Source organism: Actinomycetospora sp. (assembly GCF_036497585.1).
Taxonomy (GTDB): Bacteria; Actinomycetota; Actinomycetes; order Mycobacteriales; family Pseudonocardiaceae; genus Actinomycetospora.
The window spans coordinates 1-82812 of record NZ_DASXJD010000216.1 but is presented as its reverse complement, the minus strand read 5'-3'; the positions used below and the strand labels follow the sequence as shown (position 1 = coordinate 82812).

General features: G+C 74.1%; 71 protein-coding genes and 1 pseudogene. 44 read left to right on the top strand and 28 right to left on the bottom strand.

Annotation, left to right across the window (positions count from 1 at the left end):
- The first annotated feature begins 281 nt into the window (after positions 1-281).
- Positions 282-932 (top strand): GntR family transcriptional regulator, encoded by a 651-nt coding sequence (locus VGH76_RS21785; RefSeq protein ID WP_331558816.1) that lies wholly within the window; start codon positions 282-284, stop codon positions 930-932.
- A 196-nt stretch (positions 933-1128) separates the two neighbouring features.
- Here VGH76_RS21785 and VGH76_RS21780 read toward each other — a convergent pair whose 3' ends face one another.
- Together VGH76_RS21780 and VGH76_RS21775 are read right to left on the bottom strand one after the other, a co-directional pair.
- The gene (locus tag VGH76_RS21780; protein ID WP_331558815.1) at positions 1129-2097 is read right to left on the bottom strand and encodes a patatin-like phospholipase family protein; all 969 of its coding nucleotides are present in this window, start codon (positions 2095-2097) and stop codon (positions 1129-1131) included.
- Positions 2098-2569: 472 nt separating this feature from the next.
- On the bottom strand, positions 2570-4285 hold the full coding sequence (locus VGH76_RS21775) for a metallophosphoesterase (protein WP_331558814.1): 1716 nt from the start codon (positions 4283-4285) through the stop codon (positions 2570-2572).
- A 97-nt stretch (positions 4286-4382) separates the two neighbouring features.
- On the opposite strand from VGH76_RS21775, the gene VGH76_RS21770 reads away from it, so the two are divergent.
- The 5 genes from VGH76_RS21770 (at position 4383) to VGH76_RS21750 (ending at position 11387) form a co-directional block, all read left to right on the top strand.
- Positions 4383-6035 (top strand): CocE/NonD family hydrolase, encoded by a 1653-nt coding sequence (locus tag VGH76_RS21770; RefSeq protein WP_331558813.1) that lies wholly within the window; start codon positions 4383-4385, stop codon positions 6033-6035.
- Positions 6036-6375: 340 nt separating this feature from the next.
- Positions 6376-7329, top strand: a complete 954-nt coding sequence (locus VGH76_RS21765; protein WP_331558812.1) for an alpha/beta hydrolase — start codon at positions 6376-6378, stop codon at positions 7327-7329.
- 138 nt (positions 7330-7467) lie between these two features.
- The gene (locus VGH76_RS21760; RefSeq protein WP_331558811.1) at positions 7468-8322 is read left to right on the top strand and encodes a SigB/SigF/SigG family RNA polymerase sigma factor; all 855 of its coding nucleotides are present in this window, start codon (positions 7468-7470) and stop codon (positions 8320-8322) included.
- A 273-nt stretch (positions 8323-8595) separates the two neighbouring features.
- The gene (locus VGH76_RS21755) at positions 8596-10245 is read left to right on the top strand and encodes an APC family permease (protein WP_331558810.1); all 1650 of its coding nucleotides are present in this window, start codon (positions 8596-8598) and stop codon (positions 10243-10245) included.
- 176 nt (positions 10246-10421) lie between these two features.
- The gene (locus VGH76_RS21750; protein ID WP_331558809.1) at positions 10422-11387 is read left to right on the top strand and encodes a hypothetical protein; all 966 of its coding nucleotides are present in this window, start codon (positions 10422-10424) and stop codon (positions 11385-11387) included.
- Between the two features lie 219 nt (positions 11388-11606).
- On the opposite strand, the gene VGH76_RS21745 is transcribed toward VGH76_RS21750, so the two are convergent.
- Positions 11607-12683 (bottom strand): lipase, encoded by a 1077-nt coding sequence (locus tag VGH76_RS21745; RefSeq protein WP_331558808.1) that lies wholly within the window; start codon positions 12681-12683, stop codon positions 11607-11609.
- A 48-nt stretch (positions 12684-12731) separates the two neighbouring features.
- Positions 12732-13568 (bottom strand): IclR family transcriptional regulator, encoded by an 837-nt coding sequence (locus VGH76_RS21740; protein ID WP_414637782.1) that lies wholly within the window; start codon positions 13566-13568, stop codon positions 12732-12734.
- 226 nt (positions 13569-13794) lie between these two features.
- Here VGH76_RS21740 and pcaH point away from each other — a divergent pair, with 226 nt between their 5' ends.
- The 3 genes from pcaH to VGH76_RS21725 are packed head-to-tail and all read left to right on the top strand — an operon-like array spanning position 13795 to position 16318.
- The gene (pcaH, locus tag VGH76_RS21735) at positions 13795-14505 is read left to right on the top strand and encodes a protocatechuate 3,4-dioxygenase subunit beta (RefSeq protein ID WP_414637781.1); all 711 of its coding nucleotides are present in this window, start codon (positions 13795-13797) and stop codon (positions 14503-14505) included.
- On the top strand, positions 14505-15131 hold the full coding sequence (gene pcaG, locus VGH76_RS21730; RefSeq protein WP_331558807.1) for a protocatechuate 3,4-dioxygenase subunit alpha: 627 nt from the start codon (positions 14505-14507) through the stop codon (positions 15129-15131). Before pcaH ends, pcaG begins: the two co-directional genes overlap by 1 nt.
- Positions 15128-16318, top strand: a complete 1191-nt coding sequence (locus tag VGH76_RS21725; RefSeq protein WP_331558806.1) for a 4-hydroxybenzoate 3-monooxygenase — start codon at positions 15128-15130, stop codon at positions 16316-16318. Before pcaG ends, VGH76_RS21725 begins: the two co-directional genes overlap by 4 nt.
- Positions 16319-16325: 7 nt before the next feature.
- Here VGH76_RS21725 and VGH76_RS21720 read toward each other — a convergent pair whose 3' ends face one another.
- Complete coding sequence (locus VGH76_RS21720) at positions 16326-16808, bottom strand: Lrp/AsnC family transcriptional regulator (RefSeq protein ID WP_331558805.1); 483 nt, start codon at positions 16806-16808, stop codon at positions 16326-16328.
- An 80-nt stretch (positions 16809-16888) separates the two neighbouring features.
- On the opposite strand from VGH76_RS21720, the gene VGH76_RS21715 reads away from it, so the two are divergent.
- The 3 genes from VGH76_RS21715 (at position 16889) to VGH76_RS21705 (ending at position 20264) form a co-directional block, all read left to right on the top strand.
- Positions 16889-17851 (top strand): DMT family transporter, encoded by a 963-nt coding sequence (locus VGH76_RS21715; protein ID WP_331558804.1) that lies wholly within the window; start codon positions 16889-16891, stop codon positions 17849-17851.
- A gap of 73 nt (positions 17852-17924) precedes the next feature.
- Positions 17925-18797: a p-hydroxycinnamoyl CoA hydratase/lyase gene (locus tag VGH76_RS21710; RefSeq protein WP_331558803.1), complete on the top strand. Its 873-nt coding sequence runs from the start codon at positions 17925-17927 to the stop codon at positions 18795-18797.
- A 3-nt stretch (positions 18798-18800) separates the two neighbouring features.
- A complete protein-coding gene (locus VGH76_RS21705) occupies positions 18801-20264 on the top strand; it encodes a long-chain fatty acid--CoA ligase (RefSeq protein ID WP_331558802.1) in 1464 nt (487 codons plus the stop codon).
- A 13-nt stretch (positions 20265-20277) separates the two neighbouring features.
- On the opposite strand, the gene VGH76_RS21700 is transcribed toward VGH76_RS21705, so the two are convergent.
- A complete protein-coding gene (locus VGH76_RS21700) occupies positions 20278-20739 on the bottom strand; it encodes a MarR family transcriptional regulator (protein ID WP_331558801.1) in 462 nt (153 codons plus the stop codon).
- A gap of 137 nt (positions 20740-20876) precedes the next feature.
- On the opposite strand from VGH76_RS21700, the gene VGH76_RS21695 reads away from it, so the two are divergent.
- Positions 20877-22331 (top strand): acyl-CoA synthetase, encoded by a 1455-nt coding sequence (locus VGH76_RS21695; protein ID WP_331558800.1) that lies wholly within the window; start codon positions 20877-20879, stop codon positions 22329-22331.
- A gap of 1 nt (position 22332) precedes the next feature.
- Here the strand turns inward: VGH76_RS21695 and VGH76_RS21690 are convergent, their stop codons facing one another.
- The gene (locus tag VGH76_RS21690; protein ID WP_331558799.1) at positions 22333-23229 is read right to left on the bottom strand and encodes an acyl-CoA desaturase; all 897 of its coding nucleotides are present in this window, start codon (positions 23227-23229) and stop codon (positions 22333-22335) included.
- A gap of 343 nt (positions 23230-23572) precedes the next feature.
- On the opposite strand from VGH76_RS21690, the gene VGH76_RS21685 reads away from it, so the two are divergent.
- From VGH76_RS21685 to scpA, 3 genes are all read left to right on the top strand, one after another.
- The gene (locus VGH76_RS21685; protein ID WP_331558798.1) at positions 23573-24649 is read left to right on the top strand and encodes a 3-deoxy-7-phosphoheptulonate synthase; all 1077 of its coding nucleotides are present in this window, start codon (positions 23573-23575) and stop codon (positions 24647-24649) included.
- A 90-nt stretch (positions 24650-24739) separates the two neighbouring features.
- Complete coding sequence (locus VGH76_RS21680; RefSeq protein ID WP_331558797.1) at positions 24740-26665, top strand: methylmalonyl-CoA mutase family protein; 1926 nt, start codon at positions 24740-24742, stop codon at positions 26663-26665.
- Between the two features lie 18 nt (positions 26666-26683).
- On the top strand, positions 26684-28894 hold the full coding sequence (gene scpA / locus VGH76_RS21675; protein WP_331558796.1) for a methylmalonyl-CoA mutase: 2211 nt from the start codon (positions 26684-26686) through the stop codon (positions 28892-28894).
- 4 nt (positions 28895-28898) lie between these two features.
- Here scpA and VGH76_RS21670 read toward each other — a convergent pair whose 3' ends face one another.
- Positions 28899-32228, bottom strand: coding sequence for a DEAD/DEAH box helicase (locus VGH76_RS21670; RefSeq protein ID WP_331558795.1), 3330 nt, complete (start codon positions 32226-32228; stop codon positions 28899-28901).
- 181 nt (positions 32229-32409) lie between these two features.
- Between VGH76_RS21670 and VGH76_RS21665 the strand changes: the two genes are divergently transcribed.
- Genes VGH76_RS21665 through meaB form a run of 3 tightly spaced genes read left to right on the top strand, consistent with a single transcriptional unit; the run spans position 32410 to position 34059 of the window.
- Entirely contained in the window at positions 32410-32670 is a 261-nt protein-coding gene (locus VGH76_RS21665; protein ID WP_331558794.1) for a type II toxin-antitoxin system prevent-host-death family antitoxin, read from the top strand.
- Positions 32667-33068, top strand: coding sequence for a PIN domain-containing protein (locus VGH76_RS21660; protein WP_331558793.1), 402 nt, complete (start codon positions 32667-32669; stop codon positions 33066-33068). Before VGH76_RS21665 ends, VGH76_RS21660 begins: the two co-directional genes overlap by 4 nt.
- 10 nt (positions 33069-33078) lie before the next feature.
- Positions 33079-34059 (top strand): methylmalonyl Co-A mutase-associated GTPase MeaB, encoded by a 981-nt coding sequence (meaB, locus tag VGH76_RS21655; RefSeq protein ID WP_331558792.1) that lies wholly within the window; start codon positions 33079-33081, stop codon positions 34057-34059.
- 19 nt (positions 34060-34078) lie between these two features.
- Here meaB and VGH76_RS21650 read toward each other — a convergent pair whose 3' ends face one another.
- Positions 34079-34402 carry a hypothetical protein gene (locus VGH76_RS21650; protein WP_331558791.1) on the bottom strand — a complete coding sequence of 108 codons (324 nt, stop codon included), beginning with the start codon at positions 34400-34402 and terminating at the stop codon, positions 34079-34081.
- Between the two features lie 43 nt (positions 34403-34445).
- The gene (locus VGH76_RS21645) at positions 34446-35426 is read right to left on the bottom strand and encodes a LysR family transcriptional regulator (RefSeq protein ID WP_331558790.1); all 981 of its coding nucleotides are present in this window, start codon (positions 35424-35426) and stop codon (positions 34446-34448) included.
- A 72-nt stretch (positions 35427-35498) separates the two neighbouring features.
- On the opposite strand from VGH76_RS21645, the gene VGH76_RS21640 reads away from it, so the two are divergent.
- Positions 35499-35732 carry a hypothetical protein gene (locus VGH76_RS21640; protein ID WP_331558789.1) on the top strand — a complete coding sequence of 78 codons (234 nt, stop codon included), beginning with the start codon at positions 35499-35501 and terminating at the stop codon, positions 35730-35732.
- Between the two features lie 115 nt (positions 35733-35847).
- Here VGH76_RS21640 and VGH76_RS21635 read toward each other — a convergent pair whose 3' ends face one another.
- Positions 35848-36465, bottom strand: coding sequence for a TetR/AcrR family transcriptional regulator (locus VGH76_RS21635; protein WP_331558788.1), 618 nt, complete (start codon positions 36463-36465; stop codon positions 35848-35850).
- Between the two features lie 76 nt (positions 36466-36541).
- On the opposite strand from VGH76_RS21635, the gene VGH76_RS21630 reads away from it, so the two are divergent.
- From VGH76_RS21630 to VGH76_RS21620, 3 genes are all read left to right on the top strand, one after another.
- Positions 36542-37918, top strand: coding sequence for a cytochrome P450 (locus VGH76_RS21630; protein WP_331558787.1), 1377 nt, complete (start codon positions 36542-36544; stop codon positions 37916-37918).
- A gap of 71 nt (positions 37919-37989) precedes the next feature.
- Positions 37990-38718, top strand: coding sequence for a response regulator transcription factor (locus tag VGH76_RS21625; RefSeq protein ID WP_331558786.1), 729 nt, complete (start codon positions 37990-37992; stop codon positions 38716-38718).
- 11 nt (positions 38719-38729) lie between these two features.
- On the top strand, positions 38730-40271 hold the full coding sequence (locus VGH76_RS21620) for a HAMP domain-containing sensor histidine kinase (RefSeq protein ID WP_331558785.1): 1542 nt from the start codon (positions 38730-38732) through the stop codon (positions 40269-40271).
- Between the two features lie 7 nt (positions 40272-40278).
- Here VGH76_RS21620 and VGH76_RS21615 read toward each other — a convergent pair whose 3' ends face one another.
- Together VGH76_RS21615 and VGH76_RS21610 are read right to left on the bottom strand one after the other, a co-directional pair.
- Complete coding sequence (locus tag VGH76_RS21615) at positions 40279-40614, bottom strand: DUF1918 domain-containing protein (protein ID WP_331558784.1); 336 nt, start codon at positions 40612-40614, stop codon at positions 40279-40281.
- 149 nt (positions 40615-40763) lie between these two features.
- Entirely contained in the window at positions 40764-43310 is a 2547-nt protein-coding gene (locus VGH76_RS21610) for an ATP-dependent Clp protease ATP-binding subunit (RefSeq protein WP_331558783.1), read from the bottom strand.
- 201 nt (positions 43311-43511) lie between these two features.
- On the opposite strand from VGH76_RS21610, the gene VGH76_RS21605 reads away from it, so the two are divergent.
- A complete protein-coding gene (locus VGH76_RS21605) occupies positions 43512-44528 on the top strand; it encodes an NADP-dependent oxidoreductase (RefSeq protein WP_331558782.1) in 1017 nt (338 codons plus the stop codon).
- A 25-nt stretch (positions 44529-44553) separates the two neighbouring features.
- Here VGH76_RS21605 and VGH76_RS21600 read toward each other — a convergent pair whose 3' ends face one another.
- From VGH76_RS21600 to VGH76_RS21575, 6 genes and pseudogenes are all read right to left on the bottom strand, one after another.
- Positions 44554-46227, bottom strand: a complete 1674-nt coding sequence (locus tag VGH76_RS21600; RefSeq protein ID WP_331558781.1) for an MFS transporter — start codon at positions 46225-46227, stop codon at positions 44554-44556.
- Positions 46224-46913, bottom strand: a complete 690-nt coding sequence (locus VGH76_RS21595; protein WP_331558780.1) for a FadR/GntR family transcriptional regulator — start codon at positions 46911-46913, stop codon at positions 46224-46226. Before VGH76_RS21595 ends, VGH76_RS21600 begins: the two co-directional genes overlap by 4 nt.
- Before the next feature lie 63 nt (positions 46914-46976).
- Positions 46977-48674 carry a hypothetical protein gene (locus VGH76_RS21590; RefSeq protein WP_331558779.1) on the bottom strand — a complete coding sequence of 566 codons (1698 nt, stop codon included), beginning with the start codon at positions 48672-48674 and terminating at the stop codon, positions 46977-46979.
- Between the two features lie 299 nt (positions 48675-48973).
- On the bottom strand, positions 48974-49831 hold the full coding sequence (locus VGH76_RS21585) for a MaoC family dehydratase (protein WP_331558778.1): 858 nt from the start codon (positions 49829-49831) through the stop codon (positions 48974-48976).
- Between the two features lie 2 nt (positions 49832-49833).
- Positions 49834-51216, bottom strand: coding sequence for a 3-oxoacyl-ACP reductase (locus VGH76_RS21580; RefSeq protein ID WP_331558777.1), 1383 nt, complete (start codon positions 51214-51216; stop codon positions 49834-49836).
- Positions 51217-51231: 15 nt separating this feature from the next.
- Positions 51232-52535, bottom strand: a pseudogene (locus VGH76_RS21575) (acetyl-CoA C-acetyltransferase).
- A gap of 58 nt (positions 52536-52593) precedes the next feature.
- Between VGH76_RS21575 and VGH76_RS21570 the strand changes: the two are divergent.
- The 3 genes from VGH76_RS21570 (at position 52594) to VGH76_RS21560 (ending at position 56138) form a co-directional block, all read left to right on the top strand.
- Complete coding sequence (locus tag VGH76_RS21570) at positions 52594-53391, top strand: TetR/AcrR family transcriptional regulator (protein ID WP_331558776.1); 798 nt, start codon at positions 52594-52596, stop codon at positions 53389-53391.
- 61 nt (positions 53392-53452) lie between these two features.
- The gene (locus VGH76_RS21565; protein ID WP_414637779.1) at positions 53453-55546 is read left to right on the top strand and encodes an acyl-CoA dehydrogenase; all 2094 of its coding nucleotides are present in this window, start codon (positions 53453-53455) and stop codon (positions 55544-55546) included.
- A 97-nt stretch (positions 55547-55643) separates the two neighbouring features.
- Positions 55644-56138: a hypothetical protein gene (locus VGH76_RS21560; protein WP_331558774.1), complete on the top strand. Its 495-nt coding sequence runs from the start codon at positions 55644-55646 to the stop codon at positions 56136-56138.
- A gap of 194 nt (positions 56139-56332) precedes the next feature.
- Here the strand turns inward: VGH76_RS21560 and VGH76_RS21555 are convergent, their stop codons facing one another.
- Positions 56333-56920, bottom strand: a complete 588-nt coding sequence (locus VGH76_RS21555; RefSeq protein ID WP_331558773.1) for a phosphodiester glycosidase family protein — start codon at positions 56918-56920, stop codon at positions 56333-56335.
- A gap of 188 nt (positions 56921-57108) precedes the next feature.
- On the opposite strand from VGH76_RS21555, the gene VGH76_RS21550 reads away from it, so the two are divergent.
- The 7 genes from VGH76_RS21550 (at position 57109) to VGH76_RS21520 (ending at position 64114) form a co-directional block, all read left to right on the top strand.
- Complete coding sequence (locus VGH76_RS21550; protein ID WP_331558772.1) at positions 57109-58170, top strand: TerC/Alx family metal homeostasis membrane protein; 1062 nt, start codon at positions 57109-57111, stop codon at positions 58168-58170.
- On the top strand, positions 58136-58630 hold the full coding sequence (locus VGH76_RS21545; protein WP_331558771.1) for a DUF309 domain-containing protein: 495 nt from the start codon (positions 58136-58138) through the stop codon (positions 58628-58630). The genes VGH76_RS21550 and VGH76_RS21545 overlap by 35 nt, the downstream gene beginning before the upstream one ends.
- Positions 58631-58780: 150 nt before the next feature.
- The gene (locus VGH76_RS21540) at positions 58781-59320 is read left to right on the top strand and encodes a type 1 glutamine amidotransferase domain-containing protein (RefSeq protein WP_331558770.1); all 540 of its coding nucleotides are present in this window, start codon (positions 58781-58783) and stop codon (positions 59318-59320) included.
- 43 nt (positions 59321-59363) lie between these two features.
- Entirely contained in the window at positions 59364-60728 is a 1365-nt protein-coding gene (locus VGH76_RS21535; protein ID WP_331558769.1) for a lyase family protein, read from the top strand.
- The gene (gene pcaC / locus VGH76_RS21530) at positions 60725-61120 is read left to right on the top strand and encodes a 4-carboxymuconolactone decarboxylase (RefSeq protein ID WP_331558768.1); all 396 of its coding nucleotides are present in this window, start codon (positions 60725-60727) and stop codon (positions 61118-61120) included. The genes VGH76_RS21535 and pcaC overlap by 4 nt, the downstream gene beginning before the upstream one ends.
- Before the next feature lie 96 nt (positions 61121-61216).
- Positions 61217-61867, top strand: coding sequence for a hypothetical protein (locus VGH76_RS21525; RefSeq protein WP_331558767.1), 651 nt, complete (start codon positions 61217-61219; stop codon positions 61865-61867).
- Positions 61868-62098: 231 nt separating this feature from the next.
- A complete protein-coding gene (locus tag VGH76_RS21520; protein WP_414637780.1) occupies positions 62099-64114 on the top strand; it encodes an MFS transporter in 2016 nt (671 codons plus the stop codon).
- Between the two features lie 355 nt (positions 64115-64469).
- Here the strand turns inward: VGH76_RS21520 and VGH76_RS21515 are convergent, their stop codons facing one another.
- Together VGH76_RS21515 and VGH76_RS21510 are read right to left on the bottom strand one after the other, a co-directional pair.
- Positions 64470-65291, bottom strand: a complete 822-nt coding sequence (locus VGH76_RS21515) for a YceI family protein (protein ID WP_331558765.1) — start codon at positions 65289-65291, stop codon at positions 64470-64472.
- The gene (locus VGH76_RS21510) at positions 65288-66280 is read right to left on the bottom strand and encodes a carboxypeptidase-like regulatory domain-containing protein (RefSeq protein WP_331558764.1); all 993 of its coding nucleotides are present in this window, start codon (positions 66278-66280) and stop codon (positions 65288-65290) included. Before VGH76_RS21510 ends, VGH76_RS21515 begins: the two co-directional genes overlap by 4 nt.
- 381 nt (positions 66281-66661) lie before the next feature.
- Here VGH76_RS21510 and VGH76_RS21505 point away from each other — a divergent pair, with 381 nt between their 5' ends.
- Positions 66662-68002, top strand: a complete 1341-nt coding sequence (locus VGH76_RS21505; protein WP_331558763.1) for an acyl-CoA dehydrogenase family protein — start codon at positions 66662-66664, stop codon at positions 68000-68002.
- A gap of 87 nt (positions 68003-68089) precedes the next feature.
- The gene (locus VGH76_RS21500) at positions 68090-69493 is read left to right on the top strand and encodes an NAD(P)/FAD-dependent oxidoreductase (RefSeq protein WP_331558762.1); all 1404 of its coding nucleotides are present in this window, start codon (positions 68090-68092) and stop codon (positions 69491-69493) included.
- Here the strand turns inward: VGH76_RS21500 and VGH76_RS21495 are convergent.
- Genes VGH76_RS21495 through VGH76_RS21485 form a run of 3 tightly spaced genes read right to left on the bottom strand, consistent with a single transcriptional unit; the run spans position 69387 to position 71503 of the window.
- Entirely contained in the window at positions 69387-70790 is a 1404-nt protein-coding gene (locus VGH76_RS21495) for a chloride channel protein (RefSeq protein WP_331558761.1), read from the bottom strand. The two genes, VGH76_RS21500 and VGH76_RS21495, sit on opposite strands and share 107 nt — an antisense overlap.
- Positions 70791-70799: 9 nt before the next feature.
- Complete coding sequence (locus tag VGH76_RS21490) at positions 70800-71117, bottom strand: DUF202 domain-containing protein (protein WP_331558760.1); 318 nt, start codon at positions 71115-71117, stop codon at positions 70800-70802.
- Complete coding sequence (locus VGH76_RS21485; RefSeq protein WP_331558759.1) at positions 71114-71503, bottom strand: YidH family protein; 390 nt, start codon at positions 71501-71503, stop codon at positions 71114-71116. Before VGH76_RS21485 ends, VGH76_RS21490 begins: the two co-directional genes overlap by 4 nt.
- Before the next feature lie 150 nt (positions 71504-71653).
- On the opposite strand from VGH76_RS21485, the gene VGH76_RS21480 reads away from it, so the two are divergent.
- Positions 71654-72556 carry a DMT family transporter gene (locus tag VGH76_RS21480; RefSeq protein ID WP_331558758.1) on the top strand — a complete coding sequence of 301 codons (903 nt, stop codon included), beginning with the start codon at positions 71654-71656 and terminating at the stop codon, positions 72554-72556.
- On the opposite strand, the gene VGH76_RS21475 is transcribed toward VGH76_RS21480, so the two are convergent.
- Positions 72544-73620 (bottom strand): sulfite oxidase, encoded by a 1077-nt coding sequence (locus VGH76_RS21475; RefSeq protein ID WP_331558757.1) that lies wholly within the window; start codon positions 73618-73620, stop codon positions 72544-72546. The genes VGH76_RS21480 and VGH76_RS21475 overlap by 13 nt on opposite strands.
- A gap of 232 nt (positions 73621-73852) precedes the next feature.
- On the opposite strand from VGH76_RS21475, the gene VGH76_RS21470 reads away from it, so the two are divergent.
- The gene (locus VGH76_RS21470) at positions 73853-74020 is read left to right on the top strand and encodes a hypothetical protein (protein WP_331558756.1); all 168 of its coding nucleotides are present in this window, start codon (positions 73853-73855) and stop codon (positions 74018-74020) included.
- 220 nt (positions 74021-74240) lie between these two features.
- On the top strand, positions 74241-74993 hold the full coding sequence (locus VGH76_RS21465) for a hypothetical protein (protein ID WP_331558755.1): 753 nt from the start codon (positions 74241-74243) through the stop codon (positions 74991-74993).
- A 10-nt stretch (positions 74994-75003) separates the two neighbouring features.
- Here VGH76_RS21465 and VGH76_RS21460 read toward each other — a convergent pair whose 3' ends face one another.
- Positions 75004-75471 (bottom strand): thioesterase family protein, encoded by a 468-nt coding sequence (locus VGH76_RS21460; RefSeq protein WP_331558754.1) that lies wholly within the window; start codon positions 75469-75471, stop codon positions 75004-75006.
- Positions 75472-75500: 29 nt separating this feature from the next.
- Between VGH76_RS21460 and VGH76_RS21455 the strand changes: the two genes are divergently transcribed.
- Genes VGH76_RS21455 through VGH76_RS21445 form a run of 3 tightly spaced genes read left to right on the top strand, consistent with a single transcriptional unit; the run spans position 75501 to position 78260 of the window.
- Positions 75501-76556: an LLM class F420-dependent oxidoreductase gene (locus tag VGH76_RS21455; RefSeq protein ID WP_331558753.1), complete on the top strand. Its 1056-nt coding sequence runs from the start codon at positions 75501-75503 to the stop codon at positions 76554-76556.
- Between the two features lie 23 nt (positions 76557-76579).
- The gene (locus tag VGH76_RS21450) at positions 76580-77032 is read left to right on the top strand and encodes a MaoC family dehydratase (RefSeq protein ID WP_331558752.1); all 453 of its coding nucleotides are present in this window, start codon (positions 76580-76582) and stop codon (positions 77030-77032) included.
- A gap of 16 nt (positions 77033-77048) precedes the next feature.
- The gene (locus VGH76_RS21445; protein ID WP_331558751.1) at positions 77049-78260 is read left to right on the top strand and encodes an acetyl-CoA C-acetyltransferase; all 1212 of its coding nucleotides are present in this window, start codon (positions 77049-77051) and stop codon (positions 78258-78260) included.
- A gap of 148 nt (positions 78261-78408) precedes the next feature.
- Here VGH76_RS21445 and VGH76_RS21440 read toward each other — a convergent pair whose 3' ends face one another.
- Entirely contained in the window at positions 78409-79224 is an 816-nt protein-coding gene (locus VGH76_RS21440; protein WP_331558750.1) for an enoyl-CoA hydratase/isomerase family protein, read from the bottom strand.
- A gap of 237 nt (positions 79225-79461) precedes the next feature.
- On the opposite strand from VGH76_RS21440, the gene VGH76_RS21435 reads away from it, so the two are divergent.
- The gene (locus tag VGH76_RS21435) at positions 79462-80004 is read left to right on the top strand and encodes a MarR family winged helix-turn-helix transcriptional regulator (RefSeq protein ID WP_331558749.1); all 543 of its coding nucleotides are present in this window, start codon (positions 79462-79464) and stop codon (positions 80002-80004) included.
- Positions 80001-82799 (top strand): MFS transporter, encoded by a 2799-nt coding sequence (locus tag VGH76_RS21430; RefSeq protein WP_331558748.1) that lies wholly within the window; start codon positions 80001-80003, stop codon positions 82797-82799. The genes VGH76_RS21435 and VGH76_RS21430 overlap by 4 nt, the downstream gene beginning before the upstream one ends.
- Positions 82800-82812 lie beyond the last annotated feature (13 nt).

Sequence of the window (82812 nt, the reverse complement as noted above, 5' to 3'; positions counted from 1 at the left end):
AGAGCAACTGCGCGGCCGCTGAGATCGTGCTGAGCCCCGACGAGTGGAGCGCGCTGGGCGAGGCCTCCGAGCGCTTCACGCCGGTGCGGGGGCTGTCCGCGGCGGTCGGCGTCGCGAGGGCGCTCGCGCCCCTGTGAACGAACGTGGTCGTCCCGACGACCACATCCGTTCACGTGCGCGGCAGCCGCGTCCTCCTCGCCCCCGGCGACGCATGCATACAAGATGCATCAATGCGGTGAGAGTAGGGTCGCCGCGACTGGGTCGGCAAGAGTGAGGACACGGTGGGCGGAGGACTGTCGGCCAAGGAGCGGGCGTACCGGCACACGAAGGCCGGCATCCTCGACGGCAGCCTGCCGGGCGGCGACCTCATCAGCGAGGGCCAGGTGGCCGAGGCACTGGAGATGAGCCGCACGCCGGTGCGCGAGGCGTTCCTGCGCCTGGAGGCCGAGGGGCTGCTCCGGCTGTTCCCCAAGCGGGGTGCGCTCGTCGTGGCCGTCTCGCCCGTCGAGGTGGAGGCCGTGCTCGAGGCCCGGGAGCTCGTCGAGGGCCACGCGGTCGCCAAGCTGTGCGCGGCGAGCCCGGCCGATCGCGAGGGCGTCGTGGGGCGGCTGCGCGAGGAGCTCGCGGTGCAGCGGGCGGCGTTCGCGGCGGGGGACGAGACCGGGTTCGCCGAGGGCGACCGCCGGTTCCACACCGTGCTCGTGGAGAGCGCCCGCAACCCCATCCTCGACGAGCTCTACAGCTCGCTGCGCGACCGTCAGCTGCGCATGAACCTCGGGTCGATGCTCGGTCGGGGTCCGACCCGCGCCGAGGCGATCCTCGCCCAGCACGAGGCGATCCTCGACGCGCTCGGCCCCGATGCCGCGGTCGAGGCGCAGGCCCGCCTGGTCGAGCACCTCTCCTCGACGCGCACGGCGGTGCTCGGCCGGTAGCCGGGGGCCGTGGGGCCGCCTTGTGGTGGTGAAGCCCCACGACAGGGCGGGCGTGAGTGGCGCCGTCCTCGCATCTGACGCCAGCATCGTGCCGTTGCTGCCGTGGGGAGGAGCGGCCGGCCGACGAGTGAGCGGCGCCGTCCTGGCGTCAGATGCCAGCGTCGTGCCGTTGCTGCCACCTGGAGAGCACGAGGCCTCAGCCCAACGCCGGCTCCACCAGGGCCCGCAGCGCGTCGCACCCGGTCTCGACGCCCCGGCGCAGGGTGTCGGGGTCGGTCTCGAGCGGGTTGATCGTGTTCGCGCCGTCCGGCGGGCGGACCTCGAGCAGGTGCGGGGGCTCGTCGACCCCCTCGTCCCCGGAGATCGCGCTCGCCTTGGCCAGCCACTCGTCGTCGGCGCGACGGTTCTCGAGGCGGCGCCCGAGCACGTGCACCAGCCCGGGTACGCGCGCCTCGCCGAGCCGCGCCACCAGGGCCTTCTCCAGCCGGGTGGCGTCGATCGCCTCCTGGTCGGCGCGGCGGGTGCGCAGCATGAGCACGTGGGTCGCGCCCTGGTCGAGCGCGGTGTGGAACGGCAGCGGCTCGGCCACCGCGGCGTCGACGAGGCGCCGGCCGTCGATCTCGAGGGGGAGACCCGCGAGCACCGGGACGTTCGCCGACGCCTGCAGGGCCCGCTTGAGCGACTCGTCGTCCCTGATGCTGTCGTGCAGGTCCACCGCCTGGCCGGTGTCGACGTCGGTGGCCACCGGGTGCAGCGGCACCTCGGCGGAGACGATGTCGGACCACCGGACCGGGATGACCTTCTCCCCGACGGTGTGGATGAGGTACTCGACGTCGACCACCGGACGCCCGCGCAGCCCGCGGGTCGGCTTGGTGACCCGCTCCATCAACCCGGGGCGCCACCACCCGGCACAGCACTCCTCGGCCTGCTCCGCGATGAGCCAGCTGCCCGCCAGCGCGCCCGCCGAGGCGCCGTAGACGGCGTCGAAGCAGCGGCTCAGGCCGAGCCGTTCGAGGCCGAGCACCATCCCGGAGGAGTAGGTGGCCCGGCTGCCGCCGCCCTCGATCGCGAGGACGACGCGGTGGGGGTCGGACCGGTCACGGGGACCGGAGCCCTCCGCCCGGCGGGCGGCGAGCACCTCGAGGACGCGGTGGAGCCGGGGCACGGGGGCATCCTCGCGGGAGACGCCCGCTCGGGCGACACCGAGGTGGGTCCCGGACGACGCCGCGGCGGGCCCGCCCGGCCCCCGCGGGCGGACCGCGACCGCCGCCGGAAATGCGCGGTCCGGATCGGACGTGTGCCACCACGCGTTTTTCGGGCATTCGCGCGGACCTCACCGCGATCACGCGAATCCCCACCGGGTCGTGGTCGCGGCGACCGGCGTCATCGCCCCGCACCAGGGGGGTCTCCGCGGCGAGGACGCCAGGTCCGAGAAGTGCCGCGTCACATCGAGGTGACGCGGAGGTCGGTGGTGCGGCGATTCCGTCGATGCGCGGGCAATCCGTCGTCGGGAGTTCCGGGAATGCGTCGGAGGCATGTCCCGGACGCCGTCGCCGATCGAGAGCGGCCGGAGGGCACCGGCCCCGGAGTTCCGGCGGTCGGTGCCCTCCGGTCCTCCCCGGCGGGTGACCGACGACTCACCCCTGGCGGGCGCGACGCTCCAGGACGACCCGGTCGATCTCCTGGCCGGTGTCGGTGATCGTGCGCAGCGTCATCGTCGTCGGCTGCCCCGGCCCGGCCGGTGGGACGACGTCGACGGTCAGGTAGGCGTAGTCGAGGTAGCGCGCCTGCGACCAGTCCACGGCGTCCGGGATCTTCGTCTTCGCCCCGGTGGCCTGGAAGCTCACCACGTTCACCCCACTGTCGGGGCCGGTGTTGCCGCGGTAGCGGTCGGTCTCGGTCGGCTGCCAGGCGTAGCGCGGCCGCCCGCCCGACCCGACGCACACGTACGTCGTGCCGTCGGTGTCCGGGCGGACCGTGGCGCCGTCGCGGGCCTGCACCGTGGAGCGGCCCCGGCGGATCGGGTTCGACCGCTCGTACTGGTGGTTGTGGCCCTGGATCGCGAGGTCGACCGAGAACTCGTCGAACAGCGGCGCGACCGCCGCGCGCACCCCGGCGTCGGAGCCGTGCGTGGACGACGTCGCGAACGCGCAGTGGTGGAAGAACGCGACGACGAAGTCGACACCGGGGTCGGCGCGCAGGTCGGTGAGCGTCTGGCGCAGCCACGCCGCCTGGGAACCGCCCGAGTACCCGGCGTTGGTGGGGATCTCCATCGACAGGTCGTTGGCGTCCACGCTGACGATCCCGACGTTGCCGTAGCGCATCGAGTACACGGTCGGGCAGGCGCCCGGGCCGTTGCGGGGCAGGTCGAGGCGCGCGGCGTGCCCGCCGTACCCGTGGGAGGCGCCCCGCGTGGTGTTGTCGTCGTAGAGCGCCTCCATGTCGTGGTTGCCCGTCGCGAACATCCACGGCGTCGACGCGGAACTGCGCTCGATCAGCCCGAAGTAGGTGGTCCACACCGTCGGGTCGAAGCTGTCGAACCCGGTGGGCGAGGTCGAGGTCCCCGTGCTCCTGACCGCCTGCCCGTTCCCCGAGGGGTCGGCGTAGCAGATGTCGCCGGCGAGCAGGTGGAAGGCGGGCCGGGTCGCGGCGATCCGGTCGACCATGGACGTGGACGGCGTCATCGTCCGGCGGGTGTCGTCGGGCTTGAAGTACTGGTCGGTGAACCCGGACAGCCCGCTCGGCGGCACCGTGTCGACGCCCTGGTCGGCGAACGCGGTGAAGCTCCAGGGCCCGGTGACGGTGCGCGGCGCGGTCCGGAAGGAGGCGGTCCCGGTGGTCGTGCCGTCGGGCATGCGGAAGCGGTAGGAGTAGCTCTGGCCCGGCGACAGCCCGGCCGCGGCCGCGTGCACGAAGTACTGGTCGCTCGCACGGATCGACCCGTCGGCCTGCGGGACCTGCGAGACGAGGTGGCGCACCTCCACCGGGATGCGCATGCCGAAGTTCCCGTCCTGCCCCAGGTCGACGACCATCGCGCCCGACGGCGGCGGGCCGGTGAGCTCGCCCGCCATCGCCATCGAGGTCATCGGGTCGTTGCCGAACGACAGGTGGCGCCCGACGACGGTGACCGGCGACGCGGCCGCGTTCGCGCACGCGGCGAGCGTCCACGGTGCGGACGCGAGCCCGAGGGCGGCGACGACGCCGGAGCCCTGGCGCAGCGCGGTGCGGCGGCTCACCGGGTGGCGCCGCAGGAAGCCGGCCACCCAGTCGTGCTGCTCGGCGACGGTCATGTACTCGGCGGCCTCGGCCGGCACGCCGACGTCGGGGGCCTCGCCACGGAGGGTGCGCGTCACGGAGCGCAGCGTCACCCGGCCGTGGCGGTGCCGCGACCGGCGATCGGCGAACTCGGGGTGAACACCGGGCACCCCCGGCCCGCGTCATGATGGAGCGATGAGCCCGGTCTCCCGCCTGCTGCGCCGGGCCACCGGCCTGCCCGCCCCGCGCAGCCCCCGCGTCCGCGTCGTCCGGGACGTGGCGGTACCGATGCCCGACGGCGTGGTGCTGCGGCACGACCGCCACGTGCCGGCGGGGGTCACGCGCGGGCCGGTCGTGCTCGTGCGCAGCCCCTACGGCCGGGCCGGGTGGATCGGCGCGTTCTTCGGGCGGCTCGTGGCCGAGCGCGGGCGTCAGGTCGTCGTCCAGTCGGTCCGCGGCACCCGCGACTCCGAGGGGGAGCTCTCGCCGTTCGACGAGGCGGACGACGGTGTCGCGACGCTGCGCTGGGTCACCGCGCAGCCCTGGTGCGACGGGCGCGTGGTCACCCTCGGGCCCAGCTACCTCGGGATCACGCAGTGGGCGCTCGCCGGGGACGCCGGCGACGCGCTGCGCGCCATGGGCACGATGGTCACGGCCTCGCAGTTCCGCGACCAGACCTACCCGGGCGGCACGTTCTCCCTCGACAACGGGCTCTCGTGGGCGTCGATGATGCGCCACCCGCGGCTGTCCGAACGCCTCGTGGAGGCCGTGCGCCACCGAGTCGAGGCGGGCTTCGCCGCCGTGCCGCTGGCGACCGCCGACACCGTCGCCGCGGGCGGGCCGATCGACTTCTTCCAGGACTGGCTGCGCGAGCAGGCCCTGGACTCCGCGTACTGGGCCAAGCGCTCCTATGCCGACCGGGTGGCCGAGGTGGCCCGCCACGGGGTGGCGGTGAGCATGACCGGCGGCTGGCAGGACATCTTCCTGCCCTGGCAGCTGCAGGACCACGCCGCGCTCCGCGCTGCCGGCGCCCGCCCGGTGCTGCGCATCGGCCCGTGGGTCCACACGACGCCCGCCGGCACGGCGGCCGGGCTGCGCGACGCGCTGGCCCTGTTCGACCGCGCCCTCGACGGCGTCACCGGTCCCGACGAGGAGTTGCCGGTCCACCTCGAGCTCTCCGGCGACGGCGGCCGGCGCCGCCTGCCGGACTGGCCGCCCGCGCACGTCACCGAGCGGACCGTCTACCTGCGCACCGACCACGGCCTCGGCGAGGAGGCCCCGACGGTTCCCGACCGCGGCGGGGCGCACTGGGCGGGCACCCGGTTCACCTACGACCCGCACGACCCGACCCCCGCGGTCGGCGGCGCGATCCTCACCGGCCGCTCCGGGTCGCGGGACCAGAGCGCCCTCGAGGACCGCTCCGACGTCATCGTGTTCACCGGCCCGGTGCTCTCCCGCGACCTCGTCGCCCTCGGGCCGGTCCGGGCGACGGTGCACGTCCGCGCCGAGGTGGAGCACCTGGACGTCTTCGTCCGCGTGTGTGACGTCGACGAGACCGGGCGCTCGGTCAACGTGACCGACGGGATCCGGCGGATCACCCCCACCGAGCCCGGCCCGTCCGACGACGGGACCGTGGCCGTCGGGATCGAGCTCTGGCCGGTCGGGCACCGGTTCGCAGCAGGCCACCGCCTGCGGGTCCAGGTCTCCGGGGGCGCGCACCCGCGTTTCGCCCGTCACCCCGGTACCGGCGCCGCGCTCGGCGAGGCCGAGGTGCTGGTCGCCCGGGAGCGGGAGATCCTCCACGACGCGGCCCACCCGTCCCACGTGGTGCTCCCGGTCGAGCCCTGACCGCCGGGCGGGCGAGGCGCCGGCCGCCGTCGGGAAACCGCGTCACGATCCCGCGACGGCGACGTGGGCCACACATGACCGCCGAGTACAGTCTCCCGGGCCGCCGACACGGTCGGCGGGACGCTCCCGGGCCCCTCCCCCCGGGCGTCCGGAGCGTCGAGCGGACCGGTCGTCCCCCCGGCCGGTCCGCTCCCCCGACACACCACGCGATCCGCGTGCGGCTCCCCGCCCGCTCCCCGACGAGGGGGAGCGTCGCGCGTCACCCTGTGACGCCCCCGACCGGCAGTCCGTCCCGGCGACCCGGTGAGCCGCCACCCCGACGGGCACCCGGAGGTTCGTGATGGACACCGCCCTTCGCGGGACCCGCCGCGCCGGACGGCGGGAACGCCCGGTGCCCGGCGTCGTCGGTGACGACGGCGTCCCCCTCGACGTCGCGATCCGCGGCACCCGCGGCCCGACCGTGGTCTTCTGCCACGGCTTCACCGTCGACTCGCAGTTCTGGGCCCCGCAGGTCGCCGCGCTCGAGGGCCACGCCCGCGTCGTGACGTGGGACCAGCGCGGCCACGGCCGGTCCGGTTGGGGCGAGACCTCCCACGGCACCGTCGACCAGACCGGCCGAGACCTCGCCGCCGTGATCGACGCCGTCGCCCCGTCCTCGCCGGTCGTGCTCGTCGGGCACTCCATGGGCGGCATGAGCATCCTGGCGCTGGCCCGGCAACGGCCCGAGTGGTTCGGCACCCGCATCGTCGGCGCGTTCCTCGTCGCCACCTCGGCGGGCGAGCTCGTCCGGGAGGGTCCGCTCGGGCTCGCCCACGACGCGGCGCGGCGGCTCGGCGTCCTGCCCGCCGTCCTGTCCGGGGCGCGGATGGCCGCGCCGTTGGCCGACCTGCTGCCGTGGCGCGCCTCCCGGCTGGGCCGCTGGGCGATCCGCCGCCTGTTGTTCACCGCCGACGCGACCGAGGACGAGGTCCGCGACGCCCAGGCGGTGAGCGAGCGGTTGCCGCTGCCCGTGGGCCAGGCGTTCGGCGCCTCGCTGCTCGACCACGACGAGTCCGGCGCGCTGCCGGTGCTGGCGCGCATCCCGGTCGTCGTCGTCATCGCCACCCGCGACCGGCTCACCCCCGCCGAGCACGGGCGCCGGATCCTCGACGCGATCGGGCCCTCGGCCCGCCTGGTCGAGGTCCCCGACGCCGCCCATGCGGTGACCGTCACCCACCACGAGGTCGTCGACGACGCGCTGGTGGAGCTGGTCCGCGGGGTTCGCCCCGGCCGGATGACCGGACGCGGCGCCTGACCAGGAGAGTTGCGCCGAACGGGCCACGGCTGACAATCTCGCGGACGCTCTTGTTCTCCGGTTGAGCCCCCAGCCGCGACGACACGGCTCGCGAGGACCGCTCGGACAGTTCCGGCGCGGTGTCTGGGGTTACGGCTCATGACGAAGACCGGATCGGCACCCCCGGACACCGCCGAGACCACGGCCGACCGTGATCCCGGGAGCGAGGACTTCGCCGCCCTCGTCCCGCTCTTCGTCGAGCACGCCGCGTGCGGCGCGGACGACCCGCGCCGGGGAGAGCTGCGCGACCGGCTCGTCGTCTCCTACCTGCCGGTGGCGCGGAACATCGCGCGGCGCTTCGCGCGGCGCGGCGAGCCGACCGAGGACCTCGAGCAGGTCGCCACGGTGGGGCTCATGCACGCCGTCGACCGGTTCGACCCCGGACGGGAGCGCGACTTCCTCTCGTACGCGGTCCCGACGATCATGGGTGAGGTCCGGCGCTACTTCCGCGACTCGGCATGGTCGGTGCGGACGCCCCGCAGCGTCAAGGACCGCTACCTCGCCGTCGGCACCGCGACCTCGGCGCTCTCGCAACGGCTCGGGCGGGCGCCGACCGTGCCCGAGATCGCGACACACCTCGGGCTCACCCGCGAGGAGGTGGCCGAGGCGGTGGCGGCCCACGGGTCGTACCACCCGGCCTCGCTCGACGAGACCCTCGGCGAGGGCGACGATTCCTCGCTGGCGAACATCCTCGGCTCCGTCGACCCCGAGTTCGACCGCGTCGAGGTCCGGTCCCTGGTCCGCTCGCTGGTGGCGAGCCTGCCGCCGCGGGAGCGCACGATGCTGGCCCTGCGGTTCGTCCACGAGCAGACCCAGGCCGAGATCGCCTCGGTGCTCTGCATCTCCCAGATGCACGTCTCGCGACTGCTGACCCGGACATTGGCGCAGCTGCGCAGCCAGGTGGAGGCCCAGGTGCGCGCGGACGAGGGAGACGGCCCGCCGGTCGCTGTCTGAGGTCACCTCCTGACACTGGGTGCTGGGGTCGCGCGCGTCTGCCCACCCGGATGGTGGGGCGAACCCCGACGTCGACACCTCGACGTGACGGTCTGGTTACGACGCGCCGGATTCGTGGGCGATTGTCGACCACTTCGTGCCGGTGGTCGTGTTCCGGTGGAATGTCCGGCTCGCGCGCACGCCGACTGGTGCGCACCATTCCGCGGATCGAGTGCGCTCGGCCGTGGCCGCGCGCGCCCGCCGCCTGGCCACCGCTCGCGATCCGGGAGACCTATGTCCACCACCGCCGAAGGGCCCACGCTCACCACGGGCACCGGGCTGCGCCGCACCGTCGGGTTCAGCGCGCTGATGTTCATCTCGCTCGGCTCGATCATCGGGTCGGGCTGGTTGCTCGGCGCGCTCACGGCCGCGAAGTCGGCTGGTGGCGCGTCGATCCTGTCCTGGGTGCTCGCCGGCGTCATCGTCATCCTGCTGGCGCTCGTCCACGCCGAGCTCGGCTCCACCTATCCCGTGGCCGGCGGCACGGCGCGGTACCCGCGCCTGGCGTTCGGCTCGATCGCGGGGTTCGCGGCCGGCTGGGTCGGCTGGATCCAGGCGGTCGCGATCGCGCCGATCGAGGTCGAGGCGGCGCTGTCCTACCTCGACCACATCTTCCACGGCTTCGTCGACGACAACGGCAACCTCACGGGCTTCGGCTTCGTGATCGCGGCGCTGCTCATGGTGCTGTTCACCGGGATCAACCTGCTCGGCGTCGCGTGGCTGGCCGAGACGAACCGCATCACCGTGCTCTGGAAGATCGCGATCCCGGTGCTCACGGTGATCGTGCTGATCTCCGTCACATTCCACGGCTCGAACTTCACCGCCGGCGGCGGGTTCGCCCCCTACGGTGCGCACGGTGTCTTCGCGGCGCTGCCGCTGGGTGTGGTGTTCGCGCTGCAGGGCTTCGAGCAGGCGGCGCAGATGGGCGGCGAGGCCCGCAACCCGCAGCGTGACATGCCGCGGGCGCTCATCGGTGCCGTCGCCCTCGGGGTGATCATCTACCTGGCGCTCGAGGTGGCGTTCATCGGCGCGCTCGACCCGGCCAACCTCGTCGGCGGCTGGGCCAACCCGATCGGGAAGGGCGACTTCGGGCCCTACGTGACGATCGCGGGTGCGCTAGGGCTGACCTGGCTGTCGATCCTGCTCTACGTCGACGCCTTCATCTCGCCGGCCGGGACCGGGCTGGTCTACGTCGCGACCTCGGCGCGCCTGTCCTACGCGCTGAGCCAGTCCGGCTTCGCGCCGAAGGGTCTCTCGAAGATCTCCAAGCGGGGTATCCCCTGGGTCTCGACCGCGGTGGCCTTCGTCGTCGGGATCATCGCGTTCCTGCCGTTCCCGAGCTGGCAGTCGCTGGTCTCGCTGGTCACCTCGGCGACGGTGATCATGTACGGGTTCGCCCCGCTGACGCTCGCCGCGCTGCGCCGGGCCGACCCCGACCGGCGTCGGCCGTACCGGATGCCGGCCGCCCCCGTCATCGCACCGCTGTCGTTCATCGCCGCGAACGAGATCATCTACTGGTCGGGCTGGACGACGCTCTGGAAGCTCTACGTCGCGATCGTCATCGGTTTCGTGCTCTTCGCGATCTACCGCGCGGTGCAGAGCTCGCGCCACGCCGTCCCGGCCGTTGCCAAGGACCTCCAGCTGCGCGCCCTCGGCTGGATCGTGCCCTGGCTGGTCGGCATCGGCGTGATCTCGGCGCTCGGGCAGTACGACGCCTGGGTCACGGTCATCCCGGAGTGGTGGGACCTGATCCTCGTCGCGGTGTGGTCGCTCGTCATCTACTACCTGGCCGAGCGCATGGTGATGCCGCGCGAGATGGTGGCCGCGCAGGTCGAGCAGGAGGCCGCGGACGCGGCCGCCGAGCCGGAGGAGCTGCACGGGTAGTCCGTTCGGCGCCCCCCGACGGGCGGGTAGGTGGTCCGGGTGACCACTGCCCGCCCGTCGTCGTCTCCGGCCTCCCGCGCCAGCTGCACTGCTCGCCGAGGACGTCGACGCGCTGACCGACCCGCCGCGGGCGCGGGCGGTGGGCTGAGCCGCCCACGGCACGGCAGGATGCCGTCGTGGCGCAGGACGACGACGCAGGCGGGGCCCCGGATGTCGAGGCTCCCGACCTCGAGGAGGCAGCCGACGAGCTGTACGGCCTGCACCCCGACCAGTTCGTCCCGCGCCGGACCGAGCTGGTGAAGGCCGCGCGCGCCGCGAAGGATCGGGAGACCGCGAACGCGATCGGCGCGCTGCGCAAGCCGTCGCTCGGGGCGTGGCTGGCCAACGTGCTCGCGCGCGAGTCCCCGGACGAGGTGGCGGCGCTCGAGGAGCTCGGTGCCTCGTTGCGGACCGCGCAGGAGGAGCTGTCGGGGGACGCGCTGCGGACCCTGACGCGGCAGCGGCGGGAGCTGGTGGGGGCGCTCGTCGCGCGGGCGCGGCGGCTGGCGCGGCAGGACGGGGTCGGGGTCGGGGACTCGGTCGCGCGCGACCTCGAGAACACGATCGCCGCAGCCCTCGCCGACGACGGGGCGGCGCGCGCGTTCGCGGCCGGGCGCCTGACGACGGCGCTGGAGCCCGGCGTCGGGTTCACCGGCGGCGTGGAGCCGTCGCGCTCGGGGCGGCGCCCGCCGCCACGCGGTGGAGGGACGGCGACCCGACGGCCGCCGCCGCGCCGCGAGTCGCCCCCGGAGCCGGAGGAGGACACCGGCGAGGAGGACGAGCGGGCCGCCGAGGAGGAGCGGCGCCGGGCCCGGGAGGCCGCCGAGCGCGCCGTCGAGCGGGCGCGCGAGGAGCGCGACGACGCCGACCGTGCGCTCGAGCGGGCCCGCTCACGGGCGGAGCAGGCCGGCACCGACCTCGAGGAGGCCGACGAGACCGTCAGCGGGCTGCGCGAACGGCTCGAGCGCGCCGAGGCGGACCAGGAACGGGCCCGCGAGCAGCACGACGCGGCGAAGCAGGCCCGCGAGGAGGCCGAGACGGCCGCCGACGAGGCCCGCCGGGCACTCGACCAGGCCGAGGCGGAGCGCGCCGACCTCGAGTGATCCCCGGACTCGGCGCGCGCCGGGCGCCCGGCAGCACGGACCGCGCAATCCGCGCTAGACAGATGATCATGTCGACGGCACCGGGCGATCGGGTCCCCTCGGCATGATCATCTGCCTACGCAGATCTGTACCGACCTCGAAGGATCGCCTGTCCCGGCGCGACGCAGCGGCTTTCCTGCCACTGGATGCAAGCAACGCCGCTCCGCTGGCATCTGCGGCTCAGCCCCGCGCGGTCGAGCCCTGGGCGTACGGCTTGAGCGGCGGCTCGGCGAGCACGTGCGGGTAGGTCGCGACCTGGAGGGCGACGCCCGCCGTGTAGGTCGCGAGGTGCTCCGGGAACGTGGCCGGGTCGACCCCGGGCTGGAGCAGCTGGGTGCACACGGCCCGGTCGATGCGCGCCGCCGAGCCCGGTCCGTCGTGGTCGAGCGCGTCGATCACGAGCGCGTAGGCCACCGGGTCGAACGAGCCCATGGACAGGTGGTCGGCGACGTGGCCGGGGCAGACGTCGAAGGTCGAGATGTTGGCGCGGCGCCCCGCGCCCGTGGTCAGCGCCGAGCTCGGGGCCGGTCCGAGGTTCGGCACGACGACCTCGTCGGTCGGGGTGAACATCTGGGTGTAGTCGATGCCGGCGAAGGTCTCGGGTCCGGCGTTGAGCGCCGTCGTGAAGTGCGAGAACGACTGCTGCTGCCAGAAGGCCGGCGCGCAGCCGGCGGCCGCGCAGGCCGGGTAGGCGTCGAGGGTGCCGTGGTTCGAGGGGTCGATCCCGATGACGTCGCCGACGTCCGCGCGGGTGTCCGGCCAGTACTTCAGTGCCCAGCGCCCGATCATGCCGCCCTGGGAGAAGCCGACCACCGCGACGTCCTTCCCGCTGCGCTCCCGCACCGCGCGGATCGCGTTCACGACGTACTCGGCCCCGACCTGGATGTCGCTCATCTCGTGGTTCGGCAGCTCGACCGAGCAGTACGGCCGGCCGGCCGCGGTGAAGGCGCGGAAGTAGTTCCAGGAGAAGTTCTCCTGCGGGGTCAGCGTCGTCCCGGCGATGAACAGCGCGACCGGCCGCGACGCGTCCGTCGTCCCCGGACCGCACGTCAGGGCCGCGTCGAGGATGGCCTGCGGGACGTCGAACGCCGGACCGGAGCCACCGGAGCCGCCCCAGGCCGGGAGCGACGCCGAGGCGGCGGTCCCCCCGACGACGAGCGCCGTCGCCGTCGCGAGCGCGACCACCGCGGCGCGGACCGCCCAGGCCGCCCCGCCGCCGACCGTTCCGGTGCCGCCCCGCCCCGTGATCCATCGCACGCAACCCGAACGACCGTCCGGACCAACGGGTGCGGGCGGACCGTCGGCTCAGCGACCTCCGCCGTCGGCGCGGGGCACCGCGTCGCTGCGCAGCGCGGTCGGGGCGCCGAGGGCCCGGGAGATGCCGCGCGCCGCGGCGCGGACCGCGGGCACCAGCGTGCGCGGTTCGATCCCGCCGCCCTCGGAGGGCGAGGGCACGACGACCGACAGGGCGGCGACGACGGCGTCGTCCTCCCCACGCACCGGGGCGGCCACCGAGAGCGCCGCGAGGTCGATCATGCCGTCGCACACCGCCACGCCGTCGCGCCGGACGCCCGCGAGCACCCGGCGCAGCGCCGCGGGGTCGGTGACCGTCCTGGGGGTGAACGCGGGGAGCCGCTCGGCGAGCACGGACTCCTGCACCACCGGGGGCGCGTGCGCGAGCAGCACCTGCCCGACGGCGGTGGGGTGCAGCGGCCAGCGCCCCCCGACCCGGGAGTACACCCGCACCGCCTCCGGGTGGGCGAGCCGCTCGACGTAGACGATCTCGTGGCCGTCGCGTACCGCGAGCTGGACGTTCTGGCGGACCGCCTCGTAGAGGTCCTCGAGGAACGGCATGGCGCGCTCGCGCAGGCCGACGCTGCGCGGGGCGAGCGAGCCGACCTCCCAGAGGCGCAGCCCGACGCGGTAGGCGCCGTCGGGACCGCGCTCGAGCGCGCCCCACGAGGTCAGCTCGCCGACCAGGCGGTGCGCCGTGGACACCGGCAGCCCGGCGGCCCGGGCGATCTCGGTGAGGGTGAGCGCCCGGTGGTCGCCGTCGAACGCCTCGAGGATCGAGAAGACCCGCCCGGTCACGCTCGGCGCGCGGCGCCCCTCGGAGGAGCTCAGCCCGCTGCCCTCGGGCAGTCCGCGGCGTGCGCGCCCGCGGGGTCGCGGCGTCCGGGGGTCGGGGCCCGGCTCGGCATCGGTCGTCGACGACACGCCGGGCTCCTTTGCTTCCGGTGAACGGAAGCCAGCCTCTCGCACGCCCGGAATCCCCGCCACTCTGGGCGCCGTGAGCCCGTCACCCGCCGATCCGCCCGCGGAGCGCCCCGCGCGTGAGGTCACCGAGCAGGACCGCATCGTCGAGGAGATCCGGGCGGCCGCCGGCCTGCCCGCGCTGCGCGGCGGACACCCGGACCGCGCCTTCGGGCCCTACCGGTCCACCGCGCTGCGCTCGCCGTCGCAGCCGCTCGTGATCGCCCCGCCGAGCCTGACCGAGCGGTTCGCGCCGGTCTTCGGCGTGGTCGACGTCGCGGCGCTCGACCACGACCTCACCCGCCAGCACGTCGGGGACCCGCTCGGCGAGCGCATCGTCGTCACCGGGCGGGTCTGCGACGGCGAGGGGCGGCCGGTGCGGAACCAGCTCGTGGAGGTCTGGCAGGCCAACGCCTCCGGCCGGTACCGGCACGAGGGCGACCAGCACCCGGCCCCGCTGGACCCCAACTTCACCGGCGGCGGGCGCTGCCTGACCGACGACGAGGGGCGCTACCGCTTCGTGACGATCAAGCCCGGCGCGTACCCGTGGCGCAACCACACCAACGCCTGGCGGCCCGCCCACATTCACTTCTCGGTGTTCGGCACGGCCTTCACCCAGCGCATGGTCACCCAGATGTACTTCCCGGGCGACCCGCTCTTCGCGCTCGACCCGATCTTCTCCTCGATCACCGACGAGAAGGCCCAGCAGCGCCTGATCGCCCGCTACGACCACGACACCACCGTCGAGGAGTGGGCCCTGGGCTACCAGTGGGACATCGTCCTCGACGGGCCCGCCGCCACCCCCGAGGACCCGGACGACCAGTGATGAGCGAACTGTCCGCCTTCCCCGCGGCCTCGCCGGCCGAGCCGACGCCGTCCCAGACCGTCGGCCCGTTCTTCGCCTTCGGCCTGCCGTTCTCCGGTGGGGCCGACGTGGTCCCGCCCGGCACCCCGGGCGCGATCAGCGTTCACGGCACCGTGCGCGACGGGGCCGGGGCGCCCGTCCCCGACGCGCTGCTCGAGTTCTGGCAGACCGGGCCGGACGGGCGGCTCCCGTCCCGCCCCGGGTCGGTGCACCGCGACGGCCGCAGCTTCACCGGCTTCGCCCGCGTGCCCACCGACCGCGCCGGGGACTACGCGGTCCGGACGCTGCGCCCGGCGGCGCCCGCGGGCTCGGTGGACGCCCCGCACATCGCGGTGACGGTGTTCGCCCGCGGCCTGCTGCACCACCTGTTCACCCGGATCTACTTCCCGAACCACACCGAGGCGAACGCCGCCGACCCGCTGCTGGCGTCGCTGGACGACGACCGCCGCGTGACGCTCATGGCCGTGCCCGACGGTTCGGTCACCGGCCCTGGCTACCGCTTCGACGTGCGCCTGCAGGGGCCGGGGGAGACGGTGTTCCTGGATCTGATCGCCGGCAGTGACGACAGTGACGGGAGGGCCGGGTGACGGGCGAGCGGACGCAGGTGGCCATCGTCGGGGGTGGCCCGGCGGGCCTGCTGCTCTCGCACCTGCTGCGGGCGCGCGGGATCGACTCGGTGGTGCTCGAGGCGCGGCCCCGGGACCGCGTCGAGACCCGGCAGCGCGCGGGCATCCTGGAGCACGGCACCGTCGACGTGCTGCGCGAGGTCGGCGCGGCCGACCGGATGGACCGGCAGGGGCTGCCCCACGACGGGTTCGAGCTGCGCTTCGAGGGCCGCAGCGTGCGTGTCGACATGGCCGAGCTGACCGGGCGCAACGTCATGATCTGGGCGCAGACCGAGATCACGAAGGACCTCATCGCGCTGCGGCTCGACCAGGGCGAGCCGCTGTTCTTCGAGGCCGTGGTGATCGCCGTGGACGACGTCGACACCGACTCGCCGCGGGTGCGCTACCGCTACGAGGGCGCCGAGCGCGAGCTGCGGGCCGACGTCGTCGTGGGCGCCGACGGCTTCCACGGCGTCTCCCGCTCGGCGATCCCGGCGTCGGTGGTGCGGACCCACGAGCGGGTCTACCCGTACTCGTGGCTGGGGATCCTCGCCGACGTCGCGCCGTCGTCGGAGGAGCTGATCTACGCGCGGGGGTCGAGCGGGTTCGCGCTGGGCTCGATGCGCTCGCCGTCGGTGACCCGGGCCTACATCCAGGTGCCCAACGGGACCGACGCGTCGTCGTGGTCGGACGACGCGATCTGGGACGAGCTCGAGGCGCGCTTCGCGCTCGAGGACGGCTCGTTCACGCTGGCCCGCGGGCCGGTCACCGACAAGTCGGTCACCGCGATGCGCAGCTTCGTCGGCGAGCCGATGCGCCACGGGCGGCTCTTCCTCGCCGGCGACGCGGCCCACATCGTCCCGCCCACCGGCGCCAAGGGGCTCAACCTCGCCGTCGCCGACGTCCGCGTGCTCGCCGAGGCGCTGGGGGAGTGGTACTCGACCAAGGACGAGACGCTCCTGGACGCCTACTCGCAGACCGCGCTGCGCCGCGTCTGGAGGGCGTCGCACTTCTCCTGGACGATGACGACGATGCTGCACCGCGACCCCGACGGCGACCCCTTCGAGGAGCAGCTGGCGCTCTCGCACCTGCGGCTGATCGAGGCGTCGGAGAGCGAGCGGCGCACGATCGCGGAGAACTACCGGGGGCTGACGCTGCACGGGGTGTAGCGCCCGGTCACATCGCCGAGAAGCGGTCCACCAGGGCCGAGGTCGCGACCATCGTCGTGAACCGCGCGACGCCCGGGACCTGGGCGAGGGTGCGGCGCAGCAGGACGTCGAGGGCGTGCACGTCGGCGACGTCGACGCGCAGCAGGTAGTCCACGTCGCCGGTGACGTGGTGGCAACTCACCAGCCCGTCGAGGTCGACGATCCAGCGCTCGAAGCGCCCCACGGTCTCGGAGGTGTGGTCGACGAGCACCACCGAGAGGTGGACGACGAGGGAGCGGCCGATCGCGTCCGGGTCGAGGACCGCGCGGTAGCCCCGGATGACCCCGTCGGTCTCCAGCCGCCGCAGCCGCCGCTGCGCCGACGACGGGGAGATCGACACCGAATCGGCGAGGTCGGCCAGGCTGGAGCGGCCGTGGTCGACGAGGTGGGCGAGGATCGCGCGGTCGATCGAGTCCAGCTGGGTGGATCGTTGCGCGGTCGGCGTTGTCATGGGTGGATCGTGCACCACGGCGGGCGTCGCCGTCCGAGGTCGCCCGGCATCACCCACCCTCGCGGGCGCACGCTGGACGCATGACGAGGAAGGTGGCCCTGCTGGCGATGGTGATCGCCGGGGCGGGGTGGGGAGCGGTGTTCGTGGCGCCCGGACTGGCGCCGCTCGCCCCCGCGCTGCTGCTGGCGACGGGACGGTTCGTGGCGTTCGGGGCGGTGTCGCTGCCCCAGGTGAGACGGGTGCTGCGCGCGGACGTCCCGTGGGGCCGCGTGATCGCGCACGCGCTGACCGGCTCGGTCCTCTACTACGCCATGGTCGCCCTGTCGGTGCGCCTGGCCGGCCCGACCGTCGCCGTCGCGACCATCGGCCTCGTCCCGGTGGTGATGGCGTTGGTGTCGGCGCGGGGGAGACGGAGCGGAGCGGAGCTCGACCATCGGGACGGCACCGGGCGGATCGCCGGCCTCGTCCCGGCCCTCGGGCTCGTGGGTGTCGGCCAGGTGCTGCTGCACGTCGGCCCCGGCCAGGACTGGTCGCTCTCGGCGCTCGCCGGGCTGGGCCTCGCCGTCCTCGCGCTGGTCTCCTGGTCCTGGTACGGCCTGGACTCCCACAAGCTGCTCCACGACCGGCCCGACCTCGCTCCGGTGCTCGCGGGCGCCCAGGGCCTCGCCGCCGGCGTCCTCGCGCTGCCGGCGGCCGTCGCGCTCGTGCTGATCGAGGGCGTGCCGGCCCAGCCGCTGCGCGCCCTCGCCGTCGTGCTGTTCCTGGGCCTGGTGTCGTCGTGGCTCGCGGTGCGGCTCTGGCACACCGCGGCCGGGTACCTCTCGCCGGTGCTGGTCAGCCAGCTCATGGCGCTGGAGACGGCGTGGGGTTTCGTGTTCGCCGCGATCGCCGAGGGCGGGCTGCCCGGCCCGCTCGCGCTGACGGGCGAGGTCGCGATCCTCGGTGGCGTGACCCTCGCGGTGCTCGTCGACGCCCGGCGGACCCGGATCGTGGCGCGCTCGGCCGCACCCCTCCCGGAGCGACCGGCACTCTCGCGCACGTAGAAGCAGCGAACGCGCCGTTCGCTCCTCCGTCGGGGTCTCGATGACGATCAGGTTTCCTGTTAGTTTGACGACCATGGGTGCGCCGCCGGAGTTCGAGACCGTCAGCATCGAGATCGGTGGGGCGGACGGGGCGGAGGCAGGGATCGGCTGGCTCTTCTTCGACCGGCCGGACAAGCGCAACGCGATGAACCCGACGCTGAACCGGGAGATGATCGCCGCGCTCGAGTGGCTGGAGGCCGCCGACGAGGTCCGGGTGGTCGTCCTCACCGGGCGCGGCGAGGCCTGGTCGGCCGGGATGGACCTGCAGGAGTACTTCCGCGAGGTGGACGACGCGCCGCCGCACGTCGAGATCCGCGCGCGGCGCGACTCCGCCGACTGGCAGTGGCGCCGGCTCATCCACTTCCCGAAGCCGACCATCGCGATGGTCAACGGCTGGTGCTTCGGCGGCGCGTTCACCCCGCTCGTGTGCTGCGACCTCGCGATCGCGGCCGAGGACGCCTCGTTCGGCCTCTCCGAGGTCAACTGGGGCATCCCGCCGGGTGGCCTGGTCAGCCGCGCGCTCACCGAGACGATCTCCGCGCGCGACGCCCAGTGGTACGTCATGACCGGGGAGCGCTTCGACGGGCGGCAGGCCTCCGCGATGCGGCTGGTCAACGAGGCCGTGCCGGGGGAGGACCTGCGTGCGCGCACCGTCGAGGTGGCGGGCAGGCTGGCCGGCATGAACACCCACGTGCTGCGGGCCGCCAAGGTCGGGGTGAAGCAGGTCCGGCAGATGTCATGGGACACCGCTGAGGACTACCTCTACGCCAAGCTCGACGCCGCCACCGGGCACGACCCGGAGCACGGCAAGCAGCAGGGGCTCACGCAGTTCCTCGACGACAAGACCTTCCGCCCGGGTCTGCGCGCCTACGACAGGTCCGGCTCCGCCGGGGATGAGCGCGGCTGAGCCGTGACGCCGCCGCCCGGCCTCGGCACCTGGACCGCCCGGCGCGCCCGCACCACCCCGGAGCGGACGGCGCTCGTGCACGGCGCCCGCCGCGTCACCTACGCCGAGCTCGACGACCGCGTCCGGGCGTTCGCGGCCGGGCTGGCCGGGCTCGGCGTCGGGCGGGGCGACCGCGTGGCGTACCTGGGGCCGAACCACCCGGCCTTCGTCGAGACCCTCTTCGCGACGACGGCGCTCGGCGCGGTGTTCGTCCCGCTCAACGCCCGGCTCGCCCCGGAGGAGCACGCGTTCGCGCTCGGCGACACCGGGGCCCGGGTCCTCGTGCACGCCCCGGGCCATGTCGGCGACGGACCACCGCTGACACGGCTCGAGGTCGGCGGCGGCCTCGACGAGCTGGTCACCGGCACCGCGGACCGTCGGGACCCGGTGGACGTCGACCCCGACGACACCGCGGTCCTGCTCTACACCTCCGGCACCACCGGGCGGCCCAAGGCCGCCCGGCTCTCGCACGCCAACCTCACCTGGAACGCGCTCAACGTCGTCGTGGACGTCGACCTGGCCCGCGACGAGGTCTGCCTGCTCTCCGCACCGCTCTTCCACGCCGCGTCGCTCGGCATGACCTGCCTGCCGGTGCTGCTCAAGGGCGGCACGCTGGTGCTGGAGGAGGCGTTCGACGTCGAGCGCACCCTCGACCTCGTCCCGGCCGAGGGCGTCACGATCATGTTCGGGGTCCCGACGATGTTCGCGGCGCTCGCCCGCTCACCGCGCTTCGGGGCCACCGATCTGTCCTCCGTGCGCTACCTGCTCTGCGGCGGCGCCCCGGTTCCGCCGTCGTTGCTGGAGACCTTCGCCGCGCGGGGTCTGACGTTCCTGCAGGGCTACGGCATGACCGAGGCCGCGCCGGGGGTCCTGCTGCTCGACCGGGAGCACGCCGTCGAGAAGACCGGCACCGCCGGGCGCCCGCACTTCTTCTCCGACGTCCGCCTCGACGACCGCGGCGAGATCCTGGTGCGGGGCCCGAACGTCGTGGACGGCTACTGGCAGCGGCCGCGGGAGAGCGCCGAGGCGTTCGACGACGACGGGTGGTTCCGCTCGGGCGACGTCGCGACCGTCGACGGCGACGGCTTCCACCGCATCGTCGACCGGGTCAAGGACCTCTACATCTCCGGCGGGGAGAACGTCTCACCGGCCGAGGTCGAGGGGGTGCTCGCCGGCCACCCGGACGTCGTCGACGCGGCCGTGATCGGGGTCCCGGACGAGCGCTGGGGCGAGACCGGGCACGCGTGGGTGGTGCTCGCTCCCGGGGCGACGGCGACCCCGGCGGACGTCCTCGCGTTCCTCGACGGCCGGCTCGCCCGGTTCAAGCACCCGCGCGCCGTGGAGGTCGTGGACACCCTGCCGCGCAACCCGACCGGCAAGCTCGACAAGGGTGCGCTCCGCGCCCGTGAGCACTTTCCGGGGTCATAGCCCCGGAAAGTGCTCACGAGGCGGAGCCACCCAGGGCCGACCGCGCCCGGTTGAGGTAGTCCCGGAAGCGCTCCCGGTCGGCGTCGTCGAACCCTTCGAGCATCCGCGTCTCCAGCCCGCTGACGGGGTCGTCGAACCGGGCGAGCAACGCGTGCCCGTCGGCGGTGAGGCTGATGAGCAGCTGGCGGCGGTTGTCGGGGTTGCGGCGGCGCGCGATGAACCCGCCCCGCTCGAGCGAGTTCACGAGGTCGGCCATCGCCTGCGGGGTGACGAAGGAGTTGCGGGCGAGCTCGGCGGAGGTCAGCCCCTCGCGGCGCGCCAGCACGGTGAGCGCGGTGTACTGCAGCGCGGTGACCCCGGAGTCGCGGAGCAGGTCGTCGAGGTGGGCCCGCACGATGAGCTCGACCTGCTTGACCGCGTAGAGCAGGGACGGGCGTGGGCGCTGCCGCGACACGGCGGGGGACCCCTGGCTCACCCGGGGGATCCTCCCACGTCCCCGATCCGCGGCCTCGGGCGCGCGCGGACAGGGCCGCGGGGGCGAGAATATCCGGGCTCCCCGCGTCGTGCCGCCAGCCCGGCGCGTCCGACCCGGCGTCACCCGGAGGTGCGACGGTGCCCCTGCTGCGCGCGCTGCTGGACGGCGGCCTCGACGACCCGGAGGCCGTCCGGATCGGCGACACCGCCTTCTCCGGGCCCGAGCTGCTGGGCGCGGCGGCCGTGGTCGCCGACGAGATCGGCGAACGGTCCGACCCCACCTCGCCCGTCGCGGTCGCGGCGACGGCGAGCGCGGAGACCGTCGTCGCGGTCGTCGGGGCCCTGCTCGCCGGGGCCCCCGTCGTGCCGGTCCCGCCCGACAGCGGCAGGGCCGAGCGCGGGCACCTGCTCTCCGACTCCGGCGCCACCACGTGGTTCGGGGACAAGCCGCGCGACGTGACGCTGCCCTGCCGTCGCGTGGACCTCTCCCGGCGCGCCGGGCACGAGGTGCGCGAGCCCACGAGCGACGGGGCCGCGCTGATCCTCTACACCTCGGGCACCACCGGCTCGCCCAAGGGCGTGCTGCTCTCGGCCGACGCGATGGCCGCGGGCCTCGACGGGCTCGCCGACGCGTGGACCTGGACCGCGGCCGACACCCTCGCCCACGGCCTGCCGCTCTTCCACGTCCACGGCCTCGTGCTGGGGGTGTTCGGGGCGCTGCGCACCGGGTCGCGCCTGGTGCACACCGTGAGGCCGACCCCGGCGAACTACGCGCGCGCGGTGTCGGAGCACGGCGGCACGCTGCTCTTCGGGGTGCCCACGGTGTGGTCGCGGATCGGCGACGACCCGGCGTCGGCGGCCGCCCTGCGCGACGCCCGGCTGCTGGTGAGCGGGTCCGCACCGCTCCCCGTGCCGGTCTTCGAACGCATCCGGGAGCTCGCCGGGCAGGCGCCGCTCGAGCGCTACGGGATGAGCGAGACCATGATCACCCTGGCGGTCCGGTCCGACGGCGAGCGCCGGCCCGGGTGGGTCGGGGTGCCCGTGGCGGGGGTCGAGGCGCGGCTGCGGGCGGTCACCGAGGACGACCAGGGCGAGATGGTCACCACCGACGAGGACGTGCCCGCCGACGGCGAGTCGATCGGGGAGCTGCAGGTCCGGGGGCCGTCGCTGTTCGACGGTTACCTCAACCGGCCCGAGGCGACCGCCGAGACGTGGACCGACGACGGCTGGTTCCGCACCGGCGACGCGGCCGTCGTCGACGAGGCCGGCTACCACCGGATCGTCGGGCGGCGCTCGGTCGACCTGATCAAGTCCGGCGGCTACCGCATCGGCGCCGGGGAGGTGGAGACCGCGCTGCTCGCCCACGCCGGGATCAGCGAGGCGGCCGTCGTCGGGGAGCCCGACGACGACCTCGGGCAGCGCATCGTCGCCCACGTCGTCTGTCCCGAGGGGCCCGTGGACCCCCAGGAGGTCATGAACTTCGTCGGCGAGCGGCTCTCGAAGCACAAGCGGCCGCGGGAGGTCGTCGTCGTCGACGAGCTGCCGCGCAACGCCATGGGGAAGGTGCAGAAGGCCCGGCTGCGCCGGTCCTGAGTCAGGCCGCGCGGAGGGTCTCCAGCCGCTCGGGCTTCGGCCAGCGGACCTTCCAGGCCCACCCGAGCTTCTCGAACAGCGCGATCGTCTCGGCCGACAGGTCGATCTCGAAGCGGCCGACGCCGTGGCGGGCGCTCGTCGGGTCGGCGTGGTGCAGGTTGTGCCACGACTCGCCCATCGACAGCAGCGCGAGCGGCCACACGTTGGTCGAGCGGTCGCGCACCCGCCACGGGCGCTCCCCGACCATGTGGCAGACCGAGTTCGTCGACCACGCGACGTGGTGCGAGAGCGCGATGCGCACCAGGCCCGCCCAGAAGAACCCGGTGACCGCGCCCCAGAACGACCAGGTCACGAGGCCACCGATCAGCGCCGGCAGGACGAACGAGGCGAAGGTGATCCAGCCGAACCACCGGCTGATCCGCACGATGTCGTCGTCGGCGAGCAGGTCGGGGCAGTACTTGCGCTGGTCGGACAGGGTGCGCTCGAGGATCCACCCGAGGTGGGCGTGCCAGAAGCCGCGGACCAGCGCCGCCGGCGAGGTCCCGTAGCGCCATGGCGAGTGCGGGTCGCCCTCCTTGTCGGCGAAGGCGTGGTGGCGGCGGTGGTCGGCGACCCAGTGCGTCACCGGTCCCTGCACGGCGAGGCTGCCGGCGACGGCCAGGGCGATGCGCAGCGCCCGACCGCAGCGGAACGCCCCGTGCGTGAAGTACCGGTGGAAGCCGACGGTCACGCCGAGCATCGACACCACGTAGAACCCGACGGCGAGCCCGGCGTCGAGCCACGACAGGCCCCACCCCCAGGCCAGCGGGATCGCGGCGAGCAGCGCGGCGAACGGCACGAGTACGGCCAGGTAGGTCATCACGTGCGGGGCGAGGGGGCGAGGGAGGATGGCTGGCATGGGGGGCACGGTGCGGTGACTCTCCCGGAGATCGAAGCGGTACGACGGCGTGTCGTGGGGCCGTCACGACGAGTGTGCCGAATCCCGACGATGCCCGCGGTGGGTGACCGGGTGACCGCCGGGGCCCGTCCGTCGCACCACGAGTACATGAGCGGACGGGAACGCGCGGGCTGTAGGGTGATCGTCGTGCAGCGCTGGTACCGGTTTACGTGCCCGGCCCGGGAGGGGTCGGCGGGTAGACCGCTGCGCTGACCCCCATCCCGCGAGCCGGATCCGGAACCGGCTCGGCGGGATCGCGGCGGGTCGGGTCCGGGTCTCACGGCCCATCCCCCGGAGGAACCCGATGACCGCCCCGGCCCTCGACCGGCCCGTCGACGCCACACCCCTCGACGGCGCCCGCACCACCGCCATCACCCCGCTGCCCTCGCCCGCGCTGCTCCGCCACGAGCTGCCGGTGCTCCCGGCGGCCGCGTCGGCCGTCCGTCGCGGCCGCGCCGCCGCTGTGGACGCGCTGCACGGCGACGACCGCCTGCTCGTCGTCGTCGGGCCCTGCTCGATCCACGACGACGACGCCGCCCGCGAGTACGGCGCCCGCCTCGCCGAGCAGGCCGCCGCCCACGCCGACGACCTGCACGTGGTGATGCGGACCTACTTCGAGAAGCCGCGTTCGACGGTCGGCTGGAAGGGGCTCGTCAACGATCCCGGTCTCGACGGCAGCTTCGACGTCGCCCGGGGACTGCGGACCGCTCGCGCGCTCATGCTCGACCTCGCCGGGCTCGGGCTGCCCCTGGGCTGCGAGTTCCTCGACCCGATCACCCCGCAGTACCTCGCCGATCTCGTGGCCTGGGGGTCGATCGGCGCCCGGACCGCGGCGAGCCAGGTGCACCGCCAGCTCGCGAGCGGCCTGTCGATGCCGGTGGGGATCAAGAACGGGACCGACGGCGACGTCGGCGTGGCGGTCGAGGCGATCGGGGCGGCCGCGGCCCCGCACGCGTTCATGGGGGTGACGCCGGAGGGCCTGGCGGGCCTCATCACGACCACCGGCAACGCCGACGCCCACCTCATCCTGCGCGGCGGGTCGTCCGGCCCGAACTTCGACGCGGCCGCCGTCGGGGACGCGGTCGGCCGGCTGCGGGCCGCGGGCCGCGAAGGCCGGGTGGTGGTGGACGCGAGCCACGGCAACTCCGGCAAGGACCACCGTCGCCAGCCCGGCGTCGTCGCCGACCTCGCGGGTCAGGTCGCCGCCGGCGGGCCGGTGGCGGGCGTCATGATCGAGAGCTTCCTCGTCGAGGGCCACCAGGAGATCGGGCCGGAGATGGTGCGCGGGCGCAGCGTCACCGACTCCTGCGTCGGGTGGGAGACCACCGTGGCGCTGCTCGACGAGCTGGCGGCCGCGGTCCGGGGACGGCGGCGCGGGTGAGCGCCACCTGAACCGATCCGGCCCCTTCGCCCCGGTGGCGTGGGCCATCACGTCGAACCGGTCCGGCCTGACCGTTCTACGATCCCGCGCATGACAGCCGGACCATCGACGTCGGGGTCCCCGGAGGCGCCCGAGGAGCTCGTGCTCGCCGGGGAGTTCGAGACCCCGGACCGCGACCGCTGGCGCGAGCTCGTGGCGGGGGCGCTCTCGAAGACCGGCCGGGAGGTCCGGCCCGAGGACGCCGAGGCCGCGATCGCGACCCCCACCGACGACGGCTTCGAGATCGCCGCGCTGTACACCGCGGCGGACGCTCCTGACGTCGCCACGGGGGAGCCGGGCCTGTCGCCCTTCACCCGGGCCTCGCGGCCGGAGGGGCACGTCGCCGAGGGCTGGGGGGTGCGCCAGCGACACGCTTTCCCCGCCGAGGCCGACCTGTCCGCGGCCCACGACGTGGTCATGGCCGACCTCGAGGGCGGGGTCTCGTCGCTGTGGCTGGTGCTCGGCGAGGCGGGCGGCCCGCCGGTCGACGCGCTGTCCACGCTGCTCGACGGTGTCCTGCTCGACCTGGCCCCGATCGCGCTCTCCGCCGGCCGGGACACCCCCGACGCCTCGGCTGCGCTGCTGCGCCTGGCCGCCGAGCAGGGTGTCTCGGCCGCGCTCGGCGGATCGCTGGGGTACGACCCGCTGCTCGCCCGCACCAGGGGCGGCCCAGCGCTGTCCGACTCCTGTCTCGAGGCGATGGTCGAGCACTCGCGCACCGCCGCGTCCGACCACCCGGCGCTCGCGACCGTGGTCGCCGACGGGCTGCCCTTCCACGAGGCGGGCGGCTCGGACGGCCAGGAGCTCGGCGCCGCGCTGGCCGCCGGCCTGCACGCGGTGCGGCTGCTGACCGACGCCGGGCTCTCGGTCGACGACGCGTTCGCCCGGGTCGAGCTGCGCCTGGCGGCGACGGCCGACCAGTTCGCCACGCTCGCGAAGCTCCGCGCGGCCCGCCGGTGCTGGGACCGGATCGGCGCCGTCGCCGGGGCGTCCGAGTCGGCCCGGGGCGCGCGGGTCCACGCCGTCACCTCGCCGGCGATGATGACCACGCGCGACCCGTGGGTGAACATCCTGCGCACCACCGTCGCCTGTGTCGGGGCCGGCCTGGGCGGCGCGGACGCCGTCACGGTGCTGCCCTTCGACGCCGCGCTGGGGCTCCCCGACGACTTCTCCCGCCGCGTCGCCCGCAACACCCAGGCGCTGCTGCTCGAGGAGTCCCACCTCGCGCACGTCATCGACCCCGCGGGCGGCTCCTGGTACGTCGAGTCGCTCACCGACGACCTCGCCCACGCCGCGTGGGACGTGTTCACCACGATCGAACGGGCCGGCGGGGCGGCCGCGGCCCTCGACGACGGCTCGTTGGCGGCCGCGCTCGAGGAGACGTGGTCGCGGCGCGCCGAGCGGATCGCGCACCGTCGCGACCCCATCACCGGCGTCAGCGAGTTCCCGAACCTCGCCGAGTCGCGGCCCGAGCGCGACCCGGCGCCCGAGGCGTCCCCGGAGGGCGGCCTGCCCCGGCGGCGCTACGCGCAGGTCTTCGAGGACCTCCGCGACCGGGCCGACGCCGCGGCCGCGGAGACGAAGCGGCCGGTGGCCTTCCTCGCCACGCTCGGCGCGCTCGCCCAGTACACCGCCCGCACCTCGTTCGCGACGAACCTGCTGCACGCCGGCGGGATCGACGTCGTGGAGGGGCCGGGCGGCACGGACGCCGACGAGATCGTCGCGGCGTTCCGGGAGGCCGGCACCCCGGTCGCGGTCGTCGCGTCGAGCGACAAGGTCTACGCCGAGCACGCGGCCGACCTCGCGAAGGCGCTGGCCGAGGCGGGCGCCACCAGGATCCTCCTGGCCGGTCCGCCGAAGACCCCCGACCTCGGCCCCGACGACGGCACGGCGCTCACCGGGTACCTGTACTCCGGGTGCGACGCCGCGCGGCTGCTCACCGACCTGCTCGACCACCTGACGGACTCGAGTGCCTGACCGAAGGGAGGCCGTCTGATGGCCATCGGATCGTTCGCCGACGTCGAGCTCGGGACACCGGAGGGTGCGCAGCGCTCGTGGGACGACGCCCTCGAGGCCGCCACGGGGAAGGGCCCGGAGGATCTGCTCTGGGAGACCCCGGAGGGCATCGGCGTCAAGCCGCTCTACACCGCGGCCGACGTCGAGGGCCTGGACTTCCTCGAGACGCTCCCGGGGCTGCCCCCGTTCCTGCGTGGCCCGTACCCGACGATGTACGTGACGCAGCCCTGGACGGTGCGCCAGTACGCCGGGTTCTCCACGGCGAAGGAGTCCAACGCCTTCTACCGGCGCAACCTCGCCGCCGGGCAGAAAGGCCTCTCGGTCGCCTTCGACCTGCCGACCCACCGCGGGTACGACTCGGACAACCCCCGCGTCGCCGGCGACGTCGGCATGGCGGGCGTGTCGATCGACTCGATCCTCGACATGCGCCAGCTGTTCGACGGCATCCCGCTGGACCGGATGTCGGTGTCCATGACCATGAACGGGGCGGTGCTCCCCGTGATGGCGCTCTACGTGGCCGCGGCGCAGGAGCAGGGCGTCGAGCCCGAGAAGCTCGCCGGGACCATCCAGAACGACATCCTGAAGGAGTTCATGGTCCGCAACACCTACATCTACCCGCCCCAACCCTCGATGCAGATCATCTCCGACATCTTCAGCTACACCAGCGAGAAGATGCCGAAGTTCAACTCGATCTCCATCTCCGGCTACCACATCCAGGAGGCCGGGGCCTCGGCCGACCTGGAGCTGGCCTACACCCTCGCCGACGGCGTGGAGTACCTGCGGGCCGGGCGGGACGCCGGGCTCGACATCGACGTGTTCGCGCCGCGCCTGTCGTTCTTCTGGGGCATCGGCATGAACTACTTCATGGAGATCGCGAAGCTGCGGGCCGCGCGGCTGCTGTGGGCCAAGCTCGTCAAGGACTTCGGCGCGAAGAAGGACAAGTCGCTCTCGCTGCGCACCCACTCGCAGACCTCCGGCTGGTCCCTGACCGCCCAGGACGTCTACAACAACGTCGTCCGTACCTGCCTCGAGGCGATGGCCGCGACCCAGGGCCACACCCAGTCGCTGCACACCAACGCGCTCGACGAGGCGCTCGCGCTGCCGACCGACTTCTCCGCGCGCATCGCCCGCAACACCCAGCTGCTCCTCCAGCAGGAGTCCGGGACGACGCGGACCGTCGACCCGTGGGGTGGCTCGGCCTACGTGGAGCGCCTGACCCGCGAGCTCGCCGGCCGCGCCTGGGCCCACATCGAGGAGGTCGAGAAGACCGGCGGCATGGCCAAGGCGATCGACGAGGGCCTGCCGAAGATGCGCATCGAGGAGGCCGCGGCCCGCACCCAGGCGCGGATCGACTCCGGGCGCCAGCCGGTGATCGGCATCAACAAGTACCCGCTGCTCGGCGGCGAGGACGTCGACGTGCTCAAGGTCGACAACGCCGACGTGCTGCGCCAGCAGGTGGCTCGTCTGGAGGAGCTCCGCGACGACCGTGACAGAGAGGCGGTCGAGTCGGCGCTGGACGCCCTGACCAACGCGGCCCAGGCCGCCCAGGACGGCACGCGGGAGCGCGGCCTCGACGGAAACCTGCTCAAGCTCGCGATCGACGCCGCCCGCGCGCACGCCACCGTCGGCGAGATCTCCGACGCCCTGGAGAAGGTCTACGGCCGACACCGCTCGGACGTCCGGACGATCTCCGGGGTCTACCGTGACGAGGTGGGCGAGAACTCCGCCGTCGTGAAGGCGCGCGCCGCGTCCGCCGCGTTCGAGGAGGCCGAGGGCCGCCGGCCCCGCATCCTCGTCGCGAAGATGGGTCAGGACGGCCACGACCGCGGTCAGAAGGTCATCGCCACCGCCTTCGCCGACCTCGGCTTCGACGTCGACGTGGGCCCGCTCTTCCAGACCCCCGAGGAGGTCGCGCGCCAGGCCGTGGAGTCGGACGTGCACGTCGTCGGGGTGTCCTCGCTCGCGGCGGGCCACCTCTCGCTGGTGCCGGCCCTGCGGGACGCGCTCGCCGAGCTGGGCGCCTCGGAGATCCTCATCGTGGCGGGCGGCGTGATCCCGCCGGGAGATCACGAGGAGCTCCTGGCGAACGGCGCGTCGGCGATCTTCGGTCCGGGCACGGTGATCGCGGATGCGGCGACGCAACTGCTGGAGTCGCTGTCGGAGAAGCTGGGGCACGGTTCGGCGTCCTGATCCCTCACGACACGAGGGCGCGGATGTCGTCGGCGTCCAGCGCGCCGGCGAAGGCGGCGCCGTCGTCCATGACCCCGGCGGTGAGGGCGGCCTTGCGCTGCGCGAGCGCGCGGACCTTCTCCTCGATCGTGTCCTGGGCGATGAGCCGGTAGACCATCACCGTCCGGTCCTGCCCGATCCGGTGGGTCCGGTCGATCGCCTGCGCCTCGGCCGCCGGGTTCCACCACGGGTCGAGCAGGAAGCAGTAGTCGGCCTCGGTGAGGTTCAGCCCGAACCCGCCGGCCTTGAGGCTGATCAGGAAGACGGGGGCGGCGCCGTCCTTGAACTCCGCGATGATCGCGTCGCGGTCCCGGCTCGTCCCGTCGAGGTAGGCGTAGGCGATCCCGGCGGCGTCGAGGGCGGCCCGCACGTGGGCGAGGAACCCGGTGAACTGGCTGAACACCAGGGCGCGGTGCCCGCCGCCCGTGACGTCCCGGAGCTGCTCGACGAGGAGGTCGATCTTCGCGGACCCCGCCGTCGCGTCCTCGCCGACGAGCGCGGGGTGGAGGCTGAGCTGCCGCAGCTTCGTGATCGACGCGAGGATGGTGAGGCGGTTGCCGTCGACGTCGTCGAGCAGCTTCAGGATCTTCTGGCGCTCGCGCTGCAGGACGCGCTGGTAGAGCCGGTGGTGCGCCGGGGCGAGCTCGACCGGGAGGAGCTGCTCCTGCTTGGGCGGCAGCTCCGGGGCGACCTGCTCCTTCGTGCGCCGCATCATCAGCGGCCGGATCCGGCGCCGCAGCCGGGCGAGCAGCTCGGAGTCGCCCTTCTCGATGGGCTTGGCGAAGGTCTCCCGGAAGCGTTCCGGGTTCGGGAACAGCCCGGGCGCGGTGATCGAGAGCAACGACCACAGCTCCATGAGGTCGTTCTCCATCGGCGTCCCGGTGATCGCGAGCTTGAACGGGGCGGGGACCCGGCGGGCGCACTGGTAGACCTTCGAGCGCCGGTTCTTGAGGAACTGCGCCTCGTCGAAGAGCACGCTGGCCCACGCCACCTGCTCGTGGGCCTCCGCGTCGAGGCGGAACAGGGTGTACGAGGTCACGACGACGTCGGCGTCGGCGATCACCTCGTCGAGCTCCTCCCCGCGGCGGCGCAGCGTGTCGGTGAGAGCCACCACGCGGAGCTCCGGGGTGAATCGGGCCGCCTCCCGGGTCCAGTTCGGGACGACGCTGGTCGGGGCGACGATCAGCGTCGTCCCGGCGTCCGGGTCGGCCGCCCGGCCGTGGGCGATCAGGGCGAGGGCCTGCACGGTCTTGCCGAGCCCCATGTCGTCGGCCAGGACCCCGCCCAGCCGGTGGCGCCACAAGAACGCGAGCCACTCGAAGCCGGCGCGCTGGTAGGGCCGCAGGTCGGCCCGCAGCGAGTCCGGGACCGCGGCCGGGTCGAGCGCCCCGGCGGCGTCGTCCCCCGTCGCTCCGCCTGCCCGGCCGAGCAACCCGCCGACCTGCTCCCGCCACGCGTCGGCCTGCCGTTCGACGACGCCGAGCGCGGCCAGCTCCTCCCACCACCCGGCCTGGAAGCGGCTGAGTCGGATCGGCTCCTCGCCGGGGCGTTCCTGCATCACCCGCGCCTCCTCGATGAGGGCGCGCAGCGCGACGAGCTCGGGCTTCTCGAGCGAGAAGTAGGCCCCGTCGGGCAGCAGGAGGTGGGACCGCCCGAGCGCCAGCGCCGTGAAGACGTCGGCGAACGGGATCTGCCGGCCCTCCACGGTGATCGTGATGCCGAGGTCGAACCAGTCGTTGCCCACCTCCGAGGCGGTGGCCGACACCCCGATCGCGAGCTCATCACCGGCCTCGCGGTAGTCCGCCGGGTCGCCGGTCCGCTCGACGCGGACCCCCTCGGCGTCCGCGAGCACGGGCAGCGCTTCGGCGGTGAACGCGGCGGTGTCGAGCCCGCGCAGCCGCGCCGGGGACGGCGCGCCGCCGCGTCGGAGCCCGAACCGCAGCCAGTCGAGCGGGAGATCGTCCAGTCCATCGAGGAGAGCGTGCTCCGCGGCCGTGTCCCGGAAGTCCTCGCCGCGTCGCGGCCGGCCCAGGGCGGCGCGGGCGTCCGTCCCACCGACGTCGTAGGACCACTCCCAGGTGAGGTCGAGCGCGTGCTCGGCGGCGAACGCGGCGCGCAGGACGAGGACCGGCGGGCCGATCCGTGGCGGGGTGAACGAGCCGTCCGAGGAGGTCACTCCACGCATCTCGGCCAGGCGCGGGGCGAAGCGCGCCCGGAACCGGTCGACCTGCTCGCCCGGGACCGCGATCGCCGCATCGTCGAGCGCGGCCGTCCAGATCGGCCGGGCCACCGGCGGGTCGAGGCGGGTCAGGGTCAGGCGGCACGAGGCGGGCGCCAGGTTCTCCGCCCGCGAGACGGTGACGACGCCGTGGGCCTGCTCGCCCCCGAGGAACGCGACCGGGCGGGCGTCGTGGGCCGGGCCCTCGGCCCCGGCGAACCGCAGGACGGGACGGATCGTGAGGGACCCCGTCCCGGTCTGCTCCGCGGCGTCGTCGGGACTGGACGTGATGTCGAGGGTCAGCGAGGCCGTCCCGGGGCGGGGGAGCGGCCCGAGGCGGTGACGGGAGGGCAGGAGGTGCAGGCCGGCCTCGGCGGCCGCGTCGAGCAACGACCACAGCCGGGGGCTCGCGATCCCCGCCAGGTCGATCGACTTCTCGTCGGCGCCGTAGCCGTAGTACCGGTACGGCGAGAACCCGGCCCCGGAGTGCGCCGCGTGGTGGAGCAGGTAGAGCTCGCGGACGAGCGCCAGGTGGTCGGGGCGATGGTGCGCTGACGCCGCGGGCTGCAGCATCCGGTTCCACAGCAGCCCGCCGTAGACCCAGCCGTTGGCCCCGGGCCGCACCAGCCGCGCCGTGAGCCCGCCCGCGCCGTCCGGGGTGAGCTCGATCGCGAGGACACCGGTGGGCGCGGTCGGCGGGTCCGGGGCGCCCAGCAGGGTGTCGAGCCGGGACTCCCAGGCCGGGGCGGCGGGCGCCGGGGAGGGCGGCCCGGCCGGGACGGCGCTGAGCGCGACCGCCGCGACGTGCTTGCACATCTCCCCGACCGGGCACGAGCACTCGCCGTGGATCAGGTCGAGGCCGCCGTGACCGTCGGCGTCGAACGAGACGATCGTCGAGTAGACCTTGCTCCCGTCGCCGCGGACGACGGCGCGCAGCTGGAGAGCGCCCTCGTGCCACTGTGAGAACATCACGGCGCCGTCGCGCGCGTACCGCGCGCCCCGTTCCGCCGCCGTCGGGCCGAGCGCCTCGGCCACGTCCTCGACACGGACACCGTCGACCGTCACCCGCGTGCTCATGGGCGCCCCCTTTTCCGAAGATCACCGCGACGGTAGCGAGGGGGTCCGACAGTCACGGGCCATTCGAACAAACCCGACTCGCCGCGGCACCGCCGGCGGATGGCCTGACGCGGCGTCGCGGACGCGACTCGAGCGCGTTCTACACTTTGCTACGAGCCGCTACAGGTGGAGCATGGTGGTCATGACCGAGATCGCGTCGCGGGAGCTGCGGAACGACACCGCAGGTGTGCTCCGGCGCGTCGAGGCGGGTGAGACCCTCACGGTCACCTCGAACGGACGGCCGGTCGCTCGGCTCGTGCCCGTCCCGAGGACGCGTCGCTCGGGCATGTCGCGCGCCGAACTCATCGACGCGCTCCGCGACGCGCAAGCAGACCCCGGGCTCCGTGACGACCTGCGGCATCTGGCCGGCGACACCACCGACGATCTCGGTCCCATCCGGTGAGTCCCGGACGGGCGGTGGTCGACACGAGCGTCCTGATCGCCTCGGAGACCGGGCGCGCGGTCGACGAATCGGGCCTACCCGAGGACCCGGTGATGTCGGTCGTGACCTTGGCGGAGTTGCAGGCAGGGGTCCTCGCAGCTCCGGACTCGGAGTCGAGAGCTCGGCGGATGGCCACCCTGGATCGCTACGCACTCATCGAGGTCCTCGACGTGACCGAGGTCGTCGCAATGGAGTGGACGCGCCTCCGTGTCCACCTCGCCGAGCACGGCGGTCGAGTGAACGTGAACGATCTCTGGATCGCGGCGAGCGCCGTGGCGCACCGCCTGCCGATCGTCACCCAGGACGACGACTACGACCCCCTCGACGGCGTCCGCGGGCTCGCCGTCATCAAGGTCTGAGGAGCCACCCGTGACCGACATCGACCTGGCGCCCTACGTCGAGGGCGTCCGCTCCGGCTCGCGGCTGTGGATCGGGCGGGCGATCACCCTCGTCGAGTCGACCCGTGCCGACCACCGCGACGCGGCCCAGCAGCTGCTAGTCGAGCTCCTGCCCCAGGCCGGGGGGGCGAGACGCATCGGGATCTCCGGCGTGCCCGGCGTCGGGAAGTCGACCTTCATCGGGGCGCTCGGGTCGCAGCTGACGGCGTCCGGGTCCAAGGTCGCCGTGCTCGCCGTCGACCCGTCCTCCACCCGCTCCGGCGGCTCGATCCTCGGCGACAAGACCCGCATGGACGCCCTGGCGACCGACGACGACGCGTTCATCCGGCCGTCCCCGACGGCGGGCACGCTCGGCGGCGTCGCCAAGGCCACCCGCGAGACGATGGTCGTGATGGAGGCGGCGGGCTACGACGTCGTCATCGTCGAGACCGTCGGCGTCGGCCAGTCCGAGACCGCCGTCGCGGAGATGGTCGACTCGTTCCTCTTCCTCACCCTCGCCCGCACCGGCGACTCGCTGCAGGGCATCAAGCGAGGCATCCTCGAGATCGCCGATGTCATCGCGGTGAACAAGGCCGACGGCCCGCACGCCCGCGACGCCAAGCGTGCGGCCCGGGAGCTCGAGTCGGCGCTGAAGATGCTGCGCGGCGAGCGCGACCCGTGGCAGGTCCCGGTGCTCACGTGCTCAGCGCAGGAACGGACGGGTCTCGACGACGTCTGGGCGGCGCTGGTGCGCCACCAGGAGTTCCTCGACGAGCGTGATGAGCTCCGAGCCAAGCGCGCCCGCCAACAGGTCGACTGGACCTGGCAGATGGTGCGCGAGCGGCTGCTGGCCCGGTTGCGCGACCACCCGAAGGTCAAGGACATCCGCGAGGAGACCGAGCGCGAGGTCCTCGACGGCGAGCTGACCCCTGCCCTGGCGGCCGATCGCATCCTCGACGCGTTCGGTTCGTGAACAATTCCTGGGTGCTCGGTCAGAAGATGCCGAGGAAGCGGGACCGCGCTGGTTTCGGGAAATTCTTGGTGGCCGGCGCGAATTTCCCGTTGAGTCGCGGCGTCCGGGGCTCCCCGATTCCGAGGAGCGACGCGCCGAAGCGTTGCTTGGCCCCCCGGCCGCGGCAGCGCCAGCAGGGACGGTAGGCGTAGGTGAAGAACATACCGTTCTCGCGCTGGGCTCCCCGACGGTGGCAGGCCTCGCACGCCGTGTACGGGTGGAGCAGCAGCGAGACCACGTAGATCGACACCAGGACCAGGCCCGCGAAGAAAAGAACTCTCTCCATGATCCCCCCAAGAATCATGGGTAGAATCGCGACGTGCGAATTCCCCCGAGCTCTTCGTACCTCATCGGGGGTTCGTGCGCGAGGGAGATCCGACAATTCGGGGTGCTTGCTCACGCGACGTGAGCACCTCGAGCATCGCGGCGGCGGCGGGCGAGGGATGCGGCGGGGTCAGCGCGAAGATGCGCCGGACGACACCCGGACGGAGCCGCCGCAGGACCACCCGCCGCCCCATCTGGTGCACGGCGAGATCCGGGACCAGCGCCACCCCGACGCCGGACTCGACGAGGCCGCTCACCATCGGGAAGTCGTCGGAGTCGAAGGCGATGTTCGGGGTGAAGCCGGCGGCGGCGCACATCTCGACCAGCTGCGTCCGGCACACCTGACCGGAGTCGCGGATCCACGCCGCGTCGCGCAGCGTGGAGACGTCGATCTCGTCGGTGGAGCGTGGCCCCACGTCCTCCAGCGCCGGATGACCCGCCGGGAGGGCGACGTTGACGACGTCGTCGAGCAGCCAGGTGACCGTCAATCCATCGGTGTCGGGCTCCGGGAAGGCCGCCGGACTCGAGATCCGTTGCGCGTCGTCTCCCGGCCGATACCCGAAGGTGATCGCGAGGTCCAGCTCCCCCTCCCGCACCAGGTCGGGGGTCTCCTCGGGTTCGCGCAGCTCCAGGGAGAGCCGGACCCCGGGGTGACGGCGGCGGAAGGCCCCGATCGCGCCGGGCAGCAGCCGGGCGCCCGCGCTCGCGAACGCCGCGAGGCGCAGCCGGCCGGCCCGCAGGGTGGTGAGGTCGGCCACCTCCTCGCGTGCCCGCTCCAGGCGCCCGGCGACGGCGTCGGCGTGGTCCACCAGCAGCGTCCCGGCCTCCGTCGGCAGCACGCCGCGCGCGTGGCGGACGAGCAGCGGCGTCGCGACCTCCCGCTCGAGCGCCGCGACCTGCTGCGACACCGCGGACGGCGTGTAGCCCAGCTCCAGCGCCGCCGCGCTCATCGACCCGGCGCGCACCACCGCCCGGAGCACGAGGAGACGGCGCGCGTCGAGCATGAAGTCCAGCTTAACGCCGGGCTCGCTGATATTCGCTGGTCGCGCGGCTGGGACGCCCGGAGCATGGAAAGGGTGAGGACATGGGAGGCGCTGGCCCGGTTCTGGGCCGAGCAGAAGGAGATCGGGGAGCGGCTGACCCTGCTGGAGCGGCCGTGGGAGGAGCGCTACCTCCACTGGGCGTGGGAGGGCGGGGAGCTCGTGCTGCACGGTGAGCTCATGCCGTCGACGCGACGACGGATGTCGATCACGCGCGGCGGCTGGTGTCGGCGGGCGGCGGGTCGCCCGTCGCCGTATCCGCACCGGTGAGCGAGCGGCGCCGTTCTGGCATCTGACGCCAGGATCGTGCCGTTGCTGCCACCGGGGCCGGGGGCCGGGGCCGGGGGCCGGGGCCAGGGGTGCGGCGACTGCCGGACCAGCGGGCTCAGTCCTGGGGCACCGACGCAGCCAGCCCCGCCAGCAGCGCCACGAAGGGCGCCCGGCACTCGGCGCGGACCCGCTCGCAGTCCTCCGCCGGGGTGCGCGCGAGCAGTTGGCCGGCGGCCCCGAGCATGCCGAACGCGATGCTCGGCAGCGCCTCCCCGCCGCCCGGGGGGATCCGCCCGGCCGCCGCGAGCGCCTCGAGCATGTCCGAGAGCAGGGCGTACGAGTACTTCTCCTCGCAGCGCCGCCAGGCGTCCCAGCCCAGGGCGAGCGGCGCCTCGCGGAACACCAGCGCGCCGTAGACCGGCTCGGAGCAGGCGCGCAGGAACTGGTCGAGCGCGGCGAGGGCGCCCACGGTCGGGTCCGCCTCGGCCTCGAACGCGGCCCGGGCGGCGCCGTTCTCGGTGAGCTCGAGCTCGTCGAAGAGCACCTCGAAGAGGCCCGGCTTGCTCGCGAAGTGGTGGTAGATCGCGCCCTTGGTCACCCGGGCGACCGCGGCCACGTCGTCGAGCGAGGTGCGGGCGAACCCGCGCTCGGTGAACAGCGTCGCCGCGGCGTCGAGCAGGGCGCGTCGGGTGGCCTCGGTGTACTCCCCGCGACGGCTCTTGACCTGTGGCACGGCCGCCGAGCATAGTCGCCGTCAGGAACATACTCGGAGTATGTGTCCGACGGTCGGTCGGTGAGAGGTGGTCCCCATGTCCTCGGCTCCTGCGTCGTCCCCGCCGCGCGTCCCGTCCGACGCGCCCGTCCCCGCGCCCGACATCACCCCGTCGACTGCCCTCCTCGCGGCCCGCTGGGGGCTCTCCCACGGGCTGCTGCGCACGGTGCTGGCCTCGCGGGCGCGTGCTGGGAGCGCCGACGCGCGGCTGCTGCGTGACCCCGCCCTGCAGGCCGAGCCGTGGGAGCACTACCGGGATCTGCGGGCGCACCGCCCGTTCACCGAGGGGCCGATGGGCAAGGTCACCGCCCACCACGGCGTGGCCACCGCCGTCCTGCGCAGCGACGACTTCGGGGTGGCCGACCGCGACCAGGTGCTGCCCGCCCCGGTCCTGGCCGGGCTCCGGCTGATCGGTCCCCGCCGCTACGCCGGCGTCGACACCCCGCCCTCGATGCTCGTCGTGGATCCGCCCGACCATGCCCGCTACCGCCGCCTGGTCTCCCGCGCGTTCACCGCGAAGGCCGTCGCGGCGCTGCGGACCCGCACCGAGGAGATCACCGCCGAGCTGCTCGACGACCTGGCCGACGCCTTCGCGCGCGAGGGCTCGGTCGACCTCGTCCGCTCCTACGCCGCCCTCGTCCCCGTCACCGTCATCGCCGAGATGCTCGGGGTGCCGCCGGAGATGCGCGCGACCCTGCTGTCCTGGGGCGACGGCGCGGCCGCGAGCCTGGACATGGGCCTGCCGTGGCGGCGGTACGCGCGGGCGGAGCGCGCGCTGGCGGCGTTCGACGCATGGCTGCGCGTCCACCTGCGCACGCTGCGGGACGCCCCCGGCGACGACCTGCTCTCGAAGCTCGTGCAGGTGGCCGACGACGACGGGTCCGGGCTGAGCGAGCAGGAGCTCGTCGCCACCTCGATGCTCATCCTCGCCGCCGGGTTCGAGACGACGGTCAACCTCATCTCCAACGGCACCGTCCGGCTCTTCGAGCACACCGACCAGCGGGCCCGGCTCGCCGAGGACCCGTCGCTGTGGCCGAACGCGGTCGACGAGGTGCTGCGCCACGACTCCCCGGTGCAGCGCACGGCGCGCATGGCCCGCCGCGACACCGAGGTGGAGGGCGTGCCGGTCGCGCAGCGGGAGATCGTGGTGACGGTGCTGGGCGCGGCCAACCGCGACCCCGCGGTGTTCCCCGACCCCGACCGCTTCGACGTCGCCCGCCCGAACGCCAAGGAGCACGTGGCGTTCTCCAGCGGCATCCACTACTGCCTGGGCGCTGCGCTCGCCCGGATGGAGGGCGAGGTCGCGCTGCAGGCGCTGTTCACCCGCTTCCCCGACCTGGCGCCGGCCGGCGACGGCGTCCGCCGCCCGACGATCATCCTGCGCGGCTGGGAGACGTTGCCCGTCCGCGGGTGACCCGGTCGCTCACAGCAGGCACACAGGGACCGCCCAGCACGGGCGAATCGGACGCTGTCATCGTGGTGACCATGACCGCGACCCGTGCCGAGCTGCGCCGGCCCGACGGCAGCCCCGTCCGCGCCCTCGTCGTCGACGACGAGCCGACGCTGGCCGACCTCCTGTCCATGGCCCTGCGCTACGAGGGCTGGGACGTGCGCAGCGCGGGCGACGGTCTCGGCGCGGTCACCCAGGGCCGGGAGTTCCGTCCCGACGTCGTCGTGCTCGACGTCATGCTGCCCGACATCGACGGTTTCGAGGTGCTGCGGCGGCTGCGGGCCGACATCCCCGACGTCCCGGTGCTCTTCCTGACCGCGCGCGACGCCGTGGAGGACCGGGTCGCGGGCATCACCGCGGGCGGCGACGACTACGTCACCAAGCCGTTCAGCCTCGAGGAGGTGGTGGCGCGGCTGCGGGGCCTGCTGCGCCGGGCCGCCGTCGCGACCGCGGTCCGCGGCGACGCCGGCCTCGTCGTCGGCGACCTGACCCTCGACGAGGACTCCCACGAGGTCTTCCGCGGCGGCGCGCAGATCGAGCTCACCGCCACCGAGTTCGAGCTGCTGCGCTTCCTCATGCGCAACCCGCGACGGGTGCTCTCGAAGGCCCAGATCCTCGACCGGGTGTGGAACTACGACTTCGGCGGCCAGTCGAACATCGTCGAGCTCTACATCTCCTACCTGCGCAAGAAGATCGACGCCGGCCGGGCGCCGATGATCCACACCGTGCGTGGTGCGGGGTACGTCCTCAAGCCCTCGGGGTGAGGTGGAGCATCATGACCTGGATGCGCTCACTGCAGGCCCGGATCGTGCTCACGACGGTGGTCCTGCTCGCCGTCGTGTGCGCGGTCGTCGGCATCGGCGCCGCGCTCTCGCTGCGTCACTACCTGGGCGAACAGCTCGCCCAGGAGGTGTCGCGCACCGCCGGGTTCACGGCGAACCCGCCCGGCGGTGACGCCGGGGACCACCGTCCGCCGCCGCCGGACGCGGGCAGCGGCATCGGCGGCGGGGACGGCACGAGCCGCATCCAGGTCCGGATCGTCGACCACCACGTGGTGGCCGCCTCGGCGCTCGGGAACTTCCGCTCGGGCGACCAGCCCCTCGACGTCGACCAGGTCGCGCCCGTCGCCGACGTCCCCCCGCAGCCGCGGGGGACCGGCGTCGGCGACCCGGACGCCACGCAGTCGGTGACGCTGCCGGGCCTGGGCACCTACCTGGTGCAGGCCCGGTACGCCCGGGACGGCTCCGTCGTGGCCGTCGGCATCTCGACCGGCCGCATGGACGCCACGGTCGGGCGGCTGGCCTTCATCGAGATCGTCGTCTTCGCGATCGGCGTGGCCGTCGCCGGGGTGGTCGCCGCCTTCGCGACGCGCGCCACCCTGCGCCCGCTGCACCGCGTCTCGGCCACCGCGCGCCGGGTCTCCGAGCTGCCGCTGGAGCGCGGCGAGGTCGAGCTCGACGACCGCGTGCCCGAGGCCGACGCCGACCCCCGCACCGAGATCGGGCAGGTGGGGGTCGCCTTCAACCGCATGCTCGGCCACGTCGCGCGGGCACTCGAGGCCCGTCAGGAGTCGGAGACGCGGGTGCGCCGTTTCGTCGCCGACGCCTCGCACGAGCTGCGCACGCCGCTCGCCGCGATCCGCGGCTACTCCGAGCTGGCCCGCCGCCGCACCGAGGACCTGCCGCCCGAGGTCGCGGCGATGCTCGAGCGCGTCGGGTCGCAGGCCGAGCGGATGACGCTGCTGGTGGAGGACCTGTTGCTGCTGGCCCGCCTCGACGCGGGCCGTCCGCTCGCGCGCGAGCGCGTCGACCTCGCCCGGCTCGTCGCCGACGCGGTCGCCGACGCGCACGCGACGGCGCCCGACCACCACTGGTCGCTCCGGCTCCCCGAGGACCCCCACCAGATCGGCTTCGACGTCGTCGGGGACCCCGAGCGGCTCCACCAGGTCGTCGCGAACCTGCTCGCGAACGCGCGCACCCACACCGGATCGGGGACGCACGTCGTCGCCGGGCTGTCGCGCCGCGGCGGCACGGTGCGGCTCGAGGTGGCCGACGACGGCCCGGGCATCGACCCGGACCTGGTGGGGCGGGTCTTCGAACGCTTCGCGCGGGGGGAGACCGGCCGGGCCCGCAGCACCGGGAGCACCGGACTGGGGCTCTCGATCGTCTCGGCCGTCGTCACCGAGCACGGCGGCACGTTGGGCGTGCACAGCGTGCCCGGCGACACCCGCTTCGCCGTCGAGCTGCCCGCCGCCGACCGTGGCGGGCCGGCCGTCCCACCGGCACCGGTGCCGACGCCGGCGGCGCAGCGCGGCTGAGCTCTGCTCAGCGCTCCAGGCGCTCGGCGACCGACGCGGCCACGTCGGACACGGTCCGCGCCGCCCGGCCGGTCGCGTCCTCGGCGACCTCGCGGGCCCGCTCGGCGGCCTCGCCGGCCACCTCGGTCGCCTTGTCGGCCACCTGCTCGAGGCGCTCGCCCACGCTCGGGGAGGCGATGGTGGCGTCGGGGCCGGGCGTCACGATCGTCTCGTCGCCGTTGTCGAAGCGCACCCGGTACGGCGGCCCGTCGGTGCCGAGGACGCCGACGATCGTGCCCGTCCGGTCGGGGGTGTCGACGGTGTTGGCGTGCAGGGTGATGCGGTCACCGACGTCAGCACTCACGATGGCTCTCCTCCCGAAGGGGTCTGGGCAGCGGGTACCCGCCCGAAGATCACCGCAGACAGGACGCCCGTCCCCGGAACGAGCGAAGGGCCCCTCCGGTCGAACGGATCGACCGAAGGGGCCCTTCGCTCCTACGACTCCTGCCGCGGTCAGCTCGCCAGGGCGGGCTCACCCACGGAGAAGGTCAGCTCCCGGCCGTCGTCGGTGACGCCGACGCGGACCGTCTGGCGGGCCGCGATCTCGTCGCCGAGCAACATCTCCGAGAGCCGGTTGCCGACCTGGCGCTGGATCGTCCGGCGCAGCGGCCGGGCGCCGAACTCGGGCTGGTACCCGTGCTCGGCCAGCCAGTCGACCGCGGCCTCGGAGAACTCGACGCCGATGTGCAGCGACTCCAGCCGCTCCCGGGTCTCGGTGAGCAGCAGGTCGGTGATCGACCGCAGCTGCGCCGCGTCGAGGCGCTTGAAGACGATCACCTCGTCGATCCGGTTCAGGAACTCCGGCCGGAACGACTCGCGCAGTCGCGGCATGAGCCGGTCCTGCAGCGACTGGTCGGTGTTCGCGTTCGACGGAGCGAACCCGAGCGCCTGGGTGTTCGTCGTGATCAGCTCCGAGCCCACGTTGCTGGTCATGATCAGCACCGTGTTCCGGAAGTCGACCGTGCGGCCCTGGGAGTCGGTGAGCCGGCCGTCGTCGAGCACCTGCAGCAGCGTGTTGAAGACGTCCGGGTGGGCCTTCTCCATCTCGTCGAGCAGGACCACCGAGTACGGGCGACGCCGGATCTCCTCGGTCAGCTGCCCGGCCTCGCCGTAGCCGACGTACCCGGGGGGCGAGCCCACCAGGCGCGACACGGTGTGCCGCTCGGAGTACTCGCTCATGTCGACGCGCACCATGCGGTCCTCGTCGCCGAACATCACCGCGGCGAGCGCCTTGGCGAGCTCGGTCTTCCCGACGCCGGTGGGGCCGAGGAACAGGAAGCTGCCGATCGGGCGGTCCGGGTCGCCCAGGCCGGCCCGCGAGCGGCGCACCGCCTCGGCGACCGCGCGCACGGCGTCGTCCTGACCGACGACCCGCTGGTGGAGCTGCTCCTCCAGTCCGAGCAGTCGCGACCGCTCGGTCTCGGTGAGCTGCGCGACCGGGATGCCGCTCGAGCGGGAGACCACCTCGGCGATGTCCTCGACGGTCACCTCGAGCACGCCGCCCTGGCCGGAGGTCCGCTCGTGGCGGGCCGCCTCGAGGGCCTGGGCAGCGGTGCTCAGCTCGTCGCGCAGGGCGCCGGCGCGCTCGTAGTCCTCGTCGGCGACGGCCTGGTCCTTGTCGCGCTGCAGCGACTCGACCCGGCGCTCCAGCTCCCGGGTGTCGGTGTGCGGCGCCCGCGAGCCGAGCCGCTTCCGCGCGCCCGCCTGGTCGACGAGGTCGATGGCCTTGTCGGGCAGGAACCGGTCGGTCACGTAGCGCTCGGAGAGCTCGGCGGCGGCCGTCAGCGCCTCGTCGGTGAACCGCACCTGGTGGTGCGCCTCGTAGCGGTCACGCAGCCCGTGCAGGATCGCGATCGTGTCCGCGACGCTGGGCTCGGGGACCATGACCGGCTGGAAGCGGCGCTCGAGGGCGGCGTCCTTCTCGATGGACTTCCGGTACTCGTCGAGCGTCGTGGCGCCGACGATGTGCAGCTCGCCGCGAGCCAGGGCCGGCTTGAGGATGTTGCCGGCGTCCATGCCGCCACCCTCGCCGCCGCCACCGGCGCCGACCATGGTGTGCAGCTCGTCGATGAAGACGATGAGTTCGTCGGAGTGCTGACGGATCTCGTCGACGAGCTTCGTCATGCGCTCCTCGAAGTCACCGCGGTAGCGGGTGCCCGCCACGATGCCGGTGAGGTCGAGCTGGACGATGCGCTTGCCGGTGAGCTGCTCGGGCACGTCGCCGGCGACGATCCGCTGGGCGATGCCCTCGACGACGGCAGTCTTGCCGACGCCGGCCTCACCGATGAGCACCGGGTTGTTCTTGGTGCGCCGGGAGAGGACCTCGAGGGTCTGGTCGACCTCGTCCTCACGCCCGATCACCGGGTCCAGCTCGCCGGACCGCGCCTTGGCGGTCAGGTCGACGCCGAACTGGTCGACGGTCGGGGTGTCGCTCTCGCCACCCTGAGCGGCCTGGGCGCCGGGACGGCCGCTCGGGCGGCCACCGCCGGACGCGGAGCGCTGCAGCGACTGCGGGTCCACCCCGCGGCCCTGCAGGGCCTTGCCGGTCGGGGAGTCGGGGTTGGCGGCGAGCGCCAGCACGATGTGCTCCGGCCCGATGTAGGTCGAGCCGAGCGCCCGGGAGATCTGGTGGGCGTCGAGCAGCGTGCGCTTCGCGGTGGGGGTCAACGTCGGGGCCTCACCGGTCGCCTCGCCGCGCGGCAACTGCGCGTCGGCGTGGCGGGCCAGCTCCTCGACGTCCGCGCCGGTTCCCGCGATCAGGGCGCGCAGCGGCGGCACTGCCAGGCCGGCCAGGAGCAGGTGCCAGGCGTCGAGATCGGTGTTGCCGCGCTCGGCCGCCTCCTGGGCGGCCGCGCCGACCAGGCCACGGGCTTGCTCGGTCATGAGCGCGGTGATGTCGATGCGCTGGGCACCCCGGGGCGACGCTCCGCCGAGGAAGCGCGCCAGGAAGTCGTCGAACGGGCCGGACCCGGGGCCGCCGGGACCGAATGCGCTGGTCATGCGTACCTCTCTGCTGGGGTCCTGCCGCCTGCGGCCGGTGGCCTGCGGCGGCGGTCAGGTGGGATCAGCAACGCCCGTACCGGATTCATTCCTGAGTGGGTGTGACTCATGTCTGGTCCGGCGGGGTGCGTCGACCCGGCTCACGTGTTTCCCGTCCCCGGCGCGCGACACACACCCGTCATCGCGGGTAGTCCTGCCGTCATGACGACCGCCCACGAGGTCCACCTCGTCCGCCGCCCCCACGGCTTCCCCGACACCGACGACTTCGCCCTCGTCGAGCGCGAGCTGCCCGCGCCCGGAGCCGGCGAGGTCGTCGTCGCCAACCGCGCCTTCTCCGTCGACCCCTACATGCGGGGACGGATGAACGACGTGCCGTCGTACGTCCCGCCGTTCCGACTGAACGAGGTCATGGACGGCCGGTCGGTCGGCGAGGTGACCGCGGTGGGCGACGACGTGACCGAGGTCGCCGTCGGGGACCTGGTGCTGGGCAACCTCGCCTGGCGCGATTACGGGATCTCGAAGGCGAAGCACCTGCAGAAGGTCCCCGACGTCGACGGGGTGGACCCGAGGGCCTACCTCGGCGTGCTCGGCGCGCCCGGGCTCACCGCCTGGGTGGGGCTGCTGGACAAGGCGTCGTTCCGGCCCGGGGACGCCGTGTTCGTCTCCGGTGCGGCGGGTGCGGTCGGCAGCCTCGTCGGGCAGATCGCGAAGCAGAAGGGCGCCTCGCTGGTCGTCGGCAGCGCCGGCAGCGCGGAGAAGGTCGCCTGGCTGACCGACGAGCTCGGCTACGACGCGGCGTTCAACTACAAGGACGCGCCGGTGGGCGAGCAGCTGGCGAAGGCGATGCCCGACGGCCTGGACGTCTACTTCGACAACGTCGGGTCCGAGCACCTCGAGGCCGCGATCGACGTCGCGAACGACCACGCCCGCATCGCCGCGTGCGGCGCGATCGCGCACTACAACGACACCGACGAGCATCCCACCCCCGGCCCCCGGAACCTCTTCAAGATCGTCAAGAAGCGGCTGTCGATCCAGGGCTTCATCGTCACCGACTCCCTGGACCGGTTCCCGGCGTTCCTCGAGGAGGTGACGCCCTGGGTGGCGCAGGGGCGGGTGCGCTTCGCGGAGACCGTCGTCGAGGGCGTGGACCACGCGGTCGAGGCGTTCCAGGGCCTGCTGCGCGGGGAGAACACCGGGAAGATGCTCGTGACGCCCTGACCACCTGGTGCTTAGGGCCCGTGGTTCAACGCAGCACGCCGATAGGGGGGGCCGGGCGCGGCTCCAGCTCGACGTCCACGCGACCCGGGGCGGCCCGGCGGGCGTCGGGGACGTGCTCCGGGGCGGCGCACACCAGCAGGCACGGGGCCGGCGGGACGACGAGCTCGTACCCGCCGGACCCGTCGGTGCGGGCCGCGCCGAGCTGCCGGCCGCCGTCGTCGACCAGGGTGACGGTCGCCCCGGGGAGCGGCGTGCCCCCCGCGGTGCGGATGACGCCGGCGACGGTGCGTCGCACCCCGTGGGTGAGCGGCGCCGTTCTCGCCTTGGACGCCAGCATCGTGCCGTTGCTGCCGTCGGGAGCGGGGCCGCCGTCGTGGGTGAGCGGCGCCGTCCTCGCGTTGGACGCCAGCATCGTGCCGTTGCTGCCATCGGTGGCCAGCCCATCGGTGGCCAGCCCATCGGTGGCCAGCCCATCGGTGGCCGGCCCGTCGGTGGCCGACCCGTCGGGAGCGGGCCCCGTTCCCGCGACGTGCCGGTCCCGGGCCGCCCCGGCCCCCGCGACGGCGAGCGGCACCAGCAGCACGAGCAGGGTGACGACCGGGGCGGTCCAGCTGCCGGTGGCGTCGTGGATCGCGCCGAGCGCCAGTGGCCCGGCGGCGGCGAGCACGTACCCCACGCCCTGCGCCATGCCCGACAGCTCGGAGGTGTGCGCGGCGTCGGGGGAGCGCAGCGTGATCAGGGTGAGGCCGAGGCTGATCCCCACGCCCTGCCCGAGCCCGATGAGCACCATCCACAGCGGCGCCAGAGCGCCCGGCGCCAGGAGCAGCCCGAGGTAGCCGACCACCCAGAGCGCGATCAGCAGCACGACGAGGTGGTGCTGGGTGCGGCTGCGCGCCGCGAGCACCGGGGTGACCGCCGAGGTCACCAGCGAGGACACCCCGGCCAGCGAGAGCAGCAGCCCGGCCGCGGTGGGGGTCCGGCCGCCGTCGACGAAGATCGTCGGGGCCCACGCGGTGAGCGCGTAGAACTGCAGCGACTGCAGGCCCATGACCAGGGTGACCTGCCAGGCCAGCGGGCTGCGCCACAACCCCCGTACCGGAGCGGCGGGGACGGTGGGAGGCGCGGCCGCGGCCCGACGCCGGGCACGGATCACCCACGGCACCCAGAGCACGATCCCGAGCGCCACGAGCACCGCCCACAACGCCAGCGACGGGCGCCACCCCAGCCCAGTCGCGTGCTCGACCGGCACCATCACCGCGGCCGCCAGCGCCCCGCCGCCCGAGATCATCGTCGAGTACGCGCCGGTCATCACGCCGGTGCGGTGAGGGAAGTCGCGCTTGACCACGACGGGCATCAGCGTGTTGCCGATCGCGATCGCGATCCCGGCGAGCACGCTGCCGGCGAGCAGCGCCGCCAGCGTCGGGACGAGCCGCACGAGGATGCCCGCCGTCAGGACGAGCAGCGCCGCGAGCAGCGTCGTCTCGAGCCCGATCCGGCGCGACAGCCGCCCGGCGAACGGCGCGAGCAGGCCGAAGCAGAGCACCGGGAGCGTCGTCAGGAGTCCCCCGACGGCGCCGCCGAGGTCCAGGTCGTCCCGGATCTGCGAGAGCAGCGGGGACACCGCGACGACGGCCGGGCGCAGGTTGAGGGCGATCAGCAGGACCGCGACGACGAGGGCGGCGGTCCTCGCGCGGCTCACGTCGGCTGATCCAGCAGGGCGAGCAGCTCGTCGAGCAGGGCGTCCGACGCGTGCCCGGCGGCCTCGGCGTCCCCGGCGCGGATCGCTTCGACGAGGTCGGTGTGCACGTGGAACAGCGGCGAGCCCACCGCGTGCTGCTCGTCCACGGTGAGCGCGATCGTGGCGGCCAGGGCGTCGCCGAGGTGGTCGAGCAGGTCGGTCAGCACGGGGTTGTGGGCGGCGGCGGTGAGGAGGCGGTGGAAGGCGAGGTCGCCGCGGACGAACCCGTCGCGGTCGTCGGCGGCGGCCAGCTCGTGCTGGCGTGCGAGGGCCGCGGTGAGCCGCCCGAGGTCGTCGTCGGTGCGATGGCGGGCGGCGAGGCGCGCGGACTCCCGCTCCAGGCCCCGCCGGACCTCGAGGACGTGCCGGGCGTCGGCACGCCGGACGTACCGGTCCAGCACCGCGCCGAGGCCGCTGGCGGCGCGCACCCACGTCCCGTCGCCCTGGCGGACCTCGAGCATCCCGGTGTGCGCGAGCGCCCGCACCGCCTCGCGCACCGAGTTGCGCCCGACGCCGAGGGCCGCGACGAGCTCGGGCTCCGGCGGGATCCGGGTCCCGACGGGCCACTCGCCGGAGACGACCATCGTCTCCATCTGGGAGATGACGTCGCCGATGACGCTCGCGCGCCGCGAACTCTGCAGGGGCACCGAGACATCCTGACATCCCATCTCTGGCGACGGCCAGCGCTCGGGGTGTCCGCACGGTCACGCTCAGGGGTGGCGCTTGTCGCCCGAGCCCTGGTGCTTGCCGACGTGGTGCTGGGAGGTCGCCGGGGTGCTCCCGGCGCCGGTGGCGTCGCCGACCGAGCGCAGGTCGAACGAGACGAAGTCCCGGCTCGAGGTCTGCAGGTAGTGCTGGGCGCCGACCTGCTCGTCGGGGAAGAGCTGGAACGCGTCCGGGCGCGGCTGACCGGTGGGGTGGAAGTAGGCGCCCGAGACCCAGGCGGGGTTGATGTCAAGCTCCATCCCGCGCACCGCGCCCGCCGAGCGGAGGATCTCCCCGAGGGTGCACACCGACAGCGCCGGGCCGCCGACGTAGATCTCCGCACCGCTCGCGGTGACCCCGAACGCGCTCCGGTTGATGTAGGCGGCCTGCCCGACCGTCGAGCCCCACTCCGCGGTCCCGCCGGTGGCGCACGTCGGGTTCACGACGCCGTGGTCGACGAGCGGCACGAGGTTCTGCCGGACCCCCACGACGTCGGGCGACATCCCGACCTCGCTGCCCCACGCGCCGACGTCGGCCTTCCCGTCGCGGTGGAGCACCAGGCTCGCCGCACCGGGCAGGAGCGGCCGGGCCTCGCGCCCGTCGAGGTACCAGCCACCGTGGCTGTCGCCCTGCATCCGGAAGCCCGCGGAGAAGGCGGTGACGACGGTGCGCTGCTCGGTGCTGTCGACCGAGGTGGGGACCGGCCAGTCCCCGCCCGGGTCCTCCGTGCCGGGGTGCAGCACGCCGCGCACGAGGACCGGGTCCATCCAGAGCACCCCGACCAGGAACGAGGTGTGCGCGGCGTCGGGGCGCACCGTCGTCAGGCGGACCGCGTCACCGTGGGGGGTGGACACCACGGTCTGCCACTGGCCCTCGCCGGGCAGCGGCGCGACTCCCGGGGGCGCCGGCAGGGGCGGCGGCGCGGGGCTGCCGCCGGGCCGGTCGACGACGGCGCCGGACGGGTGCGGGATCCCGCCGGCGGGGGCGCCGCCGGTCGCGGGCTGGTCCAGGTCGTACTGGCGGGCCTCCGCCCACGTCACGAGCGACCCGAGCCCGTGGTCGCGGCCCCACTCCGCGAGCCGGGCCGGCACGGTGTCCGAGCCTGGACGGGTCAGGGCGTGGAGGAGGGACGGCGCCGCGACGAGCACGAGGAGGAGGACGACGACGGCGAGCGCGGCCAGGGCCCGTCGTACCCCGCGGTGGCGGGGAAGCAGGTGGCGGCGGGGCTTCGTCGGGACCGGGATCGCGGTGGTGTCGTCCTCGGCCGCGTCCGGCGGGGTCTCGAGGACCGCGGCGACCGGGATGGTGCCCGCGGCCCCATCGTCGGGGGCCTGCTGGTCCCCGCCGGCGTCGGGGTCCGCGTCGTCGGCGGCGTCCGGGGCTGCCTCGGCCGGGGCGACGGGGACCGTGCCCGCGCCCAACGCGTCGTCGTCCTCGTCGTCATCGGAGCCGCCGCTGTCCGGTTCGGTGTCCTCGGTGTCCTCGGCCTCGGAGCTCTCCTCGCTGGGCTCGGCGTCGTGGTGGCCGGAGTCGGTCGTGGCCTCGGCGTCCACGTGCGCGGGAGTCCCCACGACGGCGGTGGCGACCGTGGGCCCGTCCAGGGCGTCCTGATCCGCGGCCGAGTAGTCGTCGTCGGGGACGTCGACGCGGTCGGTCGGTCCGGTGTCCGGGAACGCCAGCGCGGACGAGGGATGGGGGGCCACGACACCTCATCGTCCACGCGACCTGCGGCGTGACGGTGAAGGCCCCGTCCCGGGATCATCGAGCCCGCCACCGGGTGGCTCGCAATCGGCCCGGTTCGTCCCGGTCGTGCCCGAAGGTCCGACCTGCGCCGCCCGGCGGCGGCCCGCACGCCGTTGACCGAAGGGCCCCTTCGGTCGAATAGACGAGCCACGGGCGCCCCTCGCCGGAACCGCGATCCATCCCCACGAACGAGCGAAGGGCCCCCTCGGTCGATCTACTCGACCGAAGGGGCCCTTCGCTCAGACACCGGACCGAGCCGCTACGTCGTCGGCCGGATCGTCAGCAGCAGGTGGTCCTTGCCCTTGCTCGAGCGCAGTGCGGCGTCCCACCCGTCCTTCACCGCCGCCGTGTAGAGCAGCGCCGTCGACGGCGTGCGCAGCGGCGCCCGGAAGACGGCGTCGACCGTCGACGCGGGCCCGTAGCGCCCCGACAGCGCGGCGAGGACCCGCGCCTTCGACCACATGCCGTGCGCGATCGTGCCCGGCATCCCGAACGCCTTCGCGGCGAGCCCGTTGATGTGGATCGGGTTCACGTCGCCCGACACCGCCGCGTACCGCCGGCCGATGTCGCCCGGCACCTTCCACACCGCGTGCGGCCGGTCCCCGACGGCGGGTGCGGGCTCCGGCGGGGCCGGCTCGGACGCGTCGTCGGCCTGGGCGCCGCGGACGAAGTACGTCGAGCGCGAGTGCCAGGTCTGCTCGCCGTCGGTGGTGTCGACCGTCGCGACCAGGTCGACCTGGGCGCCCTTGGGGTGCGAGACGAGCCGCTCGGCGTGCACCTGCAGCGTCAGCGGCTCACCGACCTCGAGGGCACGCCGCTGGGTGATGACGTTGCGCAGGTGCACCATGCCCGGCGCGGGCAGCGGGAACTCGCGGTCGGTCATCAGCCGCATCTGCAGCGGGAACGCCAGCATGTGCGGGTAGGTCAGCGGCACGTCGCCCCCCACATGGAACCCGCAGACGTGCGCGTAGTCCGCCACGGCGTCCGCGCTGATCGTGGTGCCGGCGAGCTCCAGCGTGCGGTCGGGCAGCGCGTGCCCGCCCGAGCGCGCGGTGAGCAGCGCCCGCCCGTACAGCACCCCCAGCGTGGGGGGCGCGTCCAGCGTCTCGGTCCCCATCGTCAGGCCCCCAGGAAGTTCTGGCCGTCGACCCGCAGCACCTGGCCGTTGACCGCGTAGGAGGCGCCCTGCGCGAAGTACGCGATCGTCTCCGCGACGTCCACCGGCAGCCCGCCCTGGGTCAGCGACGAGAGCCGGCGGCCGGCCTCGCGGGTGCCGACGGGCATCGCCGCGGTCATGTCGGTCTCGATGAACCCGGGCGCGACCGCGTTGATCGTCGCGTCCTTGCCCGCCAGCAGCGGGGCCGTCGCGTCGACGAGCCCGATGACGCCCGCCTTCGACGAGGCGTACGAGGTCTGCCCGCGGTTGCCCGCGATCCCGGCCATGGACGACACGGTGACGATGCGCCCGCCGCGGTGGAGGCCGGTGTCGTCGGGGGAGTCGATGAGCACGTCGTTGATCGCCAGCTGGGCGTTCAGGTTGACGTCGATCACCGAGTTCCAGCGGTCGGTGTCCTGGTTGGCGAGCAGCTTGTCGCGGGTGATGCCCGCGTTGTGCACGACGATGTCGATCCCGCCGTGGCGCTGCGCATGCGACAGGATCGCCTCGCCCGCGCCGTCGGAGGTGATGTCGAGCTGCAGGGCCGTGCCCCCGACGTCGTTGGCGGTGCGCGCCAGCGCGTCGCCGGAGGCGGGGATGTCGACGCACACCACGGTGGCGCCGTCGCGGGCCAGGGTCTTCGCGACGGTGCGCCCGATGCCGCGGGCCGCGCCGGTGACGACGGCGACCTTGCCGGCGATCGGGTGGTCCCAGTCGGTGCCCGCCGACGAGCCGGCGTAGCCCGGCACCGTGCCGACGTCGAGCCGCTGGCCGTCGACGAAGGCCGACCGCGAGGACAGGAAGAACCGCAGCGTCGACTCGAGGTCGTTCTCGGCGCCGTCGGCGACGTGGATCAGGTTGACCGTGGCGCCGTAGCGGGCCTCCTTGGCCGCGGAGCGCACGAGGCCCTCCAGCGCGCGCCGCGCGGCCCGCACGGCCGGGCGGTCGGCCTCGGCCGGGACGTCGCCGATCACAAGAACGCGGCCAGAGGCGCCCGTCCGCTTCATCACCGGGGTGAGGAACCCCTGGACGGCCGCGAGGTCGGACGGGCTCGAGAGCCCGGTGGCGTCGACGACCGCCGCGGCGACCTTGGAGGTCGACGAGCCGCCGCCGATCGGGGCGTGCGGGTCGTCGTGGACCTCGACGCCGGCCTCGACGAGGACGGCGCGGACGGCCTTGGCCACGCGGCCGTTCGCGGTGGCGGTGCCGAGCAGTGCGGCGCCGGACAGCAGCGGCTGGCCCGGCTCCCAGCGCCGCAGCACCGGGACCGGGGGAAGGCCGAGGTTGCCGGCGATCGCCTTGCCGACGCCGGAGTTGACGAAGTCGGAGTACCAGTCGTGGGACATCGCTGCCGCTCCTTCTCAGGCCTCGAGGATGGCGACGACGCCCTGGCCGCCGGCCGCGCAGATGCTGATGAGACCCCGGGTGGGTCGACCCTCCGGGCTGCTGTTCTCCTTGAGGATCTTGGCGAGGGTGGGGACGATCCGGGCGCCGGTCGCGGCGAACGGGTGGCCCGCCGCGAGCGAGGAGCCGTGGACGTTGAGCTTGCCGCGGTCGATCGAGCCGAGCGGCGCGTCGAGCCCGAGGCGCTCCTTGCAGAACTGCGGGCTCTCCCACGCCGCGAGCGTCGCGAGGACCGTGGAGGCGAAGGCCTCGTGGATCTCGTAGAAGTCGAAGTCCTGCAGCGTGAGGCCGTTGCGCTCGAGCATCCGCGGTACCGCGTAGGCCGGGGCCATCAGCAGGCCCTCGTCGCCGTGCACGTAGTCCACGGCGGCGGTCTCGGCGTCGACGATGTGCGCGAGCACCGGCAGCCTCCGTTCGGCGGCCCACTCGTCGCTGGCCAGCAGCACGGTTGCGGCGCCGTCGGTCAGCGGCGTGGAGTTGCCCGCCGTCATCGTCGCCTCGGCCTTTCGGCCCCGGCGGGGAAGAAGACCGGCTTGAGCTTGCCGAGCTTCTCGACGCTGGAGTCGGCGCGCAGGTTGTTGTCCTTGGTGAGCCCGAGGTAGGGCGTCATCAGGTCGTCGAAGAACCCGGCGTCGTAGGCCTTGGCGAGGTTCTGGTGCGAGAGCGCGGTGAGCTCGTCCTGCGCGGTGCGGGAGATGGCCCAGTGCGCGGCGGTGATCGCCGCGTGCTCGCCCATCGACATCCCGGTGCCCGGCTCCCGGTTGGCCGGGATCTCGGGAACGATCTGGCCGGGGCGCAGCCCGGCCAGGGCCTTGACGACGCCGGCGGTCGACTTCGCGCGGTTGGCCGCGAGCAGGACCTCGCGCAGGTCCTCGTTGACCGCGATCGGCGCGTCGCTCGTGGTGTCGACGCCCCCCGCGATCCCGGACTCGGCCTGACCGAGGGCGATCTTGTTGGCGATGAGGACCGCGGCCTCGAGCCCGGTGCCGCACGCCTGCTGGACGTCGTAGGTGGGCGTCCACGGTGAGAGGCGGCTCGCGAGCACCGCCTCGCGGGTCAGGTTGAAGTCGCGGCTGTGCTTGAGCACGGCGCCGGCGACGACCTCCCCGACCCGCTCGTCGGCGAGCCCGAAGCGGGCGACGAGCCCGTCGAGCGCCGCGGTGAGCATGTCCTTGTTCGAGGCGCGCGCGTAGGCGCCGTTGGAGCGGGCGAACGGGATACGGTTGGCACCGACGACCGCCGCGCGACGGGGGCTGGCCACTGGGTCCTCCAGGGGTGCTGGGCTTCGTTACTCGAAAGTAGCAGGTACCGTGGGTGCCGTGAGTCGTCGTTCGCAACGTCACGAGGACGAGGGACGGAGCCGCCGCGATGAGTCCCGTCGCGGCCGTCCGGGCCCGTCGTCGGGCGACGCCGCGGCCGACGTCCCGCCGGACGACGGCGCCGGAGCGGCTGATCCGGACAGTGCCCCGCCGCCTCGCCGGGACAAACGTTCCAGCCGCTGGGACGAGCACCGGGCCGCACGGCGCCAGGAACTCACCCTGGCGACCATCGTCGCGATCCGCACGCACGGCCCCGACGTCGGGATGAGCCAGGTCGCGGCGCAGGCGCGCACCTCGAAGACGGTGGTCTACCGGCACTTCGCGGACAAGTTCGACCTCTACCAGGCGGTCTGCGAGCGCGTGGGCGCGGTGATCGTCGGGCAGGTCCAGGAGGCGATGCGCGAGGCCGGCCCGCCCCAGGAGACGCTGCTCTCCGGGGTGGACGCCTACCTCACGCTCATCGAGGCCGACCCCGACATCTACCGCTACGTCATGCGCCCGCCGGCCTCCGAGCGGTCGTCGTCGGCCGGGGGCCCGAACGACTTCGTCGGGGACCTCACGTCGTTCATCGGCGACTTCGTCGGCGATGTCATCTCCACCGAGCTCCGCCGGCAGAACCGGGACGCGACGCCCGCGACCACGTGGGGGCACGCGCTGGTCGGGATGGTGCGCTCCGTGGGCGACCACTGGCTGACCGTCCGGCCGGAGGTCCCGCGCGAGACGATCGCGGCCGAGATCGCCGACCTCGCCTGGCAGGGGATCTCCCGCACCGTGAACCAGGCGGCCGCCTCGGCGTGATCGCGACCACCGCATCGGGGCGGTGACCAGCGGCGTAGGGAATCTACTCGCGGGTAACCTGATGTCGACGGCGGTCGCCCGGCCGCCGCTCGTCCCTCCTGGGAGGTCGGAGACCGTGACCGCCAGTACTCCTCTCGACCCCGAGTCGGTCACTTCCGCCAGCGTCGTGGCCGTGCGCCGGGCGCTCGACGGCCGCTGGTCGAGCCTGCGCGACGAGATCCGCGCCCGCGACGACTTCGCGCAGCTGCGCGTCGAGCCGGGCACCGACAGCGAGACCCACCGCGCCCGCGTGTGGGAGATGCTCGGGACGCTCGCCGCCGACGGCCACGCCCTGCACGGCTTCCCCACCTCGGTCGGCGGGCACGGCGACATCGGCGGCTCCGTCGTCTCGTTCGAGATGCTCGCCTTCGCCGACCTCTCGCTGCAGGTCAAGAGCGGGGTGCAGTGGGGGCTCTTCGGCGGCGCGATCCAGGCCCTCGGCAACCCCGCGCAGCACGCGCGCTACCTGCCGGGCGTCATGGACCTCAGCCTGCCCGGCTGCTTCGGGATGACCGAGACCGGCCACGGCTCGGACGTCCAGTCGGTGCACACGACGGCGACCTACGACCCGCGCACCGGCGAGTTCGTCGTCGACACCCCGACCGAGTCGGCCCGCAAGGACTACATCGGCAACGCCGCGCGCGACGGGCGGATGGCCGTGGTGTTCGTGCAGCTGTACACGGCGCCGGAGGGCGAGGAGCCGCAGCGCCACGGGGTGCACGCGGTGCTCGTCCCGCTGCGCGACGAGGCCGGGAACGTCCTGCCCGGCGTCGAGATCACCGACGACGGGCACAAGGAGGGTCTCAACGGCGTCGACAACGGGCGTCTCGCGTTCCGCGGGGTGCGAGTGCCGCGCGAGAACCTCCTCGACCGCTACGGCACCGTCACCCCGGACGGGACGTACTCGAGCTCGATCGAGAGCGAGAACCGGCGCTTCTTCACGATGCTCGGCGCGCTCGTCCGGGGCCGGATCAGCGTCTCCGGCTCCGCGGTCGGCGCCGCGATGCTCGCCCTGACGATCGCGATCCGCTACGGCGAGGCCCGTCGCCAGTTCGCCGCACCCGGCGGCGGCGGCGAGATCACGATCCTCGACTACCTCGCGCACCAGCGGAAGCTGCTGCCGCTGCTCGCGCGGACCTACGCGCTGCGGTTCGCCCAGAACGAGCTCGTGGAGATGCTCCACGACGTCCAGACCGCCCGCGAGGCCGGCGAGGACGTGCCCGAGAAGCGCCAGCGCGAGCTCGAGTCGCGCGCCGCGGGCATCAAGGCGCTCTCGACCTGGAACGCCACCGAGGCCATCCAGGTCTGCCGGGAGGCGTGCGGGGGGCAGGGCTTCCTGTCCGAGAACCGGCTCGGGTCGCTGCGCACCGACACCGACGTGTTCACCACCTTCGAGGGCGACAACACCGTCCTGCTGCAGCTGGTGGCCAAGGGGCTGATCTCCGGGTACGCCGACGACTTCGGCAACCTCGACACGTTCGGGACCATCCGCTTCGTCGCCGACCAGGTGCTCGACACGGTCGCCGAGCGCACCTCGCTGCACTCCCTCGCCGAGCGCCTGCGCGGTGCCGCCGCGGGCGGCGACGACGACGAGGTCCTCGACTCCTCCTGGCAGATCAAGCTGCTCGACGACCGCGAGGAGCACACGCTCGACTCACTGGTCCGCCGGCTGCGCCCGGCGCGCGGGAAGGGCGTGAGTGCCGCCCGGGCCTTCGAGATCTTCAACAACGCGCAGGACCACCTGCTGCGGGCCGCCCGCAGTCACCTCGACGGCCTCGTCCTCGACGCCTTCAACCGCGCGTGCGAGGCCCAGACCGACCCGACGGCCAAGCACCTCATGCGCCAGGTGTGCGACCTCTACGCCCTCTCGGTGATCGAGGCCGACAAGGGCTGGTTCCTCGAGCACGGCCGCATGTTCGCCGCGCGCTCCAAGGCCGTGACGGCCGAGGTCAACCGGCTCTGCCTGGGGCTGCGGCCCCACGCGCGGGCGCTCATCGACGCCTTCGGCATCCCGGAGCCCTGGATCGGCGCGCCCATCGCCACCGGCGACGAGCAACGGCGGCAGGACGAGGCGGACGCACACGCTCATGCCGACGCCGGTGCGCAACAGGTCTGATCGGGTAGCACCCGTGTGAACGGGGTCCGCCCGGGTACAGGGTGGACACGGCACCGGTCCCGCCGCCCCGGTGCGCCGCACGAGGAAGGACCACGACGTGACGAGCGATCCCGCCGGGCAGTGGAACAGCAACGCGTCGGTGATGCCGCCACCACCGAAGAACGGTGCGGCCGTCTGGTCACTGGTGCTCGGGATACTCGCCCTGCTCTTCTGCTGGCTCTCCGCGCTCGGCGTCCTCATCGGGACCGGCGGCGTCATCGGGTTCGGGCTGATCCCGATCATCGTGGCCGTGCTCGCGATCGTGCTCGGGATCGCCGGGATCCGCCGGGCGTCCCGGCAGGGTGCCTCGCGGCGGGGTGTGGCCATCGTGGGCCTGATCATCGGGATCGTCGCGCTCATCGCGGCCGTGCTCATCACGATCGGCTCGTCGCTGGCGCTGGTGGTCATCCCCGGCGGACTCGGCGGCACCATCGCGCAGGCCCAGCAGTGCGTCCGCCAGCAGGTCGCGAGCGGATCGACGCTCGACCAGGCCAGGCAGGTCTGTGCGCAGCAGGCGGGGCAGCAGGTCCAGAAGCAGGTCGGCGGGGGCTGAGCTCGCCCCCCGGACGACAACACGCCCCGCACCTCGGGTGAGGTGGGGGCGGCACGCAGCGCCGCGGAGCTGCCGCGCCGGAGGCCGGGCACAGCCCGTCGTACGTGTCAGGGTGTCCGGACCGAGCGATGAGCCGCCTCGCGGCGCGTGGCACACCAGGGCTTCAGCCGAACGATCGTCCCTGGCGGCTCTTATCAATGAGACCCGGGGGCACATGGCGCCCGGTCCGGACGCCCGATACAACCATGCCCCCCACCCCCGTGTTCCAGCGGCTGTGACATTTCGGCCATCCGCTCGCGCGCCGGGACCACGCCGACGCCGTCGCGCACACGGCGCAGCGGCGTGTCCGAGGGGGTGTTGGCGACGGCGAGCGTCCCGCCCCCGGGCCGGCGCACCATCTGGGTGGACCCGCCGCCGTCGAGCCCGACCGCCTGCGGGTAGCCGAGGTCGACCACGAGGCGCCCGAGCAGGGCGAGGGTGAGCCCGACGCTGGCCTGCGCCCGCCCGTCGACGGCGATCATGGCGAGGGTGCGGCCGTCGGCGGAGAGGCCCACCGCGGTGCGCGGGGCCCGCTCGGTGTCCTGCAGGCCGGGCCAGGGCGCCCCGCCGCGGGCGAGCGGCAGCGCGCCGAGTGCCGTGCGCAGCGGCGGCGTCCCCGCGGCGCGCAGCTCCCAGTGGGGCGGCGACGACGAGCACGGCGGCCAGTGCCGCGATCCCGCCCGCGAGGGGGCGCACGACCCGGATCGCCACCCGCGCCCCTCCCGGTCGACAGCGCGGTGCACGGTTCCCGGTCGCACATCGCGGAGGTGCGCGCGGCGCGCGGGCGGGGACGGTTCCCCTCCCAAGGGGTGACGTGGCCGACCTCACGAGGTAAAGGGAACTCAAAGTCCTCGCCGCTCGTCATCAGGGGGAGCGACCACGACGGGGAGCGGCGAGGAGGCAGCGTGGACGGCCTGGACGGAGTGGCGGCGTGACGGTCCCGTTGTGGGTGTGGGCGGCCACGATCGGCGGGATCGCCGTGCTGGTCGCCGTCGACGTCTGGCACGCGCGGTCGCCCCACGAGGTGAGCTTCCGCGAGGCGACGCTGTGGTCGGTGATCTACGTCGTCGTCGCGCTGGTGTTCGGCGCCGGGGTCTGGTTCTTCATGGGGCCGCAGTCCGGCATCGAGTACTACTCGGGCTGGCTGGTCGAGAAGAGCCTCTCGGTCGACAACCTCTTCATCTTCGCGGTGATCCTCGGCCAGTTCGCGGTGCCGAAGCGCCACCAGCAGAAGGTGCTGCTCTGGGGCGTGGTCGGCGCGCTGGTCATGCGCGCGGTCTTCATCGTGGTCGGCGCCGCGGTGATCTCGGCGTTCGCCTTCGTGTTCGTGGTCTTCGGGCTGTTCCTGCTCTACACCGCCTACGGGCTCGTCCGCTCGCACGGCCAGGAACCGAAGGACATGAGCGACAACGTCGCGGTGCGCCTGACCCGCCCGCTCGTCACCGTCCACGAGGAGGACACCGCCGAGGGCGACCCGCACGACGGGCAACTGACCCGCCGGATCGGCGGCCGCTTCGGGGTCACGCCGCTGTTCATCGCGGTCGCGGTCATCCTCTCGGTGGACCTGGTCTTCGCCCTGGACTCGATCCCGGCGATCTTCGGGATCACGCAGAACTCCTACCTGGTGTTCACCGCGAACGCGCTCGCCCTGCTCGGGCTGCGCGCCCTGTACTTCCTGCTCGTGGGGCTGCTCGACCGGCTGGTGCACCTGAGCTACGGGCTCGCGTTCATCCTCGTCTTCATCGGCGTCAAGCTGATCCTGCTCTACCTGCACGAGGACGTCTCGGCGGCGATCCCGGCGATCCCGACCTGGCTCTCGCTGACGGTCATCGTCGTCACGCTCGCCGTCGTCACCGTCACGAGCCTGGTGTCCACACGGGGCGGGAAGAACAGCCACGCCACAGCTCCCGACTCGGCTCCCGACGACTCGGCGGCGCCGCCCGTGTCAGGCTCGGAGCATGACGGCACCGGGAGCCCGACGCGTCGACCGTGACCGCGACCCCACGGGACGGGCGCGCAACGCCCGCCCGCGCGACTCGTCCGGACGCCCCCTCCCGTCCGGGGAGGCGGGCGTCGAGCGGGTCGACGAGGACGTCGTGCTGGCGCCGCAGGAGGCGCTCGCCGAGGCGCAGCGGCTGCTCGACGGCGGCTACCCCTTCCACGCCCACGAGGTGCTCGAGGGGGCCTGGAAGTCGGGCCGCGACGACGAGCGCCCGTTCTGGCAGGGCCTCGCGCAGCTGGCGGTGGGGCTCACCCACGAACAGCGCGGCAACCGCCGCGGGGCGGTCTCCCTGCTGCGTCGGGGCGCGGACAACGTCGCCGACGGGTCCGCGGCGGGCGCCCGACACGGCGTGGATGCGGCGCGGCTCTCGGCGTGGGGTCGGAGCCGGGCGGACGTGCTCGAGTCGGGCGGGGAGCTGGGCGAGGGCGGGGCGCCGGTGCTGCGCGGGTGAGGTGACGGGCGCTGTCGGCTCGGCGTCGTCGCTGCCACCCGACGTCACGACGAGCCCGTCCTGACCGGGGCTGCGGGCCGTTTCGGTGCCGCGCGGACCCGGGCATCCGGCCGGGTCTTCGAACCCGGCCCTCACAGGAGGCCCTCCGCCATGGCGAACGAACTCGCGGGCAAGCGCGTCGCGATCCTCGCGGCGAGCGGCGTCGAGCAGGTCGAGCTGACCCAGCCGCGTCAGACCGCCGACGACGCGGGCGCCACCACCACGCTCATCTCGGTCGACACCGGCGAGATCCAGGCGATGAACAGCGACATCAACAAGGCCGACACCTTCACGGTGGACGCCGCCATCGCCGACGTCTCCGCCGACGACTTCGACGCGCTCATCCTCCCCGGCGGCACCTGCAACCCGGACACGCTGCGCCAGAACGGCGACGTCGTCTCGTTCGTGCAGGCCATGGTCGGGGCCGGCAAGCCCGTCGCCGCCATCTGCCACGCGCCGTGGACGCTCGTGGAGGCCGACGTGGTGCGCGGCAAGCGGCTCACGTCGTTCCCGAGCCTGCGCACCGACATCCGCAACGCCGGCGGCACCGTCGTCGACGAGGAGGTCGTCGTCGACCAGGGCCTGATCACCAGCCGCAACCCGAACGACCTCGACGCGTTCTGCTCGACCCTCGTCAAGGAGTTCGCCTGAGTCTCCTCGGCGGCCCGGGCACCGCGCGCGGCATGATGCGCCGGTGACCCCGGGCCTCTTCGACGAGATCCTCGCCCGCGGCGGGGCTCGGGACGCCGTTGCCGACGGCGCCTGGCTCGCCGCGATGCTCGACGTCGAGGGCGCCCTCGCCCACGCCACCGCGGAGGCGGGGGGCCTCGACGCCGCCGCGGCCGACGCGATCGACGCGGCGTGTCGGCCCGAGCGCTTCGACGTCGCCGCGCTCGCCGCCGACGCCGCGGCCGCCGGCAACCCGGTCGTGCCGCTGGTGGCGGCGCTGCGGCAGGCCGTGCGCGCCGACGCGGGTGACGAGGCCGCCGCGGCGGTGCACCGCGGCGCGACCAGCCAGGACGTCGTCGACACCGCGGGCGTGCTCGTGGCCGGCCGCGCCCTCGCGGTGATCGCCACCGACCTCGCCGACGCCGCCGACGCCGCGGCCGCGCTCGCCCGCACCCACCGCGACCGCGCCGCCGCGGGCCGCACCCTGCTGCAGCAGGCCGCCCCGGTCACCGTCGGGCTGCGGGCCGCCGGGTGGGCCAGCGGGCTCGACGACGCGTCACGGGCGCTGGAGGGGTGGCGTCCGGCCGTGCAGCTGGGCGGGGCGGTCGGGACGCTGGCCGCCTTCGCGGGCCGCGGGGCGGCGGTGCGGGCGGCGCTCGCCCGGCGGCTGGACCTCGCCGAGCCCGTGCTGGCGTGGCACACCGAGCGCGGACGGGTCGCGGAGCTGGCCGGTCTCCTCGGGCGGGCCGGCGCGGCGATCGGATCGGTGGCGACCGACCTGGTGCTGCTGGCCCAGACCGAGGTCGGCGAGACCCGCGAGGACGTGCCGGGACGCGGCGGCTCGTCGACGCTGCCGCACAAGCGCAACCCCGTCGCCGCGATCTCCGCGCGCGCCGCGGCGATCACCGTGCCGGGCCTGGTCGCCGCGCTCCTCACCGCGGCCTCCGGCCACGAGTACGAACGCGCCGCCGGGTCGTGGCACGCCGAGTGGCGGCCCACCGCGGAGCTGCTCCGCACGGTCGGCTCCGGCGCGGCCTGGCTCGCCGACGCGCTCGGCCACCTCGCGCTCGACCCGGCCCGGGTCGCGGCCTCCCTCGAGGTCACCGGAGGGCTGCTCCTCGCGGAGCACGTCACGACGGCGCTGCGGGGCCGCGTCGACGACCCGAAGGGCCTCGTCACCGCCGTCGCGTCGCGCAGCCTCGACGAGGACCGGCCGTTCGCCGACGTCCTCGTCGAGGCCCTGTCGGGTACCGACGTCACCCGGGCCGAGGTCGACGCCGCCCTCGACCCCGCGGCCCACGTCGGCGAGTCGGTGGAGCTCGTCGACGCCTTCCTGGCCGCCCGGGACGCCACCCGCCGCCCCGCCCGCCGCCCCGAGGAGCACCTGTGACCGACACCCCGGAACTCGACCCGGCCGGCCTCGCCACCCGGCGAGAGGTCCTCGGCGACGAGCACGTCGACCGGGCGCTGGGGGCGATCGACGACACCACCGCCGACTTCCAGGCCTTCATCACCCGCTACGCGTGGGACGGCATCTGGAACCGGCCGGGCCTCGACCGGCGCCAGCGCAGCATCGTCACCCTCTCGGTGCTGGCGGCCCTGCACCACGACGGGGAGCTCGCGATGCACGTCCGGGCGGCACTGCGCAACGGCCTGACCCGCGAGGAGATTCGCGAGGTGCTCCTGCAGGTCGGGGTGTACGCGGGTGTGCCGGCGGCCAACCGTGCCTTCGGGGTGGCGCAGCGGGTGCTCGCGGAGATCGACGGGGACACCCCGGACTGAGGTCCGTGCGACGCACCCCGTGGCGGCGCGCGGCTCCGTCCGTCCGCGCCCACTACCGTGGGCGCCCACACCGGCGGTGCGGTCGAGGGGACGAGGGTGCGGGGACGAGCGGGACGACGGCGGGCGGCGGCCCTGGCGGTGCTGACCCTCACGGCGTTGCTCGCGGGCTGCTCCTCGGGGACCGAGCTGGCGACGCCGCCCATCCCGACCTTCCCGGGCCCGGGCGCCGCGGCACCGACGTCCGCCCCGGCACCCCGCTCGACGCTCATCCCGACCGACTGCAACCAGATGCTGTCGAAGGACGACCTGCCGAACCTGCTCGGCCTGCCGATCGGCTCGCTCGACGTCCGCGCGCTGCGTGACGTCCCCGCCCCGTCCGTCGGGCGCCTCGAGCGGGTCACGTGCACGTACACCTCCGCCGGCGGGGCGGGTGCCCCGCAGCAGGGCTCGCAGGTCCTCAAGCTGCTCGCCAGCGGCTACGCGACCCCGGAGGCCGGGCAGGCGCAGGTCGGCATCAACAACAAGGTGGAACAGAGCTCGGGGGTCACCGGGGTCGACACCCCCATCGGGGCCGCGTCGGGCACGTTCTTCTCCGACCCCGACGGGCCCATCCTCGTCGTCGGCTACAAGCGCGTGACCCTGAGCCTCTCGCTCAACCGCGGCTCGCTGTCCTCCGACCAGGCGCGATCGGTGCTCGTCGATCTCGCCCAGCGGGTACTCCCGGTCCTGGTCCCCGCGGGTTCCTGAACCGGGCCCCCGAGTCGGGGCCGATCCTGCCCGGCGTCAGCCGTGGTGCCTCGTGGCGCGAGGGAGGCCCGCCCGGCGTAAGATGTATTTGCATAGGCTAACGATGAGGGGGAGGGTCGCGTGACGACGACGGCACCGACCGACGCGACGGCCGGGCAGCAGCGGTCCGACCGCTACAAGTGGGTGGCGCTGTCGAACACCACGCTCGGCGTGCTGATCGTGACGATCAACATGTCGATCCTGCTCATCGCGCTGCCCGACATCTTCCGCGGCATCGACATCGACCCGCTCGCGCCCTCGAACATCAGCTACCTGCTCTGGCTGATCATGGGGTACCTCGTGGTCACGGCGGTCCTCGTCGTGAGCTTCGGGCGCATCGGCGACATGTACGGCCGCACCCGGATGTACAACCTCGGGTTCGCTGTCTTCACCTTCTTCTCGATCCTGCTCGCCGTCACGTGGCTGCAGGGGGACGCCGGCGCGATCTGGCTGATCGTCATGCGCGTCCTGCAGGGCATCGGCGGCGCGCTGCTGCTCGCGAACTCGACGGCGATCCTCACCGACGCCTTCCCCACCCACCAGCGCGGCCTCGCCCTCGGGATCAACTCGATCGCGGCGATCGCCGGCTCGTTCATCGGCCTGATCATCGGCGGCGTGCTCGCCCCGATCAGCTGGCACCTGGTGTTCGTCGTGTCGGTGCCGATCGGGGTCTTCGGCACGATCTGGGCCTACTTCAAGCTCAAGGAGGCCGGCGAGCGCCACGCGGCCCGCATCGACTGGTGGGGCAACATCACCTTCGCCGTCGGCCTCATCGCGGTGCTCATGGGCATCACCTACGGCATCCAGCCCTACGGCGGCCACGTCATGGGGTGGACGAGCCCGATGGTGCTCGGCCTGCTGATCGGCGGCGTCGTCGTGCTGGCGGTCTTCGCCGTGGTCGAGGCCCGTGTCGCCGAGCCGATGTTCCACCTGTCGCTGTTCCGGATCCGCGCGTTCACGGCCGGGAACATCGCGAGCCTGCTCGCCGCCCTCGGGCGCGGTGGCCTGCAGTTCATCCTCATCATCTGGCTGCAGGGGATCTGGCTGCCCCAGCACGGCTACGACTACGAGTCGACGCCGCTCTGGGCCGGCATCTACATGGTTCCGCTGACCATCGGCTTCCTCGTCGCCGGACCGGTCTCGGGCGTCCTGTCCGACCGGCACGGCGCCCGGGCCTACGCGACGATCGGCATGCTCGGTGCCGCCGTCAGCTTCCTGCTGCTGAAGTTCCTCCCGGTCGACTTCGCCTACTGGAGCTTCGCGATCATCCTCGCCCTCAACGGCCTGTCGATGGGGCTGTTCTCCTCGCCCAACCGCGCGGCGATCATGAACTCGGTCCCGCCCCGCCAGCGCGGCGCCGCCGCCGGGATGACCTCGACGTTCCAGAACGCCGCGACGGTGCTCTCGATCGGCATCTTCTTCTCGATGCTGATCCTGGGCCTCTCGAGCTCCCTGCCCACGGCCCTCCGCACCGGCCTGCTCGCCCACGGCGTCCCGGTCGACGCCGCCCAGCGCATCTCCGAGCTGCCCCCGGTGAGCACCCTGTTCGCCTCGCTCCTCGGCTACAACCCGATGCAGACCCTGCTCGGGCCCCAGGTGCTCGCGCAGGTCGGCCCGCAGCAGGCGCAGTACCTCACCGGCCGGTCGTTCTTCCCGTCGCTGATCTCGGGGCCGTTCGGCGACGGCCTCACGTTCGCGCTGGTGTTCGCCGCCGCGTGCTGCGTGGTCGCAGCGTTCGCCTCGCTGCTGCGCGGGGGCAAGTACGCGTACCAGGAGCCGACGGCCGCGCCGGCACCGGAGGCGCTCGGCGACGAGGTCAACGGCTCGCCGGTCGCCGAGACGGCAGGTGAGGAGCACGACCGGACGGCGGTCGGGGTCGGGAACGGCCACGTGAACGGCAACGGCCATGCCCTCGCCCACCCGACGACCGGGCGCGTGCTCCAGGGACGCGTGCTCGGCCCCGACGCGACCCCGACGCCGGCCGTGCTCACCCTCGTGGACCGCTCCGGTCGGCAGGCCGGGAGAGTGCTCTCGGACGACGAGGGCCACTTCCGGCTCGAGCCGCCGTCGCCCGGGGACTTCCTGGTCATCGCGACGCCCCGGGGATCGGACGGCTCGGTCGCGCCGCGGGCGACCCAGGTGTCCGTCAGCACCGTCCCCGTGGACCTGGACCTGGTGCTGGACCGCCGGGCGGTCGGCCGCTCCTGAGCCGTCCCGGTCCATCGTCGGGATCCCGCGCTGACCGTTCATGCGCCGATCGCTCCCCGGACCGTGCGCAGGAACTACGCCGTCGCCCGAACACGTCGAACCAGGAGAACGGCAGGATCGTCAGGTCGCGGAGCGCGATCTGGTTCTCGCGGTTGCGCTCCTCGAGCACCGCCCGATCCATCCCGTGCTCGGACCGTCCGTCGAGATCGAGGCCGACCCGGTGCTGATGCCGCGCTGGAGCCTGATGATCTGCTTGCGGCGGAGGGCCTTGCCCACGAGCTCGGGTTTCTCGACGGCGACGTGGCGGCGAGGTGGCCGCGACGAGACGGCGAAGCCAGGGCCCCGCCCCTCGAGCTCAGCCCGGGACCCGGACCGCCTCGATGTCGATCTCGATCCGCAGTGTCCGACCGATCGCGAAGATGCCCGCGATCACCGACTGGTTCCACGAGATGTCGAAGTCGTCGCGGGAGAGCTGTGTCGTGGCCGAGAACCCGGCCCGCTCGCCGCCCCACAGGTCCGGCCCGGCGCCGTGGTAGACCACGTCCAGCGCCACCCGGTTGGCCACGCCCTTGAGCAGCAGGTCGCCGTACATCGTCCAGTGGTCGGCAGTGTGCGGGACGATCTCGGTCGAGTCGAACCGGATGTCGGAGAAGCGCAGCACGTCGAGGAAATCCGGGGCGCGCAGGTGCTCGTCGCGGCGCTCGTCGTCGGTGTCGACGCTCCCCGCCTCGATCGCCGCCGACACGCCCGTCGAGGCCAGGTCCGCGCCCATGTCGATGTGCCCGGTGAACGTCCGCAGCCGGCCGTGGACCTTGGTGATCCCGAGGTGGAACGCCGAGGCGGAGATCCGCGAGTGCACCGGGTCGACGTCCCACCGACCCGGCGCGGGGAGCTCGAGCGCCCCGGTGCGGGTGAGCACGACCCGCCCGAGCTCGCCCTGCCCAGGACCCCCGACGGGGCGGGCGGCGGGGGTGTGGCCGACCGCGGAGGTGATGACGGTGCAGGGCCCGGCGGGCAGGTTCTCGACGACGAAGCGGCCGTCGTCTGCGACCGGCGTGCCGCCGATCTGCCGCCCGGCGGCGTCGATGATCGTGACGACGGCGAACGGCACCGGCCAGCCGTCACTGGTGACGGCCGTGCCGCTGATCCGCTGGACGTCGCGCTGCGTCGCCGTCATCGGCGCCCGCCGTCGGCGTCGAAGCCGAGGTCGTCCGCGCCGGGCTGGTCGCCGCCGGGGCCGGAGGCGTGGCGGCCGTTGTGACCGTTGGTGGAGGCGCCGCCGGCCGGGACCGCGTCGCTGCCGAAGTCCTCGGATCCGAACCCGCGGGACCAGTCGTGGTCGTCGGAGTAGCCGTCGGAGGCGGGACCGTCGACCGGCCCGAGGGCGGGCGGCGTGAGGGTGAGGGTGACCTCGGAGGGCGCGCCGGCGCCGACCTCGATCTCGCTGGCGACGGGTGCGTAGCCGCTGGCGGTGATCGTGTACGTGCCGGGCGCGACCTCGGGGAAGGTGAAGGTGCCGTCGTCGCCGGTCACCGCGGCGCCGACGACGTTGCCGTCGGAGCCGACGAGGGTGGCCAGGGCCTCCCCGACGGGGCGCCCGCCCGAGGCGGAGCGCACGACGCCGGTGAGGCGAAGCTGGGTGGCCAGGGCGATGTCGCGGGTGACGCGGCCCTCGGCCGGGATCTGGACGGTCTCGGCGACCGGAGTGATGTCCGGCGCGGCCGCGGTCAGGGTGTAGGAGCCCTCGTCGAGGTCGGCGAACCGGTAGGTGCCGTCGGCGCCCGACCGGGCGACCGCGACGACGGTGCCGCGCACGTCGGTGAGCGTGAGGACCACGCCCGCGGTCCCCGCGAGGCCCTGCTCGCGGCCGACACCGACGGTGCCCTCGAGGCTCGCGCCGCCGCCGGCGAGCCCGACGTCGTGGCGCAGCGGGCGGTCGGAGACCGCGACGAGGGAAGCCTTCGGCTGGTGCGTCGAGGAGGAGCAGATGACCAGGTAGGTGCCGCCGGTGGACGGCTCGAGCTGGTAGTGCCCGCCGTGGTCGGCCACCGTGCGGTCGAGCTGGTCACCAGCGAGGTCGCAAAGGGTCAGCGCCGCCCCGGGGAGCGGTGCACCGTCCCCCCTCGTCACCCGACCGAAGATCATGATCGGCTGCTGTCCGTCCACCGTCGCACTCCTCCGCTGTGCCTCGGGATCGGGTGCTCCGTGGTGGGGCCCCGACCTGACCCGGTGCCCGGCCGCCCGACCCCGGCCGTCCGTGCACCTCGCGAGCCGCCGCTCCCATCGGTCCGACGTGCGAGCGCCCCGCCGGTGACCCGGCCGCACCAATGCCCCGGTCGGGACAACACGTCTCCCGGCCGCCGGCCACCCGTCCGGGCCCACTGTGCTCGCCCGCACGGACGGCAGCCACCCGGTACGTGCCGGACCACCCTGATTTCACTTGAATAGTACAAGCATTTTGCCGGCGCCGCCCGCACGGGTTGCTCGGACCACGATCACCGCGGCCGTCGCGTGGCGGGGTCCCGACGCCGGGGGGACGCTGCTGACATGGCCGCGCCGACCGACTCCCGCCCTCCCACGGACGACGACCGCAGCGCCCCCGCCCCGGACGAGGCGGGCGCCGTCGCCAACCCGTTCGACGAGCTGCCGCGCCCGCACCTCGCGCTCGAGCCGGACGGGCCGCACGTCGCGGACTTCTACTCCTACGTCGACCTGCTCACCGACGCCGAGCTCGAGCACCTGCGCCGGCTGCGCTCCTACCTCGCGAGCGACGTCGCGCCCGTGGTCGAGGAGGCGTGGGCGAGCGACTCGTTCCCGGACCAGCTCGTCCAGGGGTTCGCGGGCCTCGACCTCGCGGGGCTGCCCTACGGGCTCTCCGGCTGGTCCGACGAGCCGGCGCGGCGGGTGTTCATGGGGTTCGTCCACGCCGAGATCGCGCGGGTGGACGCCTCCACGAACAGCTTCTTCGGGGTGCACTGCGGGCTCGCGATGGGCTCGATCGACGCGTGCGGCACACCGGAGCAGAAGGAGCGCTGGCTGCCGCCGATGGCGCGCATGGAGACCATCGGGGCGTTCGGGCTGACCGAGCCGCACGGCGGGAGCGACGTCGCCGGCGGGATGGAGACCACCGCCCGCCTCGTGAAATCAGGGGAGCATGCCGATAGGGAGTGGGTGATCGACGGGCACAAGCGCTGGATCGGCAACGGCACCTTCGCCGACGTCATCGTCGTCTGGGCCCGTGACGTGTCCGACGACGCCGACGGCAGGGCCGTTCGCGGCTTCGTCGTCCCGCGGGAGACCGCAGGACTCACGACCGCCAAGATCGAGGGCAAGACCTCGCTGCGCATCACGCAGAACGCCGACATCACCCTCGACGGCGTCCGCGTCCCCGAGGAGAACCGCCTCTCCGGTGGCAAGGGCACCTTCGCCGACGCCGGGGCGGTGCTGCGGCGCACCCGCGGCAACGCCTCCTGGGCCTGCACCGGGGTGCAGATGGCGGCCTACGAGCTGGCGCTGTCGTACGCCCAGCAGCGCGAGCAGTTCGGCCGCCCGATCGCGGGCTTCCAGATGATCCAGGACGCCCTGGTCCAGATGCTCGGCAACACCACCGCCTCGCTCGGCATGGCCGCGCGCAACGCGGCGCTGATCGACGACGGCGGCGGGTCCGACGCGCACTCGGCGCTGGCCAAGCAGTTCTGCGCCGACCGGATGCGCGAGACGGTCGCGCTGGGCCGCCAGGTCGTCGGCGGCAACGGCATCATCGTCGGCAACGGCATCGCCCGGTACTTCGCCGACGCCGAGGCGCTGTACTCCTACGAGGGCACCCGCGAGATGAACACCCTGATCGTGGGCAAGGCGGTGACCGGGCACAGTGCGTTCGTCCGCTGAGGTGTGCGTGTGTTTCCGCGCTCCAGCACGACTGACAACACAGCACGCCGACAGGACACGCACGAGCCGAAGACCAAAGGAGGCACCGTGCCGGAGCGGGTGGTCATCGTCGGCGGCGGGTTCGCCGGGCTCGGGGTCGCGCGCCGCTTGGAGCGCCGGCTGCCCGACGCCGACGTGCGCCTGGTCAGCCCCGACGACTACATGCTCTACCTCCCGCTGCTGCCCCAGGTCGCCGCCGGGGTGCTGCCGCCGACCGCGGTGACCGCGTCGCTGACCCGCCGGCTGACCCGCGCGACGTTCGTGCCGGGCCGTGTCATCGGCGTCGACCTCGACCGGCGGCGCGTAGTGTCGACGAGCATCACCGGGCGCCGCGAGATCCTCGACTACGACCGCCTCGTGCTCGCCCCCGGCAGCATCACGCGGACGATGGACATCCCCGGCCTGCGCGAGTACGGGCGCGGGATGAAGACCCTGGCCGAGGCCCAGTTCCTGCGCGACCACGTGCTGGGCCAGCTCGAGCTGGCGAACGCGAGCGACGACCCCGACGAGCGCGCGCTCCGCTGCCGGTTCGTCGTGGTCGGTGGCGGCTACGCCGGTGTGGAGACCGCGGCGAACCTCGAGCTGATGACCTCGGGGCTCGCCCGGCGATTCCACCGGCTCGATCCGTCGCAGGTGCAGTGGCACCTCGTGCAGCACGGCGCCCAGCTGATGCCCGAGCTCGGGCCGCGGCTGGGGGAGGACACCCGGCAGGTGCTGCTGCGCCGCGGGGTGCACGTCCACCTGCGGACCAGCCTGGCGTCGGCCGACGACTGCTCGGTCACCCTCTCCGACGGCCGCCGCCTCGAGACGAACACGCTCGTCTGGACGGCCGGGGTGTCCCCCAACCCGCTCGTGTCCCGGCTCGGTGTCGACAGCGAGGAGGGACGGCTGGTGGTCGGCGCCGACTTCGCCGTCCCCGGGCACCCCGAGGTGTTCGCACTCGGCGACTGCGCGGCCGTCCCCGACCTCGTCGCCGGGAACGGGGCGGTCTGCCCGCCGACCGCCCAGCACGCCACCCGGCAGGCCCCGGTCGCAGCGGACAACGTCGTCGCGAGCCTGCGCGGCCGTCGGCCGCGACGCTACCGGCACCGCGACCTCGGCCTCGTCGTCGACCTCGGCGGCCCCGACGCGGTGGCGAAGCCCCTGCACCTGGACCTCTCCGGGCGGCCCGCTCAGATCGTCACCCGGGGCTATCACCTCGTGGCGATGGGCGCGCCGGTCGCCATGGCCCGGGTGGCCGGCAACTGGGCGCTGCACGCCGTGGCGGGGAACTCCTCGGTGCGGCTCGGGTTCCTCACCCGCTCGTCGGGACGGCTGGCCGAGTTCGAGCACACCGACGACTACCTCACCCCCGAGCAGGCCTGTGAGGCGGCGGAGCAGGGCGGCGACCCCGTGCCCGGCGCCACCGCCGACGTCCCGACGACGACGGGACCGGCGGACCGGGCGCGGTGACCGACGGCCCCTCGAGCCCGGCGGTCGTCGTGGACCACGGCTCGACGAACCGCGCGACCAGGACCGCGAGCACCGCGGCCAGCGCGATCGGGACGAGGAGCCCGGTCCCGACGTGGGTCAGCTCCAGCAGCAGCACCACGGTCGACAGCGGCGCCTGCTGGGCGGCGGCCAGGAACGCGGCCGCCCCGACGAGCGCGTAGGCCCCGGCCGGGGCGCCGGCCCCCAGCAGCGTCGCGAACCGCCCGAGGACGGCGCCGAGCAGGGCCCCGGTGGCCAGCGTGGGGGTGAACAACCCGCCGTTCGCGCCGCTGCGCAGCGACGCCGCCGTGGCGAGCGGCTTGAGCAGGGCCAGCGCGACGAGCACCGGTAGCGTCCCGCCGCCGTCGAGGACGGTCTGCGCCGGACCCTTGCCGTTGCCCAGCAGGGCGGGCAGCGGGATCGCGAGCGCCCCGAGCGCGGCGAACACCACGGTCGTGGCGACCGGGAGCCGCCACCCCGTCGGCACCCGCCGTCGCGACCACGCCACCAGCCGGACGAACCCCACCCCCGCGAGCGCCACGACCGGCGCGGTGACGACGGCGAACACCACGACCGGGGCGCTCACCGGCGGGGCGCCCGCGGCGTACACCGGTGTGTCGCCGAGGAAGAGCCAGGCCGTGACGGCCCCGAGCACGGAGGTGACGACGGCGGGCACCGCGACCGGGAGCGCGAGCGTGCCCAGCAGCACCTCGAGGGTGAACAGCCCACCCCCGAACGGCACGTCGTACACCGCGGCCAGGCCGGCTCCCGCCCCGCACGCGATGAGTACGCGACGCTCCTCGGCCGACAGGCCGGTCAGCTCGGCCAGGCGGGACGCGAGCGCGGCCGCCACCTCCCGCGGGGCGCCCTCCCGGCCGAGCGAGGCCCCCAGCGCCACGACGACGATCTGCAGCACGCCGTCGAGCAGGGTGCGGGTCAGACCCATCCGGCCCTCGGGGTCCCAGACCGCGGCGGCGACCCCGCGGGCCCGCCCGAGACGCCGGCCGACCGGTCCCCGCAGCCACCACCACCCGAGGCCGCCGACGAGCCCGGCGAGGGCGAGCACCACGACGCGGCGCCAGGCGGGCGCCTGCTCCACCCCGAGCTGGAAGCTCTCCCCCCGGTAGCCGTACGCGACGTCCTGCACGGCGTGCAGCAGCAACGTCAGCAGCCCACCCGCCACCCCGGCGCCCACCCCGACCAGCAGCACCACGACCCAGAAGCGCCAGGCCAGGGGGAGCGGGGCGGCGTTGGGCTGGTGCGCCGGTCCCTCGGACACCTCGGGCACTCAGATGGCCAGGACGGCGCCGGCGACGACCGCGAGCACCACCACCGACCACCCGAGCAGCAGGACCGCGCCGCGCGCGGCGAGCGGCCGGGGCAGCGGGGCGTGGCGCAGCACCCGCGTGCGGTGCACCCCGTAGGCCGCCGTCGCGAGCGATACGAGCAGCGCCATCCCCGCGGGGACCAGGGCGAGCGACGGCGTGGCGTGCGCGATCTCGCGGACGGCGAGCAGGACCGCGTTCGCGGCGACCGCGAGCGAGGTCCTGCTCCACGCGAGCCCGGTGCGCTCGGCCTGCAGACCGGCGTCCGACGGGCTCGTCACGCCCCGCCCCGCAGCGCGATCAGCGCGAGCCCGAACAGCGCGAGGACGACCAGGCCGGCCGCGAGCGCCCAGGGGACGCGTTGCGCCGGCAGCGGCCGGTCGCGGCGGATCGCGGTCTCCACCGAGCGCCACCGCAGCACCCCGGAGGCCGCCGCCACCACGGCGAGGACGGCGAGCAGGGCCCCGATCACGGCCCGGGCGCCGGGCACCGGGAAGGCCGGCACCAGCTGGACCACGGCCACCCCGGCAGCGAGCAGGGAGAGCGACGTGCGCAGCCAGGCCAGGAACGTCCGCTCGTTGGCGAGCGTGAACCGGTAGTCGGGCTCGTGCTCGTCGTCGGACCCGGCCGGGCGCTGCTCCTCGTGGGCGCCCACGCCCTCCGCCATCGGCCCGCCCCTCCGGTGTGGACTCCTAATGTCCGGACATCACAGCACGGCGCCGGGGGGTCGCGCACGCCACGCCCCGGCGGTCGTACGGTCGAGGGTGACGCGGCGGGCACGGTTCCTGGGAGGCGGCACGGTGGGGCGGTCGGGCCGGTGAGACCCCCCGCGCCCGGGCCTGCGCTGCAGGCCCACCCCGTCGCCGCGGTCCTGCTGGCCCTCGGCTCGGCGTTCCTCTACGCGCTGGCCGCGGCGCTGCAGCGCCTGGCGGCCGCCCGGGCCGCCCACGAGGGCACCCACCCCCGCGACGGGCGGGAGTTCTTCGCCGCCCTCGCGCGGATGCCGGTGTGGTGGACGGGGATCGGGTCGATGGCGTGCGGCGCCGCGGTGCACGTGGTCGCGCTCGGCCTCGGCTCGGTGACGCTCGTCCAGCCGGTCGGGGTGCTGGCCCTGGTGCTCGCCCTGCCGCTCGACGCCCGCCTGGAGCACCGCACCGTCCGGGGCGCGGAGTGGGCCTCGGCCGCGGTGCTGGTCGCCGGGCTCGCCGGGCTGCTCAGCCTCGCCCCGCACCACGCCGAGACCCGGCCGGCGGGCTCCGGCGGACTCGTACTGACGGCGCTCGCGGCGGCCGTGGTGCTCGCGGTCGTCGTCCTGGGCGGCAACCGGCTGGGCTGGCGGGGGCGCGCGGTGTCCCGCGCGGCGGGCGCCGGGCTGTGCGCCGGGGTGACGTCCGGGCTGGTGCGGCCCGTGCTGCACGGGCTGAACCGTGGCCCGCTGGAGCCCGGCGTCGTCGTCGCGGGGATCGCCGTCGTCGTCCTGCCCGTGGTCGGGGTGCTGCTGCTGCAGACCGCCTACCGCGACGGCGGCCTCGACGCCGGGCTCGCGACGCAGACCACGATCGACCCGGTGGTGGCAGGGACGATCGGGATCGTCGTGCTCGACGAGCGCTTCGAGGGCGGCGTCACCGGTGCCGGGTTCGCGGTGCTGTGCGCGGCCGTCACGGTGGTGGGTCTGGTGGCGCTCATCCGCGCGGGACCGGGAGGGGGCTACGCCGTGTGAGCGCTCCGGCCGCGCAGCCGCAGGCGCGCCCAGGAGTTGTTCGCGTAGCCCTTGGGGTTCCACACCGACGCCGGGTCGGCCGGCTGCAGCGCCGCCGAGGAGTCCCAGGCGCGGGCGAGGACCAGCTGCTCGCCGGGCCGGACGTCGACGGTCGCGCTCCAGTGCCGCCACGCCCACGTGCCCGCCTGCTCGCCGAGGTCGGCCTGGATCCAGCTCGACCCGCCGTCGGGGGAGACGTCCACCCGGACCACGGTGCGGTCGCCGCCGGCGAAGGCGTACCCGGTCACGCGCGTGGGGCCGCAGTCGACCTCGGCGCCGTCGTCGGGGGCGAGGAAGTCGGCGTTCACCGCGACCAGCCCGAGCGCGACGCCGTCGCCGGGTGCGGTCCGGGCGGGGTCGACGTCCGGCGGGAGCAGCCGGTAGGTGGAGGTCTGGAAGAAGTTCTGCGACGGCCGGTCGGCGACGGTCACGCGGTGCACCCACTTGACGCTGCGGGCGCCGATGTAGCCGGGGACGACGACCCGGACGGGCGCGCCGTGCACGGGCGGGAGCGGCTCGCCGTTCATCTCCCACGCGAGCAGGACCTCCGGCATGCGCGCCTTGCGCAGCGGGATCGAGCCGCCGAACTCCTGCGGGGGCGTGGCCGCCTCGCTCACGTCCGTACCGAGGAACGCGACGTCGGTGGCCGCCGGGTCGACCCCGGCGTCGTCGAGCACGTCGGCCAGGCGCACGCCGGTCCAGCGCGCCGTCGCCGTCGCGGTCGGGCCCCAGGGCGCCTCGCCGGGGATGTCGCGCACCTCGACGAGCCCGGCGCGCCGGTTGCCCGCGCACTGCAGCGTGGCGGTCTCGGAGTGGCTGCCGAAGCGGTCGCGCAGCTCGGTGAGCGACCACGACGACGTCCGGCCGACCAGCCCGTCGACGCGGAGCCGCCACCCTCCGGGGTCGAGCGCGGGGATCGGGCCGTGGTTGCGGCTGTAGAAGGCGTCGAGCGGGGTCAGCACCCGGTCGGCCAGCGCGGCACGCGGGGGCTCGGCGTTGAACGGCGTCACCCCGTGGACGGTCATGTCGGGCCGTTTGCCGTGGATCGCGACCTCCCGTGACACAGAGTGTCGGATGGATCACAACGTTCGTCCGATGGCGTGGAGTGGAGTTTGCTCCTGTTCCACTCCGGCGCCGCGGTGTCGCTCCGCCGAGCCCGGATGAGCCCGTTTTCCCAGGTCAGCGGCGTGCCAAACCCCCTGACGGGGTGGTCAGGGGCGCCCGGGTCGCGGCGGGTGACCGTCGTAGGGTCTCGCCATGACCCAGACGCCGATTTACGACGAAGTCCGGCGTAGCTTCGGCCGTGCCGACCGGAGCCTGGAGCGGCGTTCCTTCCGCGGGGACGACACCGCGGGCTCCGACCGAGCGGTCCGGCCGATCATGCTGCGCGGCTCGGGCGGGCGTCATCGACGCTCGGGGGACTGAGGGCGGCGCCCGGCCGGATCCGTCCGGCTCGGGCGCGCACAGCCCGCCGCCTCCGCCCGGCCGTGGGGGCCCACCGGGCCGGTCCGGACCTCCGCCGTCGGGACCCCCGCCGGGACCGGGTGCGCGCCAGGGCCCGGGCGGCCCGGCGCCGGGACCCGGGCGGCCCCCGGTGCGTCCGCCGCCCGACCCGGCACAGGCCCCGACCCGGGCCGTGCCCCCCGTGTCCGACCCCCCCGAGACCCCGCCCGCGTCCGGCGGCGGCCTCTCCGGCGCGCGGGTCACCGGGCAGGCGCTCGCCGCCGTCACCACCGCGGCGGCCGGAGGGTTCCTCGGCGGCGCGGGCGGCACCGTGGCCGGGGCCGCCGTCGCGTCCGTCGTGACGACCGTCGGCGAGGCGATCTACCAGCGCTCCCTCGAGCGCACCCGCGACCGGGTCCGCACCCGCATCGACGCCCACCGCACCCGGGCCGGGCGCCCCGCCGACGGCGCGACCGCGTTCCTGGGGGACGGGGCCGTCGCGGACGCGACCCGCGCCGCACCCGTCGGGACCCGCGTCCTGCCCACCGGCGGCCCCGACGATCCCGCCGATCCCGGGGTGCCCGCCCCCGACGAGTCGCCGACGGTCGCGCTGACCCCCCGGTCCGCCCGCCCGGGCCACAGTCGACGGGTCGCGGCGCTCGCCGCCACCGGGATCCTGATCTTCCTCATCGCGATGGTCGTGGTCACCGGCATCGAGCGCGTGAAGGGCTCGCCGCTCTCCGGGGGCGAGGGGACCAGCATCGGCGAGGTCTTCGGCACCCGCGCCGCCACGACGACGACCAGCGCTCCGGACGACGAGGAGAGCACCTCGGCGCGCTCGACCACCTCCGAGGAGCCCACCTCCGCCCGCGAGACGACCACGACCCGCGCGACGACGACCACCCGGTCGCGGGGCGGGGCGGCGGGGACGACCCTCGCGACCCCCACCCCGTAGGACGGTCCGGCTACGAGGCCGCCGGCTCCGCGACGTCCCCGGTGCCCCAGATCCGGTCGAACGCCGCGGGGTCGGCGGAGTGCTCGCGCAGCCGGGCCCGCGGATCGGCGACGAGGCGGCGGGTGGCGTGGTCGAGGATCCCCATGACGCCGGTCAGCGTCGCGCACACGGTGTCGCCCCGGCGGAGCTCGGAGTCCATCCGGAACGACTTCCCGGTGCCGAACCGCACCTGCGTCACCACCTCCACCTCCTCGCCGAGCCGTAGCTCGGCGAGGAACCGGACCGTGGTCTCGAGGATCACCGGGCCCAGGCCGGCGGCCGCGAGCGGCGCGACCTCGATCCCGGCCGCCCGCAGCGTGTCCGTCCGGCCGTGCTCGCCGTACTGGTGGTAGACGGCGTGGTTGACGTGGCCGTTCGCGTCGGTCTCGTAGCCGCGGACGATCACGGTGACGGAGTGCTCGCCGCTCGTGGTGCTCACGGACGCAGGATCGTGGCAGGCTCCCGGTCGTGCGCATCGGGATGGGTCTGAACTACAGCGGTGGTTTCGAGGAGAGCGTGGCCGAGCTGGCCGAGCACGAGAAGGCCGGCCTGGACATCGTCTTCGTCCCGGAGGCCTACAGCTACGACGCGGTGAGCCAGCTGGGCTTCATCGCAGCGCGGACGGAGCGCGTGGGGATCGCCTCGGGGATCCTGCAGCTCTACACGCGGACCCCGTCGCTGACGGCGATGACGGCGGCCGGCCTGGACTTCGTCTCCGGCGGACGGTTCACGCTCGGACTCGGGGCGTCGGGGCCGCAGGTGATCGAGGGGTTCCACGGGGTGCGCTACGACGCCCCGCTGGGACGCACCCGCGAGATCATCGACATCTGCCGACAGGTGTGGCGCCGCGAGAAGGTCGAGCACCAGGGCAAGCACTACACGATCCCGCTGCCGTCGGAGCAGGGCACGGGGCTCGGCAAGCCGCTGAAGCTGATCAACCATCCGGTGCGCGAGCGGATCCCGATCCTCGTCGCCGCCCTCGGACCGAAGAACGTCGCGCTGGTGGCCGAGAAGGCCGAGGGCTGGCAGCCGATCTTCTTCGTGCCCGAGAAGGCCCAGGACGTGTGGGGCGAGTCCCTCGCGGCGGGGAACGCGAAGCGCGAGGCCGGGCTCGGCCCGCTCGAGGTCTACCTGCAGTGCTCGTTCTGCCTCACCGAGGACGACGCGGTCGCGAAGCAGATGCTCGACGGGATGCGCGGCTTCGTCGCGCTCTACGTGGGCGGCATGGGCGCCAAGGGCAAGAACTTCTACAACGACGTCGCCCGCCGGTACGGCTACGAGGCCGAGGCCGAGGAGATCCAGGACCTCTACCTCGACGGCAAGAAGGAGCAGGCCGCGGCGGCCGTGCCGGAGGAGCTGCTGCGCGCCATCTCGCTCATCGGACCGCGTTCCTACGTCGCCGAGCGCATGGCCGCCTTCGCCGAGGCGGGCGTGACCACGTTGAACCTCACCCCGCTCGCCGGCACCCCGGCCGAGCGGGTGGCACTGACCGGCGCGGCGAAGGAGATCGCGGCCGAGCTCTGACCCCGAGATCGAGAGGAGCAGGCATGCGGAAGTTCGCGGACGTCGAGGAACTGCGCGCGGCGGTGGGGGAGGACCTCGGCACCAGTGACTGGGTCACGGTCGACCAGCACCGCGTCGACGTCTTCGCCGACGCCACCGACGACCACCAGTGGATCCACACCGACCCCGAGCGCGCCGCGGAGGGCCCCTTCGGCCGGACCGTCGCCCACGGCTTCCTCACGGTGGCCCTCATGCCGAAGTTCGGCTGGGACACCTTCGAGGTCAGTGGCGTCTCGATGACCGTGAACTACGGGCTCAACAAGGTGCGGTTCCCGTCACCGGTGCCGGTGGACAGCCGTGTACGGGGTCACTGCCGTCTGGTGGACGTCACCGATGTGCCCAACGGTGTCCAGGCCACCATCGGGGGGACCGTGGAGATCGAGGGATGGCCGAAGCCGGCGTGCGTCGCCGAGGTGATCCTGCGGTACATCCTCTGACACAGGAGAGAGAGTCGTGAGCGAAGCCGTCGTCTGTGAGCCGATCCGGACGCCCGTCGGGGGGTTCGGGGGGTCGTTGCGGGACGTGCCGGTCCAGGAGCTGGGGGCGACGGTGATCCGGGAGCTGGTGCGCCGCACCGGGGTCACGGCGGAGCAGATCGACGACGTGGTGTTCGGGCACTGCTACCCGACGATGGACGCCCCGGCGATCGGGCGGGTCGCGGCGCTGGACGCGGGCCTGGAGGTGTCGGTGCCGGGGTTGCAGATCGACCGGCGCTGCGGGTCGGGGCTGCAGGCGGTGCTCTACGCGGCGATGTCGGTGGCCTCGGGTGGGGCGTCGATGGTGCTCGCCGGTGGGGCGGAGTCGATGTCGGGGGCGTCGTACTTCACCGACGCGGTGCGCTGGGGCACCAAGGCCGGCGGGTTCGAGATGAAGGACTCGCTGGCCCAGGGGCGGGTGTGGGCCGGCGGGGTGAACCACCCGGTGCGCGGCGGGATGATCGAGACCGCGGAGAACGTGCGCCGGCGGTACTCGATCGGCCGGGAGGAGCAGGACCGGCTGGCGGTGCGCTCCCACGAGAAGGCCACGGCGGCGGTCAAGGAGGGCCGCTACGACGAGGAGCTGGTGCCGGTGACGATCCACGGCCGCAAGGGCGACACCGTGGTCGAGTCCGACGAGCACATCCGCCCGGACGCCTCGGTGGAGTCGTTGGCGAAGCTGCGCCCGATCATGGGCAAGTCCGACCCGGAGGCGACGGTGACCGCGGGGAACGCCTCGGGGCAGAACGACGGCGCGGCGGTGTGCCTGGTGACGACCCCGGAGAAGGCGGCCGAGCTGGGGCTGCGGCCGTTCGCGCGGCTGGTGTCCTGGGGGGTGGCCGGGGTGGGTCCCGAGGTGATGGGGATCGGGCCGGTGCCGGCGACGGAGAAGGCGCTGGGCCGGGCCGGGTTGTCGTTGGCGGACATGGACGTGATCGAGCTCAACGAGGCGTTCGCGGCGCAGGCGCTCGGGGTGGGCCGGGAGTGGGGCATCGACCTGGTCTGCGATGAGCGGGTCAACCCGAACGGCTCGGGGATCTCGCTGGGGCACCCGGTCGGGGCGACCGGGGTGCGGATCCTGGCGACGATGCTGCGCGAGATGGACCGCCGCGAGGCCCGCTACGGGCTGGAGACGATGTGCATCGGCGGCGGGCAGGGCCTGGCCGCGGTGTTCGAGCGGGTCGCCTGAGCCGCCTCGGTGCCTCTGGGGTGACAGCAACGGCACGATCCTGGCGTCCGACGTCAGGACGGCGCCGTTCACTCATCGGCCCTGCCCGGAGCCCCGGGGACAGCAACGGCACGATCCTGGCGTCCGACGTCAGGAAGGTGCCGTTCGTTCAGCGGCCCAGCCACCTCGGCGGGCGCTTCTCCCGGGCCGCGGTGCCGCCCTCCTTGGCGTCCTCGGTCGCGCCGGCGACCCGCCGCATCGTCTCGCCGAACCGGATCGCATCGGTCTGTGACATCTCCGGCCCCCGGCGCGCCACCTCCTTGATGGCGCGCTGGGCCAGGGGTGCTCCGGCGAGGAGCCGCTCGGCGAGACGGCCGGCCGCGTCGAGGAGCTCGTCGTGCTCCACCACCTGCAGCGCGAGCCCGATCTCCTTCGCGCGCGCCGCGGAGACGGTCTCCCCGGTGAGCAGCAGCTCCATCGCGGGCTGCCAGCCGACGCGCTGCGGCAGGCGGAGCGCGCCCACGATCGTCGGGACCCCGAGCTTGACCTCCGGGAAGCCGAACGTGGCGCGATCGGAGGCGACGACGAGGTCGCACCACGTCACCAGCGTCAGCCCGTAGCCGAGGCACAGGCCGTTCACCGCGGCGATCACCGGCTTGTAGAGCTCCCAGCCGGACTCGAACGAGTTCACCGTCGGGCGCTCCCAGAACGAGCCGGGGAACTCGCCGGCCGGGTTGCGCTCGGAGCTGAAGTCGGCGCCGGCGCAGAACGCCCGGCCCGCCCCGGTGACGATGCCGACCCACGCCTCGTCGTCTCCGGTGAAGCGGGCGAACGCCTCGTTGAGGCCGTCGCGCATCGCGCCGTCGATCGCGTTGAGCTTGTCGGGGCGGTCGTAGGTGATCGTGGCGACGTGGCCGGTGCGCTCGTAGCGGACGCGGTCGGCGAACCGCTCGCGCACGTCGGGGGCCGGGGCGTCGTCGCTCATGGGCTCGCACGCTAGCGGCGGAGCCGAGATCCGGGGCCGTCCGGCCGGGCCAGCCCCACCCGTGGCAGCAACGGCACGTTCCTGGCCCCCGACGCCAGGACGGCGCCGCTCACCCACTCCGGCGCCGCTCCCACGGGGTGACTCACGGATCACACGTCCACGACCGGGTACCCGGGTGGCCTGGAGCCTGGTGACGAATTATAGTTGTAGAGACCAAGCGATTGTACGGAGCACGCAATGAACGCAGCAGTGGGCGCCCGGCCCGGACCCCCGATCCCCGAGGGGGCCGACGAGCGGTGGGCCACCTCGGACCGCATCGGTCTGCAGCTCGTCCGGCTCATCCGCCTCATGGAGCGCAAGCGGGTGTCCAACGGCCGGGTGGGCGACGACGGCATCGAGCGCGCCGCCTACGTGCTGCTGGCCCGGCTCGTGATCGACGGGCCGCACCGGTCGAACGCGCTCGCCGAGGCCGTGCACTCCGACCCCTCCACCGTCAGCCGGCAGGTCGCGGCCCTCGTGCGGATCGGGTACGTCGAGCGACGTCCCGACCCCGTCGACGGCCGCGCGTGCCTGCTGGCCGCGACCGACGAGGGCCATCGGGTGTTCGAGGCCAACCGCGACCTCCGCAACCGCGAGATCAGCCGGATCACGAGCGACTGGGACGAGGCCGACCGCGAGCGGCTCGTCGAGCTGATGGACCGCTTCACCACCGCCCTCGAGGCAATCCACCCCGCTACCCACGACGTCCCCGCCCCGCAGGGCGTGGAGGAGGACCGATGACCACCACGACCGCGTCGACCCCGGCGGTCGGGAGCCCGACCGGCGCGAGATCCGCGTCGGCCACCGCATCGCCGGGCGGCTTCACCCACCGCCAGGTCCTGACGATCCTGTCCGGGCTCCTGCTCGGCATGTTCCTGGCCGCCCTCGACCAGAACATCGTCTCCACCTCGATCCGCACCATCGCGGACGACCTGCACGGCCTCAACCTGCAGGCCTGGGCCACGACGGCCTACCTGATCACCGCGACGATCTCGACGCCGCTCTACGGCAAGCTCTCGGACCTCTACGGCCGCAAGCCGTTCTTCCTGTTCGCCATCGGGGTCTTCGTCATCGGCTCGGTGCTCTGCACCCTGTCGACGTCGATGTACGAGCTCGCCGGGTTCCGCGCGCTGCAGGGCCTCGGCGCCGGCGGTCTGATGAGCCTCGCGCTCACGATCATCGGCGACATCGTCCCGCCGCGGGAGCGCGCCCGATACCAGGGCTACTTCCTCGCCGTCTTCGGCACCTCGAGCGTGATCGGCCCGGTCGTCGGCGGCTTCTTCGCCGGCACCACCTCGATCATCGGGATCGACGGCTGGCGCTGGGTCTTCCTCGTCAACGTCCCGATCGGCATCGTCGCCTTCGCCGTCGTGTGGCGGGTGCTGAACCTGCCCCACAGCCGGCGTGAGCGGCGCATCGACTGGCCCGGCGCCTCCGCGCTCGCGGTGGCCCTCGTGCCGCTGCTGATCGTCGCCGAGCAGGGGCAGAGCTGGGGCTGGGGCTCCTGGGACGCCCTGCTCTGCTACGCGATCGGCGTAATCGGGCTCGTCGCGTTCGTGCTCGCGGAGCGGGCCTACGGCGACGACGCGCTGCTGCCGCTGAGGCTGTTCCGCAACGGCGTCTTCTCCCTGACGACGGTCATCGCGGTCATCACCGGCATCGGCATGTTCGGCGGCATCGCGATCGTCCCGCAGTACCTGCAGATCGTGAACGGCTCGACGCCCACGCAGGCCGGTCTCCAGATGATCCCCCTGGTCGGCGGCCTCATGGTCTCCTCGATCATCTCCGGCCAGCTGACCAGCCGCACCGGGCGCTACAAGGTGTTCCCGGTGATCGGCCTGGGGCTGATGACCGTCGGCATGCTGCTCTTCCACTTCCTGCTGCACGCCGACACCCCGTACTGGGAGATCGCGCTGCTCATGGTCGTGTTCGGCCTCGGGCTCGGGAACTGCATGCAGACCCTGGTCCTCGCGGTGCAGAACGCGGTGCCGGCCTCCGACATGGGCGTCGCCACCGCGTCCGCGACCTTCTTCCGCCAGATGGGCGGGACGGTCGGGGTCTCGGTCTTCCTGTCGATCCTGTTCTCCACCGTCGGCGGGTACATCGGCTCGGCCTTCCGGGCCGCGTCCGCCACGCCGTCGTTCCAGGCCGCGCTGGCCGACCCCGCCGTCGCGTCGAACCCGGTCAACGCGCCCGCCGTCAACCCGGCGACCGGCGCCGCGCAGGTCGTCCAGGACTCGTCGGTCCTGCAGCGGATGGACCCGCGGCTCGCCGAGCCGTTCCTGCAGGGATTCTCGCAGTCGATGGACCTGGTGTTCCTCGTCGCCGCCTGCGTCATCGCGGTCGGGTTCGTGCTGATCTGGTTCCTCAAGGAGGTGCCACTACGCACGACGTCGGGCATCCAGGCCCGGCAGGCCGAGGAGGCCGCGCGGGGCAGCGGCCCCGGCTCGGTCGACTCCGCGGCCGAGGTGACCGGCCCCGCCCGCGGCGCCCTCGACGTCCCGGTGTCCGCGTCCCCGGTGGGCGCGGCGGGTGCCGCGGGCACCGACCGCATGGTCCGGCTCGTCGACGGTGCCCGGCCCTCGCCGGGGCCCCGGCCCGCGACCCACGGCCGCCACGTGGCGGCCGAGGTCCCCTCGCCGAGCGGCGACTCGGTCGTCCTCGGCACCCTCACCGACGCCTCCGACACCTCCGACGCCGACCGGTTCGGCCACGGGGTGGACGGCGGGCTCGTCGAGGTCCCGATGGCGCTGCACGCCCTCGACGGCACCGTCGTCGACCGCACGTTCTCCGCGGCCGACGGCTCGTTCCGCCTGCACGCCCCGGGCGTCGGCAACTACGTCGTCGTCGCCAACCCCGGAGCCTTCCGGCCGCACGCCGAGCTGGTCGCCCTCGAGGGGACGCCGCTGCGCCGCCGGGTCGCGCTGCGCCGGGTCACCCCGGTCAGCGGGTCGGTGCGCGACGCCGCCGACGTCCCGGTGGTGGGCGCCACGGTGACCGTCACCGACACCGCCGGCGGGGTGCGCGCCGTGCGCCGGACCGGCACCGACGGCACCTGGGAGTGCCCGGAGCTCGAGCCCGGCACCTACACCGTCGCGGTGCTCGCGCCCGGGCGGGAGCCGGTGGCCGAGCGCCTCGTCGTCGCCGAGCCGACCCCAGCGGGTCGGCGGGCCACCCGGCACGACGTGCGGGTCCCCGTCGCCCGTCACGCGGTGCGCGGCCGCGTCATGTCCACGTCGGGGCGGTCGGTGCCCGAGTCGCTCGTGGTGCTCATGGGCGCCGACGGACGCGTCGTCGCCTCGACCGTCACCGACGGCACCGGGCACTTCGCGATCGAGGACCTCACCGAGGGCCGCTACCTGCTCACCGCGAGCGGCTACGCCCCGGTGACGGCGCAGGTCAGCGTCGTGCGGGACCTGCCGGAGCCCGTCGAGCTCGTCGTCGAGCCCCCGCAGCCCGCGACCCCGACGGCGCTCGACGCCCCGACCGTCAGCGAGCTCGACGCCGGGACGACGCCGCTGCCGGTGGTTCGCTAGCGCTCACGTGTGC

Bases quoted from the DNA above. Each gene is read 5' to 3' on its own strand.
- VGH76_RS21770 (WP_331558813.1), top strand. From the start codon at position 4,383: ATGAGCCCGGTCTCCCGCCTGCTGCGCCGGGCCACCGGCCTGCCCGCC.
- VGH76_RS21765 (WP_331558812.1), top strand. From the start codon at position 6,376: ATGGACACCGCCCTTCGCGGGACCCGCCGCGCCGGACGGCGGGAACGC.
- VGH76_RS21760 (WP_331558811.1), top strand. From the start codon at position 7,468: ATGACGAAGACCGGATCGGCACCCCCGGACACCGCCGAGACCACGGCC.
- VGH76_RS21755 (WP_331558810.1), top strand. From the start codon at position 8,596: ATGTCCACCACCGCCGAAGGGCCCACGCTCACCACGGGCACCGGGCTG.
- pcaG (WP_331558807.1), top strand. From the start codon at position 14,505: ATGAGCGAACTGTCCGCCTTCCCCGCGGCCTCGCCGGCCGAGCCGACG.
- VGH76_RS21720 (WP_331558805.1), bottom strand. From the start codon at position 16,808: ATGACAACGCCGACCGCGCAACGATCCACCCAGCTGGACTCGATCGAC.
- VGH76_RS21715 (WP_331558804.1), top strand. From the start codon at position 16,889: ATGACGAGGAAGGTGGCCCTGCTGGCGATGGTGATCGCCGGGGCGGGG.
- VGH76_RS21710 (WP_331558803.1), top strand. From the start codon at position 17,925: ATGGGTGCGCCGCCGGAGTTCGAGACCGTCAGCATCGAGATCGGTGGG.
- VGH76_RS21690 (WP_331558799.1), bottom strand. From the start codon at position 23,229: ATGCCAGCCATCCTCCCTCGCCCCCTCGCCCCGCACGTGATGACCTAC.
- VGH76_RS21685 (WP_331558798.1), top strand. From the start codon at position 23,573: ATGACCGCCCCGGCCCTCGACCGGCCCGTCGACGCCACACCCCTCGAC.
- VGH76_RS21680 (WP_331558797.1), top strand. From the start codon at position 24,740: ATGACAGCCGGACCATCGACGTCGGGGTCCCCGGAGGCGCCCGAGGAG.
- scpA (WP_331558796.1), top strand. From the start codon at position 26,684: ATGGCCATCGGATCGTTCGCCGACGTCGAGCTCGGGACACCGGAGGGT.
- VGH76_RS21670 (WP_331558795.1), bottom strand. From the start codon at position 32,228: ATGAGCACGCGGGTGACGGTCGACGGTGTCCGTGTCGAGGACGTGGCC.
- VGH76_RS21665 (WP_331558794.1), top strand. From the start codon at position 32,410: ATGACCGAGATCGCGTCGCGGGAGCTGCGGAACGACACCGCAGGTGTG.
- VGH76_RS21650 (WP_331558791.1), bottom strand. From the start codon at position 34,402: ATGATTCTTGGGGGGATCATGGAGAGAGTTCTTTTCTTCGCGGGCCTG.
- VGH76_RS21645 (WP_331558790.1), bottom strand. From the start codon at position 35,426: ATGCTCGACGCGCGCCGTCTCCTCGTGCTCCGGGCGGTGGTGCGCGCC.
- VGH76_RS21630 (WP_331558787.1), top strand. From the start codon at position 36,542: ATGTCCTCGGCTCCTGCGTCGTCCCCGCCGCGCGTCCCGTCCGACGCG.
- VGH76_RS21625 (WP_331558786.1), top strand. From the start codon at position 37,990: ATGACCGCGACCCGTGCCGAGCTGCGCCGGCCCGACGGCAGCCCCGTC.
- VGH76_RS21620 (WP_331558785.1), top strand. From the start codon at position 38,730: ATGACCTGGATGCGCTCACTGCAGGCCCGGATCGTGCTCACGACGGTG.
- VGH76_RS21610 (WP_331558783.1), bottom strand. From the start codon at position 43,310: ATGACCAGCGCATTCGGTCCCGGCGGCCCCGGGTCCGGCCCGTTCGAC.
- VGH76_RS21605 (WP_331558782.1), top strand. From the start codon at position 43,512: ATGACGACCGCCCACGAGGTCCACCTCGTCCGCCGCCCCCACGGCTTC.
- VGH76_RS21585 (WP_331558778.1), bottom strand. From the start codon at position 49,831: ATGGGGACCGAGACGCTGGACGCGCCCCCCACGCTGGGGGTGCTGTAC.
- VGH76_RS21580 (WP_331558777.1), bottom strand. From the start codon at position 51,216: ATGTCCCACGACTGGTACTCCGACTTCGTCAACTCCGGCGTCGGCAAG.
- VGH76_RS21565 (WP_414637779.1), top strand. From the start codon at position 53,453: ATGTCGACGGCGGTCGCCCGGCCGCCGCTCGTCCCTCCTGGGAGGTCG.
- VGH76_RS21545 (WP_331558771.1), top strand. From the start codon at position 58,136: ATGACGGCACCGGGAGCCCGACGCGTCGACCGTGACCGCGACCCCACG.
- VGH76_RS21540 (WP_331558770.1), top strand. From the start codon at position 58,781: ATGGCGAACGAACTCGCGGGCAAGCGCGTCGCGATCCTCGCGGCGAGC.
- VGH76_RS21520 (WP_414637780.1), top strand. From the start codon at position 62,099: ATGTCGATCCTGCTCATCGCGCTGCCCGACATCTTCCGCGGCATCGAC.
- VGH76_RS21515 (WP_331558765.1), bottom strand. From the start codon at position 65,291: ATGACGGCGACGCAGCGCGACGTCCAGCGGATCAGCGGCACGGCCGTC.
- VGH76_RS21505 (WP_331558763.1), top strand. From the start codon at position 66,662: ATGGCCGCGCCGACCGACTCCCGCCCTCCCACGGACGACGACCGCAGC.
- VGH76_RS21485 (WP_331558759.1), bottom strand. From the start codon at position 71,503: ATGGCGGAGGGCGTGGGCGCCCACGAGGAGCAGCGCCCGGCCGGGTCC.
- VGH76_RS21475 (WP_331558757.1), bottom strand. From the start codon at position 73,620: ATGACCGTCCACGGGGTGACGCCGTTCAACGCCGAGCCCCCGCGTGCC.
- VGH76_RS21470 (WP_331558756.1), top strand. From the start codon at position 73,853: ATGACCCAGACGCCGATTTACGACGAAGTCCGGCGTAGCTTCGGCCGT.
- VGH76_RS21450 (WP_331558752.1), top strand. From the start codon at position 76,580: ATGCGGAAGTTCGCGGACGTCGAGGAACTGCGCGCGGCGGTGGGGGAG.
- VGH76_RS21440 (WP_331558750.1), bottom strand. From the start codon at position 79,224: ATGAGCGACGACGCCCCGGCCCCCGACGTGCGCGAGCGGTTCGCCGAC.
- VGH76_RS21435 (WP_331558749.1), top strand. From the start codon at position 79,462: ATGAACGCAGCAGTGGGCGCCCGGCCCGGACCCCCGATCCCCGAGGGG.
- VGH76_RS21430 (WP_331558748.1), top strand. From the start codon at position 80,001: ATGACCACCACGACCGCGTCGACCCCGGCGGTCGGGAGCCCGACCGGC.